Source organism: Pseudomonas canadensis (genome assembly GCF_030980095.1).
In the GTDB taxonomy this organism is placed as follows: Bacteria; Pseudomonadota; Gammaproteobacteria; order Pseudomonadales; family Pseudomonadaceae; genus Aquipseudomonas; species Aquipseudomonas canadensis.
Window position 1 is genome coordinate 1 of sequence record NZ_CP133298.1, and the last position, 112,622, is coordinate 112,622.

Genomic DNA, 112,622 nt, shown 5'->3' on the forward strand with positions numbered 1-112,622 from the left:
GTGTCAGTGGAACTTTGGCAGCAGTGCGTGGAGCTTTTGCGCGAAGAGCTGCCTGCCCAGCAATTCAACACCTGGATCCGTCCGCTACAGGTCGAAGCCGAAGGCGACGAGTTGCGTGTCTACGCGCCCAATCGTTTTGTTCTCGACTGGGTCAATGAGAAGTACCTGAGCCGCGTTCTCGAATTGCTCGATGAACATGGCAACGGCCTCGCGCCCGTGCTCTCCTTATTAATAGGCAGCAAACGTAGCTCGGCGCCTCGCGCTGCGCCGAATGCGCCACTGGCCGCGGCTGCGTCCCAAGCCCAGGCAGCGACAGCACCTGCTGTCAGTGCGCCCGCGCCTGCACCGGCGCCCTCCAAATCCTCTGCGCAAAAAAGCGCTCCAGAGAATGAAGAGCCATCCCGCGACAGCTTCGACCCTATGGCAGGCGCCGCCTCCCAACAAGCCCCAGTTCGCGCCGAACAGCGCACTGTGCAGGTCGAAGGCGCGCTCAAGCACACCAGCTACCTGAACCGCACCTTTACCTTCGAGAACTTCGTCGAAGGTAAGTCCAACCAGCTGGCTCGCGCTGCCGCCTGGCAGGTCGCCGACAACCCCAAGCACGGTTACAACCCGCTCTTCCTTTATGGCGGTGTTGGCTTGGGTAAGACTCACTTGATGCACGCTGTGGGTAACCACCTATTAAAGAAGAACCCGAATGCCAAGGTCGTGTACTTGCACTCGGAGCGCTTCGTAGCTGACATGGTCAAGGCCTTGCAGCTCAACGCCATCAACGAGTTCAAGCGGTTCTACCGCTCGGTAGACGCGTTGTTGATCGATGACATTCAATTCTTTGCCCGCAAAGAGCGTTCCCAGGAAGAGTTCTTCCACACGTTCAACGCGCTGCTTGAAGGTGGCCAGCAGGTCATCTTGACCAGTGACCGTTACCCGAAAGAAATCGAAGGCCTCGAAGAACGTCTGAAATCCCGCTTCGGCTGGGGCCTGACGGTTGCGGTAGAGCCGCCGGAGCTGGAAACCCGCGTTGCGATCCTGATGAAAAAAGCCGACCAGGCCAAGGTCGACTTGCCCCACGATGCGGCGTTTTTCATCGCTCAACGCATCCGCTCCAACGTGCGTGAGTTGGAAGGCGCGCTCAAGCGGGTCATCGCACACTCTCACTTCATGGGCCGCGACATCACCATCGAGCTGATTCGTGAATCCCTGAAGGACTTGCTGGCACTGCAGGACAAACTGGTGAGTGTGGATAACATCCAGCGCACCGTGGCCGAATACTACAAGATCAAGATTTCCGACCTGCTGTCCAAGCGCCGTTCGCGCTCGGTGGCACGTCCTCGGCAGGTGGCCATGGCGCTCTCCAAAGAGCTGACCAACCACAGCCTGCCGGAAATCGGTGATGTGTTTGGCGGGCGCGACCACACCACGGTCTTGCACGCGTGCCGCAAGATCAACGAACTTAAGGAATCCGACGCGGATATTCGCGAGGACTACAAGAACCTGCTGCGTACACTGACCACTTGATGACACCAGCGCAGCTTATTAAGGCAAGGGACTAGACCATGCATTTCACCATTCAACGCGAAGCCCTGTTGAAACCCCTGCAACTGGTCGCAGGCGTCGTCGAGCGCCGACAGACCTTGCCGGTGCTTTCCAACGTATTGCTGGTAGTCGAAGGCCAGCAGTTGTCCTTGACCGGTACTGACTTGGAAGTCGAACTGGTCGGTCGTGTGCAGCTGGAAGAGCCTGCCGAGCCGGGCGAGATCACCGTACCGGCGCGCAAGCTGATGGACATCTGCAAGAGCCTGCCGAACGACGCGCTGATCGACATCAAAGTTGATGAAGCGAAGTTGGTGGTCAAGGCCGGCCGCAGCCGTTTCACCCTGTCCACGTTGCCGGCGAATGATTTCCCGACCGTTGAAGAAGGCCCGGGCTCGCTGACCTGCAGCCTAGAGCAGAGCAAGCTGCGTCGTTTGATCGAACGCACCAGCTTCGCCATGGCCCAGCAAGACGTGCGTTACTACCTCAACGGCATGCTGCTGGAAGTGTCGGAAGGCATTATCCGCGCCGTGGCCACCGACGGACACCGTCTGGCCATGTGCTCGATGCGCGCCGATATCGGTCAGCCGGACCGTCACCAGGTGATCGTGCCGCGCAAAGGTATCCTTGAACTGGCGCGCCTGCTCACTGAGCCGGAAGGCAACGTCAGCATTGTGTTGGGTCAACACCATATTCGCGCAACCACTGGTGAGTTTACCTTCACCTCCAAGCTGGTTGACGGCAAATTCCCGGATTACGAGCGTGTGCTGCCTAAAGGTGGCGACAAGCTGGTTCTCGGTGATCGTCAGGCACTGCGCGAAGCGTTTAGCCGTACCGCGATTCTGTCCAACGAAAAGTACCGTGGTATCCGCCTGCAACTGGCCAACGGTCAGTTGAAGATCCAGGCGAACAACCCGGAGCAGGAAGAAGCGGAAGAAGAAGTGGGCGTCGACTACAACGGCGGTTCGCTGGAGATCGGCTTCAACGTGAGCTACCTGTTGGACGTATTGGGTGTGATGACCACCGAACAGGTTCGCCTGATTCTGTCGGACTCCAACAGCAGCGCCCTGGTGCAGGAATCCGACAACGACGACTCGGCGTACGTTGTCATGCCGATGCGCCTGTAATCATGCTCAGCAGAAGCTAGATGTCCCTCAGTCGCGTCTCGGTCACCGCGGTGCGCAATCTGCACCCGGTGACCTTCTCCCCCTCCCCCCGCATCAATATCCTCCACGGCGCCAACGGCAGTGGCAAAACCAGCGTGCTGGAAGCCATTCATCTGCTGGGCCTCGCCCGATCCTTTCGCAGCGCTCGCTTGTTACCAGTGATTCAGTACGAGCAATTGGCGTGCACCGTGTTTGGCCAAGTCGAACTCGCTGAAGGTGGGCATAGCAGCCTGGGGATATCCCGTGATCGCGGAGGAGAGTTCCAGATTCGCATTGACGGGCAAAATGCACGCAGTGCTGCGCAGTTGGCAGAGATCCTGCCGCTGCAGTTGATCAATCCCGACAGTTTTCGTCTGTTGGAAGGTGCTCCAAAAATCCGCAGGCAATTCCTCGATTGGGGAGTGTTCCACGTGGAACCGCGTTTCATGGCCACTTGGCAGCGCCTGCAGAAGGCCCTGCGGCAGCGGAACTCATGGCTGCGGCATGGTACACTTGACGCCGCTTCTCAAGCGGCCTGGGACCGGGAGCTGTGCCTGGCCAGCGACGAAATAGATGAATACCGCCGTGCCTATATCAAAGCCTTGAAACCAGTCTTTGAACAGACCTTGAGTGAGTTGTTGGATCTTGAGGGGCTGACGCTGAGTTACTACCGTGGTTGGGATAAAGAACGTGAGCTGAGTGCTGTGCTCGCGGCGTCCTTGCAGCGGGATCAGCAAATTGGCCATACCCAGGCCGGCCCCCAACGGGCTGATTTGCGTCTTAGATTAGGCGCTCACAATGCTGCGGACATCTTGTCCCGTGGCCAGCAGAAGTTGGTGGTGTGTGCGCTGCGTATCGCCCAGGGCCATCTGGTTAGCCAGGCCCGACGCGGACAGTGTATTTATCTGGTGGATGACTTGCCGTCAGAACTCGACGAGCAACACCGCCGCGCGCTATGCCGCTTGTTGGAAGAATTACGCTGCCAGGTGTTTATCACTTGTGTAGACCACGAATTATTGAGGGAAGGCTGGCAGACGGAAACGCCAGTCGCTTTGTTCCACGTGGAACAAGGCCGTATCACCCAGACCCACGACCATCGGGAGTGAAGGCATGAGCGAAGAAAACACGTACGACTCGACCAGCATTAAAGTGCTGAAAGGTTTGGATGCCGTACGCAAACGTCCCGGTATGTACATTGGCGACACTGATGACGGTAGCGGTCTGCACCACATGGTGTTCGAGGTGGTCGACAACTCCATCGACGAAGCTCTGGCCGGTCACTGCGACGACATCAGCATCATCATCCACCCGGATGAGTCGATTACCGTGCGCGACAACGGTCGCGGTATTCCGGTAGACGTGCACAAAGAAGAAGGCGTTTCGGCAGCAGAGGTCATTATGACCGTGCTCCACGCCGGTGGTAAGTTCGACGACAACTCCTATAAAGTCTCCGGCGGTTTGCACGGTGTGGGCGTTTCTGTAGTGAACGCACTGTCCGAAGAGCTGATCCTGACGGTTCGCCGCAGCGGCAAGATCTGGGAACAGACTTACGTTCACGGCGTCCCACAAGAGCCGATGAAAATCGTCGGCGACAGTGAAACCACCGGTACACAGATCCACTTCAAGCCATCGGCTGAAACCTTCAAGAATATCCACTTCAGCTGGGACATCCTGGCCAAGCGTATTCGTGAACTGTCCTTCTTGAACTCCGGTGTGGGCATCGTCCTCAAGGATGAGCGCAGCGGCAAGGAAGAGCTGTTCAAGTACGAAGGCGGCCTGCGTGCGTTCGTTGAATACCTGAACACCAACAAGACTGCGGTCAACCAGGTGTTCCACTTCAACATCCAGCGTGAAGACGGCATCGGTGTGGAAATCGCCCTGCAGTGGAACGACAGCTTCAACGAGAACCTGTTGTGCTTCACCAACAACATTCCTCAGCGCGACGGCGGTACTCACTTGGTGGGTTTCCGTTCCGCACTGACGCGTAACCTGAACACTTACATCGAAGCCGAAGGCTTGGCCAAAAAGCACAAAGTCGCCACCACTGGTGACGATGCACGTGAAGGCCTGACCGCGATTATCTCGGTAAAAGTACCGGATCCCAAGTTCAGCTCCCAGACCAAAGACAAGCTGGTGTCTTCCGAAGTGAAGACTGCCGTTGAACAGGAAATGGGCAAGTACTTCTCCGACTTCCTGCTGGAGAACCCGAACGAAGCCAAGCTGGTCGTCGGCAAGATGATCGACGCTGCGCGTGCCCGTGAAGCGGCGCGTAAAGCCCGTGAGATGACTCGCCGCAAAGGCGCGCTGGATATCGCCGGCTTGCCAGGCAAACTGGCTGACTGCCAGGAGAAGGACCCTGCCCTCTCCGAACTGTACCTGGTGGAAGGTGACTCTGCTGGCGGTTCCGCCAAGCAGGGTCGTAACCGTCGCACCCAGGCCATCCTGCCGTTGAAAGGTAAGATCCTCAACGTCGAGAAGGCTCGCTTCGACAAGATGATTTCTTCCCAGGAAGTTGGCACCTTGATCACGGCGTTGGGTTGCGGTATCGGTCGCGACGAGTACAACATCGACAAGCTGCGCTACCACAACATCATCATCATGACCGATGCTGACGTCGACGGTTCGCACATCCGTACCCTGCTGCTGACCTTCTTCTTCCGTCAGTTGCCGGAGCTGATCGAGCGTGGCTACATCTACATCGCTCAGCCGCCGTTGTACAAAGTGAAAAAGGGCAAGCAAGAGCAATACATCAAAGACGACGACGCCATGGAAGAGTACATGACGCAGTCGGCCCTTGAAGATGCCAGCCTGCACTTGAACGACGAAGCGCCAGGCATCTCCGGTGAGGCGCTGGAGCGTCTGGTTAACGACTTCCGCATGGTGATGAAGACCCTCAAGCGTTTGTCGCGCCTGTACCCTCAGGAGTTGACCGAGCATTTCATCTACCTGCCGGCCGTCAGCCTGGAACAGTTGGGCGATCACGCAGCGATGCAAGATTGGCTGGCTCAGTACGAAGTGCGCCTGCGTACTGTCGAGAAGTCTGGCCTTGTGTACAAAGCCAGTCTGCGTGAAGACCGTGAACGTAACGTGTGGCTGCCAGAGGTCGAACTGATCTCCCACGGCCTGTCGAACTATGTCACCTTCAACCGCGATTTCTTTGGCAGCAATGACTACAAGACCGTGGTGACCCTGGGCGCTCAACTGAGCACCTTGTTGGACGACGGCGCTTATATTCAGCGGGGCGAGCGCAAGAAGCAGGTCAAGGAATTCAAGGAAGCCCTTGACTGGCTGATGGCGGAAAGCACCAAGCGCCACACCATCCAGCGCTACAAAGGCCTGGGTGAAATGAACCCGGATCAGCTGTGGGAAACCACCATGGACCCGGCTCAGCGTCGCATGCTGCGCGTGACCATCGAAGACGCCATTGGCGCGGACCAGATCTTCAACACCCTGATGGGTGATGCGGTCGAGCCTCGTCGTGACTTCATCGAGAGTAATGCCTTGGCGGTTTCTAACCTGGACTTCTGATCCCGGTAAGCCCGTCATATTAAAAAGGCCAACGTTTAGACGTTGGCTTTTTTATTGGGTAAAAATCACTGGTTTTGAAATGCTCCACGTGGAACATCAACGGATCAGGCTTGGGACGCGGCTGCGACACTCTCCAGGCGGTAGCCATACCCATAGATGGTCAGCAATTGCCAACCCCGATCCGCGGTCAGTCCGAGCTTGTTTCTTAGCCGGTAGATATGCGTATCCAGCGGCCGCGAGGACACCATTTCTTCATGGGTCCAGAACCGCTCGTAGAGGTACTCGCGAGAAAGGGGGCGTGCCAGGTTGGCAAACAGGCAGCTAGCCAAACGGTACTCACGCTCCGTGAGGTTGATCGGTTTGCCCGCGCGGGTCACGGTCAATTCAGCATCATCAAAGGTCAAGTCATTGAAACTTTGCACCTCGTGGGTGGCAGACTTTTGCAGTCCATGCCGACGCAGAACCGCCGTGACCCGTGCTTTCAATTCATTAGGACGGAAAGGTTTGCTGACGTAATCATCGGCGCCACTGTTGAGCGCAGTGACGATGTCGCTCTCGGCATCACGGCTGGTGAGCATGATGACGGCGGGCGGCGACTCCATGTGTTCGCGGGTCCAGCGCAGCAACGCGATCCCGGTGATATCCGGCAATTGCCAGTCGAGTATCAGCAGGTCGAAGGTTTCCCGGCGCAGTTGGCGGAGCAGGTCTTCGCCACGTTCAAAGCAATGCAGGGACCAAGGCTGTTCTGCGGTACTGGGGATTTGTCGCAGTGTCTGTTCCACCCGGCGCAGTTCGGCGGGTTCGTCATCCAGTATTGCGACACGCATGGGTGGGTCCTTTCATTTGAAGAGTGCGGCAGCCGTCGGCCGGTTTTTGAATCTGAAGAATTGTGCGCAGATTCATCGACCCCTCGGATCTCTCTATACGCTGGGATCAATGAGCGGTTGACCCATTGAAAGTCCTCGATACCAATGAGGGAAAGATACCGGCTCCTGACCCTAAGGAAAAGGATCAGCCGACGCATGTGCTGCCGTAAACTCCTGTGCGCTGATGCCCTCTGGAAACCTGACTTTATGAGCGCCATGTTTGTTACTTCCAATTGCTTGCGCCGTGCCCTTCCCTCTCTGTTGATCATGGTGATTGGCTCGGCGGGCGCTGCTACAAAGGTTCGTGCAACTTACATCGACGATGACTTCCTGTGCCGAGCCCAGCCTCTGCCTGCCGTGGTCCAGCATCTCACCGGTGAGGCCTGGAAACTCGACATCCAGGGCAAGGTAACTCCCTTGCTGGAAGGCATGACCATTGATGAACGGGAAGGTGTGAAGACCTCGGCTTCGGCGTTCGTCAGCCTGTTGCTCGGTGATGGATCCCGCGTAGTGTTGCCCTCTGACTCCCAGGTGCGGTTGCGCGTGGAGAAGAAACTGTCGATTCCCCAGGTGGTGCTCGAACAAGGCCAGGCCGAGGCGTATGTGATCAAGCGCGCCAGCGATCATGATCGCTTCCAGATCGTGACGCCGGTAGGTGTGCTGGGCGTACGGGGCACGCACTTTCGAGTGCGCAATGACGCTGAGCGATCGCTGTTGGAAGTGTTGGACGGTCAGGTAGCCGCCAACCGAGGACGGACAGGCGAGATCAAAGTTGACGCCCGCCAAGGTCTGCTCTTCAAAAAACAGGGCGACCTCAATCCCGTAGAGCTGCTTCCCGCCCCTAAGCTCATGGGCCAAGACGGCCAAAAAGGCGACGCGCCGGTCTGGAGCTTGTACCTTCGGCCATTGCCCGGCGCCCAGCGCTACCGTGCCCAGGTCGCCACCGACAAAGCCTTTATGAACATCAAGCAGGAAAACTTTTCCAGCGCGCCGAAAATGAGCTTCACTGGGCTCAAAGCCTCGTTCTATCACGTGCGCTTGTCGGCTTACGACGAAAACGGCCTGGAGGGAGAAACCGGGGTCTATGACATCTTCTACTACCCGCCGACTGCCCAGGTACGTTGACCAATGATGCTCTGGGGCAAGGCCGAAAAACGACAACCCACCCATGCCCAGCGACTGTTCCACGGTCTGGTGCGCGAATGGTTGTGGATAGGCTTGCTGCTGCTGCCTATCACCGCCTACCTGTCGCTGAGCCCAGGCCTGGCCTTGAACAATCCTTTATACGACAGCCTGCGTCGCCTCGCACCACTACCCGTCGATCCACGTATCCTGCTGGTTACGATCGATGATTCCAGCCTTAAAAAGCTCGGACGATGGCCTTGGCCACGCAGCCTGCACGCCGACCTGATCGACCGTCTGAGCGCCGCGCAACCGGCAGGCATTCTGTTCGATGTGATCTTCAGTGAGCCCGGTGACCCCACCCATGACAAACGCCTGGCCGAGTCGGTCTGCAACGCTGGCAATGTCTTGCTACCCCTGGTGCGTGAAGGTGCTGCGAACTACAGCCAACCGGACACGCAGATGATGCCCCTGCTTAAATGCGCCAAAGGTGTGGGCCACATCAATGTTGAAGCAGACACCGACGGCGTGGTCCGCAGCCTCTACCTGCGTGAAGGCCCGCCTGATGCCACGGCACCGCAGTTGGCCTGGTTGGCCTATGAGATGAGTGGCGAGTTGTCTGAAATGCCGGGCGAGCCTCTGCAATCGATTACTCAGCACTGGCACCGGGAACACGCTATCCGCATCCCGTTTATTGCACCTCATACCCATTTTCCCAGTGTGTCTTACGCCAGCGTACTGCGCGGTGAAGTCGCTCCCGAGCAACTACGTGGTCGTTTGATCTTGGTGGGGTCGACAGCCTCCGGGTTGGGTGATCGTTTCGTCACACCTCTGTCTTCGACGGTAGGGACTACGGCAGGCGTAGAGATCCAGGCCAACGTGCTGAATGGCTTGCTTCAAGGCCGCAGCATCGTTGATCTGCCAGGCTGGCTCGCGGCCTTGATGGCGACCTCGTTGGTCGCATTGCTATTGGGTCTGCTGCTCTATCGCCCGCGCTATGCGCTGTGGATGACGCTGGGTTGCATGGCCGTCGCATTAGTCAGTTCCCTGGCTCTATTGCGCCTGGGCCACTGGTGGTCGCCTGCGGCCTGTCTGATCGGTTTGTTGCTCAGTTACCTGATCTGGAACTGGCGCCGCCTCAGTGTGATCCTCGCCTATTTCGGCTGGGAACTGGCGAGGCTGGACAACGAACCCAAAGTCCTGCCTGAACGCCGCCGTGCGCCCGCCAGCAAAGGCGATGTGTTGCAGGCGCGTATCTTTGCCCTGGAACAAGCCGTGAGCCGCACACGCGACACACGGCGCTTCATGGCCGATGGTCTGGAGTGCCTGCCGGTGGCAACCCTGATTACCGACCCCAAGGGCAATATCCTGCTGGCCAACCGCATTGCCCGGGACGTGTTCGGCAACGATCTGGTCAACGAAAACCTGTTGGAGCAACTCGCCGACCTGGGCTACCCGCCGCTGCACAATGGCGTGCGCCCTGCCCTGTCGGCGCTGGAACTTGTGGAGTTTCGGGACATCCACCAACGCAGCCTGCGCATGGAGCTTGCGCCCTTGCTGCCGGCTGAAGGCGATGTCGCCCTTGGTTGGCTGCTGAGCCTGACGGATTTGAGTAAGGAGCGCGAAGCCCAGCAACACCGCGAGACCATGTTGCGGTTCCTCTCTCACGACCTGCGCGCGCCCCATTCAGCGATCCTTGCGCTGCTGGATGTGCATAACGGCGAGTCCCCGGTCTTCGCCCAGATCGAACAGCAGGTTCGCCGTGCCTTGGGCCTCACCGAATCCTTCGTGCAACTGGCGAAAGCCGAGGCTGACGGTTACCAATTCCAACCGACGCTGTTCGCCATGTTGGTCATGGATGCTTTTGACCAGGTGGCGTTGATTGCCCAGCTTAAAGGGATTCATTTGGTCCATGACTTGGATGAAGCGGATGAAGGTATGGTCTCTGCCGACCAGTCACTGCTCACACGGGCTTTGTTCAACGTGCTGGAGAACGCGATCAAGTATTCGCCTTCCGGGACGACCGTGAGGTTGGGGCACAGTAGCGAGCAAGGCTGGTTGGAATGCCGTATCAGCGACCAGGGCCCGGGGATTGCCGCGGTGGACTTGCCGGAACTGTTCAGCCAATACCGTCGCTTCGATTCAGCCCAGGGCAGTGAAGGCCTGGGCCTGGGACTGACCATGGTCAAGGCTGTGGTGGAGCGTCACGGCGGGCGCATCAGTTGCGAAAGCGTGGTGGGCAAAGGCACCACATTCAGCCTTCAACTGCCGCTGTTGGAAGACTGAAAAACGTACTTTTCTGCTGTGCATAAAAAACCGGTCGCAAGGACCGGTTTTTTTAGGCGGAAAAAACTTATGCACCTTTTCCGTGATTTTATGAGCTTGGGAAATATGTAAGTAAATCAGACTCTTAAAAGACAAAAAAGACGATTCGCCAACAAACCGTACACAGGTTATCCACAGATGATCAGATGACCGGCGTGTCGACTATAACCGGCACCGGCGGCAGCGATCCCATGGCCCGTTGCTGGGCTTCATTCCACGCTTGGGCGCGGTCATTCAGCGCGGCGATGGCGCGGGGTCCTTCACCTTCGGCGTACATCGGTTCACCGATCACCACGGTGATGGTGCCTTGGCGTTTAGCCCAGCCGGTCTTTGGCCAGAACTTGCCGGCGTTATGCGCAATCGGCAGTACCGGCAGATGGGCATTGACCGCCAAAGCCGTACCTCCGCGTGAGAACTTGCCTACCGTGCCGTAGGGCACACGTGTGCCTTCGGGGAAGATCAGCACCCAAACACCATCCTTGAGCAGCTCGTCACCCTTCTTGGCCACGTGCTTGAGCGCGGCCTTGGGGTTATCACGGTCGATGGCGATCGGACGCAGCATGGCCATGGCCCAGCCGAAGAACGGCACATACAGCAACTCACGCTTGAGCACCTGGCTCAACGGCGAGAAGTACGCCGACAGGAAGAAGGTCTCCCAGGTGCTCTGGTGGTTCGACAGAATCACGCAGGGCTGGTCCGGGACGTTTTCCGCGCCCTTGACCTCGAAACGGATGTTCAGGAACACCTTGGTCAGCCACAAAGCGCAGCGGCACCAGTAGACGTTGATAAAGCGATAGCGCGCCTTGAACGACAGGAAGGGCGCAATAAAAAAGCTCAGGGTGCACCAGAGAAACGAACTGGTGCCCAGCAGCAGGTAAAAGAAAAAGGTTCTGATGGCCTGCAAAATCGACATGGCGGCATTTACCGTTGCGGGACACGGCCCGCCTGCTAAAAGCGCACTCCCGAGCAATCCTTGTTCAGGAAGTCGAGGGTGGCTAGTTGTTGATAAGTTCTGCGGCAACGGCCGCCAGATCGTCAAAAATCAAGGTGCCTAACGGCAGGTTTTTCGCCTGGGTCTTTTCGCCTTTTCCGGTCTTAACCAAAACTGGCTGAGAGTCGACGGCTTTGGCCGCCTCCAGGTCACCGAGGCTGTCCCCGACGAACCATATCCCAGCCAAGGGCACCTTGTAATGTTCTGCAATGGTTTTCAACATGCCGGGCTTGGGTTTGCGGCAATCGCAGCCCTCATCCGGCCCGTGGGGGCAGTACACCACCAGCCCCACCTCACCGCCCTGCTCGGCCACCAACGCGCGCAGGCGTGCGTGCATGGCGTCCAGGGTGGCGATGTCGTAGTAACCACGGGCGATGCCAGACTGGTTGGTGGCGATGGCCACCGTCCAGCCGGCTTTGCTCAACTGCGCGATGGCCTCGATCGAGCCGGGCAGTGGAATCCACTCCGCCACCGACTTGATGTAAGCGTCGGAGTCATAATTGATCACCCCGTCCCGATCGAGAATCAGCAGTTTCAACATGGTCAGCTCAGCGTCGAAATGTCAGCGATATTGACGAACAAGCCGCGCAGGCGCGCCAGCATGGCGTAGCGGTTTTTCCGCACGCCGGCATCGTCGGCATTGATCATCACCGCTTCGAAGAACGCATCCACCGGCTCACGCAAGGTGGCCAGGCGCGCCAGGGCTTCGGCGTAGTTGCGCTCTGCGATCAACGGTTTCACCGCGTTCTCCGCCTTGGCGATGGCCGAGTTCAGCGAGAACTCCTTGGCATCGGCAAACAGGCCAGGGTCGACTTCTGCGTTGCCCAGGCCTTCGGCCTTGCTCAGCAGGTTCGACACACGCTTGTTCACGGCGGCCAGGGCATCGGCTTCCGGCAGTTTGCGGAAGGCCTGCACGGCTTGTACGCGCTGGTCGAAGTCCAGCGCCGAACCCGGCTGCAGGGCACGTACCGACAGGTACACCGACACGTCCACGCCTTCGTCTTCGTAGCGCGCACGCAGGCGGTCGAACACGAACTCCAGCACTTGCTCGGCCAGGCCGGCTTGCTTGACCTTGGCGCCGAACTGGCCGACGGCGAACACCACGGCCTGGGTCAGGTCGAGGTCGAGCTTCTTGTCGATCAGGATGCGCAGCACGCCCAGGGCCGCACGGCGCAGGGCATACGGGTCTTTGCTGCCGGTTGGCAACATGCCGATACCGAAGATACCCACAAGGGTGTCCAGCTTGTCGGCGATCGCCACGGCTGCACCGGTCAGGGTGGTCGGCAGTTCAGCGCCGGCACCGCGTGGCATGTACTGCTCGTTCAGGGCCAGGGCGACATCTTGCGGCTCGCCGTCGTTGAGTGCGTAGTAGTAGCCGGCAACACCTTGCATCTCCGGGAACTCGCCGACCATCTCGGTGGCCAGGTCGCACTTGGACAGCAAGCCTGCACGCGCAGCCCAGGCGGAATCGCCGCCAATGCGTGGCGCAATGTAAGCGGCCAGCTTGGAGACTCGTACGGCCTTGTCGTAGACGCTGCCGAGTTTTTCCTGGAACACCACGTTTTGCAGGCGCAGGTTGAAGTCTTCCAGCTTTTGCTTCTTGTCTTGCTTGAAGAAGAACTCGGCGTCAGTCAGGCGCGGGCGAACGACTTTCTCGTTACCGGCGATGATCTGCTGCGGGTCCTTGCTTTCGATGTTGGCCACGGTGATAAAGCGCGGCAGCAACTTGCCATCCACATCCAGCAGGCAGAAATACTTCTGGTTGTCCTGCATGGTGGTGATCAGCGCTTCTTGCGGCACGTCGAGGAAACGTTCTTCGAACGAGCACACCAGCGGCACCGGCCATTCGACCAGCGCGGTTACTTCGTCGAGCAGGCTTGGCGGCACGATGGCGGTGCCTTCTTGCAGACGAGCCAGCTCTTCGGTGCGCTTGCTGATCAGCTCGCGACGCTCGTTGGCGTCGGCCAGCACGTAGGCGGCACGCAGGTCGGCGGCGTAGTTGGCCGGCGAGGTGATGCGTACAGCTTGCGGGTGATGGAAGCGGTGACCACGGGAATCACGACCGGACTTCTGGGCGAGAAGGGTGCAATCGATGACCTGGTCACCGAGCAGCATCACCAGCCATTGGGTCGGACGTACGAACTCTTCTTTACGTGCACCCCAGCGCATGCGCTTGGGGATCGGCAAATCATTCAACGAGTCTTCAACGATGGTCGGCAACAGGCTGGCAGTCGGCTTGCCGGTGATGACCTGGCTGAAACGCAGTTTCGGACCGCTCTGGTCGATTTCGCTCAGCTCGACGCCACACTTCTTGGCAAAACCCAGTGCAGCTTGAGTCGGGTTGCCTTCAGCATCGAAAGCCGCCTGGCGTGGCGGGCCGTCGAGGTTGATGCTGCGGTCCGGCTGCTGGGTTTCCAGCGCGGTCAGCAACACGGCCAGGCGACGTGGCGCGGCGTAGACTTTTTTCGCGGCGAATTTCAGGCCAGCGGTCTGCAGGCCTTTTTCGATACCGGCCAGGAACGCGTCGGCCAGGGTGTTCAGTGCCTTGGGTGGCAGCTCTTCTGTGCCCAGCTCAACCAGGAAATCTTGAGCACTCATTGTGCAGCCTCCAGCTTAGCCAACACTTCATCACGCAGGTCCGGGGTTGCCATCGGGAAGCCCAGCTTGGCGCGAGCCAGCAGGTAGGCTTGGGCGACGGAACGCGCCAGGGTGCGTACACGCAGGATGTATTGCTGGCGCGCGGTGACCGAGATGGCACGGCGGGCATCCAGCAGGTTGAAGGTATGGGAGGCCTTCAACACCATTTCATAGCTTGGCAACGGCAGCGGCTGGTCGAGTTCGATCAGGCGCTTGGCTTCGCTTTCATAGAAGTCGAACAGTTCGAACAGTTTGTCGACGTTGGCGTGTTCGAAGTTGTAGGTGGACTGCTCCACCTCGTTCTGGTGGAACACGTCGCCGTAGGTCACTTTGCCGAACGGGCCATCAGCCCACACCAGGTCGTAGACCGAGTCCACGCCTTGCAGGTACATGGCCAGGCGCTCGAGACCGTAGGTGATTTCGCCGGTCACCGGGTAGCACTCGATGCCGCCCGCTTGCTGGAAGTAAGTGAACTGCGTCACTTCCATGCCATTGAGCCAGACTTCCCAGCCCAGGCCCCAGGCGCCCAGGGTCGGCGATTCCCAGTTGTCTTCGACAAAACGGATGTCGTGGACCAGTGGGTCCAGGCCGACATGTTTCAGCGAGCCCAGGTACAGTTCCTGGAAGTTATCCGGGTTCGGCTTCAGTACCACCTGGAACTGGTAGTAGTGCTGCAGACGGTTCGGGTTTTCGCCGTAGCGGCCGTCAGTCGGGCGACGACTGGGCTGCACATAAGCGGCGTTCCAGGTTTCCGGGCCAATGGCCCGCAGGAATGTAGCGGTGTGGAAAGTGCCGGCGCCTACTTCCATATCGTAGGGCTGAAGTACCACACAACCTTGCTCGGCCCAGTATTGCTGGAGGGCGAGGATCAAGTCTTGGAAGGTACGCACGGCTGGCGTAGGCTGGCTCACGAAATTCACCTGTTACTTGGGCTGCGATTTAAAGAGCGGGAGTATACCCGATTCGGCCGCGCCACCATCCCCTGGAGCCTTATGCCACGCTGCTTTTGGTGTTCTGAAGATCCGCTGTACATGGCTTATCACGATCAGGAGTGGGGAACGCCGCTGCGCGATGCGCAGGGTTTGTTCGAGTTGCTTTTGCTCGAAGGGTTCCAGGCGGGCCTTTCCTGGATCACCGTTTTACGCAAACGTGAGCATTATCGAAAGGTCTTGTTTGGTTTTGACGCGCAGCGATTGGCGCGGTTGACCGATGATGAGATCGAAGCGCTGATGCAGGATCCGGGCATTGTGCGCAATCGCCTGAAGCTCAACGCCACCCGTCGCAATGCCGCTGCCTGGCTGGCGTTGGAGGACCCGGTGGGGTTGCTCTGGTCCTTTGTTGGCGGCACCCCCAGGGTCAATCATTTCAAGGATCGCAGCGAAGTGCCGGCGATTACACCGCAGGCTGAAGCCATGAGCAAAGCCTTGAAGAAAGCCGGTTTCACTTTCGTCGGGCCAACCATTTGCTACGCGTTCATGCAGGCCTCGGGCATGGTCATGGACCACACTCAAGACTGCGACCGTTACGCGGACTTGGCCAACGCCGGTTAGAATGCCGGCTTTGCGCACCACACACGATCAGGAGTGACCTGTGGAAAAGTTTAAAGGCGCCTTGCTGGTAGGCGCTCTCCGGCTGTTTGCCCTACTGCCCTGGCGCGCTGTCCAGGCCGTCGGCACGGCCATTGGCTGGATCATGTGGAAAACCCCCAACCGCTCCCGCGACACGGTGCGGATCAACCTGTCCAAATGCTTCCCGGACATGAACCCAGCCGAGCGCGAAGCGCTGGTCGGGCGCAGCCTGATGGACATCGGCAAGTCCCTGACCGAAAGCGCCTGCGCATGGATCTGGCCGGCCCAGCGCTCCATTGACTTGGTGCGTGAAGTCGAAGGCCTGGAAGTGCTGCACGAAGCCCTCGCCTCGGGCAAAGGCGTGGTCGGCATCACCAGCCACCTGGGCAACTGGGAAGTGCTGAACCACTTCTATTGCAGCCAATGCAAACCGATCATTTTCTACCGCCCACCCAAACTCAAGGCGGTGGACGAATTGCTGCGCAAGCAGCGCGTGCAACTGGGCAACCGCGTGGCCGCGTCGACCAAGGAAGGCATTCTCAGTGTGATCAAGGAAGTGCGCAAAGGCGGCCAGGTAGGTATCCCCGCCGACCCGGAGCCGGCCGAATCCGCCGGGATCTTCGTGCCATTCTTCGCCACCCAGGCGCTGACCAGCAAGTTCGTGCCGAACATGCTCGCCGGCCACAAGGCCGTCGGCGTGTTCCTGCATGCGCTGCGGCTGCCGGACGGTTCGGGTTACAAAGTGATCCTGGAAGCGGCGCCGGAAGACATGTACAGCACCGACACCGCGACCTCCTGCGCGGCGATGAGCAAGGTGGTGGAGCGGTATGTCGGCGCTTATCCGAGCCAGTACATGTGGAGCATGAAGCGCTTCAAGAAACGCCCGCCGGGCGAGGCGCGGTGGTACTGACGGCTACCCGCACACTGTAGGAGCGAGCTTGCTCGCGAAGATCTCTAACGATAACGCGTACACGCATGAATGCTCGCGGTGCTTTTGAGTTCTTCGCGAGCAAGCTCGCTCCTACAGTGGTTTTTCCAACTTCTTGAGAAATACGGTCATCTCTTTTTCGGCCTGTTTGTCGCCATGGGCCTGGGCCGCTTCGATGCCCTTCTCCCACGCCAGCCTCGCCGCCGCGCGCTCTTCCAAGCCCAACTGCGCCTTGCCCAACAACTTCCACGCCGCCGAATACTTGGGGTCGAACTCCACGCATTTCTGCAAATGCTCCGCCGCCTTGGCGTTGTCCTTCAGGTCCAAATAACCCTTGCCCAAACCAAAGCGCAGCAGGGAGTTATCCACACCCTTGGCCAGCATTTTTTCCAGGGATTCAAGCATACAAAGGATCCTGTAGGAGCCGGCTTGCCGGCGATAGCGTCATCAGAAAAAACTCAACCCCACGTGGAACAGCTTCTCCACATCGCGGATATGTTTTTTATCCACCAGAAACAGAATCACATGGTCCCCGGTTTCGATCACCGTATCGTCGTGGGCAATGATCACCTCTTCATCACGAATAATCGCGCCAATGGTGGTGCCCGGCGGCAAGCCGATATCGCGGATGGCCTTGCCGATCACTTTGCTCGACTTCGAGTCGCCGTGGGCAATCGCCTCGATGGCTTCCGCCGCGCCCCGGCGCAGGGAGTGCACGCTGACGATATCGCCACGGCGCACGTGGGCCAGCAAGGTGCCGATGGTCGCCAACTGCGGGCTGATGGCGATGTCGATATCGCCGCCCTGGATCAGGTCCACGTAGGCGGGGTTGTTGATGATGGTCATCACTTTTTTCGCGCCCAGCCGCTTGGCCAGCAACGACGACATGATGTTGGCTTCGTCATCGTTGGTCAGGGCCAGGAAGATATCTGCGTCGGCGATGTTCTCTTCCATCAGCAGGTCGCGGTCCGAGGCACTGCCTTGCAGTACGACGGTGCTGTCGAGGGTGTCGGACAAATGCCGGCAACGTGCCGGGCTCATCTCGATGATCTTCACCTGATAGCGGCTTTCGATGGCTTCGGCCAAACGCTCGCCGATCTGCCCACCGCCCGCGATGACGATGCGCTTATAGGTTTCATCGAGGCGGCGCATTTCGCTCATGACTGCACGAATATTCGCTTTGGCGGCGATGAAAAACACTTCGTCGTCGGCCTCGATCACGGTATCGCCCTGGGGCAGTATCGGGCGGTCGCGCCGGAAAATCGCGGCGACGCGGGTTTCCACACTGGGCATGTGCTCACGCAACTGACGCAGTTGCTGGCCCACCAGCGGGCCGCCGTAATAGGCCTTTACCGCGACCAGTTGCGCCTTGCCGCCGGCAAAGTCGATCACCTGCAAGGCGCCCGGAATTTCGATCAGGCGCTTGATGTAATGGGTGACCACTTGTTCCGGGCTGATCAGCACGTCGACGGGAATCGCGTCGTTGTCGAACAGACCTGCGCGGGTCAGGTAGGCCGCCTCGCGCACACGGGCGATCTTGGTCGGGGTGTGGAACAGGGTGTGGGCGACCTGGCAGGCGACCATGTTGGTTTCGTCGCTGTTGGTCACGGCGACGAGCATGTCGGCATCGTCGGCGCCGGCCTGGCGCAGCACGGTTGGAAACGACGCGCGGCCCTGCACCGTGCGGATGTCCAGGCGGTCGCCGAGGTTGCGCAGGCGCTCGGCATCAGTGTCGACCACGGTGATGTCGTTGGCTTCACTGGCCAAATGTTCGGCCAGCGTACCGCCGACCTGCCCTGCCCCAAGGATGATGATTTTCATCCGGTCACTCCCTTAAAACCATTCAGCCGCGCGCGGCGGCGATCTTGATCAGTTTGGCGTAGTAGAAGCCATCGTGTCCGCCCTCTTGCGCGAGCAACTGGCGGCCATGGGGCTGCTTGATGCCGGCCGTGGTGGCAAGGTCCAGCTCTCGGGCGCCGCTGGTGCGGGCGAGGAAGGCTTCGATCACCTCGGTGTTTTCCGTCGGCAAGGTGGAACAGGTGGCGTAGAGCAGGATGCCGCCGACTTCCAGGGTCGACCACATCGCGTCGAGCAGCTCACCTTGCAGCACGGCCAGGGCGGCGATGTCGTCGGGTTGGCGGGTGAGCTTGATGTCCGGGTGGCGGCGGATCACGCCGGTGGCGGAACACGGTGCATCGAGCAGGATGCGCTGGAACGGCTTGCCGTCCCACCAGGTGGCGGTGTCACGGCCGTCGGCAGCGATCAGCTCGGCGCTGAGGCCCAGGCGCGCCAGGTTCTCGCGCACGCGCACCAGACGCTTGGCCTCCAGGTCGACAGCGACGACACCGGCCAGGTCTTTTTCGACTTCCAGGATGTGACACGTCTTACCGCCTGGCGCGCAGCAGGCGTCGAGCACGCGCTGGCCCGGCGCCAGGTCGAGCAGGTCGGCGGCCAGTTGCGCGGCTTCGTCCTGCACGCTGATCCAGCCTTCGGCAAAGCCCGGCAGGCTGCGCACGTCAGTGGCGGCTTCGAGCACGATGCCGTCGACGCTGTACACGCATGGCGTGGCGTTGATGCCGGCCTCGTTGAGCAATTGCAGGTAGGCGTCACGGCTGTGATGACGACGGTTGACCCGCAGGATCATCGGCGGGTGCGCATTGTTCGCCGCGCAAATGGCTTCCCACTGCTCAGGCCAGAACGCCTTCAGGGACTTTTGCAGCCAGCGCGGATGGGCGGTGCGCACCACCGGGTCATGTTCCAGCTCGGCCAGCAGCGCCTCGCTTTCGCGCTGGGCGCGGCGCAGTACGGCGTTGAGCAGGGCCTTGGCCCAGGGTTTTTTCAGCTTGTCGGCGCAACCGACCGTTTCGCCGATTGCGGCGTGGGCGGGCACGCGGGTGTAGAGCAGTTGATAGAGGCCCACCAGCAGCAGCGCCTCGACATCCGCATCGGCCGGCTTGAACGGCTTTTGCAGTAATTTGGTTGCCAGCGCCGACAAGCGTGGCTGCCAGCGTGCTGTGCCAAAGGCCAAATCCTGGGTGAAACCGCGATCACGGTCTTCGACCTTGTCCAGTTGGGTGGGCAACGAACTGTTGAGAGAAGCCTTGCCTTGGAGGACGGCGGCGAGAGCCTTGGCGGCGGCCAGACGTGGGTTCATTGGGCAGCCCCAAGGACGGTGCCCACGGCAAATTTCTCACGACGGCTGTTGAACAAATCGCTGAAATTAAGCGCCTTGCCCCCGGGCAATTGCAGACGAGTCAGGCACAGCGCCTTATCGCCGCAAGCGACCAACAGGCCGTCCTTGCTGGCGCCAATGATCTCACCGGGAGCGCCTTTGCCCTCGGCCAGGGTGGCGGCCAACACTTTCAAGGCTTCGCCGTTGAGGGTGCTGTGGCAGATCGGCCATGGGTTGAAGGCTCGCACCAGGCGCTCCAGCTCCACGGCCGGGCGGCTCCAGTCGATGCGCGCTTCGTCTTTGTTGAGTTTGTGGGCGTAGGTGGCGAGGTTGTCGTCCTGCACTTCGCCTTCCAGGGTGCCGGCGGCCAGGCCGGCGATGGCCTGGATCACAGCAGGTGGGCCCAGCTCGGCAAGGCGGTCGTGCAGGCTGCCTCCGGTGTCTTCGCCGGTGATCGGGGTGGTGACCTTGAGCAGCATGGGGCCGGTGTCCAGGCCGGCTTCCATGCGCATCACGGTCACACCACTTTCGCTGTCACCGGCTTCTACGGCGCGCTGGATTGGCGCCGCACCGCGCCAGCGTGGCAGCAGCGAGGCATGGCTGTTGATGCAGCCCAGGCGTGGGATATCCAGCACCACTTGCGGCAGGATCAAGCCGTAGGCCACCACCACCAGCAGGTCCGGCTTCAGCGCGGCCAGTTCGGCCTGGGCCTCGGCGTTGCGCAGGGTCGGCGGTTGCAGCACGGGAATGTTGTGCGCCAGCGCCAGCTGCTTGACCGGGCTCGGCATCAGTTTTTGTCCACGACCGGCCGGGCGATCCGGCTGGGTGTACACCGCGACGATGTCATAAGGGCTGGCAAGCAGGGCCTTGAGGTGTTCGGCGGCAAATTCAGGCGTGCCGGCAAAAACAATGCGCAGTGGCTCGGTCATGGAAGGTCTCGGTTAAAAGCAGTCACAAAAGAAAAAGGCTTGCCGCAGCAAGCCTTTGGAAGGGGCATCAAGCTTGCTGGCGATGCTTTTTTTCCAGCTTCTTCTTGATCCGGTCGCGCTTGAGCGTGGACAGGTAATCGACAAACAGCTTGCCGTTGAGGTGGTCGCATTCGTGCTGGATGCACACCGCCAGCAGGCCTTCGGCAATCAGCTCAAATGGCTTGCCGTCGCGGTCCAGGGCCTTGATCTTCACGCGCAGCGGGCGTTCGACGTTCTCGTAGAACTCCGGCACGGAGAGGCAGCCTTCCTGGTATTCGCCCATCTCGTCGGTCAGCGGTTCGAACTCCGGGTTGATGTACACCATCGGTTCGCTGCGATCTTCCGACAGGTCCATGACCACGACGCGCTGATGCACGTTGACCTGGGTCGCGGCGAGGCCGATGCCCGGGGCTTCATACATTGTTTCAAACATGTCATCGACCAACTGACGAACCTTGTCGTCCACTACGGCCACCGGTTTGGCGATCGTGCGCAGGCGCGAGTCGGGGAATTCGAGGATGTTCAAAATAGCCATAAGCGTAATTGCTGCACATGTGAGGTAGAGGCAAATCGGCGTTGGGATGGACCCACACGACCGGTGTGAAACCCTTAAAAGCCGCGAAGGCCAGGGCATTTCACGCGAACGCACATAATAAAGGAGATTCACCCCATGAGGAAATCGCTACTCGTCTTGCTGCTGTGGTCCCCGTTTTCCATGGCCCTGCTGCCCCAGCCCATCCAGCGCCTGGAACAACCGACGCAACAGGCTATCCAGCGATTCCTGTTGCATAACCGCATCCTTGATACACCCCAGGACCTGGACAACGCGCCGTATATCGTCGCTGCCGAGGCTGGCCGCGTGCTCGGCGCCAATGGCGAGCGGGTGCATGCGAGGGGCAACCTGGACCCTTCCCAACCCCTTTACGGCATATTCCGAGGCGGCAAGGTCTACACCGACCCGCAGACCCGAGAGCTGCTGGGGATCAACGCCGACGACATTGGCACCGCCCGTTTTGTAACGGCTGGCGACCTCACCACCCTGGCCGTCCAACGTATTACCCAGGAGGTGCGACCCGGTGACCGTCTGTTGCGTGCACAACCTCCGGCCGATCCGGCAGCCTTTGCGGTCTTGCCAACCACGCCCTTTATCGAAGGGCAGATCATCGATATCCCCAAGGGCGTGACCCAGATCGGCGTGCTGGATGCCGTGACCCTGAACAAGGGTCGTCGTGACGGCCTGGTTGAAGGCCAACTGCTCAGCGTGATCAAGACCGGCGCCAAGGTTCGCGACAGCCTGACCGGCGCACCGACCAAACTGCCCGACGAACGCGCGGGCACCCTGCTGGTGTTTCGCACTTACGAAAAACTCAGTTACGGCTTGGTTCTCAATGCCTCACGACCCCTGGCAGTGATGGACCGTTTCGAGACTGCTCATCAAACGCAATAAATAGCCTGCTAAATAAGTTACCAACAGAGTTATCCACAGCTTGTTACGGTCAAGGATGATCAGATGTATCCGACAAACAACCACGAAATATCCCCGTCAGAACTGGAAGCTCGACTACGCTTGCACAGGCTGCCGGAACTGGGTCAGAAACGTTTTCGCTTATTGATCGAGGCCTTCGGCTCTGCCTCAAAAGCCATCAGCGCACCTGCCAGTGCCTGGCGTTCGCTGGGGTTGCCGGCCATCAGCGCTGATGCCCGGCGCAGTCATGAAATCCGCGACGGCGCCAGCGCGGCATTGGCCTGGCTGGCCCGCCCGGCCCAGCATTTGCTGATGTGGGACCAGCCTGACTACCCCGCACTGCTTGCCCAGATCGATGACGCGCCGCCGTTGCTATTCGTCGCCGGTGACCCTGCGATCCTGGAAAAACCGCAACTCGCGATGGTGGGTAGTCGTCGTGCATCGCGTCCCGGCATGGACACGGCGGCAGCGTTTTCACGCAGTCTGGCGAGCGCCGGTTTTGTCATCACCAGTGGCCTTGCGTTAGGCATTGACGGTGCAGCCCATCAGGCGGCATTGGACGTGGGTGGCCAGACAATCGGTGTGCTCGGCACCGGGCTGGAAAATTTTTATCCACAGCGCCACCGACGGCTGGCGGCGGCGATGATTGACCAAGGCAGCGCCGTGGTTTCCGAGTTTCCTCTGGACGCACCGCCCCAGGCGGGCAATTTTCCCCGCCGCAACCGGATCATCAGTGGCCTGTCCCTGGGTGTGTTGGTGGTGGAAGCCAGCATGGCCAGCGGTTCGCTGATCACGGCGAAGCTGGCGGCGGAGCAAGGGCGCGAGGTGTATGCGATCCCGGGTTCCATCCACCATCCCGGTGCAAAGGGATGCCACCAGTTGATCCGTGACGGCGCGGTTCTAGTGGAGACGATCGAGCACATCCTGGAAGGTTTACGTGGCTGGCAGGCATTGTCGCGCCCAGCGCCCATGCCGGTTGTGCATCCGCTGGTGGCGTTGCTGCACGCGGCGCCCCACACCAGCGAAGCCCTGGCGATTGCCAGTGGGCGATCGTTGTCCCAGGTGCTGGCAACCCTTACGGAGCTTGAGCTCGAAGGTCAGGTCATCTGCGAAAGCGGGCGCTGGCTTGCGCGCTGCTAGGTTTTGTAAAGAAGATCGGTAAACTGCGCAGAGCTTTAGTCTGGAGAGTGAACAATGGTCAACCGGTGGCGTGTGCTGGAAACCGCACGAGAAATTCGCGCAGGCGCGGTGATTGCCTATCCAACCGAAGCGGTTTGGGGCTTGGGCTGCGACCCGTGGAACGAAGAAGCAGTGGACCGTTTGCTCGCCATCAAGAACCGTTCGGTGGACAAGGGCCTGATCCTGGTGGCGGACAACATCCGTCAGTTCGACTTTCTGTTCGAAGATTTCCCGCAGGACTGGATCGACCGCATGGCCAGCACCTGGCCAGGGCCGAACACCTGGCTGGTGCCCCATCAGGACTTGTTGCCGGAGTGGGTGACGGGTGTGCACGACACCGTAGCGCTGCGGGTGACTGACCATCCGCTGGTGAGGGATTTGTGCTCGCTGGTAGGGCCGTTGATTTCTACTTCGGCCAACCCACAGGGTCGCCCGGCGGCGCGCACGCGGATTCGCGTGGAGCAATACTTCCGTGGCCAAGTGGACCTGGTATTGGGTGGCGCCCTGGGTGGGCGCAAGAACCCGAGCCTGATTCGCGATCTGGTGACGGGTGAGGTGGTGCGGCCTTCTTGAGACCTCGCCGGCAAGCCGGCTCCTACAGGGATTGTGTGCTTTCTGTAGGAGCCGGCTTGCCGGCGACAGCACCCTGAAGCCTTACGGCAACAGAATGGTCGACCCTGTCGTCCGCCGTCCCGATAACTCCGTCTGCGCTTTCGCCGCCTCCGCCAGCGCATACCGCTGGTTGATATCAATGCGCACCTTGCCGCTCTTGATCATCGAGAACAGGTCATCCGCCATCGCCTGCAGGTTTTGCGGGTTGTTGGCGTAGGTTGCCAACGTCGGGCGGGTGACGTACAGCGAGCCCTTGGCCGACAGGATCCCCAGGTTCACCCCGTCCACCGCGCCTGACGCATTGCCGAAACTCACCACCAGCCCACGCGGCGCTACGCTGTCCAGCGAGGTCAGCCAGGTGTCCTTACCGACGCCGTCGTACACCACTGGCACTTTTTTGCCGTCGGTCAATTCCAGCACGCGCTGTGCGACGTTTTCCTTGCTGTAGTCAATGGTTTCCCAGGCGCCGAGGGATTTGGCCAGGGCGGCTTTTTCCGGCGAGCTGACCGTGCCGATCAACTTAACGCCCAGCGCCTTGGCCCATTGGCAGGCCAGGGAGCCTACGCCGCCGGCCGCAGCGTGGAACAGGATGGTCTCACCGCCTTTCAATTCATAGGTCTGGCGCAGCAGGTACTGCACGGTCAGGCCCTTGAGCATGGCGCCGGCGGCTTGTTCGAAGCTGATGTCGTCCGGCAGATGTACCAGGTTGGCGGCGGGCAACACATGCAGTTGGCTGTAGGCGCCCAGCGGGCCGCTGCCGTAGGCCACGCGGTCACCGACTTTGAATTGAGTGACTTCACTGCCGACCGCGTCGACCACCCCGGCGCCTTCTGCGCCCAACCCCGATGGCAACGCGGGCGGCGCATACAGACCGCTGCGGAAATAGGTGTCGATGAAGTTGAGGCCGATCGCCTCATTACGTACGCGAACCTGCTGCGGGCCGGGATCTGCCGGCGTGTAGTCCACATACTCAAGCACTTCGGGGCCGCCATGGGCGCTGAACTGGATACGTTTTGCCATCTGCCTTCTCCTTGGGTCGAATTCGCATAGCCCCCTATCCCACTCCTAAGCTTGATCTTCGTCAACTGCGGCGCAACCGGGTGCAGTGGTATCCTGTGCGCCCATTTGCCGCCGACGCCCAATGGCCTCGCGTAGCTTTGCCCGATTCAAGGTGATGCCATGACTACCCGCACCGAGGCTGTAAAGGCCTACCTGCTTGACCTGCAAGACCGCATTTGCAGCGCCCTGGAAACCTTTGAGACGGACACTCGCTTTATCGAAGACGCGTGGACCCGGCCTGCGGGCGGCGGCGGTCGCACCCGCGTGATCGAAAACGGTTCGGTGATCGAAAAAGGCGGCGTCAACTTTTCCCACGTGTTTGGCAGCGGTCTGCCACCGTCCGCCAGCGCGCATCGGCCTGAGCTGGCCGGCCGTGGCTTTGAAGCCTTGGGGGTGTCGCTGGTGATCCACCCGCACAACCCACACGTACCGACTTCCCACGCCAACGTGCGCTTTTTCATCGCTGAAAAAGAAGGCGAAGAGCCGGTGTGGTGGTTCGGCGGTGGTTTCGACCTCACGCCTTACTATGGCAACGACGAAGACTGCATCCACTGGCACCGCGTGGCCGAGCAGGCCTGTGCACCGTTCGGTCCAGACGTGTATTCGCGCTACAAAGCCTGGTGCGACAGCTACTTCCACATCAAGCACCGCAACGAACCGCGCGGCATCGGCGGCCTGTTCTTCGATGATCTGAACGAATGGGACTTTGACACCTGCTTCGCCTTCATCCGCGCCATCGGTGACGCCTACATCGACGCCTACTTGCCGATCGTGCAGCGCCGCAAGGCCACCGCCTACACCGAGCAGCAGCGCAAATTCCAGGAATTCCGTCGCGGCCGCTACGTTGAATTCAACCTGGTCTACGACCGTGGCACCCTGTTCGGCCTGCAATCGGGCGGGCGCACCGAGTCGATCCTGATGTCGTTGCCGCCGCAAGTGCGCTGGAGCTACGACTGGAAAGCCGAGGCCGGCAGCGAAGAAGCGCGTCTCACCGACTACTTCCTGCAAGACCGTGACTGGCTGGGCCTGGCCGCGCCCAAGGCGGCTGTCTGATGGACCGCTATGTCGTGTTCGGCAACCCCATCGGCCACAGCAAGTCGCCGCTGATCCATCGCATGTTCGCCGAGCAGACCGGCGAGCAACTGGACTACAGCACCTTGCTGGCGCCCTTGGAGGATTTCACCGGCTGTGCCCGTGAGTTTTTTCAACAAGGCCGTGGTGCGAACGTCACCGTGCCGTTCAAGGAAGAGGCATACCGTTTGGCCAATACCTTGACCGAACGCGCCCAACGCGCGGGCGCGGTGAACACCCTGAGCAAGCTGGCCGACGGCAGCCTATTGGGTGACAACACCGACGGCGCCGGCCTGGTGCGCGACCTCACGGTCAACGCCGGGTTGAGCCTGCAAGGCAAACGCATCCTGTTGTTGGGCGCCGGAGGCGCGGTGCGCGGCGCATTGGAACCGTTGCTGGCCGGACAGCCCGCTTCGCTGATCATCGCCAACCGAACCGTGGAAAAGGCGGAACTACTCGCCGAGTTGTTCGATGATCTTGGCCCGGTGTCCGCCAGTGGTTTCGACTGGCTGCGTGAGCCGGTGGACGTGATCATCAACGCCACTTCCGCCAGCCTGTCAGGCGATGTACCGCCGATTGCCGGCAGCCTGATCGAACCAGGCAAGACGTTTTGCTACGACATGATGTACGCCAAGGAGCCGACCGCGTTCTGCCGCTGGGCCAGCGAACAAGGCGCAGCCGTGGCGATGGATGGCCTGGGCATGTTGGTGGAACAGGCGGCGGAAGCGTTCTTCCTGTGGCGCGGTGTGCGCCCGGAGTCAGCGCCGGTGTTGGCCGAGCTGCGCCGCCAGTTGGCCTGACATCGATCTGGCACGGGCACGGTCATTGTAGGAGCCGGCTTGCCGGCGATTGGCCCTCAAGACGTGTGCTGACCTCGCGGGCGCTATCGCCGGCAAGCCGGGCTCCTACAGGGGTGGGTTCAGTCTTCGAAATGGAGGGGGCACTTGTCGGCCCCCTCCAGCTTCTTAAGTTCTTCAACGACCTGTGCCCGCGCCCGACGCAACGTCAAGCTGCGCCCCAACCCGCGCAAGCGCCGCGCCTCCTGGTGCAGCATCTCCACCCCCGAATAGTCGATAAAGTTGATCTGCTGCGCCTCGATCACCACCCGTTCGCCCTGCAGGCTTTGCAGGCGCACTTGCAGGTAGTGGCTGGCGCCGAAAAAGATCGAACCGCCCACTCGCAGCACATCCTCATCACCATCGCGCCATTGCTGAACCCGTGGCTGCGACGTGCGCTTGAGGTAGAAAAACAGCGACGCCAGCACCCCGGCGTAAATCGCTGTTTGCAGCTCCAGCAGCAAGGTGGCGACGCAGGTCAGGCTCATCACCACGAATTCGGCACGACTGACGCGGAATAAAGCGCGAATACCGCGACGGTCCACCAGCCCCCAACTGATCAGCAAGATGCTCGCTGCCATGCTCGGGATCGGAATATGGGCGATCAATGCCGCGCCAAACAGCGCAAACAGTGCCACCCATAACGCGGAAAACACGCCCGCCAACGGCGAACAGGCACCCGCCTCGTAGCTGAGACCAGAGCGTGTGAACGAACCGGCTGACAAATACCCGGAGAAAAATCCGCCAACGATGTTGGATAAGCCCTGTGCACGCACTTCCTGGTTGGCGTCGAGCAATTGCTGCGAACGCGCCGACAGCGAGCGGGCAATCGACAGGCTGGTCACCAACCCCAGCATGCCCACCGCCACGGCGCTCGGCAGCAGGCGCAGGATCACGTCCAAGTCCATGGGCAACGGGCTGAACGGCGGCAGTTTACCGATGAACGAACTGACCAGCGCCACATGCCCGAACATCGCCGGCCACAGCCACGCCACCAGGCTGCCCAGCGCCAGGGCGATCAACAGGGTCGGCCAGCGCGGTACGAGGTACTTGAGCAGTGCGCCAACCAGCAAGGTACCGAGCCCGAGAGTGAGTGAGGCATGATCCCATTCGCCGCTATGGTGGATCAGTGCCAGCAGGCTATTGATCGCCGTGGCTTGGCTCGGCAAATCCAGCCCCAGCAGATTGGGCAGTTGCCCCAGCGCAATCACCACGGCGGCACCCAGGGTGAAACCGAGCACCACCGAATGGGAGACAAAATTCACCAGCGCGCCAAAACGCAGCATGCCCAGTAGCCACTGGAAAACCCCGGCGAGGAAGGTGAGCAACAGGATCAGGGTGATGTAGTCCTGTGAGCCCGGCACGGCCAGCGGGCTGACGCTGGCGTAGAGCACAATGGAAATCGCCGCCGTGGGGCCGCAGATCAGGTGCCAGGACGAACCCCAGAGGCAGGCGATCAGCACTGGGATGATCGCGGCGTATAGGCCGTATTCGGGTGGGAGACCGGCGATCAGCGCGTAGGCAATTGACTGTGGCAAGGCGAGTACCGCGCCACTGAGGCCTACCATCGCATCCCGGCCAACGCTGGCGCGGGTCTGGCGCGGGAGCCAGGCGAGGAAGGGGAAAAGTGTATGGCGGTTGGGCCGGGGCATCGGGCTGCTCGAAATACTGTAGGAGCTGGCTTGCCAGCGAAGGTGGCTAACGATAACGCGGGTTGTCTGAAAAAACGCGGCGTTTTCGAGTGCTTCGCCGGAGAGCCGGCTCCTACAGGGGGTGATGTTGCATTCAGAGTTTGGCTTTTACGGCCGCCAGCGCATCCTTGCCATCTACGGTCTTCACGCCATCCAGCCACTTATCCAATACCGCCGGGTTGGCCTTGATCCACGCCTTCGCCGCTTCGGCATTGCTGACCTTGTTGTTGGCCACCTCGGCCATGATGCTGTTCTCCATCTCCTGGGTAAAACTCAGGTTGGTCAGCAGTTTTCCTACGTTCGGGCAGGCCTGTGCGTAGCCCTTGCGGGTCAAGGTATACACGCTGCCGGTGTCACCAAAATATTTCTCGCCGCCTTTGAGGTAGTGCATTTTCAACTGCACGTTCATCGGGTGCGGGGTCCAGCCGAGGAAGGTCACGAACTTCTGTTTTTTAACGGCGCGCGACACTTCGGCGAGCATCGCTTGTTCGCTGGACTCCACCAACTTCCACTGGCCGAGCGCGAAGTCGTTTTTCTTGATGATCTCCTGCAACGAAATATTCGCCGGCGCGCCGGAGCCGATGCCGTAGATCTTCTTGTCGAACTTGTCGGCAAATTTGTTCAGGTCGGCAAAGTCATGCACCCCGGCGTCCCACACATAGTCGGGCACGGCGAGGGTGAACTCAGTGCCGTCGAGGTTCTTCGCCAGTTGCACCACGTCGCCATTGGCCACGAACTTGTCATAGAAGCCCTGCTGCGCCGGCATCCAGTTGCCCAGAAACACATCCACCTGGCCGTCCTTGAGCCCGCCAAACGTAATCGGCACCGCCAGGGTGTCGACCTTGGGTTTATAGCCCATGCCCGTCAGGAGGAAACCGGTGATGGCATTGGTGGCCGCAATATCGCTCCAGCCCGGATCGGCCATCTTTACCGTTTCACAACTGGCGTCTGCGTAAACATTGGCGCTTCCCAGCGCCAGGAGCCCCAGCATCACAGTTAATTTTTGCATGGCCTTCCCTCAGTGTTATTGGTTTTGGCAGGGTTGTGGATAACGTGCCTTGCGCTCCAGGTCGTCGAGGTCGATATGGTTGCGCATGTATTGCTGACTGGCGTCCACCAGTGGCTGGTGATCCCAGCTCTTCAGCTTGCCCTGGGTCAGTGCTTCAAACACCAGACGGCGGCGGCGTTGGCTGGCGAGCACCTGTTGGTGGATCGCCGGGATGTCCCATTTGGCCCGCGCCTCGTCCAGGAAGGCTGCAAACAGCGCCTGATGCTGCGGCGACTGGCTGAGGTCTTCCTGCTCCCGAGGGTCGTTGTGTACATCGAACAGTAGACAAGGGTCGTCTTCGCTGTAGATGAATTTGTAGGCGCCACGGCGAATCATCATCAGCGGGCCGATGGTGCCTTCGGCCATGTATTCGCCGAACACTTCGTCGTGCCCGCCCTGCCCTCGCAAGTGCGGGACCAGCGAGCGGCCGTCCAGCGGCAGGCGCGGGTCCAGCTCGCCGCCGGCCAATTCCACCAGGGTCGGCAACAGGTCGGCGGTGGACACGGCTTTGCTGACGCGGCCCGCCGCGAATTGCCCTGGCGCACTGATCAGCAGGGGTACGCGGGCGGCCATTTCAAACCAGTGCATTTTGTACCAGAGGCCACGTTCGCCGAGCATGTCGCCGTGGTCGCCGGAGAAGATGATGAGGGTGCCATCGGCCAGGCCGGTGTCTTCCAGGGTCTGCAGCAGCTTGCCGACATTGCTGTCGATGTAGCTGCACGCGCCGAAATAGGCACGGCGCGCATCACGGATCTTATCCACAGGCAGCGGCTTGTCCCACAGGTCGTAGACCTTGAGCAGGCGCTGGGAATGTGGGTCGAGATCGCTTTGCGCGGGTGTTGCAGGCAACGGGATATCAGCGTCGTCGTACAGGTCCCAGAACGGCTTGGGAATGGTGTAGGGATCGTGGGGGTGAGTCATCGACACGGTCAGGCAGAACGGCTGGTCGCCGTCTTCGCGGATATGGTCGAACAGGTATTGCTGGGCCTTGAACACCACCTCTTCGTCGAAATCCAGCTGGTTGGTACGCACGCACGGCCCGGCTTGCAGCACCGACGACATGTTGTGATACCAAGTGGGGCGCACGTCCGGCTCATCCCAGTTCACCGCCCAGCCATAGTCAGCGGGGTAGATGTCGCTGGTCAGGCGTTCTTCGTAGCCATGCAACTGGTCGGGACCGCAGAAGTGCATCTTGCCCGACAGCGCGGTGCGGTAGCCGAGGCGGCGCAGGTAGTGGGCGTAGGTCGGCACGTCGGCGGGGAAATCGGCGGCGTTGTCGTAGGCACCGATCTTGCTCGGCAGCTGGCCACTCACCAGAGTGAAACGCGACGGCGCGCACAACGGGCTGTTGCAATAGGCGGCATCGAACACCACGCCTTGTGCGGCGAGGCGGCTCAAATTTGGTAGTTTGATAGGCGAAGAACCGTAGAACGGAAGCAACGGCGCGGCCATTTGATCGGCCATGATGAAAAGAATGTTCTTGCGCTTCATGATCTATCGGCATTCCATAGGCGTTGTTTATGCGAAAGAGCATGCAGCCCATGAAAAGTGGGGTAAAGCCCATGAAAAGCAATGTCTAGGATAAGCACAGCTTATGTATGAAGCCCTTGGTGACCTGTCCCTCGATTTGCTGCGTGCTTTCGAAGCCGCCGCACGTCATCGCAGCTTTACCGCCGCTGCGATGGAACTGGGCACCACCCAGCCGGCCATCAGCCAACAGATCAAGCGCCTGGAAGAACAGTTGGCGATCCGCCTGTTTGATCGTATCTACCGGGGGATCGAACTGACCGACGCCGGCGCCCTGCTGTTCGAGCATGTGCAAGGTGGGTTGCAGGGCATCAATCAGGGGCTGAGCCTCATTACCCAACAGGACCAGCATGAAGTGCTGCAAGTCGCCACCGACTTCGCCTTCGCCGCTTATTGGCTGATGCCGCGCCTGCATCGATTTCACCAGGCCAACCCGCAGGTCGATGTCAGCCTGGTGACCAGCGAGCGCAACCACGCCACCTTGCGCAGCGATATCGACGTGGCAGTGTTGTTTGGTGACGGCCGTTTCAAGCAGGGCGACAGCCTGTGGTTGTTCAATGAGGAAGTGTTCCCTGTGTGCAGCCCGCAGTGGCTCAAGGACCAGGCCACGCGATTGACTGTGCAAAATTTGCACGATTTCCCGCTGCTGCACCTGCGCCAGGAAAACAACAGCCAGTGGTTCGACTGGAGCGGTGTGTTTCGCGAACTGGGCATCGCCAGCGCGCCAACGCCTGGCCAACTGCGTTTCGACAACTACACCCTACTCATTCAGGCGGCGATTGCCGGCCAGGGCGTAGCCATCGGCTGGCGGCACCTTGTGGATAACCTGCTGGAGCAGGGCTGGTTGTGCCGGCCGGTCAGCGACACGGTGATCTCGCGCTTTGGCTATTACGTGGTGCAACCCCAGCGCAAACGTCGGGGGCAATTGGTCGAGCGTTTCGTTGACTGGCTGGTGGCGGAGCAAGCCAGCAGCGCACAGTCGCTGACCGGGCTGGCCCTGCCGTCCATTGCGGTCTAGCATCTGGCGCATATTGGATCCGGAGTCCGCCATGCAACGTATCAAGGGCTACCACGCCCATATCTACTTCGACGCGAGCACCATCGAACAGGCGCGCACCTTGTGCGAAGACGCCGCCAAACTCTTCCCACTGCGCATGGGCCGTGTGCACGAACGACCGGTGGGCCCGCACCCGGATTGGAGCTGCCAGTTGGCGTTCGATCCTGAGTACATCGGTGTCGTGTTGCCGTGGTTAGTGATTCATCGCAATGGACTGGTGGTTTTTTTGCACCCCGAAACCGGTGATGACCTGAAGGACCACACTGATTATGCCGTCTGGATGGGGGCGATACGGGAGCTGAACCTGTCAGCCTTTTCTTAAATTTCATCCCTAAATATGGGATTGATATTTATATATTGAGACTTCCGTTCGCGTAGGTTTATATTCGCTGCATCCGCTCAGAACTCAGGTGAAGCGATGCAGGCGCAATTGATCGCGCTCGATTGGGGAACCAGCTCCCTTCGTGCTTATAAACTCGGCCCCGCCGGCGTGGTGCTGGAACAGCGCTCGCTGGGGTGGGGCATCATGCATTTGCCCAGCGAACCCCGGGACATTGCCGGCGTGCGTTGCAGCAACGGTTTCGAGTTGGCGTTCGATGCGGCGTGCGGGGATTGGCTCGACGCCCAGCCCGGGCTACCGGTAATTGCCTGTGGCATGGTCGGCAGCGCCCAGGGCTGGAGCGAAGCGGCCTATCGCAATACCCCGGTCGATGTCGCCAGCCTCGGCCAGGCGCTGCATCAGGTGCACAGCCTGCGCGGCGTGGACGTGCACATCGTGCCGGGCGTGATCGAGCAGGTCGGCTTGCCCAATGTGATGCGTGGCGAAGAAACCCAAGTGCTGGGCGTGCTGCATGGGCTGGGTGCCGATGTGTTGATCGGCCTGCCGGGCAGCCATTCCAAGTGGGTCGAGGTGGTCGAGGGCTGTATCACGCATTTCGATACCTTTATGACCGGCGAGCTGTTTGCGGTGTTGAGCAAACACAGCATCCTTGGACGTACTCAGCTGCCGTCCGAACAATTCCAGGTCGAAGCCTTCGACCGAGGCGTGCACGTGGCGCTTTCCGAAGACGGCCAGCGCGGCGTGCTGTCCACCTTGTTCAGTGCCCGCACCCTGGGGCTCACCGGCGAACTCGCCCCTGACCAACAGCCCGATTACCTGTCCGGCTTGCTTATCGGCCATGAACTCGCCGGTCTGCCCGACAGCGCCAAACACAAGCCGATCATCCTGGTCGGCGCCGCGCCCCTTTGCGCCCGCTATCAACGCGCCCTCGCCCTCTGCGGCTTTGCCCACGTCAGCCTGGCGCAGGAAGCCACCGAGCGCGGCCTGTGGCAACTGGCCTTAGCGGCCGGGCTCACTCAACCTGTACTGGAGGCCTGACATGCTCAAGCAAGCACTCGCGCAAAACGGTTTGATCGCCATCCTGCGCGGCATTCGCCCAGACGAAGCCCAGGCTGTCGGCCAGGTGCTGTACCAGGCAGGGTTTCGGGTGATCGAAGTCCCGCTGAATTCGCCTGATCCCTACACCAGTATCCGCACCCTGCGCGACAGTTTGCCCGCCGATTGCCTGATCGGTGCTGGCACGGTGTTGACGCCGGAGCAGGTCGAGCACGTGAAGGCTGCTGGTGGCCAGGTGATCGTTATGCCCCACAGCGATGCCAAGGTGTTGCGTGCCGCCAAAGCCGCGGGCCTGTTTCTGTCCCCGGGCGTGGCCACGCCCACCGAAGCCTTCGCCGCACTGGCCGAAGGTGCTGACGTGTTGAAGCTGTTCCCCGCCGAGCAAATGGGCCCTTCGGTGATCAAGGCGTGGCTGGCGGTATTGCCGGCCGGCACCTTGCTGCTGCCGGTGGGTGGCATTACCCCGGACAACATGCAGGTGTTCATCGACGCCGGCGCCAAAGGTTTCGGGCTGGGTTCCGGGTTGTTCAAACCGGGTATGACCGTGGATCAGGTAGCGAGTCGCGCCCAGGCTTATGTCGCCGCCTGGAAAGCCCTGAACTGAATCAAGTTTCGCGCCCACAGGCGCCGCATCTATAAGAGAGATAACAGATGAAAATAACCAAACTGACGACCTTTATCGTCCCTCCGCGCTGGTGCTTCCTCAAGGTCGAGACCGACCAGGGCGTGACCGGCTGGGGTGAGCCCGTGGTCGAAGGCCGCGCTCACACCGTGGCGGCTGCCGTTGAAGAACTGTCCGACTACCTGATCGGCAAAGACCCACGCAATATCGAAGACATCTGGACCGTGCTCTATCGCGGCGGCTTTTATCGCGGCGGCGCCGTGCACATGAGCGCCCTCGCCGGCATCGACCAGGCGTTGTGGGACATCAAGGGCAAGGCCCTCGGTGTTTCCGTCAGCGACTTGCTCGGTGGCCAGGTGCGCGACAAGATCCGCGTGTACTCATGGATCGGCGGCGACCGCCCCGCAGACACCGCCCGCGCCGCCAAAGAGGCCGTGGCCCGTGGCTTCACGGCGGTAAAAATGAACGGCACCGAAGAGCTGCAGTTCGTCGACAGCTTCGAAAAGGTCGACCTGGCCCTGGCCAACGTCGCCGCCGTGCGTGATGCGGTCGGCCCCAACGTCGGCATCGGCGTCGACTTCCATGGCCGCGTGCACAAGCCCATGGCCAAGGTGCTGATGAAGGAACTCGACCCATACAAACTGATGTTCATCGAAGAGCCGGTGCTCAGCGAGAACTACGAAGCGCTAAAAGAGCTGGCCCCGCTGACCAGCACGCCGATTGCCCTGGGCGAGCGCCTGTTCTCGCGTTGGGATTTCAAGCGTGTGCTCAGCGAGGGCTACGTCGACATCATCCAGCCGGATGCGTCCCATGCCGGTGGCATCACCGAAACCCGCAAGATCGCCAACATGGCCGAAGCCTACGACGTGGCCCTGGCCCTGCACTGCCCGCTGGGCCCGATTGCCCTGGCGGCGTGCCTGCAACTGGACGCGGTCTGCTACAACGCGTTTATCCAGGAACAAAGCCTGGGCATTCACTACAACGAGAGCAATGACCTGCTCGATTACGTGCGCGATCCGGGCGTGTTCGACTATGACCAAGGCTTTGTGAAGATCCCCAACGGACCGGGCCTGGGCATCGAGATCAATGAGGAATACGTGATCGAACGCGCGGCCATCGGCCACCGCTGGCGTAATCCGATCTGGCGGCATGCCGACGGCAGCTTCGCCGAGTGGTAAGCACCGCTTATCTGTAGGAGCCGGCTCGGCGATTGCGGTGGATCAGCCACTGCCGGTGTCGACTGGCGCGCCGCCATCGCCGGCAAGCCGGCTCCTACAAGTTGGTCCATACCTCAATAAGCATAAGAAGAGGCAACCCCCATGCACCCTGAATCCTTCACCGGGCAGGCTTCTTTAGTCACGCCTACCAGAAAGCGTTTCTTCATCATGGTGCTGCTGTTTATCACCGTGGTGATCAACTACCTCGACCGCAGCAACCTGTCCATCGCCGCCCCGGCCCTGACCAGTGAACTGGGGATCGACCCGGTGCACGTCGGGCTGATTTTCTCTGCGTTCGGCTGGACCTACGCCGCCATGCAGATTCCCGGCGGTTGGCTGGTGGACCGCGTGCCGCCGCGTATTCTCTACACGGCGGCGCTGCTGTTGTGGTCCATCGCCACCGTCATGCTCGGCTTCGCGGCCAGCTTTATCGCGCTGTTTGTGTTGCGCATGGCGGTAGGGGCTTTAGAGGCCCCGGCCTATCCGATCAACAGCCGCGTAGTCACCACCTGGTTCCCTGAGCGCGAGCGCGCCACGGCGATTGGCGTCTATACCTCTGGGCAGTTTGTCGGGTTGGCATTCCTGACGCCGGTACTGGCCTGGCTGCAGCATGCATTTGGCTGGCACATGGTGTTTGTCGCGACCGGTGGCGTGGGGATTCTGTGGGCAGTTATCTGGTACGCGGTGTACCGCGAACCGAAAGACTTCAAAGGCGCCAACGCCGCTGAAATCGACCTGATCCGTGAAGGTGGCGGCTTGGTTGATATGCAGGAAAAAGCTGCCAAGGCGCCGTTCAGTTGGGTCGACCTGGGCATCGTGTTGAGCAAGCGCAAGCTGTGGGGCATTTACCTGGGGCAGTTCTGCCTCAACTCCACGTTGTGGTTCTTCCTGACATGGTTCCCGACCTACCTGGTGAAATACCGCGGCATGGACTTCATCAAGTCCGGCCTGCTGGCGTCATTACCATTCCTCGCGGCGTTTGTCGGCGTGCTGTGTTCCGGGATCTTTTCCGATTGGCTGATTCGTCGTGGCGCGTCGGTGGGCTTTGCCCGCAAGTTGCCGATCATCGGCGGGCTGCTGATTTCCACGGCGATCATCGGCGCCAACTACGTGGACTCGACGGCGTGGGTGATTGCGTTCCTGGCGGTGGCGTTCTTTGGTAATGGGTTGGCGTCGATTACCTGGTCGCTGGTGTCGACCCTGGCACCGGCCCGCCTGTTGGGGCTGACCGGTGGGGTGTTCAACTTCATCGGCAACCTGTCGGCGATTGCCACGCCGATCGTGATTGGTTTTCTCGCCAGTGGCGATTCGTTTGCACCGGCGATTACCTATATCGCGGTGCTGGCGTTGCTCGGGGCGCTGTCCTACGTGTTGCTCGTAGGCAAAGTCGAACGCATCGAACTCAAATAACCACTGCCCTGTAGGAGCCGGGTTTCAGTTGAGGACGCCGTCGAGGATCTCGTAGACGATGCCCGTACCCACGGCGATCAACACCACATCCGGCCCCGAACGGCGCCATTCATAACCGGGATACACCGGCAGGCGTGCCAGGGCGCGGTTATCGAGGCGTTCGCCGTAGTAGCCGCGGGGCAGCGGCTGGCCACGCACCAGGCGCACATTCGGCGGTGGCGGTGCGCCACGGGCGAACTGGCCGTGGTTGTCGTGGATGATCTGGCGGACCGGGCCGAAATCCTGGGGCGGGCCGCCGCGACGGTTGTCCTGCGGGCCGCGATGGTCGTCGCCGCGTTGTTCGTGCTGGCCCTGCGGGCCGCCACGATCAGGGCCGCCTTGGTCATAAGGCGCGGCCTGCACCAGGGCGCTGGCGCCAAGCACCAGCACGCCAAGGCCTGCAATCACGGATTTAGGCATTTTCATCGGGTATTCCTCAGGGCACACAAGCAAAAAAGGGATTTCGAACGAGGTTCGAAATCCCTTGGTCTTGCTGTTTAGGCCGTGCCCGAGCGGGTTGATTCCTCTGTATCAGGAACTTTACCTACTGCTTACGGGGCCCTTACTTACGCGCGTTACGAACGCCTTCCGACAATGCCGCACACAGGCTCAACACGCCGTCGATGGCTTGCTGGTCATTCTTGGCATTGGCGATATGGTCGATCAGTGCCGAACCTACGACGACACCGTCAGCCAGGCGGGCGATGGCTGCCGCTTGTTCCGGGGTGCGGATACCAAAACCGATGCTGATCGGCAGGTCGGTATGGCGACGCAGGCGGGTCACGGCTTCTTCGACGTGCTCCAGGGTCGCAGCGCCAGCACCGGTCACACCGGCCACCGACACGTAGTACACGAAACCGGAACTGCCATTCAGAACTGTCGGCAAGCGCACATCGTCAGTGGTCGGCGTGGTCAGGCGGATGAAGTCGATGCCAGCGGCCTGGGCCGGGTCGCACAGCTCGCCGTTATGCTCGGGCGGCATGTCGACCACGATCAGGCCGTCCACGCCGGCTTCCTTGGCGTCGGCGATGAACTGCGGCACGCCGTATTTGTGGATCGGGTTGAAGTAGCCCATCAACACCAGCGGCGTGTCGTTGTTGTCCTGGCGGAACTCGCGGACCATCTGCAGGGTTTTCAGCAGGTTCTGCTTGGCTTCCAGCGCGCGAATGTTGGCCAGCTGGATCGCCGGGCCGTCGGCCATCGGATCGGTGAACGGCATGCCCAACTCGATCACGTCGGCGCCGGCGGCCGGCAAGCCCTTGAGGATCGCCAGCGAGGTGTCATAGCCAGGGTCGCCGGCCGTGACGAAGGTCACCAGGGCAGCGCGGTTTTGTTCTTTAAGCTGTGCGAAGCGGGTTTGCAGGCGGCTCATCAGTGTTTCTCCTGCTTGGCGGTTTCCATATGGTGCATCACGGTCTGCATGTCTTTGTCGCCACGGCCGGACAGGTTGACCACCATCAGGTGATCCTTCGGCAGGGTCGGTGCGCGTTTGAACACTTCGGCCAGGGCGTGGGCGCTTTCCAGGGCAGGAATGATCCCTTCCAGGCGGCAGCATTTGTGGAAGGCGTCGAGGGCTTCGTCGTCGGTCACCGAGGTGTACTGGACGCGACCGATGTCGTGCAACCAGGCGTGTTCCGGGCCGATGCCAGGGTAATCCAGGCCTGCGGAGATGGAGTGTGCGTCGATGATCTGGCCGTCCTCATCCTGCAGCAGGAACGTACGGTTGCCGTGCAGTACGCCGGGTACGCCACCGTTGAGGCTGGCGGCGTGCTTGCCGGTCTCGATGCCGTGGCCGGCCGCTTCAACGCCGATGATCTCGACGCTGGTGTCGTCCAGGAACGGGTGGAACAGGCCCATGGCGTTGGAGCCACCGCCGATGCACGCCACCAGGCTGTCCGGCAGGCGACCTTCCTGGGCTTGCAACTGGTCGCGGGTTTCCTTGCCGATCACGGCCTGGAAGTCGCGCACCATTGCAGGGTACGGGTGCGGGCCGGCCACGGTGCCGATCAGGTAGAAGGTGCTGTCGACGTTGGTCACCCAGTCACGCAGGGCTTCGTTCATCGCGTCTTTCAGGGTGCCGGTGCCGGCAACCACCGGGATCACTTCCGCGCCCAGCAGCTTCATACGGAACACGTTGGCTTGCTGGCGCTCGATGTCAGTGGTGCCCATGTAGATCACGCATTGCAGGCCGAAGCGCGCAGCCACGGTGGCAGTGGCCACGCCGTGCATGCCGGCGCCGGTCTCGGCGATGATGCGTTTCTTACCCATGCGCCGAGCCAGCAGGATCTGGCCGATGCAGTTGTTGATCTTGTGCGCGCCGGTGTGGTTCAGCTCTTCACGCTTGAGGTAGATCTTGGCGCCGCCGCAGAATTCGGTCAGGCGCTCGGCGAAGTACAGCGGGCTTGGGCGTCCGACGTAGTCGCGCTGGAAGTAGGCAAGTTCTTCATTGAAAGCCGGATCGATCTTGGCCGCTTCGTATTCGCGGGCCAGGTCGAGGATCAACGGCATCAGGGTTTCAGCGACGTAACGGCCGCCGAACGCGCCAAACAGGCCGTTGGCGTCTGGGCCGTTGCGTAGATCGGTCTGGGACTGAGTCATGGGACGCTCCAGGAAAGAAGGGTGTGGGAAGCAATGAGGGTCACTCTACCCCTGACGTTCTATGCTGAAAACCGATAAGATCGCCGCAACCTGTCAGGAAAACTCACAGATGAGCCGAGACCTTCCGCCCCTCAATGCCCTGCGTGCCTTTGAAGCGACTGCGCGATTGAACAGCGTCAGTCAGGCAGCCGAGCAATTGCATGTGACCCACGGCGCCGTCAGCCGGCAGCTGAAGGTGCTGGAGGAGCATTTGGGTATCAGCTTGTTCGTCAAGGAAGGTCGCGGCCTTAAACTCACAGATGCAGGCGTCCGGCTACGGGATGCCAGCGCGGAGGCATTCGAGCGCCTGAGGGATGTGTGTGCCGAGCTGACCCAGGCCAGCGCCGATGCACCTTTTGTACTCGGCTGTTCGGGCAGCCTGCTCGCGCGCTGGTTGATCCCGCGCCTGGGCCGCTTGAACGCCGACTTGCCGGACCTGCGCTTGCACCTGTCGGCGGGCGATGGGGATCTGGACCCGCGCCGCCCAGGCCTGGATGCGTTGTTGGTGTTCGCTGAACCGCCATGGCCGGTGGATATGCAGGTGTATGAGCTGGCCAGTGAACGCATCGGCCCGGTGATGAGCCCGCGCTTTGCCGGCTATGAACACTTGCGCAATGCGCCCGCCGAGGCCTTGTGTGGTGAAAAGCTGTTGCACACCACGTCACGCCCGCAAGCTTGGCCCAGTTGGGCAGCGCAGCACGGCATCGAGCCCGGCGCGTTGAAACACGGCCAGGGGTTTGAACATTTGTATTATTTACTGGAGGCGGCAGTGGCAGGATTGGGCGTGGCGATCGCGCCTCAGCCGCTGGTGGCTGAAGACTTGCGCGCGGGTCGCCTAGTGGCGCCCTGGGGGTTCAGCGAAACCCCGGCGCACCTGGCGCTGTGGCTGCCAAAGCGCGCCGCAGACGGGCGCGCCGGGCAACTGGCGCAGTGGCTCAAGGCTGAGCTATTGCGCGAACCGGTTTAATCGCCGCGTTTGCACAGCAGATAAGCCGCGAGCAGGCCCAGTGCACCGACGGCAACGCCGGCTGTGGTCCATGGGTGCTCTTGTGCGTAGTCCCGGGTTGCAACACCGGTTTCGCGGATTTTGACTTTGCTTTCTTCGTAGGCGTCGCTGATCAGGTGGCGGGAATGCTTGAGGGCATTCTCAGCATTGCTTTTCAGGGCCTTCAAGGTTTTGCGCGACTCGTCGGATGCATCGTCCTTGAGACTTTCCAAAGACTTGAGCAGGCTCGAAATCTCGGCTTCCATGCTTTCCAGCGACGCTTTGCGTAAAGAAGTGTTGGCCATGTGGACTCTCCTGAAGTGATTGAGTGGCGTGTGTAGATACCGACTACGGCCGTTTCAGAAAGTGCAGTAAATCTGAACTTTCGGGTACGAACAGTCGCCAGAAGCAGTACGAACATTGACTGCTACGCTTGCTTAACGACCCTTAGGAGAACTGCCATGAGTGATCATCACACTTACAAGAAAGTCGAACTGGTGGGCTCGTCCACCTCCAGCATTGAAGACGCCATCAACAATGCGCTGGCCGAGGCCAATAAAAGCATCAAGCATCTGGAATGGTTCGAGGTGACTGAAACCCGTGGTCACATCAAGGACGGCAAGGCTGCGCACTTTCAGGTCACCCTAAAGGTGGGGTTCCGAATTGCCAGTAGTTGATCGCGTCGGTTGAACTTGCTGACTGGCCGATTGCCATAACCTGCGCTACAACCAATGGGTGCCGATGCCACAAGCGTCGGCACGCTCTTTTAGATCAGCGCAAGGAAAGTAACGGATGAAGAAGTTCCTGTTAGCGGTAGGTTTGTTGAGCATTGCCGGCACAGCCCTGGCGGCGGGCAAGCCTTGTGAAGAGCTGAAAAGCGAAATTGCAGCGAAAATCGACGCCAAGGGCGCTTCGGGTTATTCGCTGGAAGTGGTGGATAAAGGCGCTGCGCCGAGCGATCACACCGTGGTCGGCACCTGCGAGGGTGGCACCAAGGAAATTGCCTACAAGCGCGGTTAACCCCGTGTTGCAGACATAAAAAACCGACGCGCTGCGTCGGTTTTTTATGTCTGCAGGTTTTAGCCCTTCATCACCTGCGCCAGCAGTTCGTAGGAATGAATCCGGTCGGCGTGTTCGTACAGGTCGCAGGTAAAGATCAACTCGTCGGCGCCGGTCTGCTCGATCAGCACTTCCAGTTTTGCGCGGATCTTCGCCGGGCTGCCTACCATGGCCAGGCCAAGGAAACTGCCGACCGCATCCTTTTCATGGGGCAGCCACAGGCCGTCCATGGTTTTTACCGGCGGGCGCTGCACTAGGCTTTGCCCGCGCATGAGGGCGAGGATGCGCTGGTAGACCGAAGTTGCCAAGTAATCAGCCTGCTCGTCGGTATCCGCCGCCACCAAGGGAATGCCGAGCATCACGTAGGGTTTATCCAGCACGGCTGAAGGTTTGAAGTGATTGCGGTACACGCGAATCGCTTCATGCATCAGGCGGGGTGCGAAATGCGAGGCAAAGGCGTAGGGCAAACCGCGTTCACCTGCCAGCTGTGCGCTGAACAAGCTGGAACCGAGCAGCCACACCGGCACATTGGTGCCGGTACCCGGTACGGCAATGATCCGTTGATCGGGCGTGCGTGGGCCGAGGTAGGCCATTAACTCGGCGACATCTTCCGGGAATTCATCGGCGCTGCCGGAACGCTCGCGGCGCAGGGCGCGGGCGGTCATTTGGTCAGAGCCGGGCGCACGGCCCAGGCCGAGGTCGATACGGCCAGGGTAGAGACTCTCCAGGGTGCCGAACTGCTCGGCGATCACCAAGGGCGCGTGGTTGGGCAGCATCACGCCACCGGAACCGACACGAATGGTCGAAGTGCCACCGGCCAGGTACCCCAGCAGCACCGAGGTCGCGGAGCTGGCGATGCCGTCCATGTTGTGGTGTTCGGCCACCCAGAAACGGTTGTAGCCGAACTTTTCCACATGTTGGGCCAGGTCCAGGGAATTGCGCAGCGACTGCGCCGGACTGCCATTGGCCCGCACGGGCACCAGGTCGAGGGTCGAGAACTTTACGTCGGACAGCGATTTCATAAGCCTGCTTCTCCAAGGGGGCCGCAGGCTTTTTAGACGAACCAAAACCTGCCGCTTCATGTGCATACCTATGCAATGAGGGCATATACCCGAGATTCAATAGTTGAGTCGGAAATTTCCTACTGAATCGCTCGGTTTCTCCGACAAGATGAACTTTGCCACGCCGTCTATCCTCAGAACCCTTACTGACGCAAAACCACCGTTCGAGGAGACCGCTATGAGTATCGTGAAAAAAGCATCCGCGCATTGGGAAGGTGACCTGAAGACTGGCCTGGGTTCCATTTCCACGGAAACCGGCGTGCTACGTGAAGCGCCCTACGGCTTCAAGGCCCGTTTCGAAGGCGGCAAGGGTACCAACCCGGAAGAACTGATCGGTGCGGCCCATGCGGGCTGTTTCTCCATGGCATTTTCCATGATTCTCGGCGATGCCGGGCTCAAGGCTGACAGCATCGACACCCAGGCCGAAGTGACCCTGGACCAGGTGGACGGCGGTTTTGCGATCACCGCTGTGCACCTGATCCTCAAGGCCAAGATTCCGGGCGCGAGCCAGGCGCAGTTCGATGAGTTGAGCAAAAAGGCCAAGGAAGGGTGCCCGGTGTCCAAGGTGCTGAATGCGACTATCACCCTGGATGGCACGCTCGTAAATTGACACCGCTAAACCGGTAGGAGCCGGCTTGCCGGCGATGAGGCCCTCAGATTTACATGGTTTTTGAGGTCGTCATCGCTGGCAGGCCAGCTCCTACAGTGGTTTTTGGGGTGGCTAAAACATCTGCTTCAAATCAGAACTCGTGTTTTGTAAGTGTGGTCCTATTACCATGCAGCCTAGGCGCACACCCGTGCGCAATGCATTCAGGGAGCTTCACACATGAAACGTTTTGCCTTGGCGATCATTTGCGGTGTATTGGCCACTTCGGCCGTGGCCGCGCCAAAAGATTGTGAAGAGCTCAGGAAAGAGATTGAAGTGAAGATCCAGGCCAAGGCGATTCCTTCGTACACCTTGGAAATCATCACCGCCGAAGAAGCCAAGAATCATGACAGTGCGATGATTGTCGGTTCATGCGAAAACGGCACCAAGCGCATCATCTACCAGAAAAACAACGACTGATCAGATGCAGTTGACGCTGCGTTCCTCCGCGAGCAACTGACGCGCCGAATCATACAACCTGATATTCGGCGTGAAGGCCAACGAGCGCCCTTCCAGCACATAACGCTGGCCGGCCTGGAAGTGGTCATATTCCAGGGTCATGAAGCAGGTGCGATACATCATCTGGCTGAGTCCACCCAAACCGCCGCCGGCCGGGACTTCAAAGTCGAAGCGCACCATCAATTCGTGATGGCCGGGCGGGAATTGGAAGAAACGTCCGTCATCCAGGTTCTTGCCGTCCAGGCGCTGCGCCATGACCAGCTTGGAGCCCGGCGTCGGCGTAGTGAAATCGACCCACGCCTGTTGCGGATCCATCGGTGGCACGGGTGTTGTCGTGCAGGCGCTGAGGAACAAAGCGGCGACGGGTAACAAGAGCTGGCGCATGGCAGGCACTCAACGGGAAGAAAGAATTGAGCCTGCTGCGACGGCGGCAGACTTCCTATGAGTATAAACACGTCGAGCCATGGAAAAATTCCGCACAGGCGCGATAGTCTGGCGAGCAAATTACCCAGGAGCGGTCGCGGCATGGTCAGGCGTTTTCTTCCAGGGTTGATGGTTGTGCTGCTCAGCGGCTGTTCCAGTGTCAGTTATTACAGCCAATTGGCCAGCGGCCAATGGCAATTGTTGCGGGCCCGAGAGCCGGTGGCGCAGGTCATTGCCGATCCTTCCCGCCCACCGCTGTTGCGCGAACACTTGGTGCAATCACAAAAAGCGCGCACGTTCGCCAGTGAGCATTTGCACCTGCCGGACAACCAGAGCTACAGGTTGTACGCCGATATCGGTCGGCCCTATGTGGTCTGGAATGTCTTCGCCACGCAGGAATTTTCCCTGTCCCCTGAAACCCATTGCTTCCCAATTGCTGGTTGTGTGGCCTATCGCGGCTATTACAACCAAGGTGCGGCGCGTGGTGAGGCTGCGTTGTTGAAGCAGCGTGGCATGGACGTATCGATCGGTGGCGTAGAGGCTTACTCGACCTTAGGCTGGTTCAACGACCCGATCATGAACTCGATGATGAACTGGGGCGATGAACGCCTGGCCACGCTGATCTTCCATGAGCTGGCGCACCAGCGTTTCTATGTGAAGGACGACACCGAGTTCAACGAGTCGTTTGCCAATTTCGTCGAGCAGGAAGGTACACGCCAATGGCGCGCTGCGCGGGGGCTGGCGCCTGATAGCTTGTCCACGTCCAAGCAGCGTGACCAGTTTATCCAGTTGGTCCTCGATACCCGTCAACGCTTGCAAAAGCTCTACGCCCAACCCTTGGCTGAGGATGCGATGCGTCAGGCCAAGGCGGCGCAATTCGAGCGTTTGCGCAGCGATTACCGACAACTGCGCGACAGCCAATGGGGCGGCGATAAACGTTATGACGCGTGGATCAACCAGCCCATGAACAATGCGCGGCTGTTGCCATTTGGGCTGTACGACCAGTGGGTGCCGGCGTTTGCGGCGTTGTTTGCGCAGGAAAGTGGGGATTGGGTGAGGTTTTATGCGGCGGTGGAGCGGTTGGGAAGGTTGCCGGTGGAGCAGCGCAAGGCGGCGTTGAGGCAGTTGGAGGGTGTTGGTCGTTAGGGACCTATCGCCAGCAAGCCGGCTCCTACAGGGTTTCGCGATCTTTGTAGGAGCTGGCTTGCCGGCGATAGCAGTCTCAAGGACGCTGCAAAAATGCCTGGTGCATCTGCGCCAACGTCTCAAAATGCCAGGTCGGCGCCTCGGCATTCAGCTCTTCAAAACTGCCAAAGCCATACCCCACCGCTGCCGAATCCAACCCGTTGCTGCGTGCGCCGATCAGGTCATGCTTGCGGTCACCAATCATCAGAGTGGTTGCTGGGTCCAGACCTTCCTCGCTCATCAGGTGGGCGATCAGTTCGACTTTATTGGTGCGCGTGCCGTCCAGTTCACTGCCGTAAATCACCTTGAAGTGCTTGGCAAAATCGAAGTGCCGCGCGATCTCGCGGGCGAATACCCAAGGCTTGGACGTCGCGACGTAGAGCTGGCGCCCCTGGCCGCTCAACTCCTCCAGCAACGGCATCACGCCCTCGAACACGTGGTTCTCATACAGGCCGGTGACCTTGAAGCGCTCGCGATAGAAATTCATCGCCTCCCAGGCCTTGGCTTCATCAAAGCCGTAGAACTGCATGAAGGCTTGCAGCAACGGTGGGCCGATGAAGTGTTCCAGCTTGGTCAGGTCCGGCTCATCAATGCCGAGTTTGCCGAGGGCGTACTGGATCGAGCGGGTGATGCCTTCGCGCGGGTCGGTGAGGGTGCCGTCCAGGTCGAATAGCACGGTTTGGTAGTGCAGGGTCATCGGTCGAATCCTTCAGCCAGGTGCAGGTCTTTGAGCTTCACGTAGTTCGCGGCGCTGTAGGTGAAAAAGGCGCGCTCCTTGTCAGTCAGTGGGCGGATCTGTTTAACCGGGCTGCCCACGTACAAGAAGCCGCTTTCGAGTTTCTTGCCTGGCGGCACCAGGCTGCCAGCGCCGATGATCACGTCGTCTTCCACCACGGCGCCGTCCATCACGATGCTGCCCATGCCGATCAGGATGCGGTTGCCCACGGTGCAGCCATGCAGCATGACTTTGTGGGCGATGGTCACATCGTCGCCGATCAGCAGTGGGAAGCCATCCGGATTGAACGGACCCGCGTGGGTGATGTGCAGCACGCAGCCATCCTGCACGCTGGTGCGCGCACCGATGCGGATGCGGTGCATGTCGCCACGGATCACGGTCAGCGGCCAGACCGAGCTGTCGGCGCCGATTTCGACATCGCCGATCACCACCGCCGAAATATCGACAAAAGCCCCGGCGCCCAGGGCTGGCGTGTGGTTCTGATAGGTGCGAAGGGTCACGATAGCCTCTCTCTCTTCTGCTGATAGCTGCGGTGGACGTTGATTGTAATTAAGATGGCCCCATCTTTGTTCTTACATGTTTCTTCAGCCAAGGTGCCAACCGTGAGCGCGAACAACCCTCTTCTGCAGTCCTACGACCTGCCGCCGTTCTCGGCGATCCGTGCCGAGCACGTCCAGCCGGCCATCGAACAGATCCTCGCCGACAACCGTGTCGCCATCGAAGGCATCCTGCAAAGCCAGGGGAAAAATCCGACGTGGGCCGGCCTGGTCCTGGCCATGGATGAACTGAATGACCGCCTGGGCGCCGCCTGGAGCCCGGTCAGCCACCTCAACGCCGTGTGCAACAGCGCTGAACTGCGCGAAGCCTACGAAAGTTGCCTGCCGGCGTTGAGCGCCTACTCCACCGAGATGGGCCAGAACCGCGAGCTGTTCCAGGCCTTCGAAGCCCTGGCCAACAGCCCGGAAGCCGCCGGTTTCGATGTGGCGCAGAAAACTATCCTGGAACACTCGCTGCGTGACTTCCGCCTGTCCGGCATCGATCTGCCGCCCGAGCAGCAAAAGCGCTACGCCGAAGTGCAGAGCAAACTGTCCGAGTTGGGCAGCAAATTTTCCAACCAGTTGCTGGACGCCACCCAGGCCTGGACCAAACACGTCACCGACGAAGCCACCCTCGCCGGCCTAACCGATTCGGCCAAGGCGCAAATGGCTGCCGCCGCCCAGGCCAAAGGCCTCGACGGCTGGCTGATCACCCTGGAATTCCCAAGCTACTACGCGGTGATGACCTACGCCCAGGACCGCGCCCTGCGTGAAGAAGTCTACGCGGCCTACTGCACCCGTGCGTCGGACCAAGGCCCGAATGCCGGTCAGAACGATAACGGCCCAGTGATGGAACAGATCCTCGACCTGCGTCAGGAACTGGCCCAGTTGCTCGGTTACGCGTCGTTCTCCGAACTGAGCCTGGCCACCAAAATGGCCGAGTCCAGCGATCAGGTGCTGAGCTTCCTGCGCGACTTGGCCAAGCGCAGCAAGCCGTTTGCCGCCCAGGACCTGCAACAACTCAAGGCCTACGCCGCCGAACAAGGCTGCGCCGAGCTGCAAAGCTGGGACAGCGGTTTCTACGGCGAAAAACTCCGTGAGCAACGCTACAGCGTGTCCCAGGAAGCCCTGCGCGCCTACTTTCCGATCGACAAGGTGCTGGGCGGCCTGTTTGCCATCGTGCAACGCCTGTACGGCATCGAGATCGCCGAGCAGAAAGGCTTCGACACCTGGCACCCGGATGTCCGCCTGTTTGAAATCAAGGAAAACGGCCAGCATGTCGGTCGCTTCTTCTTCGATCTCTACGCCCGCGCCAACAAGCGTGGCGGTGCCTGGATGGACGGCGCCCGCGACCGTCGCCGCACGATTGACGGTGTACTGCAAAGCCCGGTGGCCAACCTGGTGTGCAACTTCACCCCGGCTGACAGCGGCAAGCCTGCCCTGCTGACCCACGATGAAGTCACCACGCTGTTCCACGAATTCGGCCACGGCCTGCATCACCTGCTGACCCGCGTTGAACATGCTGGCGTGTCCGGCATCAACGGCGTGGCCTGGGATGCGGTGGAGCTGCCGAGCCAGTTCATGGAGAACTGGTGCTGGGAGCCCGAAGGCCTGGCGCTGATCTCCGGTCACTACGAAACCGGCGAAGCGCTGCCTCAGGACCTGCTGGAAAAAATGCTCGCGGCGAAGAATTTCCAGTCTGGCCTGATGATGGTGCGCCAGCTGGAATTCTCGCTGTTCGACTTCGAACTGCATGCCACTCACGGTGATGGCCGGAGTGTGGCGCAGGTGCTGGAAGGCGTGCGCGATGAGGTGTCGGTGATGCGTCCGCCGGCCTACAACCGTTTCCCCAATAGCTTCGCGCACATCTTCGCTGGCGGATACGCGGCGGGTTACTACAGCTATAAGTGGGCTGAAGTGTTGTCGGCGGATGCCTTCTCTAAGTTTGAAGAAGAGGGCGTGCTCAACGCTGAGACCGGCCGCGCCTTCCGCGAGGCGATCCTGGCGCGTGGCGGTTCCCAGGAACCGATGGTGCTGTTCGTCGACTTCCGCGGACGTGCGCCGTCGATTGACGCACTCTTGCGTCACAGCGGCCTGAGTGAGGACGCGGCAGCATGAGTGAAGCGCCTGTGATCACCAAAAAGCAATTTATCGCCGGGGCGGTCTGTCCGGCGTGCAGCGAGCCGGACAAGTTGAAGATGTGGACCGAAGACAACGTGCCCCATCGCGAGTGCGTGGCCTGCGGTTATACCGACACGCTGAATGACCAAGGGTTGTCGGTGCCCAAGGAATTGGGCACGCGGGTGAATACGTCTGCATTGAAAGCGCCGGCGGACCCCAAGGTGCAGGCGGTGCAGTTCTTTCCGAATCCGAAGCTGAAAAAAGACTAAGAAACCGCACGAGTCACTGTAGGAGCGAGCTTGCTCGCGAAGAACGTTAACGATCACGCGCTTATCCTGGATAAATGCGGCGCCTTTTGGTTCTTCGCGAGCAAGCTCGCTCCTACAGGTGTTCCTCAGCTTTGCTGGAGGTCGTGATCCAATCCTTCATCGAGCACAGCGCAAACGCGCTGGTGCTGCAATCGCCGTTCGCCAAGGCTGTACGCAACTTGTCGACATCGGCCCTCATCATGTAGCGAACGCCGTCCTTGAAGCCGTTACTGGTGCCGAAGCCGCCCAAGGTCATCTCGTTCAGCGCATCTTCCTTGCTCCACCCTTGAATCACCACCCGATACATCGCCGCCATCAGGCCGGTACGGTCAGAGCCGTGCTTGCAATGCATCAGCACCGGGCCATTGGTTTCGGCTTCCTGGATGGCTCTCAACGCTGCCAGCACGTCGGAATCATCCACATGGTTGGTGCGATAAGTCAGCTGTACTTGTCGGATATCGGGCGATTTGAGCCAGTCAGCATCGGATTCCGGCAGGAAATTGATCACGGTGCCGATCTTGAGCTTTTCCAGCAGCGGCGCTGCGTTGCTGTCGGGTAACCCGCTGCGATAGAGCGTGGGCGTCATCTGGTGAAGGTTGTACTGACTTCCCACCGGTTGTGCCCACTCGGGGGAACGGATGGAGATGGGCTCGTCGGCTTGAGCGAAAGCGCTAGAGAACAGCGCGATGAACACGAGGCCGAAGGCCGGCAGCCATTGATTCTTGAGCATGGATGACATGACCGGGCAGGAGATTGGTGAATGCCGCTCAGGTTGGTCCAAGGGGGGTCAATGAGGCGTGAGGGGGGCGTCAAAGAATCGTGAATCATCAGTCTTTAGTCGCTGAAACGATTCCTCCGATGCATAGCCTGCTATCATTTGTAACTATTGATTGCCGAAAAAACCAAGCCGCTCGCTAGAAGTCGGCTGATAAACCCGTGACCACATGATGAGGTGCCACCATGTCTGATCAAGATCAAGACAACCCGCGGCGTGACTTTTTGCGCAAATCCTTGACCTTGATCCCGGTGGTCACGGTTGCCAGCACCGGCCTTGGCGGCTCAATGCTGATGGCTACGCCTGAGCCGGCGCAAGCCGTGCCAGCCAAGCCTACAACCAGCGAAAAGGCCTACGAGCCAACTTATTTCACCGCCGAGGAATGGGCGTTCATCAACGCCGCCGTCGCGCAATTAATCCCTGCTGATGCCCAAGGCCCAGGTGCTCTGGAAGCCGGTGCACCGGAATATATCGACCGCCAGATGAACACGCCGTACGCCAGCGGTGCCCTGTGGTTCATGCAAGGTCCTTTCAACGCCGACGCGCCGTCGGAGATGGGCTGGCAGTCCAAACTGGTGCCCAAAGAGATCTATCGCCTGGGCATTGCCGCGACGGATGCATGGTCGAAGGCGTTCAACGGCAAAGTTTTTGCCGCGCAAGACAGCGCTACCCGAGACGATATGTTGCGGCGTCTGGAGGCTGGCGGTAGTGAGGTAACGGCGCATTTTGATGCGGTGCCGCCAAAGATCTTCTTCAACTTGTTGCTACAAAACACCAAGGAAGGCTTCTTCTGCGACCCGATCCACGGCGGCAACAAAGGCATGGTCGGCTGGACCATGATCGGCTTCCCCGGCGCCCGCGCCGACTTCATGGACTGGGTTGAGCGCAACGAGCAATACCCCTTCCCGGCAGTTTCCATCCGCGGCGAGAGGGCATAAACGTGGCGACCATCATGAAGAAAGTGGATGCAGTAATCGTAGGCTTCGGCTGGACCGGCGCGATCATGGCCAAGGAGCTGACGGAAGCAGGCCTCAACGTGGTAGCGCTGGAGCGCGGCCCGATGCAGGACACTTATCCGGATGGCAACTATCCCCAGGTCATCGACGAATTGACCTACAGCGTGCGTAAGAAACTCTTCCAGGATATCTCCAAGGAGACGGTGACCATTCGTCATAGCGTGAATGACGTCGCCCTGCCCAACCGTCAGTTGGGTGCGTTCCTGCCGGGCAATGGCGTGGGCGGCGCGGGTCTGCACTGGTCGGGCGTGCATTTCCGTGTCGACCCGATCGAGTTGCGCATGCGCAGCCACTACGAGGAACGTTACGGCAAGCACTTCATTCCCAAGGACATGACCATCCAGGACTTCGGCGTGAGCTACGAAGAGCTGGAGCCGTTCTTCGACTACGCGGAAAAAGTCTTTGGCACTTCTGGGCAAGCCTGGACCGTGAAAGGCCAGCTGGTCGGCGAAGGCCGTGGCGGCAACCCCTATGCGCCCGACCGTTCCAACCCGTTCCCGTTGGAATCGCAGAAAAACACCGTCTCCGCACAGCTGTTTCAGAAAGCGGCTAGTGAAGTGGGTTACAAACCCTACAACCTGCCGTCTGCCAACACCTCGGGGCCCTACACCAACCCCTATGGTGCCCAGATGGGCCCTTGCAACTTCTGCGGTTTTTGCAGCGGCTACGTGTGCTACATGTATTCCAAAGCCTCGCCGAACGTGAACATTTTGCCAGCGCTGCGCCAGGTGCCGAATTTTGAACTGCGGCCCAACTCCCACGTGCTCAAGGTTAACCTCGACAGCACCAAGAGCAAGGCCACTGGCGTGACTTACATCGACGCCCAGGGCCGGGAGTGCGAGCAACCGGCGGACTTGGTGATCCTCGGCGCCTTCCAGTTCCATAACGTGCGTTTGATGCTGCTCTCCGGCATTGGCAAGCCCTACGACCCGATCACTAACGAGGGCGTGGTGGGCAGAAACTTCGCCTACCAGAACATGGCGACCATCAAGGCCTTCTTCGACAAAGACACTCACACCAACAACTTCATCGGTGCGGGTGGCAACGGCGTGGCCATTGATGACTTCAACGCCGACAATTTCGACCACGGGCCCCATGGTTTTGTGGGCGGTTCGCCGATGTGGGTCAACCAGGCTGGCAGCCGACCGATTGCCGGTACGTCAAACCCGCCGGGCACTCCGGCCTGGGGCAGTGCCTGGAAGCGTGCCACCGCCGATTACTACACCCACCAGGTGTCGATGGATGCCCACGGTGCCCATCAGTCCTACCGGGGTAACTACCTGGATCTGGACCCGGTGTACCGCGATGCCTACGGCCAGCCCTTGCTGCGGATGACGTTCGATTGGCAGGAAAACGACATCAAGATGAACCGCTTCATGGTCGAGAAAATGGGCAAGGTCGCTGAGGCGATGAACCCCAAGGCCATTGCTGTGCTCGGCAAAAAAGTCGGCGAGCACTTCAACACGGCGTCGTACCAGACCACCCACTTGAACGGTGGCGCGATCATGGGCACCGACCCGAAAACCAGTGCGTTGAATCGCTACCTGCAGTGCTGGGATGTGCACAACGTGTTTGTCCCAGGCGCGTCCGCTTTCCCACAAGGTTTGGGCTACAACCCTACAGGCTTGGTGGCGGCGTTGACCTACTGGTCGGCGCGGGCAATCCGTGAGCAGTATCTGAAAAACCCCGGCCCACTGGTTCAGGCATAAGGAGCGATGACCATGAAAGCACTTGTTATCGCGACCTTCGCGCTTTTCAGCAGTTGCTCTGTGAGCGCCGCTGAAACGGACTTGATCAAGCAAGGTGAATACCTGGCCCGCGCGGGTGACTGCGTGGCTTGCCACACGGCCAAAGGTGGTAAACCCTTTGCCGGCGGCCTGCCAATGGAAACCCCGATTGGCGTGATCTATTCCACCAACATCACCCCGGACAAGACCGGCCTGGGCGACTACAGCTTCGAAGACTTCGACAAGGCCGTGCGCCATGGCGTCGCCAAGAGCGGCAGTACGCTTTACCCGGCGATGCCCTACCCGTCTTACGCACGCGTCAGCGACAGCGATATGCAGGCGTTGTATGCGTACTTCATGAAAGGTGTCGAGCCCGTCGCCCAGGAGAACAAGGACAGCGATATTCCGTGGCCTTTGAGCATGCGCTGGCCGTTGGCGGCATGGCGCTGGATGTTTGCGCCTTCTGTCGAGGAGCATCAGGTCCAAGCCGCCGACCCGGTCATCAGCCGAGGCGCCTACCTGGTGGAAGGCCTTGGCCATTGCGGTGCGTGCCACACGCCGCGGGCGTTGACCATGCAGGAAAAAGCCCTGAGTGCCACTGACGGAAACGCCTTCTTGTCCGGCAGCGCGCCGCTGGAAGGTTGGATCGCCAAGAGCCTGCGCGGTGACCACAAGGATGGCCTCGGCAGCTGGAGCGAGGAACAACTGGTGCAGTTACTCAAAACCGGCCGCAGTGACCGCAGCGCGGTGTTTGGTGGCATGAGCGACGTTATCGTCCACAGCATGCAGTACATGTCGGAAAATGACCTGACCGCTATCGCCCGTTACCTCAAGAGCCTGCCGGCGGTGGATCCCAAGGATCAGCCGCATCAGTACGACAAGCAAGCGGCCGAGGCGTTGTGGAAAGGCGATGACAGTCAGCGCGGCGCCTCGGTGTATATCGACAACTGCGCGGCTTGCCACCGTACCGACGGCCATGGCTACACGCGGGTGTTTCCGGCGCTGGCGGGCAACCCGGTGTTGCAAACGGCGGATGCCACGTCGTTGATCAACATCGTGTTGAACGGCGGCACTTTGCCGGCGACCCACGCGGCACCATCGACCTTCACCATGCCGGCGTTCGCCTGGCGGCTGTCGGATCAGGAAGTGGCGGATGTGGTCAGCTTCATACGTGGCAGTTGGGGCAATCAGGGCGCGCCGGTGAAGGCCAGCGATGTGAAGGACCTGCGCCACAACGATATGCGCACCACCTCCGGCGATGACCTGGGGCAAGTGACGCAGAAGCACTGAGGCTTGCCTGACCGCCAAACGGCACTGGTCAGAACCCTCGCGCCTCGATACTGTATATAAAAACAGTATCGAGGCGCTTTCATGTCTACTCCGCTGCCGCCCCGTGGCCGGGGCACGGCCACCAATCTGCATAACCGCTTTGCGCCTACGGTGAGCGTGGCCGAGGATGATGGCTGGTTTCAGGAAGTGCCACCGACCCAGGGCACCGAAGTGCGTATCGAAACGGCCAAGAGCATCATCACCCGTAACAACTCGCCGGACTTGCCGTTCGATCGCTCCATCAACCCTTATCGTGGCTGCGAGCATGGCTGTATCTACTGCTACGCACGGCCCAGCCATGCCTATTGGGACATGTCACCGGGGTTGGATTTCGAAACCAAACTGATCGCCAAGACCAACGCCGCGGACGTGTTGGAGCAGCAGCTTTCGAAGCCAGGATACGTGTGCGCGCCGATCAACCTGGGCTCCAATACCGACCCGTACCAGCCGATCGAGCGCGAGTACAGGATTACCCGGCAAACCCTCGAAGTGCTGCTGCGCTATCGACACCCGGTGACCATCATCACCAAGGGCTCGCTGATTTTGCGAGACTTGGACCTGCTCACCGAGTTGGCGCGCCAGCGATTGGTGGCGGTGATGATCAGCCTCACCAGCCTGGACGATGAACTCAAGCGAATCCTGGAGCCACGCACGGCAGCACCCAAGGCGCGGTTGCGGGCGATTCGGGTGATGCGTGAGGCGGGGATTCCGGTGGGCGTGTTGTGTTCGCCGATGATTCCGATGATCAATGACAGCGAATTGGAGAGCCTGCTGACCGAGGCCCATGCTGCGGGCGCGCAAAGCGCGGCGTACATGATGCTGCGCTTGCCGTTGGAGGTGGCACCGCTGTTCGAGGAGTGGCTGGCGGCGCACTACCCGCAGCGCGCGGCCCATGTGATGAGCTTGGTGCGCCAGGTGCGTGGCGGTGAGGTGTATGACAGTCGCTTCGGCGTACGCATGCGCGGTGAAGGGCCGTTTGCCGACTTGCTGGCCCAGCGCTTCAGCAAGGCAATCAAGCGCCTGGGGCTTAATCAGCGAGAAGGTTTCAATCTGGATTGCACTGCGTTCTGTCCACCGGGCAGGCAGATGGCTTTGTTGTAGACTTAAGAGGAGAAATGCACCCTTCCTGTAGGAATAGTCGCGTTTTGATATCACTGAGACCCGCGATCTAGAGCGGTTCATTCAGTTTGAGTTAAGTTTCGGCGGTTACCTTGTTCAGCGAGTGACTGATAAGTCGGCGGCCCGGTTTTGAGACGTTTGCAACTGTTCTCCTGGCCCGGCGTCGAACTGATTTGAGCACTCCCCTGCATTAATCAAGAGGATGAATCATGAGTGACAAGGATAAACAGCCGTTGGCTGCGTCGGCTTCTGCCTCTCCGTTGGCTGAAACCGCCGATGCAGCGCTGCAGCATATCGTTGACGGCTTTTTGCATTTCCATCACGACGTCTTCCCCCAGCAGGAAGAACTCTTCAAGAAACTCGCCACGGCCCAAAGCCCGCGTGCGATGTTCATTACCTGTGCCGACTCGCGCATCGTGCCTGAGTTGATCACACAAAGTTCGCCTGGCGACCTGTTCGTGACGCGTAACGTCGGTAACGTAGTGCCGCCTTACGGCCAGATGAACGGTGGTGTGTCCACGGCTATCGAGTACGCGGTGCTGGCCCTGGGCGTGCAGCACATCATTGTCTGCGGGCACTCCGATTGCGGCGCCATGCGTGCGGTACTCAACCCCGCAAGCCTGGAGAAGATGCCAACAGTCAGGGCCTGGCTGCGGCACGCCGAGGTCGCAAGGTCCATGGTCGAGGACAACTGCGACTGTGCCAATGAAGGCGAGAGCATGAAAGTGCTGACTGAAGAAAACGTCATCGCCCAGTTGCAACACTTGCGCACCCACCCTTCCGTGGCTTCGCGCATGGCCAATGGTCAGCTGTTTATCCATGGCTGGATCTACAACATCGAGACCAGTGAAATCCGGGCCTACGATGCGGACCAGTCAGCGTTCCGATCGCTGAGCGGCGACGGGCCGATTCCTTCCGCGACGCCTAAAGCGCGCTTCTAAAACACTTCCCTGCCGGGTAAAGCGGTGGCTGCCATGGACGCAGCCAGGCTTTGCCGCGCCCGGCGAATGCCTCGGGAGAGTCATCATGCGTGCTGCTCAATTGAAAGCTGTACTGCCACGGGAGCTGCTGGCTTCCGTGGTTGTGTTTCTGGTCGCCCTGCCCCTGTGCATGGGGATCGCGATTGCCTCCGGCATGCCCCCGGCTAAAGGCCTGATCACCGGGATTATCGGTGGCCTGGTGGTGGGTTGGCTGGCGGGATCGCCGCTGCAGGTCAGTGGCCCGGCGGCGGGCCTGGCGGTGTTGGTGTTCGAATTGGTGCGCCAGCACGGCATGCTGATGCTCGGGCCGATCCTGTTGCTGGCGGGCTTTCTGCAACTGGTGGCCGGGCGTTTGCGCCTGGGTTGCTGGTTCCGCGTCACAGCGCCGGCGGTGGTGTACGGCATGCTGGCGGGGATTGGCGTGTTGATTGTGCTATCCCAGATTCACGTGATGCTCGACGGCGCGCCCAAGCCTTCCGGGCTGGATAACCTGGCGGGGTTCCCGGCGGCGTTGGCCGAGGCGCTCCCAGCCCTGGGCGGCGGCCTGGGGTGGCAGGCGGGATTGCTCGGCTTGTCGACGATGCTGGTGATGTACGCCTGGGACAAATTACGCCCGCAACGCCTGCGCTTTGTGCCGGGGGCCTTATTGGGTGTGGGCCTGACTACCGTGGTCAGCCTGGTGCTGGCGCTGCAGGTCAAGCGCGTGGAAGTCCCGGAAAACCTCGCGGATGCCATTGACTGGCTGCGTCCCAGCGACCTGCTCAACCTCGCCGACCCTCAACTGCTGATCGCCGCCTTTGCCGTAGCGTTCATTGCGAGCGCCGAAACCCTGCTTTCCGCTGCGGCGGTCGATCGTATGCACAGTGGTCAGCGTTCTGATTTTGACAAGGAATTATCTGCCCAAGGTGTAGGCAACATGCTCTGTGGTCTGGTCGGCGCCTTGCCGATGACCGGTGTGATCGTGCGCAGCTCGGCTAACGTGCAGGCCGGTGCGACCACCCGTCTGTCGGCGATGTTCCACGGCCTGTGGCTGCTGGCGTTCGTGCTGTTGCTGTCGAGTGTGCTGCAAAGCATTCCGGTGGCGAGCCTGGCGGGTGTGTTGGTGTACACCGGGATCAAGTTGGTGGACATCAAGGCGTTCAAGGCACTGGGGCGTTATGGGCGGATGCCGATGTTTACCTACGCGGCCACGGCGTTGGCGATCATCTTTACCGACCTGCTGACCGGTGTGCTGGTGGGCTTCGGGTTGACGTTGGTCAAGCTGGCGTTCAAGGCGTCACGCCTGAAAGTGAGCTTGATCGATTTGCCCCAGGAAGGAGAGATGGAGTTGCGTCTGACAGGCGCGGCCACCTTCTTGAAGGTGCCGGCGCTGACCCAGGTGCTGTCGACGGTGCCTGCGGGGACCACCGTGCATGTGCCGTTGAGCAACTTGAGTTACATCGACCATTCCTGCCTGGAGTTGCTGGAGGAATGGGGGCGAGCCAATGCGGCCAAGGGCTCGACGCTGGTGATCGAGGCGCGTGGGTTGCAGCGAAGGCTGGAAGGTCGGGTCAGGATGACGACGGGGATAGGTTCCGCGCCAGCTTAACCACAAAGCAACCCTGTGGGAGCCGGGCAAACCCGGCTCCCACATTTGATCGTTTGCGACCCAGGAAATTAAGCCGGCTGATCCAACGCCAGCTCAACCCCCAGCTGCCGCGACAGGCACGGCCAGCGCTTCCACGCCGCTTCCGTATTCGGGCTCTTGAGTGTCTCGCGATAAGCCTCCACCGACTCCAGCGCAAAGCTGTCTTCATTGAGCATTTCATCCACCGCGTGATGCACGGCTTCATCCAGTTGGTTGGCGAAGGTCTCGCCGATCAGTTGGTGGGCGATGACATTGGCCACGGTAGTGTCGGCCGGAATCAAAGGCTGGCCAAAGTGCTTGATGTACAGATCGTTCACCTCTTCAACCAACCGATGAGCCAGGTAAGCCTCGTCCAGCAGGCTGTCGAGCCCTTCATGGCCAGCCAGGATCGCGGGTGGCTGCAGGAAGAAATGCTCGGCAATCTTCAGCACCGGCTTGATCTGGCTTTCGATACCGGCTTCGCGGGCCACGTCGTTGGCGGCGTCCAGCAAATCCGGGACGAGGTCGATGTAGGCGCTGACAAAGCGGGTCATGACAATGTTGCGATCACCGTCAGCCAGGGAGATGGCCGAATGCAGGTGCGGCAATTGTTTTTCCAGTTGCTGGGCAAGCTGGCCCGTGGTGGCTTCGTGTTGATGGGCACGGGAAATCTGCTCGCGCAATGCGGCGGTGTTCATGAAGGCTCCAGTGATGCAGGCGTAGGAAAAGGGAGAGGATAAGGTAGCTCGTTTATACGAGCGTCTAAGACGCATTTGTCATAATTATTTCATGGTTATGCGCCCGCGTTATATCGAATTGCCATCGTTCGTCGGATAAACGATTCCGCACCCGGTTTTATTAGCCCAGACGCATCATTTCTACTCATTTGCCCCCACACATTGCGGGGTTGCAGAGCCTGTCTATACTCGGATTTGTACGCGATTAGCTGATGACGCCAGACTGCATAAGCAGGCAAGGCCAGGCGGTTGTAAGCAGTATGGAAGCCGCTCCCTTCGACGCAGGTGCAAACCGGCGGGATAACAAGAACGATAAGGGGAACCCGCAATGATGCGACATCCACACGTTTGGATGGGCCTCCTGTTGTGGTCGGTATTCGGTCAGGCACATGCCGCCTGGACAACGAATATGGCGCCAGGGGCGACAGAAGTCAGTCACGCTGTGTTCGACCTGCACATGACCATATTCTGGATCTGTGTGGTGATCGGCATCATCGTGTTTGGCGCGATGTTCTGGTCGATGATCGTTCATCGCCGGTCCACGGGCCAGGTCGCGGCCAAGTTCCACGAGAGCACCACCGTGGAAATCCTCTGGACGGTCGTGCCCTTGCTGATCCTGATCGCGATGGCCATTCCGGCCACCAAGACCCTGATCAATATCTACGACAGCAGTGAGTCGGATATCGATATCCAGGTCACCGGCTATCAGTGGAAGTGGCATTACAAATACCTGGGCCAGGACGTGGAGTTCTTCAGCAACCTGGCCACGCCCGCCGAGCAGATCCATAACCAGGCCACCAAGGGCGAACATTACCTGCTGGAAGTCGACCAGCCGCTGGTGCTGCCGGTGGGCGCCAAGGTGCGTTTTCTGGTGACGGCCGCCGACGTGATCCACTCCTGGTGGGTGCCGGCCTTTGCGGTCAAGCGCGACGCCATTCCCGGCTTCGTCAACGAGGCCTGGACCCGCGTTGAGAAACCCGGCATCTACCGTGGCCAGTGCGCCGAACTGTGCGGCAAGGACCACGGCTTCATGCCCATCGTGGTCGAGGTCAAGTCCAAGGCCGACTACGAGACATGGCTGGGCGAGCGCAAGGCAGAGGCCGCCAAGCTCAAGGAGCTGACCTCCAAAGAGTGGACGCTGGAAGAGCTGGTGGCACGTGGCGACAAGGTCTACCACACCACCTGCGTGGCCTGTCACCAGGCCGAAGGCCAGGGCTTGCCGCCGATGTTCCCGGCGCTCAAGGGCTCGAAGATCGCCACCGGCCCTGCGGCTGACCACCTGAGCATTGTTTACCACGGCAAGCCCGGCACCGCGATGGCGGCCTTCGGTAAGCAACTCTCGGAAGTGGACATCGCCGCCGTAGTGACCTACGAGCGCAATGCCTGGGGCAACAACAAAGGCGACATGGTCACGCCTAAAGACGTGCTGGCCATCAAGCAGGCGGAAAGCAAATGACCTCTCTCAAGGCGTTTACCTCGACCCGCCCCGCCCACCCGCTTGCAGGAGAACGGCCATGAGCGCTGTGATCGATGACCATGGTCACGCCGACCATGCCCACGGCCCCGCCAAGGGGTTGATGCGCTGGGTGCTGACCACCAACCACAAAGACATCGGCACCATGTACCTGTGGTTCGCCTTTGCCATGTTCCTGCTCGGCGGCTCGTTTGCCATGGTCATCCGCGCCGAGTTGTTCCAGCCCGGCCTGCAGATTGTGCAGCCGGCCTTCTTTAACCAGATGACCACCATGCACGGGTTGATCATGGTGTTCGGCGCGGTGATGCCGGCGTTCGTCGGCCTGGCCAACTGGATGATCCCGCTGATGATCGGCGCGCCCGACATGGCCCTGCCGCGCATGAACAACTTCAGCTTCTGGCTGTTGCCGGCAGCGTTCCTGCTGCTGGTCTCGACGCTGTTCACGCCCGGTGGCGGGCCGAACTTCGGCTGGACCTTCTACGCGCCGCTATCCACCACCTATGCCCCGGAAAGCGTGACGTTCTTCATCTTCGCGATCCATCTGATGGGCATCAGTTCGATCATGGGTGCGATCAACGTGGTCGCCACCATTCTCAACCTGCGTGCGCCGGGCATGACCTTGATGAAAATGCCGCTGTTCGTCTGGACGTGGCTGATCACCGCGTTCCTGCTGATCGCGGTGATGCCGGTGCTGGCGGGTTGCGTGACCATGATGCTGATGGACATCCACTTCGGCACCAGCTTCTTCAGTGCGGCTGGCGGTGGTGACCCGGTGCTGTTCCAGCACGTGTTCTGGTTCTTCGGCCATCCTGAGGTGTACATCATGATCCTGCCGGCCTTCGGCGCCGTCAGCTCGATCATCCCGACCTTCTCGCGCAAACCGCTGTTCGGCTACACCTCGATGGTCTACGCCACGGCGAGCATCGCGTTTTTGTCGTTCATCGTGTGGGCGCACCACATGTTCGTGGTGGGCATCCCGCTGGTGGGCGAGTTGTTCTTCATGTACGCGACGCTGCTGATCGCCGTGCCCACGGGGGTGAAGGTGTTCAACTGGGTCAGCACCATGTGGCAGGGCTCGCTGACCTTCGAGACGCCGATGCTGTTTGCCGTAGCCTTTGTGATTCTGTTCACCATCGGCGGGTTCTCCGGGCTGATGCTGGCGATTGCCCCGGCGGACTTCCAGTACCACGATACCTATTTCGTAGTGGCGCATTTCCATTACGTACTGGTGCCCGGCGCGATCTTCGGCATCTTCGCCTCGGCCTACTACTGGCTGCCGAAATGGACCGGCCACATGTACGACGAAACCCTGGGCAAGCTGCACTTTTGGCTGTCTTTCGTGGGCATGAACATGGCGTTCTTCCCCATGCACTTCGTCGGGCTGGCGGGCATGCCGCGGCGGGTGCCGGACTACAACTTGCAGTTCGCAGATTTCAACATGGTCTCGTCGATTGGCGCGTTCATGTTCGGCGCCACGCAGATCTTCTTCCTGTTCATTGTGATCAAGTGCATCCGTGGCGGTGCGCCCGCACCGGCCAAGCCGTGGGATGGCGCCGAAGGCCTGGAGTGGAGCGTCCCCTCGCCTGCGCCGTACCACACCTTCACCACCCCGCCGGAGGTCAAATGAACAGGATGACGGGAGACTGCCATGGCTGACTCCGTGCCCACGAAGCGCCTGGTCACCCGCCTGCTGATCCTGGTGGTGGCGATGTTCGCCTTCGGCTTTGCGTTGGTGCCGATCTACGACGTGATGTGCAAGGCGTTCGGCATCAACGGAAAGACGGCTGGGCAGTACGAGGGCGAGCAGATCGTCGACCCAACGCGCCAGGTGCGGGTGCAGTTTTTGTCCACCAACGCCATCGACATGGTCTGGGATTTTTACGCCAAGGCTGACGAAGTGGTGGTCAATCCGGGTGCTGTGACCGAGATGCTGTTCGTGGCCCACAACCCCACCGACAAGCCGATGACTGCCCAGGCCGTGCCCAGTATTTCCCCGGCCGAAGCGGCGATGTACTTCCACAAGACCGAGTGCTTTTGCTTTACCCAGCAAGTGCTGCAACCGGGCCAGCGCATCGAGATGCCGGTGCGTTTCATTGTCGACCGCGACATGCCCAAGGATGTGAAGCATCTGACCCTGGCGTACACGCTGTTTGATATTACTGCGCGCCAACCGCCGGTGGCTGCCCACAGCGGCGGCTAGCTACTGTTTGCCCCCTCAATCAGGAGAGCGAATACATGTCGTCTCATGATACGTACTACGTACCAGCGCAAAGCAAATGGCCAATAATTGCCACGTTTGGCCTGTTGATCACGGTGTACGGGCTGGGCCTGTGGTTCAACGACCTCAAGGCCGCGCGGGCGGAATCCCACGGTCCGTGGATCTTTTTCGTCGGCGGGCTGTTATTGGCCTACATGCTGTTCGGCTGGTTCGGCGCGGTGATCAAGGAAAGCCGCGCCGGTTTGTACAGTTCGCAGATGGATCGCTCTTTCCGCTGGGGCATGACCTGGTTCATCTTTTCCGAAGTGATGTTCTTTATCGCCTTCTTCGGTGCGCTGTTTTATGTGCGGCACATGTCGGCGCCCTGGCTGGCGGGTGAAGGCTCAAAGGGCATTGCGCACATGCTGTGGCCTAACTTTGAGTTTGCCTGGCCGTTGCTGAACAACCCCGACCCGAAAATGTACCCGGCACCGGAAGGCACCATCAGCCCGTGGGGCCTGCCGCTGGTGAACACCATTCTGCTGGTGAGTTCCAGCGTGACCATCACCATCGCCCACCACGCGCTGCGCAAAGGTCATCGCGGCGCGCTGAAACTCTGGTTGGCGATCACCGTGCTGCTCGGCCTGGCGTTCCTGGGGTTTCAGGCCGAGGAATACATCCACGCTTATAAAGAGCTGGGCCTGACATTGGGCTCGGGGGTGTATGGCGCGACGTTCTTCATGCTCACCGGTTTCCACGGTGCCCACGTCACCATCGGCACGATCATTCTGTTCGTGATGCTGATGCGCATCCTCAAGGGGCACTTCAATGCCGAGCACCAGTTCGGTTTCGAGGCGGCCAGTTGGTATTGGCACTTTGTGGATGTGGTGTGGATCGGGCTGTTTTTCTTCGTCTATGTGCTGTGAGAAGCCTTACCACGGTGCGTGAGAGACCAGCTGGCCGCTGAAAAAGCCCCAGGCGATCAGCGCCACGGTGATCACGGCCAGTACGACACGCACGGTCAAGGCAGTGACGAGTCGATTGGAGTTGCCCTCGTCCTTGACCAGAAAGAACAAGCCACTGAACAGGCTCACAACGGTCGCGATCAGCATCAGGGCAATAGCGGCTTTGAGCATGGTCTGGCTCCAACGGGATGGGCGGGCAATGAAAACAAGTATAGCCAGCGCCATAAAATGCTTTCGGCCAGGAATCGCACCGACATTGGTGGTGTTGGTGCTGCTGCCGTTGATGGTCGGCCTGGGGTTCTGGCAGTTGTCTCGCGGCCATGAAAAACAGCTGCTGGTGGACAGCTACGCCGAGCGGCGCGGGGCAGATCCGATCAGCAGCGCGCAACTTAGCGACATGGCGGACCCGGCCTTCCGCCGCGTTCGTCTGCGCGGCCAATTCGACGCCGAACACAGCGTATTCCTCGACAACCGCATGCGCGACGGCAAGGCCGGCGTAGAGCTGCTGCAACCCTTCCACGACCAGGCCAGTGGCCTGTGGCTGTTGCTCAATCGCGGTTGGCTGCCCTGGCCGGATCGGCGCACGCCACCCGCCTACACCACGCCGGATCAGCCAGTGAATCTCGATGCTTGGGTGTACGTCGCTCCCGGCGAAACCTTCCAGTTGCACCCGGACCCTACGACCGCGCAATGGCCGCGTCTGCTCACGGCCTTGCACCCTGCCGCGCTCTGGCCCGAGTTGGGTCGCAACGGTTTCGCCTATGAGTTGCGGGCCGAAGCCGGCCCCGGCACCTACGAAACCACCTGGCCGATCGTCGCCATGGGACCGGAAAAACACTTGGCGTATGCCGTGCAGTGGTTCGCCATGTCGCTGGCGTTGCTGGCGCTTTACCTCTACCTCGGATGGCACAACAAAAAGGAGAAGCCCCATGGGAGCGGCCACGAATCCACTCAACATGTCTGAAGCCCCGAATCGGCGCAAAGGCCGCTGGCAGTTGATCCTGATCCTGATGATGGTGATCGGCCCGATGGCGCTGGCCACCTTCATGTACAAGCTGCAGTTCTGGGTGCCGGAAAGCCGCAGCTATCACGGCGAGATGATCGGCAACGGCCAGAGCCGCGCCGATATTGGCGTACAAACCGATGAGCAGCGCTGGCAACTGCTGGTGACCGCGCCCACTGCCTGCGCGGCGGATTGCCAGCAACTGGTGTACCTCGCACGCCAACTGCAAATCAGCCTGGGCCGTGATGCCTCCCGCGCCAGCCATGCCTTGGCCAGTGCGCAGCCGCTGAGCGCGGAGTATGAAACCAAGCTGAACGTTGAATACCCGCAACTGCAACGCTATTCACTGGATTTGCCGACCTTCAGCAAAGGCGCCGCCGCGCCGGGTGACGCGCAGCTGTGGATCGTCGATCCCCACGGCAACCTGGTGTTGCGTTACGACGCCAAGGTCAAGGGCAAGGATTTGCTCAACGACCTGCGCCACCTGCTGAAACTGTCGAACATCGGATAAGGGCACCGTCATGGCCAAACCTGGATTTCGCCTCGCGTTGTTTGCCACCTTGTTGGCTTTGATCGTCGTGCTGCTCGGCGCCTATACGCGCCTTACCCACGCGGGCCTGGGTTGCCCGGATTGGCCGGGCTGCTACGGCTTCATCAGCGTGCCCAAGACCGAAGCCCAGTTGGCCCATGCCGAGCTGCATTTCCCCGATACGCCGGTGGAGGCCGACAAGGGCTGGGCCGAGATGACTCATCGCTACTTCGCTGGCACCCTGGGCTTGCTGATTGTGTTGCTGGCCGCGCGTTCCTGGAGTCATCGGCGTGATCCGGGCCAGCCGGTGAAGCTGCCGCTGTTCCTGCTGGCGGTGGTGTTTGCCCAGGCGGCGTTTGGCATGTGGACGGTGACGCTGAAGTTATGGCCGCAGGTGGTGACGGGGCATTTATTGGGCGGCTTTGCGACCTTGAGCCTGCTGTTTCTGCTGACCCTGCGCTTGTCCGGCGTATTGCCCGCGTTAATCGTGCCCAAGCGCCTGCAATACTGGGCGACGGCGGGCCTGGTGCTGGTGATCGGCCAGATCGCGCTGGGCGGCTGGGTCAGTTCCAACTACGCGGCGGTGGCCTGCGTTGATTTGCCGACGTGCCATGGCGAATGGTGGCCGGCAGCGGATTTCGCCAACGGTTTTCATCTCACCCAGCACATCGGGCCCAACTACCTGGGCGGCCAACTGGACAGCGAGGCACGCACCGCCATCCACCTGACCCACCGCATCGGCGCTGTCATCGTCAGCCTGGTGTTGCTCGGCCTGGCCTGGCAATTGCGCGCGGTGGGCATGACGCGTTTGGCGGGCTTATTGCTGGTCGCCCTGGCCGCGCAAATCTGCCTGGGCCTGAGCAATGTGGCTTTCGGGCTGCCGCTGGCGGTGGCTGTAGGCCATAACGCCGGGGGCGCCGCATTGTTGCTAAGTCTGGTGCTGGTCAATTACCACGCCCGCACCAGCCTGGTCCGGGTGCGCAACCAACTGCCGTTCGGCTGGCGTTTTATCCCACGCAAACACGTATCGGGCCTCATCACCCTTAAAGGAGAGATGCCATGGCGACCTTGATCGGCGCGCGTCACGGCCAGGCAATCTGGCGTGACTACCTGGAGCTGACCAAGCCGAAAGTGGTGGTGTTGATGCTCATTACCTCATTGGTGGGGATGTTCCTGGCGACCCGTGCGGGTGTGCCGTGGACGGTGTTGGTGTTCGGCAACCTGGGGATTGCTCTGTGTGCGGGCGGCGCGGCGGCGGTGAACCATGTGGTGGACCGGCGGATCGACGCCGTAATGGCGCGCACCCATAAGCGGCCGTTGGCAGAGGGCCGTGTATCGCCGCTGGCGGCGCTGGCCTTTGCATTGTTTCTAGCTGTTGCAGGATTGGCGCTGCTGCTGGCGTTCACCAACCCGCTGGCAGCCTGGCTGACGTTGGCTTCGCTGCTGGGGTACGCCGTGATCTATACCGGCTTTCTCAAGCGGGCGACACCGCAGAATATCGTCATCGGTGGATTGGCAGGTGCTGCGCCGCCCTTGCTGGGCTGGGTCGCGGTCACCGGGCATATCAGCGCCGAGCCCCTGCTGCTGGTGCTGATCATCTTCGCCTGGACCCCGCCGCACTTCTGGGCCCTGGCCATTCACCGCAAGGAGGAATACGCCAAGGCCGATATTCCGATGTTGCCGGTCACTCACGGCGAGCATTACACCAAGGTGCATATCCTGCTCTACACCTTCGCCCTGCTGGCGGTGAGCCTGATGCCCTATGTGATCCACATGAGCGGCTTGCTGTACCTTGCGTGTGCACTGGTATTGGGCGGGCGCTTTCTGCAATGGGCCTGGGTGTTGTACCGTGGCGGTCGGCCACACGCGGCGATCAACACCTTCAAGTACTCTATCTGGTACTTGCTGCTGCTGTTTATCGCGCTGCTCCTCGACCACTACCTACTGTTGAACCTATGACTCGAACTCAAAAAACTGTCTTCATCCTGGTGGCCCTGGTGGCATTGATCATGGGCCTGACCGTTAACAAAGTGCTCTCGGGCAAGGGCCAGGGCGACCCCACTGCCTTGATCGACGCCGGCATTATCCTGTTGCCGCAAAGCCGTCAGTTGCCACCGGTGACCATGACCAACCAGGAAGGCCAGCCGGTGGTGGTCAACGAATTGAAAGGTAAGTGGAGCCTGTTGTTCTTCGGCTACACCTTCTGCCCGGACATCTGCCCGACCACCCTCGCCCAACTGCGCCAGATCAAGAGCGAACTGCCCAAGGACGTTGTGGATAAGTTGCAGGTGATCCTGGTCAGCGTCGACCCGAACCGCGATACGCCGACCCAGCTCAAGCAGTACCTGGGCTACTTCGACCCGCAGTTCCAGGGCCTGACCGGCGCGAATGTGGAGGATGTGCAGAAGGTTTCGAATGCCGTCAGCATTCCGTTCATACCGGCCGACACCAGCAAACCGAACTACACCGTTGACCACAGCGGCAACCTGGCGCTGATCGGACCGGACGGGACGCAGCGTGGGTTTATTCGTGCGCCGTTGAATAACCAGAAGCTCGTAGCGCAACTGCCGGTGCTGTTGCAGCGTAAATAAGCCGGGCGCCAGCCTGGCCAGCACCACAAAACAAATGTGGGAGCGGGCTTGCCTGCGAAAGCGGTGTGCCAGTCAACATCTCCGTCGACTGATACACCGCATTCGCGAGCAAGCCCGTTCCCACATTTTTTGATCTCCAGTTTTGGGAGATCGAGTCAGGTCAGAACGCCGGCTTGATCGCGCCTTTGTACTTCTCTTCGATGAATTTCTTCACTTCAGGCGTGTGCAGGGCTGCAACCAGCTTCTTCACGGCGTCCGAGTCTTTGTTGTCTTCACGGGTCACCAGGATGTTCACATAAGGCGAGTCGCTGCCTTCGATGACCAGTGCGTCCTTGGACGGGTCCAGCTTGGCTTCCAGCGCATAGTTGGTGTTGATCAGCGCCAGGTCGACCTGGGTCAGCACGCGCGGCAGGGTCGCGGCTTCCAGTTCACGAAATTTCAGGTTTTTGCTGTTACCGGTGATGTCCTTGATGGTCGACAGGATGTTGGTCGGGTCCTTCAGGGTGATCAGGCCGTTCTTGGCCAGCAGCAACAACGCGCGGCCGCCGTTGGTGGCGTCGTTCGGGATCACGACATTAGCGCCGCTTGGCAGCTCATCCAGCTTCTTGTACTTGCTGGAGTAGGCGCCCAAGGGTTCCAGGTGCACGGCGCCAACGCTCACCAGGTGAGTGCCCTTGGCCTTGTTGAACTCATCCAGGTACGGCTGGTGCTGGAAGAAGTTGGCGTCCAGGCGCTTTTCAGCCACTTGTACGTTCGGCTGCACGTAGTCGGTGAAGACTTTGACCTGCAGGTCTACGCCTTCTTTGGCGAGGGCAGGTTTCACGAATTCCAGGATTTCCGCATGGGGCACCGGCGAAGCGGCGACTGTAATGGTCTCGGCGTGGGCGGAAAACGCGGCAACGGCGGCGAAAGCAACCAGTAGTTTTTTCATCCAACAAGCTCCTTGTTCGGGCATGTACCGGCGTGCGGCCGGCAATGGCCGTTATTTTCGAGAAAAGTGCACCACCAGCTTGTCGCCGACGGTTTGCAGAATTTGCACCAGAATCAGCAGCATCACCACGGTGACCACCATCACATCGGTCTGGAAGCGCTGGTAACCGAAACGGATCGCCAAGTCACCCAGGCCACCGGCACCGACCACACCGGCCATTGCCGTGTAGGACACCAGTGTAATCGCCGTCACCGTAATCGCCGCGAAAATGCCAGGACGGGCTTCGGGCAGCAAGGCGTTGGTAATGATCTGGCGCGTGCTGGCGCCCATGGACTGGGTGGCTTCGATGATGCCGCGGTCCACTTCACGCAGCGCGGTCTCCACCAGGCGCGCAAAGAATGGCGTTGCACCTACGACCAGCGGCGGAATCGCACCCGCCACGCCCAGCGAAGTGCCGGTGATCAGGACGGTGAACGGGATCATCACGATCAACAGGATGATGAACGGCAGCGACCGCAGGATGTTCACGATCAACGAGAGCAACGCGTACAGGCCTTTCTGTTCGAACAGTTGGCGCGGGCTGGTCAGGAACAGCAGCACGCCCAGCGGCAGGCCGAGCACCACGGTGAAGAACAGCGAACCGAACAGCATGGTCATGGTGTCGCCGGTGGCGAGCCAGATTTCAGACCAGTCGATATTGGCGAAGAAACTCAACAGGACGTCCATTAGCGCAGGATCTCCATGTGGACGTCAGCGGCGGTGAAGCGCGCAAAGGCGGCTTCCATGTCGCCACCGGTGACGGCGAGGGTCAATTGCCCGTAAGGGATGTCTTTGATGCGGTCGATACGGCCAGCGAGGATGCTGTAGTCCACACCCGTTTCGCGGGCGACGGTGCCCAGCAGCGGCGCGTAGGTCGCTTCGCCCTGGAACGTCAGGCGCACAATACGGCCTGGTACGTGGGCGAAGTCGTCGCGTTGCTCGTTTTCGTCGACCTGCTCGGACTCTTGCACGAAGCGCTTGGTGGTCGGGTGCGTGGGGTGCAGGAATACGTCGGCCACCGAGCCTTGCTCGACGATCACGCCAGCGTCCATCACCGCCACTTGGTCGCAGACGCGGCGGATCACATCCATTTCATGGGTGATCAGTACGATGGTCAGCTTCAACTCGCGGTTGATCTCGGCCAGCAGTTGCAGCACTGAGGCGGTGGTCTGCGGGTCGAGGGCGCTGGTGGCTTCGTCGCACAGCAGGATCTTTGGCTTGGTCGCCAGGGCGCGGGCGATGCCGACGCGTTGCTTCTGGCCACCGGACAACTGCGCCGGGTACTTCTTGGCGTGGTCCGACAGGCCGACACGGGCGAGCAATTCGGCGACGCGCAGGTCGATATCCCTACGCGACAACTCGCCAGCCAGCGTCAGTGGCAGCGCCACGTTGTCGGCGACAGTCTTGGACGCCAGCAGGTTGAAGTGCTGGAAGATCATCCCGACCTGCTGACGGAAACGGCGCAGGCCGTTGGCGTCCAGGGCAGTGACTTCTTCGCCATCCACCGTGATCTTGCCGCCACTCGGTTCTTCGAGGCGGTTGATCAGGCGCAGCAGTGTACTTTTGCCCGCGCCGGAATGACCGATCAGACCAAACACCTGGCCGTTCGCGACGGTCAGGCTGGTGGGGTGCAGCGCGGGAATATCCCTACCGGCGACGCGGTAGGTTTTATGGACGTTTTGAAACTCGATCACGTAGCGAACCTTGTGGGGCGCATGGAAAAGGGATCAGCGGTTAGCCGGGCGCGCATTTTAGCCTGTCCGTATAGCGTTTCTTAGCATTTATTTCGCATTCATCCAGCGATTTGGCAATAACGCGATCAAAGGTCATAAAAAAGGAACGGCCCAAAACCTCGTCAGTCACTACTTAAGCAACTCGATTTCCCAGGTGCCGTGCCTGGGGTTTTGCTCAAACGAGCCGGGGATCGCTCTGGCCACTTTGATTAAGGAGTTTTGTCTGATGAGTACCAAGAAGCCAGCCACCCCGCCGAAGAGTGAACTCGCGGGCACCGATACCTTGGACCGTGGCAACACCAACGCCAAGCTGCAGGCCCTGGAGACATTCCGTTCCGATGCGACCGGCCAGGCCCTGCGTACCAACCAAGGCGTGAAGATTTCCGACAACCAGAACACCTTGAAAGTCGGTTCCCGTGGCCCATCGCTGCTGGAAGACTTCATCATGCGTGAAAAAATCACGCACTTTGACCATGAGCGCATCCCGGAGCGCATCGTGCATGCCCGTGGCACCGGCGCCCATGGTTATTTCCAGACGTATGAGAACCATTCGGCGCTGACCAAGGCTGGGTTTCTGCGTGACCCTGGGCATAAAACCCCTGTATTCACGCGCTTTTCCACCGTGCAGGGCCCGCGTGGCTCAGGGGATACGGTGCGTGATGTGCGCGGTTTTGCGGTTAAGTTTTTCACCGAAGAAGGCAACTTCGACCTGGTGGGCAACAACATGCCGGTGTTCTTCATTCAGGACGCGATCAAGTTTCCTGACTTCGTGCACGCCGTAAAGCCTGAACCACACAATGAAATTCCTACCGGCGGATCGGCGCACGATACGTTCTGGGACTTCGTTTCGCTGCAGCCTGAATCCGCTCATATGGTGATCTGGGCAATGTCTGACCGCGCCATTCCAAAAAGCCTGCGCAGCATGCAGGGCTTTGGTGTGCACACCTTCCGACTGGTGAATGCCGAGGGCAAATCCAACTTCGTCAAATTCCACTGGCGCCCTACGGCGGGTACTTGCTCGCTGGTGTGGGACGAGGCGCAGAAGCTGGCCGGTAAAGATACCGACTACCACCGTCGCGATCTCTGGGAAGCCATTGAAATGGGTGACTACCCCGAGTGGGAGTTGGGTGTGCAGGTTATCCCCGAGGATAAGGAGCATGCCTTCGACTTCGACATTCTCGACCCCACGAAGCTGATTCCGGAAGAGCTGGTGCCAATCACCCCGCTGGGCAAGATGGTGCTGAACCGCAACCCCGATAACTTCTTTGCAGAAGTCGAGCAGGTCGCGTTTTGCCCGGGCCATATCGTGCCGGGTATCGACTTCTCCAATGACCCGCTGCTGCAAGGTCGGTTGTTTTCCTACACCGATACACAGATCAGCCGACTAGGCGGCCCGAACTTTCACCAGTTGCCGATCAACCAGCCCGTGACGCCGCTGCACAACAACCAGCGTGATGCCATGCACCGCAGCACCATCGATAAAGGTCGTGCGTCCTACGAGCCGAATTCGATTGATGGTGGCTGGCCTAAAGAAACCCCGCCTGCGGCACAGGATGGTGGCTTCGAGACTTATCCGGAGCGCATCGATGCCCACAAGATCCGTGAGCGCAGCGAGTCATTCGGCGATCACTTCTCCCAGGCGCGCCTGTTCTTCCGCAGCATGAGCAAGCACGAGCAAGAGCACATCATCGCGGCGTATAGCTTTGAGTTGGGCAAGGTAGAGCGTGAGTTCATTCGTGCGCGCCAGGTCAACGAGATCCTGGCGAATATCGACCTGGAGCTGGCCAAGCGCGTGGCCCAGAACCTGGGGCTGCCAGCACCGACCAAAGGCACCGTGCCGGAGCGTCAAACCAAGCCGGAGCGCTCGCCAGCGTTGAGCCAGGCGAACCTGCTGCCGGGCGATATCAAGACCCGCAAGGTGGCGATCCTGGCAGCCAATGGCGTGGACGGCGTGGCGATTGCCGCGCTGAAAAAAGCACTGGAAGCAGAAGGGGCGCACGCCAAGCTGCTGGGGCCAACCTCGGCGCCGGTGAAGACGGCCGATGGCAAGAGCCTGCCGGTGGATGCGTCGATGGAAGGCATGCCGTCCATTGCGTTTGATGCGGTGTTCGTCCCTGGCGGGAAGGACTCGGTGAAAGCCTTGAGCGGTGATGGGGTGGCGTTGCACTTCCTGTTAGAGGCGTACAAGCACCTCAAGGCGATTACAGTCGCCAGTGACGCGAAGCCGTTGTTGGACCTGCTTAAACTTGAGGTGGATGCGGGGCTGATCGTGGGATCGGATGCCAAGGCGTTCAAGGCGTTTTTTGCCGCGATCGGCCAGCATCGGGTCTGGGATCGCGAGCCTAAGGCCAAGGCGATTCCAGCTTAAGGTATTGGTTGTCGGTTAGATCGCTATCGCCGGCAAGCCGGCTCCTACAGGTTGAAGGGTAGGAGCCGGCTTGCCGGCGATGCTTTTTTAGTCCGCCTTGCGCGGAATCAGCACGACCTGAGCCGGAATGCTCTTCAGAATCTGCCGGTGAATCTTCAGGTCATATCCCGAATCGATACGCTTCACCCGTTTGGTCAGCAACGTGGCCAGCCACGGGTAATCCTCTGTGCGCGGCGCCTGGATGCTCACGTCGCACTGGTAATTCACCACGTCGGTGGCAATTGCATCCAGTTGGTGGCGCAGTTCTTCGATATTGGTGAGGTTCAGCGCCACGGTGGTGCTTGGCGCCGCTGGATCGATGACCTTGGCGGCGGGCTTGGCTTCGGCGGCCTTGAGAGCCTCCTCCGCTTTATCCAGCTCGACTTTGCGGGCATGGGTGATGGCGCTGTTGACGCCGCCGGTCAGCGCGGGCGCCTTGGGCATCAGGGCGCGGGCGCGGCTCAGGGCGGTTGCAGCGGCGTTGACGTCACCCTTTTGCAGCACGATCTGGCTGCGCTGCAGGTAGGCTTCCGCCAACTGACGCTGATAGTTTTCCAGCGCCGGGTCGTTGGGCGACTGGGCTTGCAGTGCCGCCAGCTGGTCTTCGGCAGTGGCCAACTCGCTGCTGGCCAGGTTTTGTTCCAGCTGCGCGATGGCCGCAGCGCGTGCGTCCGGGGCCTCGGGGGCGGCGGGCGGTGTGCTTTGACAGGCGCCCAGCAGCAGGGAAAATGCGGCAAGGAGCAGATAACGGGAGGTGAACGGCTTCATTCCTGCGACTCTCTATTTGCGCAAAAAGCGAGCAAGTCTACACCCCTCGACGGGGCAGGACAAAACTCAGCAGAAACAGGGCGGCGGCCGTGACCACAATCGATGGCCCGGCTGGCGTGTCCTTGAACCAGGACAGCGCCAGGCCCCCGCACACGGCAAGCATCCCCAGCACACTGGCGCCGACCGCCATCTGCTCCGGCGAACGGGCATGGCGCTGGGCGGCGGCTGCGGGAATGATCAGCAGCGATGTGATCAACAATACGCCGACAATCTTCATCGCGACAGCAATCACCACGGCGATCAACAACATCAGGGCCATGCGCAGGCTTGGCACGGGCAAGCCTTCCACCGTGGCCAGTTCTTCATGCACGGTGATTGCCAGCAACGGTCGCCACAGGGCCACCAGCAAGACCAGCACGGCCGCGCTGCCACCTAGGATCCACGCAAGATCAGTGGTGCTGATTGCCAGCAGGTCGCCGAACAGGTAGGCCATCAGGTCGATGCGCACTTCATGCATGAAGCTCAGCACCACCAGGCCCAGTGACAGCGTGCTGGGTGCCAGGATGCCCAGCAAGGTGTCGGAGGCCAGCGGCTGGCGCTGTTGCAGGGTCACCAGCAATACCGCCAGCAGCAGGCAGCCCACGGTTACCGCAATAGTCGGGCTGACATCCAGCAAAAAGCCCATGGCGACGCCCAAGAGCGCGGCATGTGACAACGTGTCGCCAAAATAGGCCATGCGTCGCCACACCACGAACGAACCCAATGGGCCCGCCACCAACGCCAAAGCCAAGCCTGCCAGCAGGGCGTAGAGCAGAAAATCAGCCATGCTTGCAGCTATCTCCATGAACGTGGGTATGAGGTGTTGCGGGATCGTCGACCACGGCGCCATGCAGGTCATGGGCGTGGTCGTGATGGTGGTGGTAGATCGCCAGGCTCTGGGCGTTCTTGCCGAACAGCTCGACGAAGGCCGGGTCGCCGCTGACTTGTTCCGGGTGGCCAGAGCAGCACACGTGACGGTTGAGGCACACCACCTGGTCGGTGGTGCTCATCACCAGGTGCAAATCGTGGGACACCATCAACACGCCGCAGCCATGGCGGTCGCGCAGACGGGTGATCAGGCTGTACAGCTCGGCCTGGCCGGCGACGTCGACGCCTTGCACGGGCTCATCCAGCACCAGCAGTTCCGGCTCGCGCAACAAGGCACGGGCCAGCAGCACGCGCTGCATTTCGCCGCCGGAGATACTTTGCACCGGGCTGTCGATTACCTGCTCGGCGCCGACTTCTTTGAGCGCCGCTTGCGCGCGGGCACGGTCCACGCCCGGCACCAGGCGCAGGAAGCGCAACACGGACAGTGGCAGGGTCGGGTCCACGTGCAGCTTCTGCGGCATGTAGCCGACCCGCAGCTTGGGCTTGCGCCACACACTGCCGGTGTCGGGCTTGAGCAGGCCGAGTACGGCGCGCACCAGGGTGGTCTTGCCGGCGCCGTTGGGGCCGATCAGGGTGACGATCTGCCCAGGCTCGACGCTTAGCGCGATGTTATCCAACACGGCTTGCCCGGCGAACGTGACCCCGACCTGTTCCAGGCGGATTAACGCGTTGCTCATCAAGCCCCCTGGCAGCCCGCGCACAGGCCGACCACTTCGACCGTTTGCCCTTCGACCCGGAAGCCGACGTCGGCAGAGCTCTTGATAATGGCGTCGCTGATGCTTTTTTGTTCAAGCTCGATGGCGGCGTGGCACTCGCGGCAGATCAGGAACTGGCCCTGGTGCGCGTGTTCCGGGTGGCTACAACCGACAAAGGCGTTCAACGAAGCGATACGGTGCACCAGGCCGTTTTCCAGCAAGAAGTCGAGCGCACGGTACACGGTTGGCGGCGCGGCGCGGCGGCCATCCTGCTCACTGAGCACGCCCAGGATGTCGTAGGCGCCCAACGGCTTGTGGCTCTGCCACACCAGTTCCAGCACGCGGCGACGCAAGGCGGTCAGGCGCAGACCCTTCTGTGTGCACAGGGTATCGGCCTCCGACAGCGCGGTATGCACGCAGTGAGAGTGGTCGTGGGGACGGCTGGCAAGCGGTGTTTTAGGCATGAGCGGCGGCAGACATTTGATAGAGACGTTATTATGTTACCCGTTCCTACGCCATTGAGTGGTCATCGTGTCCCGACTTTTTCCCGTTTTTGTCGTATTTGTCACCAGTTTGTTCATCGCGAGCGCCGCTCAGGCCGAGGTCAAAGTGCTGACCAGCATCAAACCGTTGCAACTGATTGCCGCAGCTGTGCAGGACGGAGTAGCCGTTCCTGAGGTTTTATTGCCGCCGGGTGCGTCGCCGCATAACTATGCGCTGCGTCCATCCGACGTACGGCGCGTGCAGTCGGTGGACCTGTTGTACTGGATCGGCCCGGATATGGAGAGTTTCCTGCCGCGCGTGCTGAAAGGTCGTACGGCCGCGACAGTGGCAGTGCAGGATCTGCCAGGCATGAAGCTGCGTCGTTTTGCCGAAGATAGCCACTCACACGCCGATGAAGCCGACGAACACGACCACGATCACCGCCCGGGCAGCCTGGATGCGCACTTGTGGTTGTCGACGGTGAATGCTCGGGTGATTGCTGCGCGCATGGCGGCTGACCTGGCTGCCGCCGACCCGGCCAATGCCGCGCGTTATCAGAGCAACGCTAAGGCCTTCGAAGAGCGCCTCGATGCGCTGGACGCTCGCCTGAAAGCCCGCCTGGCGCCGATCGATGGCAAGCCTTACTTCGTGTTCCACGAAGCCTTCGATTACTTCGAAGACGCTTACGGCCTCAAGCACACCGGCGTTTTCAGCGTAGCTGCTGAGGTACAACCTGGTGCCCAGCATGTAGCGGCGATGCGTACGCGTTTGCAGGAAGTGGGCAAGACCTGCGTGTTCAGCGAGCCGCCGTTGCGTCCGCGCCTGGCTGAAACACTGGTCTCCGGTTTGCCGGTGAAGCTGGCGGAGTTGGATGCGTTGGGCGGGTATACCCCGGCTACCGCTCAGGGTTATGAGCAGGTGTTGGAGAAGTTGGGTAATGACTTGGCGGGTTGCCTGGAGTCCTTGTAGGAGCCGGCAAGCCGGCTCCTACAAAGGTTAGAGTGCGAAGGGCAGTTGCACAGTCACGTGCTGACGCTGCACCAGCCGATGCTCGAACTCCGCCGGGTCATGGATCAACACGTCCTGCCCGGCAAACGACTCCGCCGCGATCAGGCGTGACAACCAAAACCGCACACAGGCCACGCGCAGCATCGTCGGCCACAACTCGGCTTCCTTGGCGGTAAACGGTCGCAGGCCCGCATAGGCTCCCAGCAATGCCCGTGCGCGTTGCCCATCAATCACGCCATCGGCGTCCGAGCACCAGTCATTCAAGGCGATCGCCACGTCATAGAGCATTGGCCCAGAGCAGGCGTTGTAGAAGTCGATCAAGCCTGTAAGGTGCGTGCCTTCGAACATCGCGTTGTCACGGAACAGGTCGGCGTGGACGTTGGCGCGCGGCAGGGCGAGGATCTGGGCCTTGTGGGCTTCGATCTCACTCAGCGCATCCTGCAGCAGACGCTGTTGTGCGTCGTCCAAGTGCGAAATCAACTGCGCGCCTTCGCTGAGCATCCAGTCCAGGCCCCGATCGGTTTTACGCTCCAGCACCTTCTCGCCCTGTGTTGCCAGGTGCAGATGACCCAGCAGGTCACCCACCTGGGCGCAGTGCTGGGCGTTGGCATCCTTGATGTGCTTGCCGGCCAGGCGCGGTTGCAGCAGTGCCGGCTTGCCTTTCAGCTCGCGCAAGGCCACGCCGTCGGTGGTGCGCAGGGCGTAGGGCACGGGCAGGTCGGCGTCGTGGAGCACGTCGAGCAGTTCAATGAAGAACGGCATTTCCGCGACCGGACCGCGTTCAACCAGGGTCAGGACGAACTCGCCCTGCTCCAGGCTGATAAAGAAATTGGTGTTTTCACTACCGGCGGCAATCCCCTGGAAGTCGATCAGGCGGCCGAGGCCGTAAGGGGCGAGAAAGGTTTCCAGCTCGGGCCGAGCCAGGGGGGTGAACACAGACATGGTTAAAACTGCCAGTACGGGCGCCGCAGTGCGCGGCGCCAATTTAAGTTAAGAAATCATTTCCATTCGAAAATCTTCCATGACGGGATCAGCATATCCGGCTGGTCAGAGCGGATGAAGTTCGCATCGGTTCCATCCGCGCGCACCAGGAAATACGGAGGCGCGCCCTTCGGCGTTACCTTGATCGCATACAGGAAACCGTTCTGACGGTACTCCTGGATGGTCTTGTCGCCTTCCGTGCGAATGGTCACTTCCGGATCGCCTCCAGGCGCATCGTCTGCCGCCATGGCAGCCATCGGAGCGAGTGCAATCAAGCCGGTCAACAGCAGGCGATTGAATGTACGCATGATAACCTTGTCCCTTTGTCGTCATTGGTCCGGCTATTCTAGCGCCTGACCCGCCGAAAAGGTTGATTCTGCTCATGAGCCAAGCACCCCTCGTCCTGGTGGACGGTTCTTCTTATTTGTACCGCGCGTTCCACGCGTTGCCACCGCTGACCACCTCCAAAGGCCTGCCCACCGGTGCGGTCAAGGGCGTGTTGAACATGCTCAAGAGCCTGCGCAAGCAGTATCCGGGCAGCCCGTTCGCGGTGGTTTTTGACGCAAAGGGTGGGACCTTTCGCGATGACATGTACGCCGAATACAAGGCCAACCGCCCGAGCATGCCCGATGACATGCGCCTGCAGATCGAGCCCCTGCACCAGAGCGTGATCGCCCTGGGTTTCCCGTTGCTCTGCGTCGAAGGCGTCGAAGCCGATGACGTGATTGGCACCCTGGCGCGCAGCAGCGCGGCTGCCAACCGCCCGGTGGTGATCTCGACCGGTGACAAGGACATGGCGCAGTTGGTCGACGGGCACATTACCTTGGTCAACACCATGACCGGTAGTTCGATGGATATCGACGGCGTAAAGGAGAAATTCGGCGTCGCTCCGGAGCAGATCATCGACTACCTGGCGCTGATGGGGGATTCGTCCGACAACATTCCAGGCGTTCCGGGCATTGGTCCCAAGACTGCTTCCGGCTTGCTCGTCGGTGTGAACGGTGGCATCAAAGAGCTTTATGAACAGCTGGATATCGTGCCGACCCTGCCTATCCGTGGCGCCAAGACGCTGCCGGCCAAGCTGGAAGAACATCGCGAGAGTGCGTTTCTTTCCTACCAGTTGGCGACGATCAAGTGTGATGTGCCGCTGGATGTGGGCCTGGATGACTTGCACCTGATCGAGCCGGATCGCGAGAAGCTGCTGGAGCTGTATACGCTGCTGGAGTTCAAGAGCTGGTTTGATGAAATCCAGCGCGACGCCAAGCGTGTGGAGCTCAAGGCGGCACCTGTTGCTGAGGAAGTCGTTGAGGCAGTGGCGCCGACAGAGGCGAGCTACACCACTATCCTCGACCAAGCGACCTTCGATGTCTGGCTGAAAAAGCTCAACGACGCGAAGTTGTTCGCTTTCGACACCGAAACCACCGGTATCGACGCCCAACAGGCGCAGTTGGTCGGCGTGTCCTTCGCCGTCCAGCCCCACGAAGCGGCCTATATCCCGCTGACCCATTCCTACATTGGCGCGCCGGAGCAGTTGGATCGCGACACCGTACTGCTGGCCCTCAAGCCGCTGCTGGAAGACCCGACCAAGCTCAAGGTCGGCCAGCATGCCAAGTTCGACATGAACATCCTGGCCAACTGCGCCATCGGTGGCGACCCGGCGCACGGCATAACAGTACGCGGCATCGCCTTCGACACCATGCTCGAATCCTATGTGCTCAATTCCACGGCCACCCGCCACGACATGGACAGCCTGGCCAAGAAGTACTTGGACTACGACACTGTCGCTTTCCAGGACATCGCCGGCAAAGGCGCCAAGCAGCTGACGTTCGACCAGATCGCGCTGGAGCAGGCTGGCCCGTATGCGGCAGAAGACGCCGATATCACCTTGCGCCTGCATCAGGCGTTGTTTGCGCAACTGGCCGCCATCCCAAGCCTGGCGAGTGTGCTCACGGATATCGAAATCCCGTTGGTGCCGGTGCTGGCCCGTATCGAGCGCCAAGGCGCGCTGGTCGACAAGGATTTGCTGGGCATCCAGAGCATCGAGTTGGGCAACAAGATGGTCGAACTGGAGCGCCAGGCGTTCGAGATCGCTGGCGAGGAGTTCAACCTGGGCTCGCCCAAACAGCTCGGCGCGATCCTTTACGAGAAACTCGGCCTGCCGGTACTGAAAAAAACCGGCAAGGGCCAAGCATCCACGGCTGAAGAAGTGCTGGCCAAGCTGGCCGAAGATGACTACCCGCTGCCCAAGGTGCTGATGCAGTACCGCAGCATGAGCAAGCTGAAAAGTACCTACACCGATCGCCTGCCGGAGCAGATCAACCCGCGCACCGGGCGCATCCACACGTCCTATCACCAGGCGGTGGCGGCGACCGGGCGGTTGTCCTCCAGTGATCCGAACCTGCAGAACATCCCGGTGCGTACCGCCGAAGGGCGGCGGATCCGCCAGGCGTTCGTCGCGCCCAAGGGCTACAAAATGTTGGCGGCGGACTACTCGCAGATCGAACTGCGGATCATGGCGCACCTGTCCAAGGACGAAGGCCTGATGAACGCCTTCCGCGACAACCTGGACGTGCACACCGCCACGGCGGCAGAAGTGTTCAAGGTTGAACTGGGCGAGGTCACTTCGGATCAACGCCGCAGCGCCAAGGCGATCAACTTCGGCCTGATCTATGGCATGGGTGCGCAGAAGCTGGGCAAGGACATTGGCGTCGATACCAAGACGGCCAAGGCGTATATCGATGTGTATTTCGCCCGTTATCCCGGGGTTCGCGAGTACATGGAGCGCACCCGCGCCCAGGCGGCTGATCAGGGTTATGTCGAGACGTTCTTCGGCCGCCGCCTGTACTTGCCGGACATCAACTCCAATAAGCCCCAAGAGCGCGCAGCGGCAGAACGTACCGCGATCAATGCGCCGATGCAGGGCACAGCGGCGGACATCATCAAGAAAGCCATGGTGCGGGTGGACAATTGGCTGACCGACTCAGGCTTGGATGCCAAGGTGATCCTGCAGGTGCACGATGAACTGGTGCTGGAGGTGCGTGAGGATCTGGTAGCGCAGGTCAGCGAGAAGATTCGCGAGCATATGAGCGCTGCCGCGCAGTTGGATGTACCGCTGCTGGTGGAAGTGGGCGTGGGCAACAACTGGGACGAAGCGCACTGAGTCTGGGACTCTGCCATCACCTTGCGTGCTGGCAGAGTGCTTTAGTCCGGAAATCGCCGTCGGTTATTTCAAATAGTTTTTCGAACCTGCCGGAACTTAACCCGTGAACTGCTACTCAGAGTTACTGAATGGGTGGTGAAGCCCTTCAATGCTCCTATGTTGTGTTAAGTGTTGGCAGATATCTGGACCCCGCCCTAGCGGTCCGGAACTTGAACCCCGAACTTCCCCTCCCCATAAGAAGTCCGGGGTTTTTTTTGCCTGCAGAAAAGTTACTCGGCCAGTTCTGCGCCCTTGTCTGCCAATTCCATCCAGCCTGCCAGCACCGTGTAAGCCTCTTCCAGGCCCATGCGTTTGGGCGCCGAGAACAGCTGGATAGTGATCGCATCACCCCAACCTTTGCGGATGTCGGACTGCACTTTGAGCAGGGTGTTCTTGGCTGCGCCGTAGGTCAGCTTGTCGGCCTTGGTCAGCAGGATGTGCATTGGCATGCCGCTGGCGACGGCCCAGTCGAGCATCAACAGGTCGAAGTCGGTCATCGGATGGCGGATGTCCATCATCAGAATCAAACCCTTCAAACTCTCGCGGCCACCCAGGTAAGCCTCTAGGTGACGCTGCCAGTGCAGCTTCAACGGGATAGGTACTTTTGCGTATCCGTAGCCCGGCAGGTCGACCAGACGCCGATCATCGTCTAGCTTGAAGAAATTGAGGAGTTGCGTGCGGCCCGGGGTTTTCGAGGTGCGTGCCAGGCTGGCGTGGGTCAGGGTGTTCAGCGCGCTGGACTTGCCAGCGTTGGAGCGGCCGGCAAAGGCGACTTCAAAGCCTTCGTCATCGGGGCATTGGTCAACTTTGGCGGCGCTGAGCATGAACGTGGACTGTTGGCACAGACCGAGGATGGGATTCTTGAGTTGCATGAGATTTCCGATGTGGGCGGTGCCGAAAAAGGGTGCGGCAAGCGGTGTCGTTTCCGTTTCAGTAGCGCCAGTATATAATGCCGCAGATTTTGTGTGTGCTTTGTCCCAGCGAAGGATGAAGTTCACGGGAGCGATAGACCTTTATTGCGCATTAGAACGCAAAACGCTCTCAAACCCTGAAATGGTCGACGTATGACCAAGTGGTTGCTCGCTATCGGTGTCCTGGTCCCGCTTTACGGCGCTCAGGCTACACAGGATCCGGAAGCGGTGTACAACCGAGTGTGCGTGGACACGCTGGTGCAGCACGTGACCCAGGGTTTCAAGGCAATGCCGCCGCGTGGTTTGTGCATGGACTGCAGTACTGAGGATTACCAGGCCGTCATTCAATTGATGGTGAGTAAACCCGGTAGATAACTCTTAAACCCCTTAGCCGTAGTTGGATTAGCTGATGAACAAACTGATCGTGAGTCTGCTGTTGACCTTGGGCATCACCGGTGTTGCCCATGCTGCAGGCGACGCTACAGCGGGCCAGGCGAAAGCCGCCGTATGTGGTGCTTGCCATGGACCGGATGGTAACAGCCCGGCGCCGAACTTCCCCAAACTGGCCGGCCAGGGCGAACGTTACCTGACCAAGCAGATGCAGGATATCAAGTCCGGCAAGCGCACGGTCCTGGAAATGACCGGCTTGTTGACCAACCTCAGCGATCAGGACCTGGCAGACATCGCGGCGTATTTTGCCAGCCAGAAGGGCAGCGTGGGAGCTGCTGATCCGAAATTGGTCGCCCGTGGCGAGAAACTGTTCCGTGGCGGTGACCTGGAAAAAGGCCTGCCTGCCTGCACCGGTTGCCACTCGCCCAATGGCGCGGGCATCGCCGCCGCCGGCTTCCCGCACCTGAGCGGCCAGCACGCCACCTATATCGCCAAGCAGTTGACCGATTTCCGCAAGGAAGAGGCCGGGCGTGCCAACGATGGCGACGCGGCAATCATGCGCACCATTGCTCGCAAGCTGAGTGATGAAGACATCGCGGCGGTCTCCAGCTACATCCAGGGCCTGCACTGAGATGCACACTACGTTAACGCTCGATTAATCCATCGATGCAAGCATAAAAAGGGTGGCTTAGGCTGCCCTTTTTTGTGGCCGCTACCGTTACACTAACGAACTCATGCCCGCGTAGACCTGTCACAACAAAGGTCGCGTGAGGCGACTTTATTTGTCCAGGAGTAAAGCATGCGTAATCTGATCCTCAGCGCCGCTCTCGTCACTGCCAGCCTCTTCGGCATGACCGCACAAGCTGCCGACGTGCCGCTTGAAGCCGGTAAAACCTATGTTGAATTGGCTAACCCGGTTCCGGTTTCGGAGCCCGGCAAGATCGAAGTAGTGGAGCTGTTCTGGTACGGCTGCCCGCATTGCTACGCCTTTGAGCCGACCATCAACCCATGGGTTGAGAAACTGCCTAAGGACGTCAACTTCAGACGTATCCCCGCCATGTTCGGCGGCCCATGGGATGCCCACGGCCAGCTGTTCCTGACCCTGGAAGCCATGGGTGTGGAGCACAAGGTCCACAACGCAGTATTCGATGCGATCCAGAAACAGGGCAAGCGCCTGACCAAGCCAGACGAAATGGCTGACTTCGTGGCCACCCAAGGTGTCGACAAGGACAAGTTCCTGGCCACCTTCAACTCCTTCGCCATCCAGGGCCAGATCAAACAGGCCAAAGAGCTGGCGCAGAAGTACGGCGTGCAAGGCGTTCCGACCATGATCGTCAACGGCAAATACCGTTTCGACCTGGGCACCTCCGGTGGTCCTGAGCAGACCCTCAATGTTGCCGACCAGCTGATCGCCAAAGAGCGCGCAGCCAAGTAAGGGGCCTGTCATGCGTCGCTGGGGTACCGAACGTGTGGTTGGCCTGCATGACCCGCAGGTCAACGAACATCACCTGGAATCCACAGGCCTGCCGGCAGACAGCCGCCTGCGTCTGCTGAGCTTCAATATCCAGGTGGGTATCAGTACCGAGAAGTACCGGCATTACCTCACCCGTGGCTGGCAGCACCTGCTGCCCCACAACGGTCGAGCTGGCAACCTGCAGAAGATCGGCAACCTGTTGAGCGACTTCGATCTGGTTGCCCTGCAGGAAGCCGACGGCGGCAGCATGCGCTCCGGTTACATCAACCAGGTCGAACACCTGGCCCAGCTGGGTGCCTTTCCCTACTGGTACCAGCAACTCAATCGCAACCTCGGGCGCCTGGCGCAGCACAGCAATGGCGTGCTCAGCCGCTTGAAACCCTCCGCCATCGAAGATCACCCGCTGCCAGGCCCCAAGGGCCGGGGCGCGATCCTCGTACGGTTTGGCGAAGGCCCGGAAGCCTTGGTGGTGGTGATGATGCACCTGGCGCTGGGTGCCCGCACCCGCACCCTGCAACTGGCCTACATCCGAGAGCTGATCGGCAATTACAAACATCAGGTGCTGATGGGGGACATGAACACCCACGCCAGCGATCTGTTGCAGAATTCTCCGTTGCGCGACCTCGGGCTACTGGCGCCACAAGCCGAAGCCACGTTCCCCAGCTGGCGCCCGCAACGCTGTCTTGACCATATCCTGCTCAGTCCTACCCTCACACTTGAAAGTGTGCAGGTGCTGGCGCAGCCCATCTCCGATCACCTGCCGGTCGCGGTAGAGATTCGTCTGCCGGGGTCGCTCACGGCTGATGCGTTGCCCGCGTTGAGTTCCGGCCCTCGCGGACCTCTTGCATGAGCGACGACGCCCAGCGCTGGAAAGAAAAATACCTTAAAAGCATCGAGCAACAAGAAAAGCTCGAACGCCGTTGGGCGGCCCGCCTCGACCTGCTGCGCCGTGGGCTGGTGCGCAGCACCCTGGCCGCTGAGGGCACCGACCGCGCGGTCGATCAATGCATGAAAGAAATGCGCGACGTTGTCCGCACCGATGATATGGACGCCGCCCTTGCCGCCTTGCTGCCGCGCCTGGAAAAGGCCGTGCTGGATTCGGAACAGCGCCGTGAAACCCGGGTGGACCAGATCAGCACGGCGCTGACGTCCCTGGTCACGCAACTGCAAAAGCTGCCGCTACCGCGTGAAGTGGCCCGTCCGCTGAAGACGTTCGCCAAGCAGCTAGACGGCCGAGTCAGCCAGGCGCGCGAGATTCCCTTGCTGCTCAGCGAATTGAGTGGCCTGCAAGGCCAGGCGTTGAACAACCTGGAGCCGGACGGCGAAACCCCGCGTCCGGGGCCAGGGCTTTTGCAGCGCTTGTTTGGCTCCAAAGAAGTCGTGAACGAGGCGGTGGAAAATGAACCGACGCCCCGCCCGGCCCCGCAGCCTGCGGTAGCCAAGCCTGCGGATGCCGAGCCACAGCCGCCCGAGCAATCCGAGGAACTGACGCAAGCGTTGCGCGCCTTTGCGCCGCAGCCTCAAGAAACGCTTGCCCCTGTCAGTGAGCCCGTAGCGCCCGCCAAGCTGGCCGAGCCCTCCAGCGAAACCTTCGTCTACGAGGCCCCGCCTCAAGCCGCACCCATTGAAACGCCAGTAGCGCGGGTCGAGCCCGAGGCTCAAGTCGAAGAGCCTGCGCCGGAAAGCGCGCTCGCCGCCTTCATCGAAATGCCTGAGGTTCAGGTCGAAGCGCCGGATGAGACCGTCATCGGTAGTCTGTCGCTGCCTCCGGTGCTGGAGGTCGAAGAGCCAGATCCCGACGAGCTGCAAGCGGATGGCGCCTATGCCTTGCCCGACTCGCCCGAACCATCCTACAGCTCCGTGGCCAAGCACATCGAGGACACCCTGCTCGGCTTGCTGGAGGAACTCTCGCTGCCCGAGCGCCACCGTCCCCAGGCCGAAGCCATGCGCGAGCGCCTGGCCCACGGTCTGAACTGGTACGAACTGCTGCCGATCCTCGACGACCTGGCCGTATTGATGCTGGCGATCACCGACAGTGGTCAGCATGAGTTCGAGGCATATCTCAAGCAGCTCAACGAGCGGCTTGAAGCCTTCCAGGGGCACTTGCAGGTCGCCAGCGACGGACACGCCGACAGTCGTTCTGCCGCCCGCGAGCTGGACACGCAGATCCGCGAACAGGTCGATGGCCTGCAAAGCAGCGTGCAGGAAGCTGCCGACTTGGACAGCCTCAAGCACGTGCTGGAAAGCCACCTCGAAGGCCTGCTGGGCACAATGGATGAGCACCAGCAGCAGCGTGACCAGCGCGAGCAGGAAACGGCAGCGCGTCTGAAAGGCTTGGCCGAGCGTGTTGCCAATATGGAGCAGGAAGCCCAGGGCTACCGCGAGCACCTGGAGGTGCAGCGCCAGAAGGCCCTGATCGATCCGCTCACCGGGCTGCCCAACCGCGCGGCCTGGAGTGAACGCCTGGATCAGGAGGTCAACACCTGGCATCAGCGCGGCAACAACCTGTCGCTGGCGATGCTGGACCTGGATCATTTCAAGCGCATCAACGATGGTTACGGCCATTTGGCCGGCGATAAGGTACTGAAGATCATCGCCAACGTGCTGCGCAAGCGCCTGCGTCCGAGCGACTTTATCGCGCGTTTTGGCGGGGAAGAGTTTGTGTTGCTGATGCCAAACTCATCTCTGTCGGATGCGCTGGCGGCGGGCGAAGTGTTGCGCGCAGCGATTGAAGCGTGCCCTTTTCACTTCAAGGGCGAACCGGTGACTATCACCGTTTCAATGGGGGTAGCGCAGTTCCAGCCGGGAGAGCGCAGTGACCTGGCGCTCAAACGTGCCGATGAGGCGCTGTACCGGGCCAAGGCGGCGGGACGGAACCAGGTGCAGGCCGCCTAAAAGATGTTCCATTTTGTAATTTGACGGTGGGGTCACAAAGGGTACGTTACACTGTTGCATTATCGTCTTCAGTGTAATGTCTTCCGCCATGAAATCTTTGTACTTCGCCTTTGTATTTCTTCTGCTCGCAGGTTGTGCCAGCGGCCTGCGCCTGGACACCAGCCATCCTTCGGTGAACCACGACAACCGCGTGCAGTTCGTGATTGTCCACTACACCTCCACCAACCTTGAACGCTCCCTGGCATTGCTTACGCACGGCCAGGTCAGCAGCCATTACCTGATCGGCGACGACGCCTCCGGCACCATCTACAAGCTGGTGGATGAAAGCCAGCGCGCCTGGCATGCCGGCGAAAGCGAATGGATGGGCCGCACCTGGCTCAACTCCAGCTCCATCGGTATCGAGATCGTGAACCCTGGCTACAAGGACACCCCGACCGGCCGCTTGTGGTACCCGTACTCCGAAGCGCAGGTTAAATCTCTGGTGGTATTGCTCAAGGACATCAGCAAGCGCAACGGCATCGACCCCAAGAACATCATTGGCCACAGTGACATCGCACCGTTGCGCAAGCTGGACCCGGGCCCATTGTTCCCTTGGAAACGCCTGGCCGATGAAGGGTTGGGCGTGTGGCCGAATGCCCAGGCTGTTGCGCGGTTCCAGATGCAATACGCGGCGGAGCTACCGAGCATTACCTGGTTCCAGGAAGAATTGGCCCGTTTGGGTTACCAGACGCCTCAGACCGGGGAGCTGGATGTCGCCACGCGCCATGTCATTGCGGCGTTCCAGATGCATTTCCGGCCGTCGCTGTTTGACGGCACACCGGATGCGGAGAGTGCCGCAATCCTGCGTGCGTTGAATCGAACTTAAAGCGGCAACGCCATATAAAACTGAGTGCCCTGCCCCGGCCGCGAATACACGCCCATGCGGCCGCCGTGCAGTTGCACGATTTCCTTGCAAAGCGCCAGGCCCAGGCCGGCGCCGCCTTTCTTGCGGCCCACTTGGACAAAGGGTTCGAAGATCCGTCCCTGCTGCCCATAAGCGATGCCTTCGCCGTTGTCCTCGACGCTGACAATCACTCGCTCACCATGACGGCGCGCCTGCAGGCGAATCTGCCCACCCGCCGCCGTGTGGCGCAGGGCGTTGCCCAGTAGGTTGTCCAACACCCGCTCAAGCTGTGCCTGGTCTGCATACAACCGAGGCAGGTCGGATTGAGCTTCCACCAGCAATTCGATGTTCTGAGCATTGGCCGGCTCTACGAAGCGTGCACGGGCGTGCTCCAGCAGGTCAGTCACATCGCACGGCCCCAGCGTTAGCTTCTGCAGACCGTTCTGGTAGCGCGAGAAATTCAGCAGATCATTGATCAACTGCATCAGGCGCTGCATTTCTTCATTGACCGTATCCAGCAAGTCCGCTTCACGGGACTCGGCCGGGAACTTCGCACGCTCGCGAAACAGCCCGAATGCCATGTGCATGCCGGTCACCGGCGTACGCAGCTCATGGGAGGCGCGTAATACGAACTCGCTGCGTACCCGTTCGAAGGCGCGTTGTTCGGTGACGTCGTGCAGCACCATCACTGCGCCGAGGATATGCCCCTGGGTATGGCTCACCGGGGTCAGGCTGTACGTCAGCAGGCGCAGCTCGCCTTCCACTTCCACTTCCAAATCGTCCGGTGCCCGCTCCAGGTTGCCGCCGCGCAGTACCAGTTGCAGTTGCTCATCCAGCTCGGGGCGTGCCAGTGCTTCGCCAAGACCTTGACCGAGGCGTTCCTCGTCCCAGCCCAATTGACGCTGGGCCACGGGGTTGAGGTGTTCCAGACGGCCTTGGCGGTCAATCATCAGCAGGCCATCGTCGATGCTGTCAAGTACAGCTTGCAGACGTTGTTGGCCGGCCAGCAACTCATCGACATTGGTTGCCTGATGCTGGCGCAACGCTTCGGCCATGATGCCGAAGCGGCGTGTCAGCTGGTTCATTTCTGCTGCGGATGAGATCGGCAGCGTGACCTCGAAATCGCCCTGGCCGATCTTGTCGGCGGCTTTGGCCAGAGCTTCGATCGGCCCGCCGAAGCGCCGGGCAATGCCATGGGCGGTCACAAACCCGATGATCAGCACTGCAAGCCCCACCAAGCCCAGCAAGCCGGCGATCAGCAACGCGCGCTCACGTGATTTGTGCTCGCTGTTGCTGATGTTCTCTAACGCCTGCTTGTGTTCGTTGATCAGGCCGTTGCGCAACTTATTGAAGGTTTCGGTGAGCTTTTCCTTGGAGCCTGGAGGAGGCGTCGGTTGCTGGGATTCGTCAAAGGCGTCCAGCAGATCCTGATACTGGCCTCGGGCCTTACTGAACCCAGTCCCGCGATTGTCGCGCTGCTCATGGGCGATGCCCTGGTCCAGCAGGTCGAAGTAGCGTTGCTTGGAGGCTTGCAGTGCCTCAGGGTCGGGGCGCTCCTCCAGCATCATGATCAACTGATCACCCAGGCTTTGGCGCAGCTTGAGGCCCAGGTCCAGGGTGATGAAGTTGCTGCGAATCAGGGACTCCTGGGTCTTGGCCATTTGCATGACGCTCACCAGGCCCAGGATCAAGCCCAACAGGGCAACGGTGATCAGCGCTGAGATGCTCAGGAATAACCGAGTGCGCAGCTTCATCGCTAACTTCATAGGGTACAGCTCACAGGTTGTACTGTTTGCGTTTGCGGTACAGGGTCGACGCGTCGATACCCAGGGTGCGAGCCGCCTGGTCCAAGGTGTCGCTAGTGGCGAGCACGGCGCCGATATGGGCTTTTTCCAACTGATCCAGGCTGAGCGCCGCGCCAATGCGTGGGGCGTTGTTTCCGGGTTGTTCGGCCATGCCCAGATGGGTGATTTCCACCTTCTCTTGCGGGCAGATAATACTGGCGCGCTCCACCACGTTGCGCAGTTCGCGGATATTGCCCGGCCAGCGGTAGTTGAGCAGTGCTTCGCGCGCTTCATCGCTGAAGCCACGCGCCGGTCGGGCGTATTCCTTGACGAAGCGCGCCAGGAAGCGATCGGCCAGGGTCAGGATGTCCTCACTGCGCTCGCGCAGCGGCGGCAAGTGCAAGGTGATGACATTGAGGCGGTACAACAAGTCTTCGCGGAAGCGGCCGTCGCGGACCATGTCTTCCAGATTCAGGTTGGTGGCTGCCAGGATACGCACGTCAGCACGGCGAGTGACCGGATCGCCCACCCGCTCGTATTCCTTATCCTGAATAAAGCGCAGCAACTTGGGTTGCAATGTGAGGGGAAAGTCGCCGATCTCATCGAGAAACAGCGTGCCGCCGTCCGCTTGGTTAACGCGGCCCAAGGTACTTTCGCTGGCGCCGGTAAACGCACCGCGGCTATGACCAAACAACTCGCTTTCCATCAGTTCTGCGGTCAGCGACGGGCAGTTGATGGTGACGCAGGATTTTTTCGAGCGCTTGCTCCAGCCGTGTATGGCGCGGGCGAGTTCGCCTTTACCGGTACCGGATTCGCCCAGGATCAGAATGTTGGCATCGGTGCCGGCCACTTGGCGCGCGGTTTCCAGTACCACCATCATTGCAGGGCTGTGGGAATCGAGGCCGTCTTTCGGCTGGCGCACTTCGCCTTCAAGGGCTTCGAGGCGTGCGGAGAGTTGACGTACTTCCAACTGCTTGGCGGTGGCGAGGCGCAGTTGATCAGGGCTGCAAGGCTTGACCAGATAATCGGCAGCGCCGGCCTGGATCGCATCAACGGCGGTATCGACTGCAGAGTGGGCGGTCACAATCACAACACGCATCCACGGCGCCTGAATGCGCATCTGGGCCAGTACATCCAGGCCATTGTCCTCGCCCAGGCGCAGATCGAGGAAGCATAAGTCGAACACCTGGCGCTGCATCAAGGCATCGGCCTGAGCGGCGCTGTTCGCGGTGGCTACGGTGTAGCCTTCATCTTCCAGGCAATAACGGAAGGTGCGGAGGATCGCGGATTCGTCATCCACTAAAAGAATACGGCCTTGAAGTTCCTTGGCTGATTCCATCTGTCCCGCGCTCCTTAAACTATGAATGATGGTGTTTAGTCCCGGAATAATCGGGCAAGTTGCATGGTTTATTCTGATCGATAAAAGGCAGCGTCGTGCAGCTATCTGCATCGTTGCCTACAAAGCCCCGGCTGATGGCGTTTTCATGCCGTCTTGCCACTTCGGCAGCACTCATTCCGTGTTCTATCCATTGATCCGACCGCTGGCCATCGTGCATTTCGCACGGCGCCCAGACGGGCATCGTGCAGGATGCTGGGGGTCAACCCAATCGTCAATATTCAACTCATTGATTTTATTGAGTTTTATTTTGTAAAAAAGCTGGCATGCACTCTGCAATACCTCTCCCAACGAATAATCAAAATGCGGGAGAACAGCAGCATGACTCGCCAAAGCCTCAGCCAATTGCGTGTATCGCCACTACGCTTGCAACAAGGCCTGTTTGCCAGCCTGGCCCTGATGGTCACGCTGATTGGCGGCCAGCAGTTGCAACATTGGCAGCAGAGTCAGCAGCAGATCCCCCAGTTTGAACGTCCGGCCATGACCCAAACCCATTTCCGTTCCGTTGGCAGTGTTGCTGCCGATGCAACAGCCCCGCAATTGCGGATGGTTGATCAGGAGTCTGCCCTGAGTGAACTGCCATCCCAGGAGCGTTGGGTGTTTTAGGCACCAACAGCCGCTTGTATTGAGCGGCTGCACGGCACTACCGCTGTTACCCCTATAAAAGCGTAAGGAGAATCACCATGTTGAGTTGGGCAATCACGTTTCTGATCATCGCCATTGTGGCTGCAGTCCTGGGCTTCGGTGGTATCGCGGGCACCGCCACGGGTATCGCAAAAATTCTGTTTGTGGTCTTCCTGGTGATGTTCATCGCTTCCTTCTTCTTTGGTCGTCGCGGCCGAGGCTGAACATGACGACTTTGTCCCTTAAAGCTATTGCTGCCGCCCTGCTCCTGGGCGGCAGCGGCTTGGCGATGGCCGCCAATGACGGCCAATCCCGGGCCAACGAATTGCTCAGTGCGGACCCGCAATACCGCGAAACCTGGCAAGGCGTGGTGAAGAAAGAAGAACGCCTGCCGGAATGGGTGATGAACCTGTCGGGTACGGCCGAACAAATGAATGCCGTCGAAGAAGATGGCGACAAGTACTTGGTCGGGCCGCTATGCGAAACCGCTGACACGTGCCTGAACAAACGCCTGATCGTTGCCTTCAGCCTCGACAAGGAAGATGCCTACGCCATGTTGGTGGAAGTCCCGGCCGGTCTTCCGGCGGACAAATCCCCGACGCGGCATGCCGATTACCGTTTTATCGGTAAGCCGGATGAAGGCATGCAGAAGTTGCTCATGGAGCAGCTGAAGAAAGATCCGAATTGGTATTAGGTTCCGTCTGACGCGTCTGTCGTCTGCGAAGCCTGCGTCCATAGAAAGAAGCCTCTCGCTTCTTTCTGTTTGCATCGCTCGCCAAGGGCGGTGCATGACCAAGGGGTCGGGTTGCTCTGATCAATCGGGATCGGCGTGACCTACGGGCACAGGGAGTGCCTGCGCAAGGGCCGGGTCAGGCGAAAAGCTGCGACGCAGGTTCACAAGCTCACGGCTTGCTGAACTTGCGGCGGGCTTATTTCTCTTTTGTTATGCCCTCCTTAGCCGAATATTTCCCTTCTGCTTGTTCAGAACCATTTCTTGGTATGTCCGGTCGACCATCTATCGATAAAATTTGAGGGTGCCCATAGGACATTTCCGACACTAAACGACGGAATTCCCAGACATTTTTGCCGGCGCTTGAAAGACGTCCTAATTCTCTGAGCGAGCCGGGTTTGGCCGGTTCACGGCATGTATGTCGGACAAAATGTCACATTTGAACTGACCGTTCGGACAGTTATTATGAAAAAAAGCCATGCCGATTCGGCATAGGGTAGGCGTTTACGGCATTAGACGTCGCTCCCTTGCATGGGAATAGTTGCGCCTTTTTTCGCCTGCCAGTAAGCCATTTCGGCCACGCTGCGGTGACCTTCCATGGAGGCAGATGCACACACTTTTTCGCTCTCGAGCGTTGCAGCTGGCGCATTTGCCTTAAGTTCACTTGAAGTAAGGGTAATGACATGAAGAAGGCAAAGCTAAGCCTCGCCTGGCAGATCCTCATCGGTTTGGTGCTGGGGATCGCAATCGGTGCAGTGCTCAACCATTTCAGTGCTGAAAAGGCCTGGTGGATCAGCAATGTGTTGCAGCCAGCGGGCGATATCTTTATCCGCCTGATCAAGATGATCGTGATCCCGATTGTGATCTCCTCGCTGATCGTCGGCATTGCCGGTGTCGGTGATGCGAAGAAGCTCGGGCGTATCGGCGTCAAAACCATCCTTTACTTCGAAATCGTCACCACTATCGCCATCGTGGTCGGCCTGCTGCTGGCCAACCTGTTCCACCCCGGCGCCGGCATCGACATGAGTACCCTGGGTACCGTCGACATCTCCAAGTACACCGCCACCGCCGCCGAAGTGCAGCATGAGCATGCGTTCATCGAGACCATCCTCAACCTGATCCCGTCGAACATCTTCGCCGCTGTTGCCCGTGGCGAAATGCTGCCGATCATCTTCTTCTCGGTGCTGTTCGGCCTGGGCTTGTCGAGCCTCAAGCCTGAGCTGCGCGAGCCACTGGTGACCATGTTCCAGGGCGTGTCCGAGAGCATGTTCAAAGTCACCCACATGATCATGAAGTACGCCCCGATCGGCGTATTCGCACTGATCGCCGTGACCGTCGCCAACTTCGGCTTCGCCTCCTTGCTGCCGCTGGCCAAGCTGGTGATCCTGGTTTACGTCGCCATCCTGTTCTTTGCCTTTGCAGTACTGGGCCTGATCGCTCGCCTGTTTGGTTTCTCGATCCTCAAGCTGATCCGTATCTTCAAGGATGAGCTGGTCCTGGCCTACTCCACCGCCAGCTCCGAAACCGTGCTGCCGCGCGTGATCGAGAAGATGGAAGCCTACGGCGCGCCGAAAGCCATCTGCAGCTTCGTTGTGCCGACCGGTTACTCGTTTAACCTCGACGGTTCGACCCTTTACCAGAGCATCGCGGCAATCTTTATTGCCCAGCTGTATGGCATCGACCTGTCGGTTGGCCAGCAGTTGATGCTGGTCCTGACCCTGATGGTCACCTCCAAAGGCATCGCTGGTGTGCCGGGCGTGTCCTTCGTGGTGTTGCTGGCGACCCTGGGCAGCGTGGGCATTCCGCTGGAAGGCCTGGCGTTCATCGCCGGTGTCGACCGCATCATGGACATGGCGCGTACCGCCTTGAACGTGATCGGCAACGCCCTGGCCGTATTGGTCATCTCCCGTTGGGAAGGTATGTACGACGACGCCAAGGGCGAGCGCTACTGGAACTCGCTGCCGCACTGGCGCAGCAAGGAAGCCGCGCCGGCCGCCCAAGCGACCCGCAGCTGATAGCACTACAGCTCTAAGACAAACCCCGGATAATTCCGGGGTTTGTCGTTTCTGCCAGCCCCGCTATCATTCGCTCCATTCTTCGGGGGATTCAACTGATGCTCAATGGCCTGTGGCTTGGCTTCTTTGTCGTGGCAATGGTGTCGGCACTGGCGCAATGGCTGGTCGGCGGTAACGCCGGAATTTTCGCGGCAATGGTCGAAAGCATTTTCGCCATGGCCAAACTGTCGGTGGAAGTGATGGTGCTGCTGTTCGGCACCCTGACCCTGTGGCTGGGTTTCTTGCGCATCGCCGAGAAGGCCGGAATTGTCGATTGGCTGGCCAAGGCCCTTGGCCCGCTGTTTCGCCGCCTGATGCCGGAAGTGCCTGCCGGCCACCCCGCGATCGGTTTGATCACCCTCAACTTCGCCGCCAACGGCCTGGGCTTGGATAACGCGGCGACGCCTATCGGCTTGAAAGCGATGAAGGCGCTGCAGGAACTCAACCCCATCCCCAACACCGCGAGTAATGCGCAGATCCTGTTCCTGGTGCTCAACGCGTCGTCGCTGACGCTACTGCCGGTGACCATCTTCATGTACCGCGCCCAGCAAGGCGCGGCGGACCCGACGCTGGTGTTTCTGCCGATCCTGCTGGCGACCAGCGCCTCAACCCTGGTCGGCCTGCTCTCGGTGGCGATCATGCAGCGCCTGCGGCTGTGGGACCCGGTGGTGCTGGCCTATCTGATTCCGGGCGCACTGGTGTTGGGCGGCTTCATGGCATTGCTGGCGACCCTTTCCGCGACGGCGCTGGCTGGCTTGTCGTCGATCCTCGGCAACCTCACGTTGTTCGGGTTGATCATGCTGTTTCTGGTGATCGGCGCGTTGCGCAAGGTCAAGGTCTACGAGGCATTTGTCGAAGGCGCAAAAGAAGGCTTCGACGTGGCCAAGAACCTGCTGCCCTACCTGGTGGCGATGCTGTGTGCCGTGGGTGTGTTGCGCGCTTCGGGCGCCCTGGATTTCGGCCTGGAAGGCATTCGCCATGTGGTCGCCTGGACCGGTATGGACACACGCTTTGTCGATGCCTTGCCGACTGCGATGGTCAAGCCGTTTTCCGGCAGCGCTGCGCGGGCGATGTTGATCGAGACCATGCAGACTCAAGGTGTAGACAGCTTCCCGGCGCTGGTGGCGGCGACGATTCAGGGCAGTACCGAGACCACCTTCTATGTGTTGGCGGTGTACTTTGGGTCGGTGGGTATCCAGCGCGCCAGGCATGCGGTGGGGTGTGCGTTGCTGGCGGAGTTGGCCGGTGTCGTTGCTGCTATTGCGGTGTGCTACTGGTTCTTTGGCTGAGGCTTATACCGCTTTCGCGAGCAAGCCCGCTCCCACATTCGACCGCGTTTCGTCAGGATGAACACGGTCAAATGTGGGAGCGGGCTTGCTCGCGAAGAGGCCCTCAGCGTTTCGGTGCACTATTGCCCTGCGCCACCACCCAATCCACCACCTGCTTATTCAACTGATCCCCCGCCTGCCCAAACCCGGCCACCACCGCTGGCACCTTGGTGTCGCTCACCGGCTGCCGCACCTCAAACCGTCGGCTGGCAACAATTCGCTGGTCACTGCCGCGCACCAACCGCGCATCCAGGCGAATCACCACCTCCACCGCACTGCCGTGGTATTCACTCTGGAATGCCTGCAATTGCCCGCCCAGCTCATAGTCGGACTGCAGGTTGGTATCGTCGGTGCTCAGCAGCGTCACCCGGCCATCGCGCTGGAAGCCGTCCATGAAGCGGTTGCGCAGCAGCACCGGCGACGGGTCGCTCCAGCGCGAGTTGGCATAACTGCTGATCAGGTCGCCATTGGGCACCACGGCGATGCGCGGGCTGTCGAGAAATTCGCTGGTCTGCGGCTTGTTCACACGCAGCGACCAACTGACCGGCGTGGCCTGGCTGACTGTCTGGGCCGAGGACAGGCGATACACATCCGAAGGGTCGGCCTTGGGCAGGATCGAGCACGCGCTCACCAGCGCCAAGGCCACAGGGGCTATCATTTGGTAAGCACGCTTCATGGCGTGAACTCCTTGTTCTTGTCGCTGCCCAGCAGGTAACCGCTGGGGTTGGCTTCCAGGCGGCGGGAGATGGCGCGTAGCGAACCGAGGGTTTCGCGCAGTTCGCGCACGGCCGGCGCCAGTTCGTTGAGGCCTTGCATGCCGCTGTTCACCGAGTCCTTGTTGTCTGTCAGCAAGGTGTTGATGGTCGCGGTGCTTTGTTCAAGGGATTTCATGGCCTGTTCGGCACTGCCGAAGACCTGCTTGCCTTGTTCGTTGAGCAAACCGTTGGCGTTGCGCATCAGCACAGTGGTCTGCTCCAGGGCAGCGCTCGCCTGTTTGCTCACCTGCATCAGTTGCTGCATCACCACCTTGATATCGCCGCGCTGGTCGGCGATGGCGCCGGTGGTTTGTTGCAGGTTTTCCAGGGTGTTGCTCAGGCGCTCGACGTTCTCGCGGGAGAACATGTGGTTGGCGTTGTGCAGCAGCAGGTTGATGCTGGTCATCAGGTCGTTGCTATTGTTCAGCAGGCGTGCGATGGGCGATGGTGAGGCGATGATCTGTGGCAGGTTACCGTCCTTGCCCTTGAGTTCCGGACTCTGCGGGGTGCCGCCACTGAGCTGGATGATCGAGGTACCCGTGATGCCGGTCAGGGCCAGCTTTGCCTGGGTGTCTTCCTTGACCGGCGTCTGCCCGGCCAGGCGGATACGTGCCAGGACGCGGCGCGGATCCTTGGGGTCCAGGCTCAGGCTGATGACATCGCCCACCTTGATCCCGCTGTACTGCACCGAACTGCCCTGGGACAAGCCACTGACGGCTTCGTTGAAGATCACTTCGTAGTCCTGAAAGGCGCTGTCGACGCTGGACTTGGCCAGCCACAGGCCGAACAGCATCGCGCCGACCACCACGATCACGCTGAACAGACCGATCATCACATGATGGGCTCGGGTTTCCATGTCATACCTCGTTAAGCGATTGAGCGGCATCCAATGCCGCGCGGCCACGGGGGCCGTGGAAATATTCGTGGATCCATGCGTCGTCCGTTTCCGAGACAACATCGATGGCATCGGCCACCAGCACTTTCTTCTGCGCCAGCACCGCCACGCGGTCGGTGATGGTGTACAGCGTGTCCAGGTCGTGGGTGACCAGGAACACACTCAGGCCCAGCGCATCGCGCAGGGTCAGGATCAGTTGGTCGAATTGCGCCGCGCCGATCGGGTCGAGCCCGGCGGTGGGTTCGTCGAGGAACAGGATGTCCGGGTCCAACGCCAGCGCGCGGGCCAGGGCGGCGCGCTTGATCATGCCGCCGGACAGTGAAGCCGGGTACTTGTCGGCCGCCGACAATGGCAACCCGGCCAGGGCGAGTTTCACCGCGGCCAAGTGCTCGGCGTCGCGGCGGCTGAGGCCGGCATGTTCGATCAACGGCAGCGCGACGTTTTCGGTCACGGTCAGCGAAGAAAACAGCGCGCCCTTCTGGAACAGCACGCCGAAGCGCCGTTCCACCAGGGAACGCTCATGTTCCGGCAGGCTCGGCAGGTTCTTGCCGAACACCCGCACTTCGCCTTCGCTGGGTCGACGCAGGCCGACGATACTGCGCAGCAGCACCGACTTGCCGCTGCCGGAGCCGCCGACCACCGCGAGGATCTCGCCTTTGTACAAATCCAGGTCGAGGTTCTCGTGCACGCTCTGGCTGCCAAAGCGATTGCACAGGCCGCGCACTTCAATCACCGCCTCGGCGGGCGCTCGGTGTAGACGACTCACCAGCCCATCTCCATGAAGAACAGCGCGGCGACCGCATCCAGCACGATCACCACAAAGATCGATTGCACCACGCTGGAGGTGGTGTGGGCGCCGACCGACTCGGCACTGCCGCTGACCTTAAAGCCCTCCAAGCAGCCAATGGCGGCAATCAGGAACGCAAAAACCGGCGCTTTCACCATGCCCACCAGGAAGTGCTGGACGCCAATGTCCGATTGCAGCAGCGACAGGAACATTGCCGGCGAAATATCCAGGGCCACGGCGCAGACCACGCCGCCGCCGACAATCCCCGAGAGCATCGCCAGGAAGGTCAGCATCGGCAATGCCACCAGCAGCGCCAGTACGCGAGGCAGCACCAGCAACTCCATCGGGTCCAGGCCCAGGGTTCGGATTGCGTCGATTTCTTCGTTGGCCTTCATCGAGCCGATCTGGGCGGTAAAGGCACTGGCGGTGCGACCGGCGATCAGGATCGCTGTCAGCAACACGCCGAATTCCCGCAGGAAAGAGAACGCCACCAGGTCGACGGTGAAAATAGTCGCGCCAAAACTCTTGAGCACGGTGGCACCGAGGAATGCCACCACGGCACCCACCAAAAAGGTCAGCAGGGCCACGATGGGCGCGGCGTCGAGGCCGACCTGCTCCAGATGCGCGACCATGGGCGTGATGCGCCAGCGCTTGGGACGGAAAATGCCACGGGCGAAGGTTTCGAGAATCAGGCCGATAAAACCCAGCAGTTTCTTGCTGTCCTGCCAGACGGTGTCCACCGCCCGGCCAATGCGCGCCAGCACCTGAATGCCAGCGGCTTCTTCCGGTGCTTTGTCCGGTACGCAAAAATCATTCAGGGAGCGGTAGACGGTCTTGAGCAGTGCGCGGTCGGCGGCAGACAAGCTGCAGTCAGTCTGCTCGGCAGATTGCTCGATGCGGGTCGGCCCCAGCAACTCCACCAGCAACGACGCGCCGGCAGTATCCAGGGCACCGAGGCCGTTGAGATCGATGCGCGCGCCGGCGTCGTATTGGCCGTCGAGCTTGTCCGACAGCTTCTTTAGGTTGGCATAGTGGGCAAGCGTCCAGTCCCCCGTAATCCTCAGCTGTGGCGGGGTGGTGGACGTATCGAGGTGGGCTGCACCGGCCGTCGTAGGGGGGGTCATAAGCTCCGAGCTTGTTTGGCTATCCACAATTCCTACGTAATAGCACGAACCTGCCTACTTTGGGTTGTCCGTTTGTGCTGAGTCCGTCACTTTGAAGCGCAGCACGCCGATTACCTGCCCGTCTTCAGTCAGCACGCGTACTTGCCAGCGACCCACGGCGTCGCCGGGGAAGTTCTGCTTGTGGGTCCAGGCGCGGTAGCCCTCTTTGCGTCCGCCATGGATATCCAAGGCGATGCGGTCGACCTCTTTGCCGTTGAATTGCCACACATGGTAGATGCGCTCATCCAACCCGCGCGGCGCGTTGATCGCGGTGTAGGCATACAGCCCGCCGCTGCGCAGTTGGGCGGCGGTGACTTCCTTGAGGTCGTCGCCCGGCGTGCGGTCTTGCAACTGTGTGCTGATGGCCACTTCAGTCATCCACAAGGTGGCCGGTGGCACCCAACTGCGCAGGAACCATCCGGCGCAACCAATGGCGGCCGTGACCCCGAGCAACATCGCCCAGCCTTTAAGGCTGCGTAGCGGCATGCTGACGGCCAGGCTCGGAATCGACAACGCCATGGCCACGCCGAGGGCCAGCTTGTAACTCTCGGCCGTGGTCAGGTGCAGGATGATCGGCAGCGCGGTGAGCAGCGCGGCGAACAGTGTGAAGGTGTGCAGCGCGAGGAACAGTGAACGTTTGGGCGCCAACCATTTGTAGTACAGCGGGTCGACAATCGACACCAGCGCCGCCGCGCCGAGCAGGCCGGTAAAAATCGATTGGCCGCTGTTCCAGGCGGTGGTGATGAAAAAGAACGGCAGCACAAAAAACAGACTTTCCTGATGGATCATCTGGGTTGCATAGCGCAGTAGCGGTTCGGGGATTTCGCGCTTGAAGACCTTGGTGAACAGCTGGGTGAAGCTGTTTTCCAGCATCAGCCACAGCCAGCTCACCAGCATGATCACTGCGATCCAACTGGCCATGCCCTGTTGGCGGTCCACCAGGATGAAGCTGCCCACACCCGAGATGAAGCCGCCGAGTGCAATCACCCCTGGGTAGCGCTTCATCAGCTCGAGAATGCGCTGGATTACGTGGGTCAGGTTTGGCATCTGGCGGTTCGCAGTCTTTGTAGGAAAAAATCCTAGACAGAATAACGTCTTAGTCCGTCGTCCGTTGCGTCATTACGCGATCCGTTTGCGATAAAGCCGTACGCCGATCAACACAAAGGCGATCAGCCCTAGGACACCGGCGCCGATCCAGCTCAGCAGGTCGTAACTGAGCAGCGGCTTCTCGATACGCCAGTAGCCGGGTTGCTTGAACACTTGGCGCATGGCCTGGTTGGTCTGGTCCAGACTCACGGCCTTGATGCGTTTGACCGGGTCGCTGAAGTGGCCGTTGTTGTAATCGCCGGAAGCGCTCCAGTAATAGTCGGCCAGTGCGCTGTTGCCCTGCACGGCCCAGGCCTGACGGGCGACGGCGGCCTGTTGCAGGCGGGCGAATACCGCCGGGTCGAGACCGTCTTTGAGCAGCTGCGCCCTGAGGTCCTGGAGCACCTGTTCGGCTTCGGGGAGATTTTCCCGCTCAAGGTCGGCATTCAGGCTGAGGAAGCCGACGCCGCCGAGCACTTCGCGTTCGCTCCACGGGCCGTAGGACAAGCCGTGCTTGAGGCGCAGTTGGCGGTACAACGCCCAGTCGAGGTAGTCCTTGAGCAGGTCGTAGGTTTCATCATGCCCGTCGTCCATTACTGGCTCAGGGAGCATCCAGTGCAGTTTGGCGCTATCGCCGACCCAGCCGTGGATCAGTTCGCGGTGGGCGGCGGCGGCATGCTGGATTTCCGGGAGTGCCGGGTGTTCCGTGGGTTCGACCGGGTCGAGCTGGCCATAGGTACGTTCCAGATAGGCCGGCAGCAATTTGTCGAGGTCACCGACGATGATCAGGGTCATGTTGTTGGGCGCGTACCAGTTTTTGCGCAGGTTCTCCAACTGGTCGCGAGTCAGATGGTCGACCTCGGCGCGTTCGGCGCATTTGAGGCCCAGCTCGACGGCCAGTTGATTGCTGGCGGTGTGGCCTAGATCCTGGCGGTCCAGCAGGCGTTGCAGGTGTGAGTAGTGGCCGCCGTCTTCGCGCTCCACCACCCGCTTGGCGGCGTCGATATTGGCGTCGGTCAATTCGGTGCGGGTGAGGATCGCCAGCAGCAGGTCCAGCACCTTGCGCTGGTTTTGCGCGGGCGCCTCGATCACGAAGGTGGTGTCGGCGTTGCTGGTATAGGCGTTCCACTCGCCGCCCAGGGCTTGCATGCGGTCTTCCAGCTCACCTTCTCCACCGCCGTCGATGCCGCTGAACAGCAAGTGTTCCAGCAGGTGCGGCAGCTCTTTGTCCTCGCAACTGAAGTCATCCAGACCCACGCCCACCACCAGGCGGATCGCCACATGCCCACGTTCGGTGCCCGGCTTGAGCAGCAATTGCAGGCCATTGGGCAAGGTGTAACCCTCGACTTGCAGGCGGTCAAAGGCAAAGGCATGGGCAGAGCCCATGAGCAGACAGGCGAACAACAGGCGACGCATAACAAGCTTCCTGGCGAGTGAGGTCAGTTTTAACTGACTTCGCGGGCCATAGTACGTTCAGGGCGAATGTGTGATGTCGGCAATATCTTCGGCGGAGAGCGCGCCGGTGTCGGACGTTTCCAACACTACATAAGCACTGCTGCAAAACAACGAGTTGAGGCGTTTCATGTCCGCAATCAGCTCCAGGTGTAGGGAGCTGGTCTCCAGACTCTGTACGATTTTTCTCTGCAGGCGACTCACGTGCGCGTGGGCCAGGCGGCGTTCCTGGGCGCGGAATCGGCGTTTTTCGCGCAGCAATTGGCGGGCACTTTCCGGGTCGGCGCTGAGGAACACCGACAGGCCCAGGCGCAGGTTGGCGATCAACTGACTGTGCAGGCCGGTGAGTTCTTCCAGGCCCACTTCCGAAAACTGGCGACGCTGGGAAGTTTTCTGCTGCTGAACTTTGCGCAGCATGCGTTCGATCAGGTCGCCGGCCAGTTTCAGGTTGATCGACAGCTCGATGATTTCGGCCCAGCGCCGGCTGTCCTGCTCACTGAGGTCTTCGCGGGGCATTTGCGCCAGGTAGAGCTTGATCGCGCTGTACAGCGATTCGACGTCGTCGCTGAGGCTGCGCATTTCCTGGGTGATGGCGGTCTGTTTGCCGCGCAGCACTTCCTGCATGGCGGTCAGCATGTTGTCGATCAGGTCGCCCAGGCGCAGGGTTTCACGGGCGGCGTTGGCCAGGGCCAGGCTTGGGGTGCTGAGTGCCGTCAGGTCCAGATGGCGCGGCTTGGCTTTGCCGTTGACCTCTTCACGCTCGGGCAGCAGCCAGGCGCACAGTTTTGCCATCGGGCCGATGGTGGGCAACAGGATCAGGCAACGGCTCACGTTGTAAAGCAGGTGGAAGGTGATGACCATGCCTTGGGCGCTGTAGTCCAAGCCATCCATCCACAGCACCAGCGGGTCCAGCACAGGAATGATCAGCAACAGGCCGATCAATTTGTACAGCAGGCTGCCCAGCGCGACCTGGCGCCCGGCCGCGTTCTGCATGCTGGTACTGAGGAAGGCCAGCACGCCGCTGCCGATGTTGGCGCCGATCACCAGGCCGATCGCGACATGCAAGCCGATCACGCCTGCGCCGGCCAGAGTCGCGGTCAGTAGGACGGCGGCCAGGCTGGAGTAGGAAATCATCGCGAACAAGGCGCCGACCAGGGCGTCGAGCAAGATGTCGCCGGTCAACGATGCGAACAACACTTTCACGCCTTGGGCGTGGGTGATGGGGCCGGCGGCTTCCACGATCAGTTGCAGCGCAAGGATGATCAGCCCGAGGCCGATCCCCACGCGTCCCAACTGCCCTGCCCGCGTTTGCTTGCGCGACAGGAAGAAAATCACCCCAAGAAAAATCAGCAGCGGCGACAGCCAGGACAAATCGAACGTCAGCACCCGCGCCATCAACGCAGTACCGACATCGGCGCCGAGCATGGTCGCCAGGGCGGGCATCAGGCCCATGAGGCCCTGGCCGACGAAGGAGGTCACCAGCATCGCCGTGGCGTTGCTGCTCTGCACCATGGCCGTCACCAGGATACCGGCGATAAACGCCAGCCAGCGCTTGGACATGTTCTGCCCGATGACTTGGCGCAAGTTGGAACCGTAGACCCGCAGGATGCCGGTACGGACGATGTGCGTGCCCCAGATAAGCAGGGTCACGGCGGAAAGCAGATTGAGCAAGGTCAGCATGCTCGGCCCCCCGTGTGGGTGCGCTCTAAAGTGAGCGAAGGAAAGTTGCCGCGTGCCGCTCTACGTCTTGTACTTAAGCTGTAGTTGGCGAATGGGCTCTGCGCCAGCATCGCATAGCTAAAGTGGGGATTGAAACAAAACTGTCATGAAATCAACTTTTTGTGGATGCAAAAAAGGGGCTTAAAAAGCCCCTTTTTGTCTGGCTCGGGTTTATTGACCCGGAATGTCTTTGCGCAGTTTCACCGGATCCTGCTGTTTTTTCTTTTTCGCGATGGCGGTGCGCATCTTGATGTTCACCGCTTCCACCGCCAGCGAGAACGCCATGGCGAAGTAGACGTAGCCTTTTGGCACGTGCACATCGAAGGATTCCGCGATCAGCACGGTACCCACGACCAGCAGGAACGACAGCGCCAGCATTTTCAGCGACGGGTGCTTGTCGATGAACTCGCTGATGGTGCCAGCAGCCAACATCATCACCAATACCGCCACGACAATCGCCGCGACCATGACCGGAACGTGGGACACCATGCCGACAGCGGTGATGACCGAGTCCAGGGAGAACACGATGTCGATGATCGCGATCTGGATGATGGTGTAGATGAACTTGCCACCGGCGCCCTTCGGCTCGTCGTGGGTTTCGTCTTCACCTTCCAGCGCGTGGTACATCTCCTGGGAGCTTTTCCACAGCAGGAACAGGCCACCGAAGAACAGGATCAGGTCGCGACCGGAAATGCCTTGGCCGAAGACCACGAACAGGTCGGCGGTCAGTTGCATCACCCAGGTGATCGACAGCAGCAACAGAATGCGCGTGACCATGGCCAGCGCCAAGCCGAAGATCCGGGTGCGCGCCTGCATATGCTTGGGCATGCGGCTGACCAGGATCGAAATCATGATGATGTTATCGATGCCTAGGACGATCTCGAGGGCCGTCAGGGTGAAGAAGGCAATCCAGATTTCCGGATTGGTCAGCCATTCCATGTGTATTCCTTTGAGCGAGTGTTAAACCGCGCAAGCTGCAGCGCCGCGCGGTTGGGTGTTTGGATTATAGAGTGCTGAACAGCGGAATAATCCCCATCAGCAAAGCGGCGACCATTATGCACAGGCACACCAGCACTGCCCACTTGAGGGTAAAGCGCTGGTGATCGCCAAACTCGATACCCGCCAAAGCGACCAGCAGGTAGGTCGAGGGTACAAGCGGGCTCAACAGGTGCACAGGTTGGCCGACGATCGACGCACGTCCCATTTCTGCCGCAGTGATGCCGTAGTGGCTGGCGGCTTCGGCGAGTACTGGCAATACGCCGTAGTAGAACGCATCGTTGGACATGAAGAACGTAAACGGCATGCTCACCAGCGCGGTGATCACGGCCAGGTACGGGCCCAGCGCGTCAGGGATAACGGCCAGCAGGCTCTTGGACATGGCATCGACCATGCCGGTGCCCGACAGGATGCCGGTGAAGATACCGGCCGCGAAGATCAGCCCCACCACCGCCAATACGCTGCCGGAGTGAGCGGCGACGCGGTCTTTCTGCATCTGCAGGCACGGGTAGTTGACGATCATCGCAATACTGAACGCCACCATGAACAGCACCGGCAGCGGCAACAGGCCGGCGATCAACGTGCACATCAGGGCGAACGTCAGCGCGCCATTGAACCAGATCAATTTCGGGCGACGAGCGTCCGGGAATTGCGACACGCTGATTTCGCTGTGGTCGATCTCGTCGCCTTGCAGGTGCAATTCACCCAGGCGTGCACGTTCACGCAGGCCGTACATGTAGGCAATCACCAGGATTGCGACGACGCCGGCGGCCATTGCCGGGATCATCGGTACGAAAATGTCCGATGGGTCCACATGCAACGCACTGGCGGCGCGGGCGGTCGGACCACCCCAGGGGGTCATGTTCATCACGCCACCGGCGAGGATGATCAAGCCAGCCATGATCCGCGGGCTCATGCCGATGCGCTGGTACAGCGGCAGCATGGCGGCCACGCAGATCATGTAGGTGGTGGCGCCGTCACCGTCGAGGGACACCACCAGGGCCAGCACAGCGGTGCCGACCGAGACTTTCAGCGGGTCGCCCTTAACCATCTTGAGGATCTTGCGCACGGCCGGGTCGAACAGGCCGGAGTCGATCATCAGGGCAAAGTAGAGAATGGCGAACATCAGCATCACGCCGGTCGGCGCGAGCTTGGTGATGCCCGCGAGCATCATCGGACCGATCTCCGGCGCGAAACCGCCGAACAGCGCGAACAGGATCGGCACAATGATCAGGGCGATCAGCGCGGACAGGCGCTTGGTCATGATCAGGAACATGAACGTGATGACCATGGCAAAGCCAAGGAAAGTCAGCATAGGAATACTCCAGGCGTAGCGCGGCTAGGGAATGGCGAACCGAGGGGGTCAGCGCAGAACGAAAGGCACGAGGCGTACGGGTGGAGTTGGGGCGAACAGGCGGGTACGAGCGGACATCGGGAATCACCATTGTTGTTGTTAACAGCCGGTCTGTTGCCGGCAGTGGGGGCGATCCTAGACGGGTAAGCTTTCAGCCAGCTTTCGCTGGATGAAAGGCTGATGAAGGGTTACTCGGCGTTTCAGGGCAGCTCCAGGCCGCCCGCCGCCTTGTGCAAGGCCCGCAAATGCTCGCCTACCTGCTTGAGATTGGCTTCGCAGGCGGCAATCTCGGCGGAGCGCGAAGGGTCCAGCAGCGCCCTCACCTCTTTATCCAACTCGCCAGTCAGTGATTGCAGTTGCTTCTGGCGCTCGGCGCTTTCCGATTCCAGGCGCTTGGCTTCCGAAGGCTGCGGCAGGCCGTAGCCGCCGCTGCCCAAGAGTTCTGCCGGACGGCTGAGGAAGCCGCTGTTGGCGAGGATCTGTTGCAGCGTAGCGTTGGCTTTCTCCATGCCGCCGTTTTTCAGCTCGCGGGCGCCGAGGTAGCGTTGTTTGACTTCGTCCTGGGCCAGCATCAACTGCTTGCGAAAACTCGCCTGTTCAAGCAGCAGTAATGCGGCGCTGGTGCGCAGATCGGCCTGGCCGAACCACTGGCGGCGCTCCTCTGCGCTGAGGGACAGCCAGTCTTCGACCTGGGTCTGCTGGATCGGCAGATGCTTGCGCAGTACATCGAACATCGCTTGGTAGCGTTCGCGGAAGGAGTCGAAGTGATAGCCCAGGCGTAACGCCCGGCGTTTGTCGTCCAGTACGCTGGTGTCGGCCAGGCCACGAGCACTCAATACCTCAAGCAAACCGTTGGGGGTTATGTTGTCCAGGCCGGTCAGTTGCGGGTTGGCGCTGCCACTGCGTAACAGTTTCAGGCTCTCCACCGCACAGTTGTTGGAAATGAAGAAGTAATTACCGTCGTAGCTCCAGTGCATCTCGGCGGCATGCTCGACGGTGTCGTTGATTTCCTGGCGGGTCAGTTTCAACGGCACGGAGGCCAGGCCGCGCAACTCGGTCTTGGTGTACTCGTCGATCACTTGCGCCAACGGCAGGACAAACAGGCGCGACGGGTATTTGCCGACCAGGCCGTCCCAGCTCGACAGCTGTACGTCACCGACAAACGCGCGGTAGGACAACACCAGGTGCTGGTCCAGATCCAGCCGACAATCCGGACCACGCGGACGGCCTGGCGCGCAGATCACCAGGCGCAGCATGCTGTGGCCCCAGCGGCTCACCAGGTTTTGGTTGGCTTCGGCCAGCAGGTAGTCGATTTCGTAGACGCGCTCCGGGTCGACATGGCCCAGCGGCGTCTTGGCGAAATCGTTGCCGGCGTTCAGGAACGCATAGGTGTTGGCGCAGGTTTCTTGGTTCGGCGGCGCCCAGCCAAAGTGTTCTTTGTAATAACGGAACAGCGAGGGACGGCGGCAGGCGTAGCTCGGGTCAAGCAGGAAGTACTCCATGTTGACTGCGACGAATTCCAAGGGGCTGGTGGTTTCGTAGATGTCCGGGCTGCGCGCGACCTGATGGTTGTTCTGTTCGCGTCCGCCACGACGACCGACGTATTGCGGCCAGCCGGCAAGGTCCAGCAGGCGTGGGTCATCGCTGAGGGTAAAACGTCGGCCATTCTGGCCACGGCATTGATCAGGCAGGCCGATCAGGCCGGTGAGATTGTTCTGGCGGCTGCAGCGGTTGATCAGTGCGCGGTCTGCTTTGGACCAGAGGCGCGCACGGTCATAAATGTGGGTCAGTTCATGCAGCACGGTGGCGAGCATCTCGCGTCGCACGGTGCCGTGGGGGCGATTGGTTTTCTGGGTGGCGGCGGTGCCGTCGGTCAGGCTGGCGAGCAGGTTGCGGTTGAGGTCCAGCTCGGACACCAGGGAAGCTTGCCCGTAGGCATTCTCGGGCATCTTGTCGGTCCAGCCGACATCGATGCGCCGGTCCAACTGCTCGACGAAGCTAGGCGGTAAAGCGCGCATCGCTTCGTCGAGCAACGCCTGGCTGGCCTGCAGTTCAGCAGGGCTCAAGCCATCGGTCTTGAGCCGCAGTTGCAGGCCGGCTTGGGCTGCGCTGGCACACAGCAGCACAACCCCGGCCAGGAGCCAGGCGGCAATTCGCCTCACAGTGCGAGAATAGCTTCGGCGAGGGTCTGGTCACTGGCGTCGCGGGCTTCCGGCAGACGTGTGCGCAGGGTGTCGAAGGCGGCTTCCAGGCGTGCGCCACGGATCTCGCCGTTGGTGGCGACGAAGCTGGCAGCGTCGTCGTGGGCCTCGCGCACGACTTTGGAGTCGCGTATGGAGGTGGTGGTGTCCGAGGTGAAATCAATGGTGCGACCAGAGGCGCGAACAATGATGTTACTGGTGGCCACTAGGGTTTGTGCCTGGGCAACGTCGGCCAATAACAGCAGGCCAAGGGCGGCGGCGATCAGCGGGCTACGCATGAGATGACTCCAATGAAAAAGATGGAATACAAAGATGATTATTGGACGAGAATTGCTTGCGCCAGTTCAAGGTCGCTGGCGTTAAGTTTTGGTTGGCTGCGGCGCAGATAATCCAGCGCGGATTCCAGCCGTGCGCCCCGCCATTGGCCGTCAGTGGCGATAAACGCAGCCGCGTCGTCCTGGGCGGCCATAATCACTTTTCTGTCGAAGGGCGCGGACGTCACCTTGCTGGTGGCGTACGCACTGGCGACGGTGCTTTGGGTGCTCAGGTCGAAAGCCGAAGCCACGGGCGACCAGGCGCCACAAAGCAATAGTGGAACTATTAAAAGGCGGTATGAAAAAGCCATGGGACTCGACAACTTAAAACGAGCGCCAAGGCTAGCGTAATGCCCGGGCGAGAGCCAGCGCCCAGGCATCAGCCCTGTATTCAGATCGCCAGGATGGCCTGGGCCAACTGTGCGTCAGTCGCGGTGTTCAACTGCGGCGCTTGTTGGCGAATCTGTGCCAGGGCACTCTCCAGTTTCACGCCACGGATGGCGCCTTCACTAGCAACAAAGCTGGCGGCGTCGTCACGGGCGGCGCGCACGACTTTATTGTCGCGCAGGGACGACGTGGCATCGGAAGTAGCGTCGGAGGTGGCTTTCAGCGCGCCGACGATGGAGTCGGTGGTCACGATGAAGCTGGTCGCGTTGGCGTTGGCAGCCAGGGCCAACAGGGCGGCGGCACTCAGCAGGCGAAGACGGGACATGGGATGACTCCTGTAGATGAACGGATAAGGTGGCGCAGGGCAGCCATTGGGGATCAGACGCCCGTACTACGCGGTTCGCCACGTGGTGACTGGATATTAAGCCGCCGTTTATCCGTTCGGGAAGCGTCTTGACTGCCTAGTCACGCCAGAACGGTTTGGACAGCTCGTTCATTCGGTCGCCAGGACTGATGCCCAGGTCGGACAGTTCACGGCTATCAAGCTGAGACAGTTGGCGCCGTTCATAGGCCTGGCGTAGCCATTTGGCGAGGATCGAAGCGGCTCGACTTAACAACCGCTTATAGCTGTGGGATGGCGTGTCCATGGCGTGCACCTTTCATGAGGTCTTGGAACACCATGTTCAGCGAGGGGATGTGACCGATACAGATGCACTGGAGTTAAATTGTACTGCTTAACTGTTGTATTTTTTAAACTGTACCTGTCCACGAATTGTGTCACTGTTTTCCGTTGAAAACCCAAGCCCCGAAAACAACAAAGCCCGCCTCCGATTTCCCGGGGCGGGCTTTGCTTTGACAAATCAGGGTGCTGGCGGTGGACCCGGTAGGTCAGGGCCAGCGAGCGCTAAATCAGCGCCAGAACGGCTTGCTCAGCTCTTCGTAGCGTTGAGCTTCGCTGATGCCTGCGTCAGCCAGCAGACGCGAATCCAGACGAGCCAGTTGGTGGCGGCTGGAGATGCGGCGCTGCCACAACATCAGGTTGGCGATAACGCGCAGAGGCAGGGAGGCCTGGGTGTTTACAGCTTTTTCTTCGAAGAACAGATCGGAACTGAGTGTACGTTCCATGATGACATCCTTCCGCTTGTGGCGGGATTAGGTAGTGGTTTAACTGATGCCAATGATCCTCTTCCGACGCAAGACTCTCTAGATACAGTTCCCCTGTATTGTGAGGGGCCAGTTAACTGTTTATGGGTGCTGTACTGTACAGAAATGAGGCAACTGTACCTATCTGCACTGAAGTGGTGCGAAACTGGTGTTTTCGTAGTGATGTGTGGGATATTTCGGTAGGAAATGACCGGTACAGCAGTACAGTTTTTTGCAGAGATGGCGTTGAGGATGCCGGGCTGATGAAGCTGTTTTTGCATCAGCCCGGATCTGTATCAATCACGCCTTGAGCATATGCCCGGTTTCTTCCAGGTTGATGTGCCAGCTCAGCGCTTCGCGCAGGATGTGGGGCGTGTGCCCGCCGACGGCGCAAGCAGCGTTGAAGTAACTGTTCAGGGCATCGCGATAGGCAGGGTGCACACAGTTATCGATGATCACCCGGGCCCGTTCCCGTGGCGCCAGGCCACGCAGGTCAGCAAGCCCAACTTCGGTGACCAGGATATCGACGTCATGCTCGGTGTGGTCCACATGGCTGACCATCGGCACCACGCTGGAAATCGCCCCGCCTTTGGCAATGGATTTGGTAACAAAGATCGCCAGGTGCGCATTGCGCGCGAAATCCCCGGAGCCGCCAATACCGTTCATCATCCGCGTGCCGCAGACATGGGTGGAGTTGACGTTGCCGTAGATATCGAACTCCAGCGCGGTGTTGATGCCGATGATGCCCAGGCGACGCACCACTTCCGGATGGTTGGAGATCTCTTGCGGGCGCAGCACCAGTTTGTCCTTGTACTTTTCCAAGTTGCCGAACACGTCGGCATTGCGCCGTTCTGACAAGGTGATCGAGCTGCCCGAAGCAAAGCTCAGCTTGCCCGCGTCGATCAGGTCGAAGGTCGAATCCTGCAACACTTCCGAATACATGGTCAGGTCTTCGAACGGCGATTCGATCAAGCCACACATCACTGCGTTGGCGATATTGCCGATGCCGGCCTGCAACGGGCCGAGTTTGTTGGTCATGCGGCCGGCGTCGACTTCCTGCTTGAGGAAGTTGATCAGATGATTGGCGATGCCTTGGGTGTCGCTGTCGGGTGGCGTCACGGTCGAGGCGGAATCGGCTTGGTTGGTGATGACGATGGCGGCGATCTTTTCCGGTGGGATCGGAATAGCAGTGCTGCCAATCCGGTCATCGGCCTTCACCAGCGGGATCGGCGTACGGGTTGGCCGGTACGTCGGGATATAAATGTCGTGCAGCCCTTCCAGGTTCGGGTTGTGCGCCAGGTTGATCTCGACGATCACCTGCTTGGCGAAAATCGCAAAGCTGGCCGAGTTGCCCACAGACGTGGTGGGCACAATATGGCCTTGCTCAGTGATCGCGACCGCTTCAATCACCGCAATATCCGGTAGCTTGAGCTGATTGTTGCGCAGTTGCTCGACGGTTTCCGACAGGTGCTGGTCGATAAACATCACTTCGCCGGCGTTGATCGCCTTGCGCAAGGTGCTGTCGACCTGGAACGGCATGCGTCGCGACAGTACGCCCGCTTCGGTCAGTTGCTTGTCCAGGTCATTTCCCAGGCTGGCGCCGGTCATCAGGGTGATTTTCAGCGGCGAGGTCTTGGCGCGTTCGGCCAGAGCGTGGGGGACGGCCTTGGCTTCACCGGCACGGGTGAAGCCGCTCATGCCGACGGTCATGCCGTCCTCGATCAGTGCGGCGGCGTCTGCCGCGCTCATGACCTTGTTCAACAACGAAGGCAAGCGGATACGATCACGGTACATGGATTGTTATCTCAGGCTACGGAAGCAAGGTGCGCAGTTTAGTGATTTCAAAAAAATTCGGCCCGCTACCATGGTCGAATGCCCGGCAGCGATTTAGAGCCTTTGGTCGGGTTTCATGCGGTAATAAAAAACCCCAGCCTACTGGAGGCCGGGGTTTCGAGTATTGCGCTGAAGCAGTGTTACTCGACGGCTTTGACCATGTCTTCGATGACCTTCTTGGCATCACCGAAGACCATCATGGTCTTGTCCAGGTAGAACAGCTCGTTGTCCAAGCCGGCGTAGCCGCTGGCCATTGAGCGTTTGTTGACGATGATCGTCTTGGCCTTGAAGGCTTCGAGAATCGGCATGCCTGCGATCGGTGAATTCGGATCGTTCTTGGCGGCCGGGTTGACCACGTCGTTCGCGCCCAGCACCAGCACCACGTCGGCCTGGCCGAACTCGGAGTTGATGTCTTCCATCTCGAACACCTGGTCGTAAGGCACTTCGGCCTCGGCGAGCAGGACGTTCATGTGCCCTGGCATACGGCCGGCCACTGGGTGGATCGCGTACTTCACGGTGACGCCGTGGTGGGTCAGCTTCTCGGTCAGTTCCTTGAGCGCATGTTGTGCACGTGCTACGGCCAGGCCGTAACCCGGGACGATGATCACGGTGTCGGCGTTGGTCAGCAGGAAGGTCGCGTCGTCAGCCGAGCCGGATTTGACCGGGCGTGCTTCTTTAGAGCCCGCCGCTGCACCGGCATCCGGCGCATTGCCGAAACCGCCGAGCAGTACATTAAAGAAGGAACGGTTCATCGCCTTGCACATGATGTACGACAGGATCGCGCCGCTGGAGCCCACCAGCGAGCCGGCGATGATCAGCATCGAGTTGTTCAGCGAGAAACCGATGCCCGCCGCTGCCCAGCCGGAGTAGCTGTTGAGCATCGAGACGACCACAGGCATGTCCGCGCCGCCGATCGGGATGATGATCAGCACGCCAAGCACGAAGGCCAGGGCCAGCATCAGCGCGAAGGCGGTGAGGTTGCCGGTGAACATGAACGCCAGGCCCAGGCCCAACGTAGCGAGGCCGAGCACAAGGTTCAGTTTGTGCTGGCCGCCGAACTGTACCGGTGCGCCCTGGAACAGGCGGAACTTGTACTTGCCGGACAATTTGCCGAAGGCGATCACCGAACCGGAGAAGGTAATGGCACCGATGGCCGCGCCGAGGAACAGTTCCAGGCGGTTACCGGCAGGAATCGAGTCGCCCAGGTGTTTGACGATGCCCAGGGACTGCGGCTCGACCACCGCGGCAATCGCGATGAACACTGCAGCCAGGCCGATCATGCTGTGCATGAACGCTACCAGTTCAGGCATCTTGGTCATTTCTACGCGCTTGGCCATGATCGAGCCGGCGGTGCCGCCGATCAGCAGGCCAACGATTACGTAGCCAATGCCTGCGGTAGCCAACTCAGCGCCCAGCTTATAGATGAGGCCCACGGTGGTGAGCACCGCGAGCGCCATGCCGAGCATGCCGAACAGGTTGCCGCGTCGCGACGTGGTGGGGTGCGACAGGCCCTTGAGAGCCTGGATGAAGCAGATCGACGCGATCAAGTAGAGCGTCGTGACGAGATTCATGCTCATTACTTAGGCGCCTCTTCTTTTACTTTCGGGGCTTTCTTCTTGAACATCTCAAGCATTCTGCGGGTGACCAGGAAGCCGCCGAACACGTTGACTGCGGCGAGTGC

The 112,622-nt window shown here is 60.4% G+C and carries 111 protein-coding genes (1 of these 111 running past the window's edge); 56 read left to right on the forward strand and 55 right to left on the reverse strand.

Annotation, left to right across the window (positions count from 1 at the left end; all coding sequences use genetic code 11):
• The 4 genes from dnaA to gyrB are packed head-to-tail and all read left to right on the forward strand — an operon-like array spanning position 1 to position 6,206.
• The gene (dnaA, locus tag RB216_RS00005; RefSeq protein WP_032864428.1) at positions 1-1,518 is read left to right on the forward strand and encodes a chromosomal replication initiator protein DnaA; all 1,518 of its coding nucleotides are present in this window, start codon (positions 1-3) and stop codon (positions 1,516-1,518) included.
• 38 nt (positions 1,519-1,556) lie between these two features.
• On the forward strand, positions 1,557-2,660 hold the full coding sequence (gene dnaN / locus RB216_RS00010; RefSeq protein WP_010207719.1) for a DNA polymerase III subunit beta: 1,104 nt from the start codon (positions 1,557-1,559) through the stop codon (positions 2,658-2,660).
• A gap of 20 nt (positions 2,661-2,680) precedes the next feature.
• Positions 2,681-3,784, forward strand: a complete 1,104-nt coding sequence (recF, locus tag RB216_RS00015; protein ID WP_068937310.1) for a DNA replication/repair protein RecF — start codon at positions 2,681-2,683, stop codon at positions 3,782-3,784.
• Positions 3,785-3,788: 4 nt separating this feature from the next.
• Positions 3,789-6,206, forward strand: a complete 2,418-nt coding sequence (gene gyrB, locus RB216_RS00020; protein ID WP_028618589.1) for a DNA topoisomerase (ATP-hydrolyzing) subunit B — start codon at positions 3,789-3,791, stop codon at positions 6,204-6,206.
• 104 nt (positions 6,207-6,310) lie between these two features.
• Here gyrB and RB216_RS00025 read toward each other — a convergent pair whose 3' ends face one another.
• Positions 6,311-7,033, reverse strand: a complete 723-nt coding sequence (locus RB216_RS00025) for a response regulator transcription factor (protein ID WP_028618590.1) — start codon at positions 7,031-7,033, stop codon at positions 6,311-6,313.
• Positions 7,034-7,279: 246 nt separating this feature from the next.
• Here RB216_RS00025 and RB216_RS00030 point away from each other — a divergent pair, with 246 nt between their 5' ends.
• Together RB216_RS00030 and RB216_RS00035 are read left to right on the forward strand one after the other, a co-directional pair.
• On the forward strand, positions 7,280-8,197 hold the full coding sequence (locus RB216_RS00030; RefSeq protein WP_028618591.1) for a FecR family protein: 918 nt from the start codon (positions 7,280-7,282) through the stop codon (positions 8,195-8,197).
• 3 nt (positions 8,198-8,200) lie between these two features.
• Entirely contained in the window at positions 8,201-10,480 is a 2,280-nt protein-coding gene (locus RB216_RS00035) for a CHASE2 domain-containing protein (RefSeq protein ID WP_028618592.1), read from the forward strand.
• Between the two features lie 181 nt (positions 10,481-10,661).
• Here the strand turns inward: RB216_RS00035 and RB216_RS00040 are convergent, their stop codons facing one another.
• From RB216_RS00040 to glyQ, 4 genes are all read right to left on the reverse strand, one after another.
• Positions 10,662-11,432 (reverse strand): lysophospholipid acyltransferase family protein, encoded by a 771-nt coding sequence (locus RB216_RS00040; protein WP_308908167.1) that lies wholly within the window; start codon positions 11,430-11,432, stop codon positions 10,662-10,664.
• An 82-nt stretch (positions 11,433-11,514) separates the two neighbouring features.
• A complete protein-coding gene (gene gmhB, locus RB216_RS00045; protein ID WP_308908168.1) occupies positions 11,515-12,051 on the reverse strand; it encodes a D-glycero-beta-D-manno-heptose 1,7-bisphosphate 7-phosphatase in 537 nt (178 codons plus the stop codon).
• A gap of 2 nt (positions 12,052-12,053) precedes the next feature.
• Complete coding sequence (glyS, locus tag RB216_RS00050) at positions 12,054-14,108, reverse strand: glycine--tRNA ligase subunit beta (protein WP_068937314.1); 2,055 nt, start codon at positions 14,106-14,108, stop codon at positions 12,054-12,056.
• On the reverse strand, positions 14,105-15,058 hold the full coding sequence (gene glyQ / locus RB216_RS00055) for a glycine--tRNA ligase subunit alpha (RefSeq protein ID WP_003187265.1): 954 nt from the start codon (positions 15,056-15,058) through the stop codon (positions 14,105-14,107). The genes glyS and glyQ overlap by 4 nt, the downstream gene beginning before the upstream one ends.
• A gap of 81 nt (positions 15,059-15,139) precedes the next feature.
• Here glyQ and RB216_RS00060 point away from each other — a divergent pair, with 81 nt between their 5' ends.
• A complete protein-coding gene (locus RB216_RS00060; RefSeq protein ID WP_068937315.1) occupies positions 15,140-15,697 on the forward strand; it encodes a DNA-3-methyladenine glycosylase I in 558 nt (185 codons plus the stop codon).
• 40 nt (positions 15,698-15,737) lie between these two features.
• The gene (locus tag RB216_RS00065) at positions 15,738-16,625 is read left to right on the forward strand and encodes a lysophospholipid acyltransferase (protein ID WP_028618597.1); all 888 of its coding nucleotides are present in this window, start codon (positions 15,738-15,740) and stop codon (positions 16,623-16,625) included.
• A 111-nt stretch (positions 16,626-16,736) separates the two neighbouring features.
• Here the strand turns inward: RB216_RS00065 and RB216_RS00070 are convergent, their stop codons facing one another.
• The 5 genes from RB216_RS00070 to def form a co-directional block, all read right to left on the reverse strand.
• A complete protein-coding gene (locus RB216_RS00070) occupies positions 16,737-17,048 on the reverse strand; it encodes a tetratricopeptide repeat protein (protein WP_308908169.1) in 312 nt (103 codons plus the stop codon).
• A 42-nt stretch (positions 17,049-17,090) separates the two neighbouring features.
• Positions 17,091-18,464, reverse strand: a complete 1,374-nt coding sequence (trkA, locus tag RB216_RS00075) for a Trk system potassium transporter TrkA (RefSeq protein ID WP_028618599.1) — start codon at positions 18,462-18,464, stop codon at positions 17,091-17,093.
• A gap of 22 nt (positions 18,465-18,486) precedes the next feature.
• A complete protein-coding gene (gene rsmB, locus RB216_RS00080; protein ID WP_308908170.1) occupies positions 18,487-19,797 on the reverse strand; it encodes a 16S rRNA (cytosine(967)-C(5))-methyltransferase RsmB in 1,311 nt (436 codons plus the stop codon).
• Positions 19,794-20,744, reverse strand: coding sequence for a methionyl-tRNA formyltransferase (gene fmt / locus RB216_RS00085; protein WP_028618601.1), 951 nt, complete (start codon positions 20,742-20,744; stop codon positions 19,794-19,796). The genes rsmB and fmt overlap by 4 nt, the downstream gene beginning before the upstream one ends.
• 67 nt (positions 20,745-20,811) lie before the next feature.
• Positions 20,812-21,318 (reverse strand): peptide deformylase, encoded by a 507-nt coding sequence (def, locus tag RB216_RS00090; protein WP_016978734.1) that lies wholly within the window; start codon positions 21,316-21,318, stop codon positions 20,812-20,814.
• Between the two features lie 135 nt (positions 21,319-21,453).
• Here def and RB216_RS00095 point away from each other — a divergent pair, with 135 nt between their 5' ends.
• The 3 genes from RB216_RS00095 (at position 21,454) to tsaC (ending at position 24,000) form a co-directional block, all read left to right on the forward strand.
• Positions 21,454-22,230 (forward strand): peptidoglycan-binding protein, encoded by a 777-nt coding sequence (locus RB216_RS00095; RefSeq protein ID WP_122555062.1) that lies wholly within the window; start codon positions 21,454-21,456, stop codon positions 22,228-22,230.
• Between the two features lie 63 nt (positions 22,231-22,293).
• Positions 22,294-23,388 (forward strand): DNA-processing protein DprA, encoded by a 1,095-nt coding sequence (gene dprA, locus RB216_RS00100; RefSeq protein ID WP_068937319.1) that lies wholly within the window; start codon positions 22,294-22,296, stop codon positions 23,386-23,388.
• A gap of 54 nt (positions 23,389-23,442) precedes the next feature.
• Positions 23,443-24,000 (forward strand): L-threonylcarbamoyladenylate synthase type 1 TsaC, encoded by a 558-nt coding sequence (gene tsaC / locus RB216_RS00105; RefSeq protein ID WP_003170728.1) that lies wholly within the window; start codon positions 23,443-23,445, stop codon positions 23,998-24,000.
• A gap of 81 nt (positions 24,001-24,081) precedes the next feature.
• Here tsaC and RB216_RS00110 read toward each other — a convergent pair whose 3' ends face one another.
• A complete protein-coding gene (locus RB216_RS00110; RefSeq protein ID WP_068937320.1) occupies positions 24,082-25,059 on the reverse strand; it encodes an NADPH:quinone reductase in 978 nt (325 codons plus the stop codon).
• A 159-nt stretch (positions 25,060-25,218) separates the two neighbouring features.
• Between RB216_RS00110 and hemF the strand changes: the two genes are divergently transcribed.
• Both hemF and aroE read left to right on the forward strand, forming a co-directional pair.
• Positions 25,219-26,151, forward strand: coding sequence for an oxygen-dependent coproporphyrinogen oxidase (hemF, locus tag RB216_RS00115; protein WP_028618605.1), 933 nt, complete (start codon positions 25,219-25,221; stop codon positions 26,149-26,151).
• Positions 26,151-26,969: a shikimate dehydrogenase gene (aroE, locus tag RB216_RS00120; protein WP_308908171.1), complete on the forward strand. Its 819-nt coding sequence runs from the start codon at positions 26,151-26,153 to the stop codon at positions 26,967-26,969. Before hemF ends, aroE begins: the two co-directional genes overlap by 1 nt.
• Before the next feature lie 119 nt (positions 26,970-27,088).
• Here aroE and RB216_RS00125 read toward each other — a convergent pair whose 3' ends face one another.
• The 3 genes from RB216_RS00125 to betC form a co-directional block, all read right to left on the reverse strand.
• The gene (locus RB216_RS00125; protein ID WP_028618607.1) at positions 27,089-28,657 is read right to left on the reverse strand and encodes a SulP family inorganic anion transporter; all 1,569 of its coding nucleotides are present in this window, start codon (positions 28,655-28,657) and stop codon (positions 27,089-27,091) included.
• Positions 28,658-28,790: 133 nt separating this feature from the next.
• Positions 28,791-29,705 carry a choline ABC transporter substrate-binding protein gene (gene choX, locus RB216_RS00130; protein ID WP_028618608.1) on the reverse strand — a complete coding sequence of 305 codons (915 nt, stop codon included), beginning with the start codon at positions 29,703-29,705 and terminating at the stop codon, positions 28,791-28,793.
• Positions 29,706-29,720: 15 nt separating this feature from the next.
• Entirely contained in the window at positions 29,721-31,235 is a 1,515-nt protein-coding gene (gene betC / locus RB216_RS00135) for a choline-sulfatase (protein WP_308908172.1), read from the reverse strand.
• Between the two features lie 103 nt (positions 31,236-31,338).
• Between betC and RB216_RS00140 the strand changes: the two genes are divergently transcribed.
• The 6 genes from RB216_RS00140 to RB216_RS00165 all read left to right on the forward strand — a co-directional run bounded on the left by RB216_RS00140 (position 31,339) and on the right by RB216_RS00165 (position 36,973).
• Entirely contained in the window at positions 31,339-32,289 is a 951-nt protein-coding gene (locus tag RB216_RS00140; protein WP_028618610.1) for a choline sulfate utilization transcriptional regulator, read from the forward strand.
• A 31-nt stretch (positions 32,290-32,320) separates the two neighbouring features.
• Complete coding sequence (locus RB216_RS00145; RefSeq protein WP_308908173.1) at positions 32,321-32,650, forward strand: DOPA 4,5-dioxygenase family protein; 330 nt, start codon at positions 32,321-32,323, stop codon at positions 32,648-32,650.
• Positions 32,651-32,746: 96 nt separating this feature from the next.
• Complete coding sequence (locus RB216_RS00150) at positions 32,747-33,706, forward strand: 2-dehydro-3-deoxygalactonokinase (RefSeq protein WP_068937324.1); 960 nt, start codon at positions 32,747-32,749, stop codon at positions 33,704-33,706.
• Position 33,707: 1 nt separating this feature from the next.
• Positions 33,708-34,328: a 2-dehydro-3-deoxy-6-phosphogalactonate aldolase gene (locus tag RB216_RS00155; RefSeq protein WP_028618613.1), complete on the forward strand. Its 621-nt coding sequence runs from the start codon at positions 33,708-33,710 to the stop codon at positions 34,326-34,328.
• Positions 34,329-34,375: 47 nt separating this feature from the next.
• On the forward strand, positions 34,376-35,524 hold the full coding sequence (gene dgoD / locus RB216_RS00160) for a galactonate dehydratase (RefSeq protein WP_003170741.1): 1,149 nt from the start codon (positions 34,376-34,378) through the stop codon (positions 35,522-35,524).
• 141 nt (positions 35,525-35,665) lie between these two features.
• Complete coding sequence (locus RB216_RS00165; protein WP_028618614.1) at positions 35,666-36,973, forward strand: MFS transporter; 1,308 nt, start codon at positions 35,666-35,668, stop codon at positions 36,971-36,973.
• Positions 36,974-36,997: 24 nt separating this feature from the next.
• Here the strand turns inward: RB216_RS00165 and RB216_RS00170 are convergent, their stop codons facing one another.
• The 3 genes from RB216_RS00170 to trpB form a co-directional block, all read right to left on the reverse strand.
• Positions 36,998-37,438, reverse strand: coding sequence for an anti-virulence regulator CigR family protein (locus RB216_RS00170; RefSeq protein WP_028618615.1), 441 nt, complete (start codon positions 37,436-37,438; stop codon positions 36,998-37,000).
• 136 nt (positions 37,439-37,574) lie between these two features.
• Positions 37,575-38,384, reverse strand: coding sequence for a tryptophan synthase subunit alpha (trpA, locus tag RB216_RS00175; protein WP_028618616.1), 810 nt, complete (start codon positions 38,382-38,384; stop codon positions 37,575-37,577).
• On the reverse strand, positions 38,384-39,610 hold the full coding sequence (gene trpB / locus RB216_RS00180) for a tryptophan synthase subunit beta (RefSeq protein ID WP_028618617.1): 1,227 nt from the start codon (positions 39,608-39,610) through the stop codon (positions 38,384-38,386). The genes trpA and trpB overlap by 1 nt, the downstream gene beginning before the upstream one ends.
• Positions 39,611-39,719: 109 nt before the next feature.
• Here trpB and RB216_RS00185 point away from each other — a divergent pair, with 109 nt between their 5' ends.
• Entirely contained in the window at positions 39,720-40,616 is an 897-nt protein-coding gene (locus RB216_RS00185; RefSeq protein ID WP_305383330.1) for a LysR family transcriptional regulator, read from the forward strand.
• On the opposite strand, the gene RB216_RS00190 is transcribed toward RB216_RS00185, so the two are convergent.
• Entirely contained in the window at positions 40,613-40,939 is a 327-nt protein-coding gene (locus RB216_RS00190; RefSeq protein WP_003170746.1) for an ElaB/YgaM/YqjD family protein, read from the reverse strand. The two genes, RB216_RS00185 and RB216_RS00190, sit on opposite strands and share 4 nt — an antisense overlap.
• A gap of 156 nt (positions 40,940-41,095) precedes the next feature.
• On the opposite strand from RB216_RS00190, the gene RB216_RS00195 reads away from it, so the two are divergent.
• Positions 41,096-41,311 carry a dodecin gene (locus RB216_RS00195; protein ID WP_007953919.1) on the forward strand — a complete coding sequence of 72 codons (216 nt, stop codon included), beginning with the start codon at positions 41,096-41,098 and terminating at the stop codon, positions 41,309-41,311.
• A 115-nt stretch (positions 41,312-41,426) separates the two neighbouring features.
• Positions 41,427-41,654: a DUF1161 domain-containing protein gene (locus tag RB216_RS00200; protein ID WP_028618619.1), complete on the forward strand. Its 228-nt coding sequence runs from the start codon at positions 41,427-41,429 to the stop codon at positions 41,652-41,654.
• A gap of 59 nt (positions 41,655-41,713) precedes the next feature.
• Here the strand turns inward: RB216_RS00200 and RB216_RS00205 are convergent, their stop codons facing one another.
• The gene (locus RB216_RS00205; protein WP_028618620.1) at positions 41,714-42,715 is read right to left on the reverse strand and encodes an LLM class flavin-dependent oxidoreductase; all 1,002 of its coding nucleotides are present in this window, start codon (positions 42,713-42,715) and stop codon (positions 41,714-41,716) included.
• A gap of 217 nt (positions 42,716-42,932) precedes the next feature.
• Here RB216_RS00205 and RB216_RS00210 point away from each other — a divergent pair, with 217 nt between their 5' ends.
• Both RB216_RS00210 and RB216_RS00215 read left to right on the forward strand, forming a co-directional pair.
• Positions 42,933-43,364 carry an OsmC family protein gene (locus RB216_RS00210; RefSeq protein ID WP_003170750.1) on the forward strand — a complete coding sequence of 144 codons (432 nt, stop codon included), beginning with the start codon at positions 42,933-42,935 and terminating at the stop codon, positions 43,362-43,364.
• A gap of 216 nt (positions 43,365-43,580) precedes the next feature.
• Entirely contained in the window at positions 43,581-43,820 is a 240-nt protein-coding gene (locus RB216_RS00215; RefSeq protein WP_016969660.1) for a DUF1161 domain-containing protein, read from the forward strand.
• Here RB216_RS00215 and RB216_RS00220 read toward each other — a convergent pair whose 3' ends face one another.
• Positions 43,821-44,243, reverse strand: a complete 423-nt coding sequence (locus tag RB216_RS00220) for a PA0061/PA0062 family lipoprotein (protein ID WP_028618621.1) — start codon at positions 44,241-44,243, stop codon at positions 43,821-43,823.
• A gap of 141 nt (positions 44,244-44,384) precedes the next feature.
• Here RB216_RS00220 and RB216_RS00225 point away from each other — a divergent pair, with 141 nt between their 5' ends.
• Entirely contained in the window at positions 44,385-45,428 is a 1,044-nt protein-coding gene (locus tag RB216_RS00225) for an aminopeptidase (RefSeq protein WP_028618622.1), read from the forward strand.
• A gap of 76 nt (positions 45,429-45,504) precedes the next feature.
• Here RB216_RS00225 and RB216_RS00230 read toward each other — a convergent pair whose 3' ends face one another.
• Positions 45,505-46,164 carry an HAD family hydrolase gene (locus tag RB216_RS00230; RefSeq protein ID WP_308908174.1) on the reverse strand — a complete coding sequence of 220 codons (660 nt, stop codon included), beginning with the start codon at positions 46,162-46,164 and terminating at the stop codon, positions 45,505-45,507.
• The gene (locus RB216_RS00235) at positions 46,161-46,703 is read right to left on the reverse strand and encodes a gamma carbonic anhydrase family protein (protein ID WP_016978759.1); all 543 of its coding nucleotides are present in this window, start codon (positions 46,701-46,703) and stop codon (positions 46,161-46,163) included. Before RB216_RS00235 ends, RB216_RS00230 begins: the two co-directional genes overlap by 4 nt.
• 54 nt (positions 46,704-46,757) lie before the next feature.
• Here RB216_RS00235 and prlC point away from each other — a divergent pair, with 54 nt between their 5' ends.
• Together prlC and RB216_RS00245 are read left to right on the forward strand one after the other, a co-directional pair.
• A complete protein-coding gene (prlC, locus tag RB216_RS00240; protein WP_308908175.1) occupies positions 46,758-48,857 on the forward strand; it encodes an oligopeptidase A in 2,100 nt (699 codons plus the stop codon).
• A complete protein-coding gene (locus tag RB216_RS00245) occupies positions 48,854-49,129 on the forward strand; it encodes a YheV family putative zinc ribbon protein (protein WP_005783415.1) in 276 nt (91 codons plus the stop codon). The genes prlC and RB216_RS00245 overlap by 4 nt, the downstream gene beginning before the upstream one ends.
• Positions 49,130-49,241: 112 nt before the next feature.
• Here RB216_RS00245 and RB216_RS00250 read toward each other — a convergent pair whose 3' ends face one another.
• Complete coding sequence (locus RB216_RS00250; protein WP_068937333.1) at positions 49,242-49,898, reverse strand: phosphatase domain-containing protein; 657 nt, start codon at positions 49,896-49,898, stop codon at positions 49,242-49,244.
• 230 nt (positions 49,899-50,128) lie between these two features.
• Between RB216_RS00250 and RB216_RS00255 the strand changes: the two genes are divergently transcribed.
• The 6 genes from RB216_RS00255 (at position 50,129) to RB216_RS00280 (ending at position 57,702) form a co-directional block, all read left to right on the forward strand.
• On the forward strand, positions 50,129-50,881 hold the full coding sequence (locus RB216_RS00255; RefSeq protein WP_308908176.1) for a gluconate 2-dehydrogenase subunit 3 family protein: 753 nt from the start codon (positions 50,129-50,131) through the stop codon (positions 50,879-50,881).
• 2 nt (positions 50,882-50,883) lie between these two features.
• Positions 50,884-52,668 carry a GMC family oxidoreductase gene (locus RB216_RS00260; protein ID WP_028618627.1) on the forward strand — a complete coding sequence of 595 codons (1,785 nt, stop codon included), beginning with the start codon at positions 50,884-50,886 and terminating at the stop codon, positions 52,666-52,668.
• 12 nt (positions 52,669-52,680) lie between these two features.
• Positions 52,681-53,976, forward strand: a complete 1,296-nt coding sequence (locus RB216_RS00265; RefSeq protein WP_308908177.1) for a cytochrome c — start codon at positions 52,681-52,683, stop codon at positions 53,974-53,976.
• Positions 53,977-54,057: 81 nt separating this feature from the next.
• Positions 54,058-55,116, forward strand: a complete 1,059-nt coding sequence (locus RB216_RS00270) for a PA0069 family radical SAM protein (RefSeq protein ID WP_028618629.1) — start codon at positions 54,058-54,060, stop codon at positions 55,114-55,116.
• A gap of 227 nt (positions 55,117-55,343) precedes the next feature.
• Complete coding sequence (locus tag RB216_RS00275; RefSeq protein WP_028618630.1) at positions 55,344-56,075, forward strand: carbonic anhydrase; 732 nt, start codon at positions 55,344-55,346, stop codon at positions 56,073-56,075.
• An 85-nt stretch (positions 56,076-56,160) separates the two neighbouring features.
• Positions 56,161-57,702, forward strand: a complete 1,542-nt coding sequence (locus tag RB216_RS00280; RefSeq protein ID WP_308908178.1) for a SulP family inorganic anion transporter — start codon at positions 56,161-56,163, stop codon at positions 57,700-57,702.
• 68 nt (positions 57,703-57,770) lie between these two features.
• On the opposite strand, the gene RB216_RS00285 is transcribed toward RB216_RS00280, so the two are convergent.
• Positions 57,771-58,418: a hypothetical protein gene (locus tag RB216_RS00285; protein WP_028618632.1), complete on the reverse strand. Its 648-nt coding sequence runs from the start codon at positions 58,416-58,418 to the stop codon at positions 57,771-57,773.
• 367 nt (positions 58,419-58,785) lie between these two features.
• Here RB216_RS00285 and coxB point away from each other — a divergent pair, with 367 nt between their 5' ends.
• The 4 genes from coxB to RB216_RS00305 are packed head-to-tail and all read left to right on the forward strand — an operon-like array spanning position 58,786 to position 63,054.
• Positions 58,786-59,913, forward strand: a complete 1,128-nt coding sequence (gene coxB / locus RB216_RS00290; RefSeq protein ID WP_028618633.1) for a cytochrome c oxidase subunit II — start codon at positions 58,786-58,788, stop codon at positions 59,911-59,913.
• A gap of 58 nt (positions 59,914-59,971) precedes the next feature.
• On the forward strand, positions 59,972-61,558 hold the full coding sequence (gene ctaD / locus RB216_RS00295; protein ID WP_028618634.1) for a cytochrome c oxidase subunit I: 1,587 nt from the start codon (positions 59,972-59,974) through the stop codon (positions 61,556-61,558).
• A gap of 21 nt (positions 61,559-61,579) precedes the next feature.
• Positions 61,580-62,131, forward strand: coding sequence for a cytochrome c oxidase assembly protein (locus RB216_RS00300; protein ID WP_028618635.1), 552 nt, complete (start codon positions 61,580-61,582; stop codon positions 62,129-62,131).
• Positions 62,132-62,166: 35 nt separating this feature from the next.
• Positions 62,167-63,054 (forward strand): cytochrome c oxidase subunit 3, encoded by an 888-nt coding sequence (locus RB216_RS00305; protein ID WP_028618636.1) that lies wholly within the window; start codon positions 62,167-62,169, stop codon positions 63,052-63,054.
• A 6-nt stretch (positions 63,055-63,060) separates the two neighbouring features.
• Here RB216_RS00305 and RB216_RS00310 read toward each other — a convergent pair whose 3' ends face one another.
• Positions 63,061-63,264, reverse strand: coding sequence for a twin transmembrane helix small protein (locus RB216_RS00310; protein ID WP_016978774.1), 204 nt, complete (start codon positions 63,262-63,264; stop codon positions 63,061-63,063).
• 28 nt (positions 63,265-63,292) lie between these two features.
• On the opposite strand from RB216_RS00310, the gene RB216_RS00315 reads away from it, so the two are divergent.
• From RB216_RS00315 to RB216_RS00335, 5 genes are read left to right on the forward strand one after another with little or no spacing between them, the layout of a single operon-like run.
• Positions 63,293-64,057, forward strand: coding sequence for an SURF1 family protein (locus RB216_RS00315; protein ID WP_122686968.1), 765 nt, complete (start codon positions 63,293-63,295; stop codon positions 64,055-64,057).
• Positions 64,023-64,607 carry a PA_0111/PP_0108 family redox-active disulfide protein gene (locus RB216_RS00320; RefSeq protein WP_028618638.1) on the forward strand — a complete coding sequence of 195 codons (585 nt, stop codon included), beginning with the start codon at positions 64,023-64,025 and terminating at the stop codon, positions 64,605-64,607. The genes RB216_RS00315 and RB216_RS00320 overlap by 35 nt, the downstream gene beginning before the upstream one ends.
• Before the next feature lie 10 nt (positions 64,608-64,617).
• Positions 64,618-65,697, forward strand: a complete 1,080-nt coding sequence (locus RB216_RS00325; protein ID WP_028618639.1) for a COX15/CtaA family protein — start codon at positions 64,618-64,620, stop codon at positions 65,695-65,697.
• Positions 65,685-66,584, forward strand: a complete 900-nt coding sequence (cyoE, locus tag RB216_RS00330; RefSeq protein WP_028618640.1) for a heme o synthase — start codon at positions 65,685-65,687, stop codon at positions 66,582-66,584. Before RB216_RS00325 ends, cyoE begins: the two co-directional genes overlap by 13 nt.
• Complete coding sequence (locus RB216_RS00335) at positions 66,581-67,216, forward strand: SCO family protein (protein ID WP_028618641.1); 636 nt, start codon at positions 66,581-66,583, stop codon at positions 67,214-67,216. Before cyoE ends, RB216_RS00335 begins: the two co-directional genes overlap by 4 nt.
• A gap of 160 nt (positions 67,217-67,376) precedes the next feature.
• Here RB216_RS00335 and RB216_RS00340 read toward each other — a convergent pair whose 3' ends face one another.
• From RB216_RS00340 to RB216_RS00350, 3 genes are read right to left on the reverse strand one after another with little or no spacing between them, the layout of a single operon-like run.
• Entirely contained in the window at positions 67,377-68,147 is a 771-nt protein-coding gene (locus RB216_RS00340; RefSeq protein WP_028618642.1) for a MetQ/NlpA family ABC transporter substrate-binding protein, read from the reverse strand.
• 51 nt (positions 68,148-68,198) lie between these two features.
• Entirely contained in the window at positions 68,199-68,873 is a 675-nt protein-coding gene (locus RB216_RS00345) for a methionine ABC transporter permease (RefSeq protein WP_010207814.1), read from the reverse strand.
• The gene (locus tag RB216_RS00350; RefSeq protein WP_028618643.1) at positions 68,873-69,880 is read right to left on the reverse strand and encodes a methionine ABC transporter ATP-binding protein; all 1,008 of its coding nucleotides are present in this window, start codon (positions 69,878-69,880) and stop codon (positions 68,873-68,875) included. Before RB216_RS00350 ends, RB216_RS00345 begins: the two co-directional genes overlap by 1 nt.
• A 247-nt stretch (positions 69,881-70,127) precedes the next feature.
• Between RB216_RS00350 and katE the strand changes: the two genes are divergently transcribed.
• Positions 70,128-72,287: a catalase HPII gene (katE, locus tag RB216_RS00355; protein ID WP_308908909.1), complete on the forward strand. Its 2,160-nt coding sequence runs from the start codon at positions 70,128-70,130 to the stop codon at positions 72,285-72,287.
• A gap of 87 nt (positions 72,288-72,374) precedes the next feature.
• Here katE and RB216_RS00360 read toward each other — a convergent pair whose 3' ends face one another.
• Genes RB216_RS00360 through RB216_RS00375 form a run of 4 tightly spaced genes read right to left on the reverse strand, consistent with a single transcriptional unit; the run spans position 72,375 to position 75,180 of the window.
• On the reverse strand, positions 72,375-73,094 hold the full coding sequence (locus RB216_RS00360) for a PA5502 family lipoprotein (protein ID WP_308908179.1): 720 nt from the start codon (positions 73,092-73,094) through the stop codon (positions 72,375-72,377).
• A gap of 37 nt (positions 73,095-73,131) precedes the next feature.
• On the reverse strand, positions 73,132-73,920 hold the full coding sequence (gene znuB, locus RB216_RS00365) for a zinc ABC transporter permease subunit ZnuB (RefSeq protein WP_028618646.1): 789 nt from the start codon (positions 73,918-73,920) through the stop codon (positions 73,132-73,134).
• Positions 73,913-74,698 carry a zinc ABC transporter ATP-binding protein ZnuC gene (gene znuC, locus RB216_RS00370; protein WP_028618647.1) on the reverse strand — a complete coding sequence of 262 codons (786 nt, stop codon included), beginning with the start codon at positions 74,696-74,698 and terminating at the stop codon, positions 73,913-73,915. The genes znuB and znuC overlap by 8 nt, the downstream gene beginning before the upstream one ends.
• Positions 74,698-75,180 carry a Fur family transcriptional regulator gene (locus RB216_RS00375; protein ID WP_028618648.1) on the reverse strand — a complete coding sequence of 161 codons (483 nt, stop codon included), beginning with the start codon at positions 75,178-75,180 and terminating at the stop codon, positions 74,698-74,700. Before RB216_RS00375 ends, znuC begins: the two co-directional genes overlap by 1 nt.
• A gap of 58 nt (positions 75,181-75,238) precedes the next feature.
• On the opposite strand from RB216_RS00375, the gene znuA reads away from it, so the two are divergent.
• The gene (gene znuA / locus RB216_RS00380) at positions 75,239-76,168 is read left to right on the forward strand and encodes a zinc ABC transporter substrate-binding protein ZnuA (protein ID WP_068937340.1); all 930 of its coding nucleotides are present in this window, start codon (positions 75,239-75,241) and stop codon (positions 76,166-76,168) included.
• A gap of 27 nt (positions 76,169-76,195) precedes the next feature.
• On the opposite strand, the gene RB216_RS00385 is transcribed toward znuA, so the two are convergent.
• Together RB216_RS00385 and RB216_RS00390 are read right to left on the reverse strand one after the other, a co-directional pair.
• Positions 76,196-77,149, reverse strand: a complete 954-nt coding sequence (locus tag RB216_RS00385) for a homoserine kinase (RefSeq protein ID WP_028618650.1) — start codon at positions 77,147-77,149, stop codon at positions 76,196-76,198.
• A gap of 56 nt (positions 77,150-77,205) precedes the next feature.
• Positions 77,206-77,496 carry a DUF2782 domain-containing protein gene (locus tag RB216_RS00390; RefSeq protein WP_012721523.1) on the reverse strand — a complete coding sequence of 97 codons (291 nt, stop codon included), beginning with the start codon at positions 77,494-77,496 and terminating at the stop codon, positions 77,206-77,208.
• 74 nt (positions 77,497-77,570) lie between these two features.
• Here RB216_RS00390 and polA point away from each other — a divergent pair, with 74 nt between their 5' ends.
• Entirely contained in the window at positions 77,571-80,348 is a 2,778-nt protein-coding gene (polA, locus tag RB216_RS00395; protein ID WP_028618651.1) for a DNA polymerase I, read from the forward strand.
• A 269-nt stretch (positions 80,349-80,617) separates the two neighbouring features.
• Here polA and yihA read toward each other — a convergent pair whose 3' ends face one another.
• Positions 80,618-81,259, reverse strand: a complete 642-nt coding sequence (gene yihA, locus RB216_RS00400) for a ribosome biogenesis GTP-binding protein YihA/YsxC (RefSeq protein WP_028618652.1) — start codon at positions 81,257-81,259, stop codon at positions 80,618-80,620.
• Between the two features lie 192 nt (positions 81,260-81,451).
• Between yihA and RB216_RS00405 the strand changes: the two genes are divergently transcribed.
• The 6 genes from RB216_RS00405 (at position 81,452) to RB216_RS00430 (ending at position 86,922) form a co-directional block, all read left to right on the forward strand.
• Positions 81,452-81,673, forward strand: coding sequence for a c-type cytochrome (locus tag RB216_RS00405; protein ID WP_016978791.1), 222 nt, complete (start codon positions 81,452-81,454; stop codon positions 81,671-81,673).
• Between the two features lie 34 nt (positions 81,674-81,707).
• The gene (locus RB216_RS00410) at positions 81,708-82,319 is read left to right on the forward strand and encodes a c-type cytochrome (RefSeq protein ID WP_016978792.1); all 612 of its coding nucleotides are present in this window, start codon (positions 81,708-81,710) and stop codon (positions 82,317-82,319) included.
• Positions 82,320-82,487: 168 nt separating this feature from the next.
• A complete protein-coding gene (gene dsbA, locus RB216_RS00415) occupies positions 82,488-83,123 on the forward strand; it encodes a thiol:disulfide interchange protein DsbA (protein WP_010207835.1) in 636 nt (211 codons plus the stop codon).
• Positions 83,124-83,133: 10 nt separating this feature from the next.
• Positions 83,134-84,012 (forward strand): endonuclease/exonuclease/phosphatase family protein, encoded by an 879-nt coding sequence (locus tag RB216_RS00420; RefSeq protein WP_028618653.1) that lies wholly within the window; start codon positions 83,134-83,136, stop codon positions 84,010-84,012.
• A complete protein-coding gene (locus tag RB216_RS00425; RefSeq protein ID WP_308908180.1) occupies positions 84,009-86,057 on the forward strand; it encodes a diguanylate cyclase in 2,049 nt (682 codons plus the stop codon). Before RB216_RS00420 ends, RB216_RS00425 begins: the two co-directional genes overlap by 4 nt.
• A gap of 88 nt (positions 86,058-86,145) precedes the next feature.
• The gene (locus RB216_RS00430; RefSeq protein ID WP_122686963.1) at positions 86,146-86,922 is read left to right on the forward strand and encodes an N-acetylmuramoyl-L-alanine amidase; all 777 of its coding nucleotides are present in this window, start codon (positions 86,146-86,148) and stop codon (positions 86,920-86,922) included.
• Here the strand turns inward: RB216_RS00430 and RB216_RS00435 are convergent.
• On the reverse strand, positions 86,919-88,706 hold the full coding sequence (locus RB216_RS00435) for a KinB sensor domain-containing domain (protein ID WP_236318435.1): 1,788 nt from the start codon (positions 88,704-88,706) through the stop codon (positions 86,919-86,921). The two genes, RB216_RS00430 and RB216_RS00435, sit on opposite strands and share 4 nt — an antisense overlap.
• A gap of 10 nt (positions 88,707-88,716) precedes the next feature.
• The gene (algB, locus tag RB216_RS00440) at positions 88,717-90,063 is read right to left on the reverse strand and encodes a sigma-54-dependent response regulator transcription factor AlgB (RefSeq protein WP_016978797.1); all 1,347 of its coding nucleotides are present in this window, start codon (positions 90,061-90,063) and stop codon (positions 88,717-88,719) included.
• Between the two features lie 378 nt (positions 90,064-90,441).
• On the opposite strand from algB, the gene RB216_RS00445 reads away from it, so the two are divergent.
• The 5 genes from RB216_RS00445 to RB216_RS00465 all read left to right on the forward strand — a co-directional run bounded on the left by RB216_RS00445 (position 90,442) and on the right by RB216_RS00465 (position 94,817).
• Positions 90,442-90,726, forward strand: coding sequence for a hypothetical protein (locus RB216_RS00445; RefSeq protein ID WP_028618658.1), 285 nt, complete (start codon positions 90,442-90,444; stop codon positions 90,724-90,726).
• A 77-nt stretch (positions 90,727-90,803) separates the two neighbouring features.
• Positions 90,804-90,968: a DUF1328 domain-containing protein gene (locus RB216_RS00450; RefSeq protein WP_003170804.1), complete on the forward strand. Its 165-nt coding sequence runs from the start codon at positions 90,804-90,806 to the stop codon at positions 90,966-90,968.
• A 2-nt stretch (positions 90,969-90,970) separates the two neighbouring features.
• The gene (locus tag RB216_RS00455; RefSeq protein WP_016978799.1) at positions 90,971-91,438 is read left to right on the forward strand and encodes an inhibitor of vertebrate lysozyme family protein; all 468 of its coding nucleotides are present in this window, start codon (positions 90,971-90,973) and stop codon (positions 91,436-91,438) included.
• Between the two features lie 719 nt (positions 91,439-92,157).
• A complete protein-coding gene (gene gltP / locus RB216_RS00460) occupies positions 92,158-93,489 on the forward strand; it encodes a glutamate/aspartate:proton symporter GltP (RefSeq protein ID WP_028618660.1) in 1,332 nt (443 codons plus the stop codon).
• A 98-nt stretch (positions 93,490-93,587) separates the two neighbouring features.
• Positions 93,588-94,817 carry a spore maturation protein gene (locus tag RB216_RS00465; RefSeq protein WP_016978801.1) on the forward strand — a complete coding sequence of 410 codons (1,230 nt, stop codon included), beginning with the start codon at positions 93,588-93,590 and terminating at the stop codon, positions 94,815-94,817.
• A gap of 103 nt (positions 94,818-94,920) precedes the next feature.
• Here the strand turns inward: RB216_RS00465 and RB216_RS00470 are convergent, their stop codons facing one another.
• The 18 genes from RB216_RS00470 to RB216_RS00555 all read right to left on the reverse strand — a co-directional run.
• Positions 94,921-95,532: an ABC-type transport auxiliary lipoprotein family protein gene (locus RB216_RS00470; RefSeq protein ID WP_028618661.1), complete on the reverse strand. Its 612-nt coding sequence runs from the start codon at positions 95,530-95,532 to the stop codon at positions 94,921-94,923.
• The gene (locus RB216_RS00475; RefSeq protein WP_028618662.1) at positions 95,529-96,467 is read right to left on the reverse strand and encodes an MlaD family protein; all 939 of its coding nucleotides are present in this window, start codon (positions 96,465-96,467) and stop codon (positions 95,529-95,531) included. The genes RB216_RS00470 and RB216_RS00475 overlap by 4 nt, the downstream gene beginning before the upstream one ends.
• 1 nt (position 96,468) lies before the next feature.
• Entirely contained in the window at positions 96,469-97,272 is an 804-nt protein-coding gene (locus RB216_RS00480) for an ABC transporter ATP-binding protein (protein WP_028618663.1), read from the reverse strand.
• Entirely contained in the window at positions 97,269-98,417 is a 1,149-nt protein-coding gene (locus RB216_RS00485; protein WP_308908181.1) for an ABC transporter permease, read from the reverse strand. The genes RB216_RS00480 and RB216_RS00485 overlap by 4 nt, the downstream gene beginning before the upstream one ends.
• A 54-nt stretch (positions 98,418-98,471) precedes the next feature.
• Positions 98,472-99,503, reverse strand: coding sequence for a DUF5924 family protein (locus RB216_RS00490; RefSeq protein WP_028618665.1), 1,032 nt, complete (start codon positions 99,501-99,503; stop codon positions 98,472-98,474).
• Between the two features lie 72 nt (positions 99,504-99,575).
• On the reverse strand, positions 99,576-100,958 hold the full coding sequence (locus RB216_RS00495; RefSeq protein WP_308908182.1) for a M16 family metallopeptidase: 1,383 nt from the start codon (positions 100,956-100,958) through the stop codon (positions 99,576-99,578).
• Between the two features lie 57 nt (positions 100,959-101,015).
• Entirely contained in the window at positions 101,016-102,674 is a 1,659-nt protein-coding gene (locus tag RB216_RS00500) for a Na/Pi cotransporter family protein (protein ID WP_016978808.1), read from the reverse strand.
• Between the two features lie 210 nt (positions 102,675-102,884).
• Positions 102,885-103,652, reverse strand: coding sequence for a TerC family protein (locus RB216_RS00505; protein ID WP_014716354.1), 768 nt, complete (start codon positions 103,650-103,652; stop codon positions 102,885-102,887).
• A 64-nt stretch (positions 103,653-103,716) separates the two neighbouring features.
• Positions 103,717-105,024 carry a CitMHS family transporter gene (locus RB216_RS00510; RefSeq protein WP_028618667.1) on the reverse strand — a complete coding sequence of 436 codons (1,308 nt, stop codon included), beginning with the start codon at positions 105,022-105,024 and terminating at the stop codon, positions 103,717-103,719.
• A 239-nt stretch (positions 105,025-105,263) separates the two neighbouring features.
• Positions 105,264-107,225, reverse strand: coding sequence for a DUF7844 domain-containing protein (locus RB216_RS00515; RefSeq protein ID WP_308908183.1), 1,962 nt, complete (start codon positions 107,223-107,225; stop codon positions 105,264-105,266).
• Positions 107,222-107,542: a DUF2388 domain-containing protein gene (locus RB216_RS00520; protein WP_028618669.1), complete on the reverse strand. Its 321-nt coding sequence runs from the start codon at positions 107,540-107,542 to the stop codon at positions 107,222-107,224. The genes RB216_RS00515 and RB216_RS00520 overlap by 4 nt, the downstream gene beginning before the upstream one ends.
• A 38-nt stretch (positions 107,543-107,580) precedes the next feature.
• A complete protein-coding gene (locus RB216_RS00525; RefSeq protein ID WP_122730166.1) occupies positions 107,581-107,889 on the reverse strand; it encodes a DUF2388 domain-containing protein in 309 nt (102 codons plus the stop codon).
• Positions 107,890-107,969: 80 nt separating this feature from the next.
• On the reverse strand, positions 107,970-108,290 hold the full coding sequence (locus tag RB216_RS00530; protein WP_028618671.1) for a DUF2388 domain-containing protein: 321 nt from the start codon (positions 108,288-108,290) through the stop codon (positions 107,970-107,972).
• A gap of 136 nt (positions 108,291-108,426) precedes the next feature.
• Positions 108,427-108,612, reverse strand: a complete 186-nt coding sequence (locus RB216_RS00535) for a DUF1127 domain-containing protein (RefSeq protein ID WP_028618672.1) — start codon at positions 108,610-108,612, stop codon at positions 108,427-108,429.
• Positions 108,613-108,874: 262 nt separating this feature from the next.
• Positions 108,875-109,090, reverse strand: a complete 216-nt coding sequence (locus RB216_RS00540; protein ID WP_010168694.1) for a DUF1127 domain-containing protein — start codon at positions 109,088-109,090, stop codon at positions 108,875-108,877.
• Positions 109,091-109,408: 318 nt separating this feature from the next.
• A complete protein-coding gene (scpC, locus tag RB216_RS00545; RefSeq protein ID WP_308908184.1) occupies positions 109,409-110,902 on the reverse strand; it encodes a succinyl-CoA:acetate CoA-transferase ScpC in 1,494 nt (497 codons plus the stop codon).
• Positions 110,903-111,081: 179 nt separating this feature from the next.
• A complete protein-coding gene (locus RB216_RS00550; RefSeq protein ID WP_028618674.1) occupies positions 111,082-112,518 on the reverse strand; it encodes an NAD(P)(+) transhydrogenase (Re/Si-specific) subunit beta in 1,437 nt (478 codons plus the stop codon).
• Positions 112,518-112,622, reverse strand: the 3' end of a protein-coding gene (locus tag RB216_RS00555; RefSeq protein WP_003187417.1) for an NAD(P) transhydrogenase subunit alpha part 2. It continues 216 nt past the right edge of the window; 105 of the gene's 321 nt are visible here — the last part of the coding sequence; the start codon falls outside the window, past its right edge — the gene reads right to left on this strand; it ends in the stop codon at positions 112,518-112,520. Before RB216_RS00555 ends, RB216_RS00550 begins: the two co-directional genes overlap by 1 nt.

Bases quoted from the DNA above. Each gene is read 5' to 3' on its own strand.
- dnaN (WP_010207719.1), top strand. From the start codon at position 1,557: ATGCATTTCACCATTCAACGCGAAGCCCTGTTGAAACCCCTGCAACTG.
- recF (WP_068937310.1), top strand. From the start codon at position 2,681: ATGTCCCTCAGTCGCGTCTCGGTCACCGCGGTGCGCAATCTGCACCCG.
- gyrB (WP_028618589.1), top strand. From the start codon at position 3,789: ATGAGCGAAGAAAACACGTACGACTCGACCAGCATTAAAGTGCTGAAA.
- RB216_RS00025 (WP_028618590.1), bottom strand. From the start codon at position 7,033: ATGCGTGTCGCAATACTGGATGACGAACCCGCCGAACTGCGCCGGGTG.
- RB216_RS00030 (WP_028618591.1), top strand. From the start codon at position 7,280: ATGAGCGCCATGTTTGTTACTTCCAATTGCTTGCGCCGTGCCCTTCCC.
- RB216_RS00035 (WP_028618592.1), top strand. From the start codon at position 8,201: ATGATGCTCTGGGGCAAGGCCGAAAAACGACAACCCACCCATGCCCAG.
- RB216_RS00040 (WP_308908167.1), bottom strand. From the start codon at position 11,432: ATGTCGATTTTGCAGGCCATCAGAACCTTTTTCTTTTACCTGCTGCTG.
- gmhB (WP_308908168.1), bottom strand. From the start codon at position 12,051: ATGTTGAAACTGCTGATTCTCGATCGGGACGGGGTGATCAATTATGAC.
- glyS (WP_068937314.1), bottom strand. From the start codon at position 14,108: ATGAGTGCTCAAGATTTCCTGGTTGAGCTGGGCACAGAAGAGCTGCCA.
- RB216_RS00060 (WP_068937315.1), top strand. From the start codon at position 15,140: ATGCCACGCTGCTTTTGGTGTTCTGAAGATCCGCTGTACATGGCTTAT.
- RB216_RS00070 (WP_308908169.1), bottom strand. From the start codon at position 17,048: ATGCTTGAATCCCTGGAAAAAATGCTGGCCAAGGGTGTGGATAACTCC.
- trkA (WP_028618599.1), bottom strand. From the start codon at position 18,464: ATGAAAATCATCATCCTTGGGGCAGGGCAGGTCGGCGGTACGCTGGCC.
- rsmB (WP_308908170.1), bottom strand. From the start codon at position 19,797: ATGAACCCACGTCTGGCCGCCGCCAAGGCTCTCGCCGCCGTCCTCCAA.
- fmt (WP_028618601.1), bottom strand. From the start codon at position 20,744: ATGACCGAGCCACTGCGCATTGTTTTTGCCGGCACGCCTGAATTTGCC.
- def (WP_016978734.1), bottom strand. From the start codon at position 21,318: ATGGCTATTTTGAACATCCTCGAATTCCCCGACTCGCGCCTGCGCACG.
- RB216_RS00095 (WP_122555062.1), top strand. From the start codon at position 21,454: ATGAGGAAATCGCTACTCGTCTTGCTGCTGTGGTCCCCGTTTTCCATG.
- dprA (WP_068937319.1), top strand. From the start codon at position 22,294: ATGTATCCGACAAACAACCACGAAATATCCCCGTCAGAACTGGAAGCT.
- tsaC (WP_003170728.1), top strand. From the start codon at position 23,443: ATGGTCAACCGGTGGCGTGTGCTGGAAACCGCACGAGAAATTCGCGCA.
- RB216_RS00110 (WP_068937320.1), bottom strand. From the start codon at position 25,059: ATGGCAAAACGTATCCAGTTCAGCGCCCATGGCGGCCCCGAAGTGCTT.
- hemF (WP_028618605.1), top strand. From the start codon at position 25,219: ATGACTACCCGCACCGAGGCTGTAAAGGCCTACCTGCTTGACCTGCAA.
- aroE (WP_308908171.1), top strand. From the start codon at position 26,151: ATGGACCGCTATGTCGTGTTCGGCAACCCCATCGGCCACAGCAAGTCG.
- RB216_RS00125 (WP_028618607.1), bottom strand. From the start codon at position 28,657: ATGCCCCGGCCCAACCGCCATACACTTTTCCCCTTCCTCGCCTGGCTC.
- choX (WP_028618608.1), bottom strand. From the start codon at position 29,705: ATGCAAAAATTAACTGTGATGCTGGGGCTCCTGGCGCTGGGAAGCGCC.
- betC (WP_308908172.1), bottom strand. From the start codon at position 31,235: ATGAAGCGCAAGAACATTCTTTTCATCATGGCCGATCAAATGGCCGCG.
- RB216_RS00140 (WP_028618610.1), top strand. From the start codon at position 31,339: ATGTATGAAGCCCTTGGTGACCTGTCCCTCGATTTGCTGCGTGCTTTC.
- RB216_RS00145 (WP_308908173.1), top strand. From the start codon at position 32,321: ATGCAACGTATCAAGGGCTACCACGCCCATATCTACTTCGACGCGAGC.
- RB216_RS00150 (WP_068937324.1), top strand. From the start codon at position 32,747: ATGCAGGCGCAATTGATCGCGCTCGATTGGGGAACCAGCTCCCTTCGT.
- RB216_RS00155 (WP_028618613.1), top strand. From the start codon at position 33,708: ATGCTCAAGCAAGCACTCGCGCAAAACGGTTTGATCGCCATCCTGCGC.
- dgoD (WP_003170741.1), top strand. From the start codon at position 34,376: ATGAAAATAACCAAACTGACGACCTTTATCGTCCCTCCGCGCTGGTGC.
- RB216_RS00165 (WP_028618614.1), top strand. From the start codon at position 35,666: ATGCACCCTGAATCCTTCACCGGGCAGGCTTCTTTAGTCACGCCTACC.
- RB216_RS00170 (WP_028618615.1), bottom strand. From the start codon at position 37,438: ATGAAAATGCCTAAATCCGTGATTGCAGGCCTTGGCGTGCTGGTGCTT.
- trpA (WP_028618616.1), bottom strand. From the start codon at position 38,384: ATGAGCCGCCTGCAAACCCGCTTCGCACAGCTTAAAGAACAAAACCGC.
- trpB (WP_028618617.1), bottom strand. From the start codon at position 39,610: ATGACTCAGTCCCAGACCGATCTACGCAACGGCCCAGACGCCAACGGC.
- RB216_RS00185 (WP_305383330.1), top strand. From the start codon at position 39,720: ATGAGCCGAGACCTTCCGCCCCTCAATGCCCTGCGTGCCTTTGAAGCG.
- RB216_RS00190 (WP_003170746.1), bottom strand. From the start codon at position 40,939: ATGGCCAACACTTCTTTACGCAAAGCGTCGCTGGAAAGCATGGAAGCC.
- RB216_RS00195 (WP_007953919.1), top strand. From the start codon at position 41,096: ATGAGTGATCATCACACTTACAAGAAAGTCGAACTGGTGGGCTCGTCC.
- RB216_RS00200 (WP_028618619.1), top strand. From the start codon at position 41,427: ATGAAGAAGTTCCTGTTAGCGGTAGGTTTGTTGAGCATTGCCGGCACA.
- RB216_RS00205 (WP_028618620.1), bottom strand. From the start codon at position 42,715: ATGAAATCGCTGTCCGACGTAAAGTTCTCGACCCTCGACCTGGTGCCC.
- RB216_RS00210 (WP_003170750.1), top strand. From the start codon at position 42,933: ATGAGTATCGTGAAAAAAGCATCCGCGCATTGGGAAGGTGACCTGAAG.
- RB216_RS00215 (WP_016969660.1), top strand. From the start codon at position 43,581: ATGAAACGTTTTGCCTTGGCGATCATTTGCGGTGTATTGGCCACTTCG.
- RB216_RS00220 (WP_028618621.1), bottom strand. From the start codon at position 44,243: ATGCGCCAGCTCTTGTTACCCGTCGCCGCTTTGTTCCTCAGCGCCTGC.
- RB216_RS00225 (WP_028618622.1), top strand. From the start codon at position 44,385: ATGGTCAGGCGTTTTCTTCCAGGGTTGATGGTTGTGCTGCTCAGCGGC.
- RB216_RS00230 (WP_308908174.1), bottom strand. From the start codon at position 46,164: ATGACCCTGCACTACCAAACCGTGCTATTCGACCTGGACGGCACCCTC.
- prlC (WP_308908175.1), top strand. From the start codon at position 46,758: ATGGCCCCATCTTTGTTCTTACATGTTTCTTCAGCCAAGGTGCCAACC.
- RB216_RS00245 (WP_005783415.1), top strand. From the start codon at position 48,854: ATGAGTGAAGCGCCTGTGATCACCAAAAAGCAATTTATCGCCGGGGCG.
- RB216_RS00250 (WP_068937333.1), bottom strand. From the start codon at position 49,898: ATGCTCAAGAATCAATGGCTGCCGGCCTTCGGCCTCGTGTTCATCGCG.
- RB216_RS00255 (WP_308908176.1), top strand. From the start codon at position 50,129: ATGTCTGATCAAGATCAAGACAACCCGCGGCGTGACTTTTTGCGCAAA.
- RB216_RS00265 (WP_308908177.1), top strand. From the start codon at position 52,681: ATGAAAGCACTTGTTATCGCGACCTTCGCGCTTTTCAGCAGTTGCTCT.
- RB216_RS00270 (WP_028618629.1), top strand. From the start codon at position 54,058: ATGTCTACTCCGCTGCCGCCCCGTGGCCGGGGCACGGCCACCAATCTG.
- RB216_RS00275 (WP_028618630.1), top strand. From the start codon at position 55,344: ATGAGTGACAAGGATAAACAGCCGTTGGCTGCGTCGGCTTCTGCCTCT.
- RB216_RS00280 (WP_308908178.1), top strand. From the start codon at position 56,161: ATGCGTGCTGCTCAATTGAAAGCTGTACTGCCACGGGAGCTGCTGGCT.
- RB216_RS00285 (WP_028618632.1), bottom strand. From the start codon at position 58,418: ATGAACACCGCCGCATTGCGCGAGCAGATTTCCCGTGCCCATCAACAC.
- coxB (WP_028618633.1), top strand. From the start codon at position 58,786: ATGATGCGACATCCACACGTTTGGATGGGCCTCCTGTTGTGGTCGGTA.
- ctaD (WP_028618634.1), top strand. From the start codon at position 59,972: ATGAGCGCTGTGATCGATGACCATGGTCACGCCGACCATGCCCACGGC.
- RB216_RS00300 (WP_028618635.1), top strand. From the start codon at position 61,580: ATGGCTGACTCCGTGCCCACGAAGCGCCTGGTCACCCGCCTGCTGATC.
- RB216_RS00305 (WP_028618636.1), top strand. From the start codon at position 62,167: ATGTCGTCTCATGATACGTACTACGTACCAGCGCAAAGCAAATGGCCA.
- RB216_RS00310 (WP_016978774.1), bottom strand. From the start codon at position 63,264: ATGCTCAAAGCCGCTATTGCCCTGATGCTGATCGCGACCGTTGTGAGC.
- RB216_RS00315 (WP_122686968.1), top strand. From the start codon at position 63,293: ATGAAAACAAGTATAGCCAGCGCCATAAAATGCTTTCGGCCAGGAATC.
- RB216_RS00320 (WP_028618638.1), top strand. From the start codon at position 64,023: ATGGGAGCGGCCACGAATCCACTCAACATGTCTGAAGCCCCGAATCGG.
- RB216_RS00325 (WP_028618639.1), top strand. From the start codon at position 64,618: ATGGCCAAACCTGGATTTCGCCTCGCGTTGTTTGCCACCTTGTTGGCT.
- cyoE (WP_028618640.1), top strand. From the start codon at position 65,685: ATGGCGACCTTGATCGGCGCGCGTCACGGCCAGGCAATCTGGCGTGAC.
- RB216_RS00335 (WP_028618641.1), top strand. From the start codon at position 66,581: ATGACTCGAACTCAAAAAACTGTCTTCATCCTGGTGGCCCTGGTGGCA.
- RB216_RS00340 (WP_028618642.1), bottom strand. From the start codon at position 68,147: ATGAAAAAACTACTGGTTGCTTTCGCCGCCGTTGCCGCGTTTTCCGCC.
- RB216_RS00345 (WP_010207814.1), bottom strand. From the start codon at position 68,873: ATGGACGTCCTGTTGAGTTTCTTCGCCAATATCGACTGGTCTGAAATC.
- RB216_RS00360 (WP_308908179.1), bottom strand. From the start codon at position 73,094: ATGAAGCCGTTCACCTCCCGTTATCTGCTCCTTGCCGCATTTTCCCTG.
- znuB (WP_028618646.1), bottom strand. From the start codon at position 73,920: ATGGCTGATTTTCTGCTCTACGCCCTGCTGGCAGGCTTGGCTTTGGCG.
- znuC (WP_028618647.1), bottom strand. From the start codon at position 74,698: ATGAGCAACGCGTTAATCCGCCTGGAACAGGTCGGGGTCACGTTCGCC.
- RB216_RS00375 (WP_028618648.1), bottom strand. From the start codon at position 75,180: ATGCCTAAAACACCGCTTGCCAGCCGTCCCCACGACCACTCTCACTGC.
- RB216_RS00385 (WP_028618650.1), bottom strand. From the start codon at position 77,149: ATGTCTGTGTTCACCCCCCTGGCTCGGCCCGAGCTGGAAACCTTTCTC.
- RB216_RS00390 (WP_012721523.1), bottom strand. From the start codon at position 77,496: ATGCGTACATTCAATCGCCTGCTGTTGACCGGCTTGATTGCACTCGCT.
- polA (WP_028618651.1), top strand. From the start codon at position 77,571: ATGAGCCAAGCACCCCTCGTCCTGGTGGACGGTTCTTCTTATTTGTAC.
- yihA (WP_028618652.1), bottom strand. From the start codon at position 81,259: ATGCAACTCAAGAATCCCATCCTCGGTCTGTGCCAACAGTCCACGTTC.
- RB216_RS00405 (WP_016978791.1), top strand. From the start codon at position 81,452: ATGACCAAGTGGTTGCTCGCTATCGGTGTCCTGGTCCCGCTTTACGGC.
- RB216_RS00410 (WP_016978792.1), top strand. From the start codon at position 81,708: ATGAACAAACTGATCGTGAGTCTGCTGTTGACCTTGGGCATCACCGGT.
- dsbA (WP_010207835.1), top strand. From the start codon at position 82,488: ATGCGTAATCTGATCCTCAGCGCCGCTCTCGTCACTGCCAGCCTCTTC.
- RB216_RS00420 (WP_028618653.1), top strand. From the start codon at position 83,134: ATGCGTCGCTGGGGTACCGAACGTGTGGTTGGCCTGCATGACCCGCAG.
- RB216_RS00425 (WP_308908180.1), top strand. From the start codon at position 84,009: ATGAGCGACGACGCCCAGCGCTGGAAAGAAAAATACCTTAAAAGCATC.
- RB216_RS00430 (WP_122686963.1), top strand. From the start codon at position 86,146: ATGAAATCTTTGTACTTCGCCTTTGTATTTCTTCTGCTCGCAGGTTGT.
- RB216_RS00435 (WP_236318435.1), bottom strand. From the start codon at position 88,706: ATGAAGTTAGCGATGAAGCTGCGCACTCGGTTATTCCTGAGCATCTCA.
- algB (WP_016978797.1), bottom strand. From the start codon at position 90,063: ATGGAATCAGCCAAGGAACTTCAAGGCCGTATTCTTTTAGTGGATGAC.
- RB216_RS00445 (WP_028618658.1), top strand. From the start codon at position 90,442: ATGACTCGCCAAAGCCTCAGCCAATTGCGTGTATCGCCACTACGCTTG.
- RB216_RS00450 (WP_003170804.1), top strand. From the start codon at position 90,804: ATGTTGAGTTGGGCAATCACGTTTCTGATCATCGCCATTGTGGCTGCA.
- RB216_RS00455 (WP_016978799.1), top strand. From the start codon at position 90,971: ATGACGACTTTGTCCCTTAAAGCTATTGCTGCCGCCCTGCTCCTGGGC.
- gltP (WP_028618660.1), top strand. From the start codon at position 92,158: ATGAAGAAGGCAAAGCTAAGCCTCGCCTGGCAGATCCTCATCGGTTTG.
- RB216_RS00465 (WP_016978801.1), top strand. From the start codon at position 93,588: ATGCTCAATGGCCTGTGGCTTGGCTTCTTTGTCGTGGCAATGGTGTCG.
- RB216_RS00470 (WP_028618661.1), bottom strand. From the start codon at position 95,532: ATGAAGCGTGCTTACCAAATGATAGCCCCTGTGGCCTTGGCGCTGGTG.
- RB216_RS00475 (WP_028618662.1), bottom strand. From the start codon at position 96,467: ATGGAAACCCGAGCCCATCATGTGATGATCGGTCTGTTCAGCGTGATC.
- RB216_RS00485 (WP_308908181.1), bottom strand. From the start codon at position 98,417: ATGACCCCCCCTACGACGGCCGGTGCAGCCCACCTCGATACGTCCACC.
- RB216_RS00490 (WP_028618665.1), bottom strand. From the start codon at position 99,503: ATGCCAAACCTGACCCACGTAATCCAGCGCATTCTCGAGCTGATGAAG.
- RB216_RS00495 (WP_308908182.1), bottom strand. From the start codon at position 100,958: ATGCGTCGCCTGTTGTTCGCCTGTCTGCTCATGGGCTCTGCCCATGCC.
- RB216_RS00500 (WP_016978808.1), bottom strand. From the start codon at position 102,674: ATGCTGACCTTGCTCAATCTGCTTTCCGCCGTGACCCTGCTTATCTGG.
- RB216_RS00505 (WP_014716354.1), bottom strand. From the start codon at position 103,652: ATGGAATGGCTGACCAATCCGGAAATCTGGATTGCCTTCTTCACCCTG.
- RB216_RS00510 (WP_028618667.1), bottom strand. From the start codon at position 105,024: ATGCTGACTTTCCTTGGCTTTGCCATGGTCATCACGTTCATGTTCCTG.
- RB216_RS00520 (WP_028618669.1), bottom strand. From the start codon at position 107,542: ATGCGTAGCCCGCTGATCGCCGCCGCCCTTGGCCTGCTGTTATTGGCC.
- RB216_RS00525 (WP_122730166.1), bottom strand. From the start codon at position 107,889: ATGGCTTTTTCATACCGCCTTTTAATAGTTCCACTATTGCTTTGTGGC.
- RB216_RS00530 (WP_028618671.1), bottom strand. From the start codon at position 108,290: ATGTCCCGTCTTCGCCTGCTGAGTGCCGCCGCCCTGTTGGCCCTGGCT.
- RB216_RS00535 (WP_028618672.1), bottom strand. From the start codon at position 108,612: ATGGACACGCCATCCCACAGCTATAAGCGGTTGTTAAGTCGAGCCGCT.
- RB216_RS00540 (WP_010168694.1), bottom strand. From the start codon at position 109,090: ATGGAACGTACACTCAGTTCCGATCTGTTCTTCGAAGAAAAAGCTGTA.
- scpC (WP_308908184.1), bottom strand. From the start codon at position 110,902: ATGTACCGTGATCGTATCCGCTTGCCTTCGTTGTTGAACAAGGTCATG.
- RB216_RS00550 (WP_028618674.1), bottom strand. From the start codon at position 112,518: ATGAGCATGAATCTCGTCACGACGCTCTACTTGATCGCGTCGATCTGC.